This window comes from Nocardia miyunensis NBRC 108239 (assembly GCF_001613065.1).
Taxonomy (GTDB): domain Bacteria; phylum Actinomycetota; class Actinomycetes; order Mycobacteriales; family Mycobacteriaceae; genus Nocardia; species Nocardia miyunensis.
The window spans coordinates 1-80,964 of the sequence record NZ_BDBQ01000085.1 but is presented as its reverse complement, the minus strand read 5'-3'; the positions used below and the strand labels follow the sequence as shown (position 1 = coordinate 80,964).

Genomic DNA, 80,964 nt, shown 5'->3' with positions numbered 1-80,964 from the left:
CGGACCACTCGGCGGCGCGGGCGGTCTGCCCTTCGGCGGGACACGGCGGCCCGCACCGGTCGGTGGCTGCTGGTCCGGCCGGATCGGACCGGAAGCGGGCGGGTCCTGTGCGGTCCGGCGGACCGGTCCGCGCGGTGTCCGGCGCACGGCACCGCTCGGCGGTCCGGCGTCGGCGGTCCGGCGGTCCGGCGGCGTCTGTCGCATGGACCCGGTCGGCGGACGTCGATCCGGTCCGGCCGAACGTGTCCGGCGGGTCGGCTCGTCCGGAGGTGTCTGGCCGGGCCCGTCCGGGGGCACCGGTCGATCGGTCCCGCTGGGCGGACGGTCCGGTCGGCCCCGGCGTGGTCGCCGGACTGTTTCGTCCGGGAATGCCGGGTCGGGTCCGGCCGGGGGCATGCGGCGGGTGGTTCCGCCCGGGGGCATCTGGTCCGGGTCGCCCGGCGGTACGCGACGCATGGCTCCGCTGGGCGGACGCTGATCGGGTCCACCCTGGCGTGTCGGCCGCACGGGCTCGTCCGGGGGCGTCTGATCCGGTCCGCCCCGAGGTACCCGTCGCATGGTTCCGCTGGGCGGGCGTTGGTCCGGTCCGCCTCGGCGTGGCGGTCGGACTGTTTCGTCCGGGAATGTCGGATCGGGCCCGGCCGGGGGCATGCGGCGGGGTGGCATCCGGTCGGCGTCGGGCGGCGGTACCCGTCGCATGGTTCCGCTGGGCGGACGCTGGTCCGGACCGGGCGGCATGCGGTCCGGCGGAGGACGGCGGTCCGCGCCGTTCGGCGGCGGAACCTGACGCGCGGCACCGCTCGGCGGCATCTCGGTGGGCCGGCGGTCCGGTGGGACGCGTCGCACGGTCCCGCTGGGCGGCATCTGCTCGGGGCCGCGCGGATCGGCCTGCGACACCTGAGGAATGGGTCCGGTCAGCGGCACCCGCAGCGGCCGAGCATCCGGCTGCTGCTGAACCTCCGGCTCGCCGAACTGGTCCGGCGCGGTTCCTCGCTCCCACGGTGCGGCAGGCGGCCGCCGCCGGGACGAATCGTCTCCGGCCGGATCCATGTGGCGAGGGTCGTCGTATTCACTCATCGGACCCCCGGCGCCGGGCGGACGGGCCCGGACGCGTCGGCGAACTCACCCGGGCACGACGGGACACCCAGAGCGGCCGTGCCGTATCCGGCCCCGTCCGCTCGATCGCTGTACTGGATCATGGTGTCTCCTGTCGCTGCAGGACCCGCTTCCGCGCGCGCAGGTACCTGTTCAGCCTGCGTCGCTTCCCCGGGTCCAACCCCTCGTCGGCCGGATCGGGCTGTCCCCGGAAGCGCCGCCACAAGCGGCGACCGGCCAACAGGAACAGCAGTGCACCGGCACATGCGGTAATTATCGCCAACGCTGAACCGTATGCGTTGGACCGTACCTTGACCGAGGTGGCGTTGCCGAGCGCAATCCCGTCGGGTGTGGTAATGGAGATCGGAATCATCAGATTTCGGCTGTCGCTGACCTTCGTCGGAATCTGGAACGACCGAGTGCCCTCGGCGGGGAGCGTCTGCTCGCCGATATCGGTGATATCGGTGCCGGACGGAACACCGATCTTGAACCGGATACGGGCCGCGACCGGCAGTTCGTTCCGGGCGACCAGCAGCAGCGGACTCTGCTCCGAGGCCAGGGTGTACACCCCGCCCGGGGGCAGCACGGTGACCGATCGGAACAGTCCGTCCAGGGCCGTGGTGCTCTGGTCGAGGCGGCGTTGCGCGGCGGTGTCGGCCTGGGAACCGGTGCTGGTCCGGTCGGACAGCGACAACGTCCGCACCAGATCGTCCCGCAGCGGGGTCAGGAAGGTGCGCGGTGTCGGCTCCTGCTGCGGCACCTCGACCAGGGTGTTCATCAGATCGGTGATCCGTCCGGCCTGCTGCTGGACCGGTGCGGTGAACCTGCCGGGCACCGCGTCGGCGGCCGCGCCGGCGGAATAACTCACCTCGTACGGGTGCGAATCAGCTTGGACGGCAAGCAGATCCTGGAACGACCGCGGCGTCGCCAGACCGCTGTGGATCAATGTCTGCAACTGGGTGAGCAGCGTGGTGGCCTCGTCACGGTTGGCGCTCCACTGCTGCGGCGGCATGAGCAGTTGCGAACGCGGCCGATTCGGCTGGGGATTGAGCGCGGTCCACGACATCGCACCGAGCGCGTCCTGCAGACGTGCGGTCCGGGAATCCTTGGCCACGTCGTAACGCACGTTCGCCGGGGTGAACGCGGGCGTCGGCGGATTGGACCCGACCGCGGCCAGCGCGGTGGCGGGCCAGATGTCGAAGGTGGACACCTTCATGCCCTGATCGGGCGTGGCGGCGGAGTTTCCGCTCGACGGCGCGGCGGCCGCGGGCGGCGTCGGACCGGGCAGCCGCACGGTCGAAGGGCTCGCGGTGCTCGAACTCGCCGATACCGTCGTCGCGGTGTGCGTCGAGGAGCCCGAACCGCTGGAGGTCCCGGCGGGTGCGACGGCGTTGTCGGCCAGTACCGCGGAGGTGAAGCCGTGCTGGCTCAGCATCGTCGCGGCATCGGAGTTGATGCTGCCGGATTCGGGCAGGCTCACCCCGTGCACCGATCTCATCGACAGGATCTGATCGACCAGTTCGGTGGGCGAGGAGATCGCGCGGGAGGTCAGCGCCGAATCGTGCACGGCCGCCAGGGCGGACAGGTCGACCTGCGCGAACGGCAGGCTGACGGTGCACATCGTCGGGGCCAGCGTGCGCAACCGGTTCAGCCACGCCTTGGCGGCGTCGGTGCCGGTGCCGTCACGAGTCGGGCCGTCCGGGTCGGACGGACTGGCCAGCACCCGATATCCGGTGGTCATATCCGACACGGTGAGCAGCAGATCGGGATCCACGGCCAGGCACAGCGCGTTCGCGACATTGGCCCCGGTCCCGGCCGAATCGGGGTGGACCGCCGATTCCAGCGCACCCAGCAACTGGTCCAGGCGTCCGCCGGTGGCCAGCTCACCGGCCAGCTCGTCATCGGTCAGCAGTGCCTTGTCGCCGACCGAGCCCGGGATTCCGGCGACCAGCCGGGGCCGGTCGGCCAGCGGCCACAGCATGGTGGTCGCGACGGGCGCGTCGGTCGGGGCCGAAACGGTCTTCTGATCCGAATCACCCGTCGGCGAGGGCAGGCCCAGCACCGGGAGCAGGAAACGCGCGTCGTCCAGGCGGGCCTGACCGCCGTAGGCGGGCGTCCCGTTGACGTTCAGCAGCAGCGGATACACCCCGGGCCCGGTGATGTCCAGGGATGCGGTGACCGGCGCGCTCCCCGGCGTGCCCTTACTACCGGGGCGCACACCCACACGAAGGGTGAACTGCTTGCGCTGTCCGGGACTCAACCGGTCCGCGACGTCCACGAACGGCGTGTTGACGGTGTAACTCGACTGGTCCAGCCGCAGCGCCGAACGCAGTCCGCGGGGATCGGTGATCGCACCGGTGCGCTGGGTTCGCACCTCGATGTCGTCCACCACCCGATCACCGATATTGGTGACCGTCCCGGCGATGGTGACCACCGAGTCACTGCTGGTGGTGACCGTATTCGGGGATACCGAATCGAGGGTGAGCTTGAGGAATTTCGGCGCCGAGGAGGAATCGCCGACCCCCGACGGTTCTGCGGCGGCCGGGCCGGTGAGCGCGATGTTCAGCACGGCGAGGGCCAGGACGGCGAGAATCGCCGCCCCGCGGTGTCGAGACAGTGCCCAACGGTGTCGAGACAGTGCGCGCGCCCGCGCCTGCGGGGCGTCGATGAACTGACTCATTGACGCCTCCGACCCGCATGCGTCATTGTTTGCCGTTCTCCATCCGGTCGATCAGGCGATTCGCGACCTCCGCCAGCCGGCGCTCATCGGCGTATGCCAGCCGGGAATCCAGGTCGGTGAGTGGAACCCAGGCAACCTGGGTGACTTCTATATCGGCGTCCGAGAGCTCGCCGCCGACCGAACGCATCAAATAGTGGTGCACTGTTTTGTGTACCCGTCGTCCCTCGGTGACGAACCAGTAATCGATGCTGCCGAGTTCGGCGACGACCAGACCGTTGATCCCGGTCTCCTCGGCGACCTCGCGCACCGCGGTCTGTTCGGCGGTCTCGCCCTGCTCGATATGTCCCTTCGGCAGCGACCACAGCAGCCGCCCGCGTCGGTCGGTGCGGCCGATCAGGGCCGCGCACCGTTTGTCGCGGGGGCCGTCCAGCCCGTCGACGACCAACCCGCCCGCGGAGGTTTCGCGCACGGTGCGCATCCTTGGGGTGGCCGCATTACCGGCCGAACCGCGGCGCCGGGGTTGGCGGCGTCGACTGTTCGCGCGATCGGCCGGAGACACCCGGTCAGTCTAACTGTGCTGAATCCTTTACCTCCGCTTCGCTCCGGCGGGTTTACGGTGCACCTTGCCGCGTCATGAGAGGAATAACACCCGTGTCATTTCGTCCCGCTGCCCGCTCGGCCGTCTCGGTGGAGGATTCGGCCGCGACACACCGCTCGGACATCGTGTCCTGCGTCCTCGGCCGACCGGCCGAGCAGCGAGCCGCTTTCTTCCGCGACGTCGTCGGGGGCGTCCCGCGATTCGAGGCGTTCCGCGACGAGTGGATGGCGGTCGCGCGATGAGGGGCGTGCTGGTCACGGGTGCGTCCAGGGGAATCGGCCGGGCCGTCGCCACGGCGTTCGCCGAGGGTGGAGATCGAGTGGCGGTGCAGTACGCCAGCCGACGCGCCGACGCCGAGGAGGCGCTGCGGCAGCTGCCCGGCGCCGGGCACACGCTGATCGAAGGTGATCTCGGCGAGCCCGGTACCGGCGAACGGATCGTGGCCGAGGCCGTGACGGCCCTCGGCGGCATCGACGTCCTGGTCAACAACGCCGCCGTCGCACCGTCGCAGAGCACCCGGCACGCGGTCGCCGACGTCCCGCTGCACGACTGGCAGCGGATCTGGCGACGCATGATGGACGTCAACGTGCTGGGCACGGCCGAGGTGACCTGGGCGGTGGCCCGGCACCTCATCGATCGCGGCGCGCGCGGAAGCATCGTGAACGTCGGATCGCGCGGCGCGTTCTGCGGCGAACCCGACTTCCCCGCCTACGGTGCGAGCAAGGCCGCCCTGCACGCCTTCGGACAGTCGATGGCCCTCGCGCTCGCGCCGCACGACATCGTCGTGACGTCGGTGGCTCCGGGGTTCGTCGCCACCGAGCGTCAGGTCGCGAAACTCACCGGCCCCGACGGTGACCGGATCCGCGACCAGAGCCCGTTCGGCCGGGTCGGCACCCCCGAGGAGATCGCCGCGACCGTCCACTTTCTCGCCTCACCGGCCGCGGCCTGGGCCTCGGGCACGATCGTCGACCTCAACGGCGCCTCGTACCTGCGCACCTGAGCGGTTTTCCGGTCAGTAAGCTGCGTGGCTGTGGTTTCGCCGAAGTCCGAGGATGTAGCAGTGCCGGTCCCGTTGTCGCCGGAGGATCGGCGTACGAGATTGCTTGCGTCGGCGGCGATCACGCTGGGGCGGGTGTCCGACGTGCTGACTCCGCTCGGTGAGATGTTCGCCGCGCACGGGCATCAGCTGTACCTGGTGGGGGGCAGTGTGCGCGATGCGGTGCTCGGCCGGTTGGGCACCGACCTGGATTTCACCACCGATGCGCGGCCGGAGACGGTGCAGCAGATCGTGCGCGGGTGGGTCGACAACCTCTGGGACACGGGCGGTTTGGCGTTCGGCACGGTCAGCGCGTCCAAGTCGGGATGGCAGCTGGAGATCACCACGTTCCGCAGCGACAACTACGACCGGGTCTCGCGCAATCCCGAGGTGACCTTCGGCGACACGCTCGAGGGCGACCTGATCCGACGCGATTTCACGGTCAACGCGATGGCCGTGCGGGTCGGGGCGGACGGTGCGCTCGAATTCGTCGATCCGCTGGACGGCATGTCCGCACTGCTTGCCGGTGTGCTCGATACCCCTGCCGCACCGGAGGATTCGTTCAACGACGATCCGCTGCGCATGTTGCGCGGCGCGCGTTTCGTCGCCCAGCTGGGTTTCGAACTAGCGCCGCGGGTGCGCGCCGCGACCGCGACGATGGCCGACGAGATCGGCCGGATCACCGCGGAACGGGTGCGCACCGAACTGGACAAGCTGATCGGCGGGGAATATCCGACCGACGGCATCGACATCATGTGCGAGACCGGGCTGGCCGAGCGGGTGCTGCCCGAGGTGCCCGCGATGAAACTCGAGATCGACGAGCATCATCAGCACAAGGACGTCTACCAGCATTCGCTGACGGTGTTGCGGCAGGCCATCGATCAGGAGCAGGGCGATCCGGATCTGGTGTTGCGCTGGGCGGCGTTGTTGCACGACATCGGCAAACCGCCCACCAAGCGCAACGAGCCGGGCGGCGGGGTGAGCTTCCATCACCACGAGGTGGTCGGCGCGAAAATGGTGCGAAAGCGTATGCGCGCCTTGAAGTATCCGAAGCAGTTCACCGAGGACGTGGCGCGCCTGGTCTACCTGCACCTGCGTTTTCACGGCTACGGCAAGGGGCAGTGGACCGATTCGGCGGTGCGCCGCTACGTCACCGACGGCGCCGATCTGCTGCCTCGGCTGCACAAGCTCGTCCGTGCGGACTGCACCACCCGCAACAAGCGCCGCGCCGCCGCACTGCGCGCCACCTACGACGATCTCGAGGCGCGCATCGAGCGGCTGCAGGAGCAGGAGGATCTGGCCCGGGTGCGCCCGGACCTGGACGGCAACGCCATCATGGAGCTGCTGGGCCTCGAACCGGGCCCCCAGGTCGGCCGGGCCTGGCGGTATCTGAAGGAGTTGCGCCTGGACCGCGGCCCGATGACGCGCGAGGAGGCCGAATCGGCGCTGCGGGAGTGGTGGAACGCGGGCGGACAGTGATCACCGGCGAGCGGTAGCCGCTGGTCAGAAGATGATCAGCGTCGTACCGGCGACGATGGCCGAGCGCATCTGCGCCAGATCGAAGGATCCGGTGATCTCGGGGACGTCCACGTGGAATCGGACCAGCTCACCCTCGCGTTGCGCACTACGCACGGAGATCTGTTTCGGCAGGTCGGTCAGCGGTATCGGGGTCACGGCGAACGCTCGCCGCGGAATCCGCACACCCATCCAGTCGGCCTGCCGGACCCGCACGGTGAGCAGATCGTTGGTCACCGAGGCGTCCACCACCGCCCGGATCCGCAGCCGCCGGTGCCGGGCGGTGATCAGCCCGCCGGCGTCCACGCTCAGCTTCCAGTCCAGTCGCCAGGTGTTCAGCCAGTCGACCAGTGCGGCGGTGGTGATGGTGCCGGTGATGTCCAGATGGGTACTGCGCATCTTCGTCGGCACACCCGGAATCAGCCGCACGCCGTGCGCGACGACGGTCATCCGCTCGATCGGGTGGCGATTCCAGCGCAGCCCGTTCAGCACGGCCCGGGTCTCGAAGTGCGAGCCGCGGCGGCGGGCCTCGAGCGATTCGAGGGTGGCGGTCATATCGCTGCCGAGCAGGGCCGCGCTGATCACCTGACCGCCGAATCGGCTCAGGATTCCCTCGCTGAGCAGCGTCATCAGCACATCGGGCAGCAGTGCGGTGACCGCGCCCGCGCCCAGGTCGGCGACCGGATCGAGCCAGGCGGTGGTGAACGAACTCCATTGTTCGAGCCAGCCTGGGTCCAGCAGGCGCCTGCCGAGTCCGACGGCCCGCAACGGCGACCAGGATCTCGGATCGAAATAGGTGGCCATGATTGCTAAGAGCGTACTGGCAGGCGGTGACATCCGGCGTCCCTGTTCGGTCACATCCACCGTCTTCGCCGCGAATTCATCCGCAGATTCGGACGATCCGCCATTGTTTCACCGAATCTGCGGAACTATTCTTCACTGATGCCCGACCTGCGGATTCGTGACGCCGCCGAACTGCTCGGTGTCAGCGACGACACCGTGCGCCGGTGGATCGATACCGGTGTCCTCGACGCGCACAAGGACGCGTCCGGACGCCTGGTGATCGACGGCAGGGATCTGGCGGCATGGGCGGTCGCCCAGGCGCGGCCGCCGCAGGTGACGCTGGGCGGGGCCAGCTCGGCCCGCAACCGGTTTCCCGGACTGGTCACCGAAGTGGTGATCGACGGGGTGATGGCACAGGTGGAGATGCAATGCGGGCCGTTCACGGTGATTTCCCTGATGAGCAGCGAGTCGGTGCGGAGGTTGGGGCTCGAGCCCGGCAGCGTCGCGGTGGCCAGCGTGAAGGCGACCACGGTGGTGGTCGAAACGCCATGAGGTACGCCCGTCGCGCGGGGGTCGTGATCACGGCCGCGGCGTTGGGCGCGGCGCTGGCGGGCTGTGGCTCGAGCAGCAGCTCGGGCGGTTCGACGACCACGGTGACGGTTTTCGCCGCGGCCTCGCTCAATCAGGTCTTCGCGGATCTGGGCAAGAAGTTCGAGTCCGAACACCCGAATACCAAGGTGAGCTTCTCCTTCGCCGGTTCCTCGGATCTGGCCGCACAGCTCAACCAGGGCGCGCCCGCGGACGTGTTCGCCTCCGCGGATACCGCGAATATGCAGAAGGTGGTCAAGACCAAGCGAATCACCGAGACGCCGCGTAATTTCGCGACCAACGTGCTCACCATCGTCACGCCGCCCGGCAACCCGAGACATGTTGCGAGCCTGGCGGATCTGGCCGAGCCGGACCTGAAGGTGGTGGTCTGCGCGCCGCAGGTGCCCTGCGGTTCGGCGACCAAGAAGGTCGAGGCCTCCTCACACGTCACGCTGTCCCCGGTCAGTGAGGAATCCGACGTCACGGACGTGCTGGCCAAGGTCACCTCCGGTGACGCCGACGCCGGTCTGGTCTACGTGACCGACGCCTCCGGCGCGGGCAACAAGGTCACCGCCGTCTCCTTCCCCGAATCCTCCGGCGCGGTCAACACCTATCCCATTGCGGCGGTTGCCGATTCGAAACACGCCGACCTGGCAAAACAGTTCGACGAACTGGTGACCGGCCCCGAGGGCCGCGCGGTCCTGTCGAAGGCCGGATTCGGCGCGCCGTGACCGATGGCGGACAGCGTAATTCGACGGCGGGACATAACCCGATCTCCAGCCGCCCGGCGAACAACGCTGTCCCCCTGAACCTCTCGGCTCCGCGACCGTTTGCGTCGAGTCGTCGCGAAGCCGAGTGCGGTATCGGCATGAGCGGCGGTCCGCCGCAGATCGCAAAGGCCGGATACCGCGAGTCGCGGCGACCTCGGCGGGCAGCAGCGGGGCCGCTCGCAGCAGTAAAACAGCCCGTGCGCGAGGTTGATCGCGTGTGGCCCGGGTCATGTGCGGACGCTACGGCCAGGTCCCGGGGTGGTTCGGCGGATACCGCATGGCGGATCGTGGTTCGCCTCGTCGAGAAGCAGGTGCGGGCGCGGACGGACGCCATCCAGCCCGTCCGTGGCGCGGGCCGGCATCACCGTGGCCAGGTAGGACGGCGACAGACGCCGCGAACGGCGGCGCCATCGCATTGTGGGGTCGATCGCGCGTCGGCCGGGTGGCGTGTTGCATGGTCCGAGACTCGTCCGGACGAGTCCGATGTGACCGGGACGGTTGGGTGGGTGTCGTGAGGCCGAGGATCGCGCGCCCGGACGGACCGAGCGTGGGCCGTGCGGCGTCGAAGTTGCGCACGGCATCGTCCGGCGTGATTCGGGATCTGAGTGGAACTGGCGTGATCAGGGAAGATGCCGCAGAGCCGATTGCCGCGGGTGCGAATGCCGACGGTGTGCAGAGCGTCGCGGGGCCGATACCTGCGAGCGTGGGCGGACCGGATGTGGACCGGGGTGCTTCGTGCACGGCGGTGCGCGGACCGGCTGTCGGGTGGCGTGATTCGGGATCCGGGCCGGTGGTGCCGACGTGACCGGGAACGGCCGTGTGAAGGGCGCGGCGCCGGTTGCGGCGGGCACCGGTGCGGATGGTGGGCGGCAGCGTGTCGCGGGGCCGTTGAAACGTGGGTTGCGGGCGGTGGTGCGGGGGCCGGGGCCCGCGGTGCCAGGGTGGTTGTTGCTGCCCGCGTTGGTCGGTTTCGCGTTGGTCATCGGGCCGCTTGTGGCGTTGACCGGGGCGGTGGAGTGGCCGCACTTCGGGGAGTTGGTGACCTCGCAGGCTTCTCGGGACGCGTTGTGGCTCAGTCTGAAGACGGCGCTGGCCAGCACCGTGGTGTGTGTCGTGCTGGGGGTGCCGATGGCGGTGCTGCTGGCCCGGGTGCGGTGGCGAATTCTGCCGGTGTTGCGGGCGCTGGTGTTGCTGCCCTTGGTGTTACCGCCGGTGGTGGGTGGCCTGTCGCTGCTGTACCTGTTCGGGCGGTACGGACTGCTGGGCAGGCAGCTCGAGGCGATGGGCGTCGAGATCGCCTTCAGCACAACGGCCGTGGTGCTGGCGCAGTCCTTCGTGGCATTGCCGTTCCTGGTGATCACGTTGGAGGGGGCGATGCGCACCTCCGGTGAGCGTTACGAGCGGATCGCGGCCACGCTCGGGGCCGCGCCGACGACGGTGTGGTGGCGAATCACGCTGCCGTTGCTGCGTCCCGCGCTGATCTCCGGTTCGGTGCTCGCATTCGCCCGTGCGCTGGGCGAATTCGGCGCGACCCTCACCTTCGCGGGTAGCCTGCAGGGCCGCACCCGCACCCTCCCCCTGGAGATCTACCTCCAGCGCGAGAACGATCCCGGCGCCGCCGTGGCGCTTTCACTGCTGCTGGTGGTGATGGCGATCCTCATCGTCCTGGTCGCCTATCGCCGCGTCGGCGTCTCGGAAGGCCGCGAATGGGCAGCGGGCCTGTGGCGCTGGGGCGGCCGCGCCTCGACCACGCCGGCAACGGAGGGCGATTCGCGATGAACGACTTTGCCGTGCTCCAGGATTCGATTCGCTCCGTCGAGCGGCGGACGAGGACACGACGACCGACAGCGACGAGCGGTGGCGTCGGGAGCCGACGGTTCCGGCTGGGCGGCGCTGTCCGGAGATCAGGGCGGCGCGTGGTGAAGGTAGATGTGCCGAAGGCCGGATTCGCCCTGGTTGACGGGCTGTGCGTCGGAACTCCGCGGACGATGGCGCGGTCGGTGAACAACTGCGCGGTGCTGTGGATTCCGATGCGCTGCTCGGGGTGGCGACGTCCGGGAGTGCGGAGCCATGAGCCGGTCTCGAGGGCTGCGGGCGGGCCGGTGGCGCCGGGGCGGTGGTGCCTCGATCGGTCGCATTACCGAGCGGGATTCGCGATGAACGATGTGCGGGGCGGTGTGCGGTGACTGTCGACGCGGTGAACGACGCTGCCGGGCTGGAGGTTTCGGTTCGGCTGGCCCGGCGGGGAGTCGACGTGGAGTTGGCGGTGGCGCCGGGCGAAGTGCTCGCGGTGCTGGGGCCCAACGGCGCGGGGAAATCGACGGTGCTGGAAATCGTCGCGGGACTTGTCCGGCCGGATGCGGGATATGTCCGGTTGGGCGGGCGGGTGTTGACCGATATCGGTGCGGGGGTCGCGATTCCGGCGCACCGGCGGCAGGTGTCCTTGCTGGCGCAGGACGCGCTGCTGTTCCCGCATCTGACGGCGGCGGCGAATGTGGCGTTCGGGCCGCGCAGTCGCGGAATGCGCACACGCGCGGCCACGGCGGTGGCACAGGAGTGGTTGCGGGCGGTCGATGCGATCGAATTCGCCGGGCGGCGGCCCGGCGAGTTGTCCGGTGGCCAGGCGCAACGGGTGGCGCTGGCGCGGGCGCTGGCCGTGGAACCCCGGATGGTACTGCTGGACGAGCCGATGGCCGCACTCGACGTGGCCGCCGCACCCGCGATGCGCAGCCTGCTGCGACGCGCCCTGCGCGATGCCGAGATGTCCTCCCGCCGTGCGGGTCCTGCCCCCAGCGCGATCCTGGTCACGCACGACATCGTCGACGCCCTGACGCTCGCCGATCGCGTCGTGGTCGTCGAGTCCGGGCACATCGTGGAGCAGGGCCCGGTCGCCGAGGTGCTCTCCCGGCCGCGCAGTGCCTTCGCCGCCCGCATCGCGGGCGTCAATCTCCTGATCGGCACCGCGGAAGCGCCTGCGTCGAAGGAGGATTCGGGCACCGGCGTGGTGCGCCGCGGCGCGGATCTGATCCGAGGTCGCGGCGAGTCACCGTGGACGCCGGGCATGCGGGCGGCGGCGGTATTCTCCCCCGCGGCCGTCGCGGTGTATCGAGAACATCCGGAGGGAAGTCCGCGCAACGTCTTTCACGTCCGCGTCGCCGAACTCACCGATCGCGGAGGCGTGATCCGGGTGCACGCCGCGGATCACGGTGACGGTGTCGCCGGGATGGTGGCGGATCTGACGCCCGCGGCGATCGCCGAACTGCGCATCGCCCCGGGCGAGGAGGTCTATTTCGCCGTGAAAGCCGTTGAGGTGCAGGTCTATCCGTGCTGAGCCCGCGGCTGGTTCAACGTCGCGTGCATGAGGTACACGTTGTAGCTGTTCCAGGCCGAGATGGTGAAGTACAGATCCTTGCCCGTCGACCAGGGATGGATGAAACCGCCGTAGGCCGTGGGATAGTCGTCGGTGTCCACGAGCGGGAGGTCGTCGGTCCAGGTGCCCTGCGGTTCCCGCGCGGTGCGCAATACGATGGCGCGCCGCAGTGAATCGAGGTAGACCATCTGCCACTGCTGGCTGGAATCGTCGTAGCGCACGGACAATTCGCCCGCGATGCCCGGAACCAGCGGTGTGGCCAGGTTCTCCTGCGCCGGAGCCCAGGTCCCGTTCACCCAGTACTGATACGCGGATTTGTTGAGCACCTGGGCTTTCGGCACGCGCGCCAGCCCGATGATGCCGATGCGCCCGTTGGGCGTGCCGAACATGTACACGTAGTCGCCGTGCGGCACCATCGTCGTGACCTGGAACCGGTCCACCCCGAACATGTTGTTCCACTTGGCGTATTGATCCTTGACCCACGTCATGCCGTCGTCGTCGGAGTAGGCCAGCCCGCCGTCGTTGGTCCACCACATGCCCGGGATCTTGCTCCAGTGGTTCACCGACATGTAGCTCACGTACTGCCGCTTGCCCAGGGCGAATCCGGAGGTCGGGATGACGGTGGTCTCGAAGTTCACGATCTTGCGGCTGTCCAGCAGTTCCGCGGCGTGGCAGCGGCTGTCCTGGACCATGGTGTCGATCTTCAGGCCCTGGGACAGATCGTGATTGCTGCTGTAGCCCAGCACATTACTGCGCCAGTCCTGGTTGTCTCCGCCCGCTCCGCCGCCGGTCCAGCCCTTGCCGAAGCTGTCGCCGAACAGAACCGCGATCTGTCCGGGCTTGGTCTGCCACATGATGCCCAGATCGGTGCCGTCGACCTGCCAGCGCATATCGGTGCGGTTGGCCGAGCCGTGACCGGTGACCTGACCGACCAGATCCACCGAGCTCACCGTCCGCGGCGCGGGCGGCGCGGCGACCGGGCCCGGTTCGGCCGGATGCACCACGGTCGGCGGCGGTTTCTGCGGGGCGGGCGCCGGACCGCCCGGCACCGGAATCGGAATCGGCTCGATATCCGGCTTGATCCGGATGTTCGGCAGGTTGAACTGCCCCGATCCGGTTCCGGACCCGGTGCCCGATCCCGAGGCGGATCCGGAATTCGGGTGCGGGTCAGGCCGTTCGGGCTTGGTCGCGGGCGGCGTGGGCTTCGGCGTATCGCGAACGTCCGGACACGGATTGCGGCACGGATCGATCGGCAGCGGCGCGGGAGTGATCCGCGTGTTGTTCGGCGGCGGCCCCGGGATCGGCACCGGCGTGATCTTCGGTACCGGAACCGGGATGTCGATGTTGGGCGGCAGCAGCGGCCCGGGTTCGGCATTCGGATCGGGTTTGCGTGCACGGGGATCGAATCCCGTTTCCCCGCAGGCATTCTCGGGCGCGGGTTGCCAAGGCAGCGGTGCGGCCCATGCCGGGGCCGGCACTACCATCGCACCGGTCAGCAGGACGCCGAACAGCGCGCATTTCGCCAGCAACCCCACGGCCTCTCTCGGTCTGTTCCGGGTACGGGCCGTGCCACGATGACATCGCACAGCGAGTCACTCGCAGAAGTGGATCAAGGCACAGCCCGTCCAATCTAGCGGACCGGATTCGCCCGCTGCCGATCGAATCGCCCTGGGAGGTGGAAACGAGTCTGATTCGGCGGGAACCCGCGCTGCGTCACCGATCCGAGCGAATCGGGGATCCGGGACGAGCGGATCTGGCCATGATCACCGCGACCGCGGCGATTCCCACTGCGTAACAGGCCGATCCGGCCAGCACCACCCCGATCGAACGTCCGTCGGCCGGGACGACCAGCGCCGCCGCGGCCAGCGCGAGCACGAAGGCGATGTTGAATACCGTGTCCTGCAGGGCGAACACCTGGCCGCGCCGGGAGTCGTCGATGTCGATCTGCATGGTGGCGTCGCCGGTGAGTTTGACCGTCTGCCCGGCCAGGCCGAGCAGGAACGCCCCGGCCAGCAGCAGCCGGTGCGCGGCGTCGGTATTCGCGCCGTGCGTCACTGTGATGGGAGTGACCAGGGCCGACTGCACCACCAATGCGGTGAGCAGGCCCACCAGGACGGTGCGTGGTCGCCCGAGCCGGGGAATCACCAGGGGTGCGAGGACGGCGGCGAGCAGCATTCCGGCGGCGGTGGCCGCGATCGCCACCCCGAATCCGACCAGCCCGGCGCTGAGCGAACTGTTCTCGTTCGCCGATTGTCGCAGGACCAGGACCATGAGCAGGGTGTCCGCGCCGAACACGATCCGGTGCACGCCGATGCCGATCATCGCGATCGTGCAGTGCGCGGATTCCCGCACCGCTCGCGCGCCCGTGCGCAGCCCGGTCAGGATCGCCCGCACCGAACTCACCGGCCGATCCGTCGCCGGATCGTCGTCGCCGGGCCCCAGCGCGCGCGGCGCGAACCGGGCCGCGCACACCGCGCCGATCACCGAACCCGACGCGCTGGCCGCCACCGCGACCGCCCCGGCCGGGTTGCCCGCTCCGATCGCCCCGATGATCGCCACCGCCGCCGCGGCGCCGGCCGCCGCGCATCCGGACGCCACCGTGGCCAGCACCGAATTCATCGGGACCAGCCACCGCTGCTCGAGCACCCGCGGCAGCGCCGCCGAGACGCCCGCCATGACGAATCGGCCCACGCCCACCACCGCCAGGGCGAGCAGCAGCAGCGGCGTATCGGTGATACCCAACGCAAATCCCACGCTCGTCACGCCGATCAGCAAGGCGCGCAACACATTCGCCACGAACAGCACCGCCCGCCGATCCCAGCGGTCCAGCAGGGCGCCGGCATACGGCCCGATCACCGAATACGGCAGCAACAGGACCGCGAATCCCGCCGCGATGGCCGGTGGATCGGTCTGCCGTTCCGGATTGAACAGGATCGCCCCCGAGAGCGCGGCCTGGAACATCCCGTCCCCGAACTGCCCCGCGAAACGCACCGCCGACAGCCGCCGCAGCCCCGCGCCCGACTGCCGGAGCAGGCGCAGCAGATCACGCCGCGCGGCCGGTCGACCCGGTGCGGCCGGAACGTCATCGGGGCGAGGGTCGGCCACCCCGCGAGGTTAGCCGATCGCGACACCGCGGCCGATATCCCGGGTGGACGATGGCCGCAGTCTATTTGCTGAATAATTGCTGATAGAGTGCGCTGCGGTGTGGTCGCCGCGTCCACCGGGCGGATGCGGGCAATGTTGTGGCACGCTGGAACTGTCTTTTCGACGCCCGGCCCGAGAGGAGGACCCCGGTGTCCACACTCACGACCCCGCACATCGATGTCCATCGCGGCGGCGACCGCATGAAAACCCGTGTGGCATGGCTGGATTCGAAGCATTCGTTCTCCTTCGGCCAGCATTACGACCCGGACAACACCCATCACGGCCTGTTGCTGGTCAACAACGAGGACGTGGTGCGCCCCGGCGAGGGTTTCGAAACCCATCCGCATCGGGATATGGAGATCGTGACCTGGGTGCTCAGCGGTTCCCTGGTGCACCAGGATTCGCTCGGGCACAGCGGCATCATCTATCCCGGTCTGGCCCAGCGGATGAGCGCGGGCACCGGGATACTGCACTCGGAGAAGAACGATTCCTGGCATCTGCCCCCCGACCAGGGCGGAACGGCCGAGCACACCGAACCGGTGCATTTCGTGCAGATGTGGGTGGTGCCCGACGAACCGAATCTCGAGCCGGGCTATCAGCAACTCGAGATCGATACCGAACTGGACGCGGGTGGTCTGGTGACGGTGGCCTCCGGACTGCCGCGTTATCGCGATCGCACCGCGATCAAGATCAACAGCAGCCATTCGGCCCTGCACGTCGCGCGGCTCGGACTGCCCGGTCAGCCGACGACAGTGGATCTGCCCGAGGCTCCCTACCTGCATCTGTTCATCGCGCACGGCGAGGTCGACATGGCCGGTACCGGAACCCTCTACGCGGGTGACGCGGTGCGCATGACCCGCAGCGGCGGCCAGCGCATCACCGCGAATCGGCCCGCGGAGATCCTCGTGTGGGAGATGCACGCGCGCCTCGGCGGGCAATAACCTCTTCGGGAAATGTCGTCGCGGGCGGTTCGGCCGTGGTCGTCGGCCGCGGAACGAGAGGACAGACAGTCATGACGGAGTATCCCCCACCCGGTCAGTACCCGTCGGCATCGTCGGGTTCGGATCCCGCTCGCTACCCCGGCGGCGGCTATCCCCCGCCGCCTCCGAGCGATTATCCGGCTCCGCCCGGTGAGCCGTACCGACCGCAGGGACAGGGCCGGGGTCTGGCGATCACCTCGCTGGTACTGGGCATTCTGGCGCTGCTGAGTTGTCCGACGGTGCTGGGCGGTGTGCTGTTCGGACTCCTCGGTCTGATTTTCGGCATCATCGCGGTGGTCAAGGCTCGCCGGGGCACCGCCGGGGGCGGGGTCATGGCGTGGTTCGGCCTGTCCCTGGCCACACTCGGCCTGGTCGCCGGGATCGCGATCGGCGTCGTGGAGGGCCTGTGGGTCGCCGATCACGGCGGTCGCACCTACATGGACTGCACCAAGCAGGCGAACGGTGACAAGGCGAAGTTGCAGCAGTGCGCCGATCAGTTCCGCTCGAGCCTGCAGAACACCCCCACCCGGGCCCGCTGAGCGGCCGAGGCCGACGGTTCCGGCGACACTCGGCGCGCATCGGCATACTGGACAGCGTGACTGCTGATCTGACGAGTTCCTCCGGCCTGGATCTGACCTATCGCAACGACGCCGTGCGCGTGCAGGACGACCTGTTCACGCACGTCAACGGGCAGTGGCTGGAGACGTACGAGATTCCGGCGGACCGCGCGGTCGACGGCGCCTTCCGCACCCTCTACGACCAGGCCGAGCGGGATGTGCAGAAGATCATCCAGACCGCGGCGGCCTCGGCCGCCGCGTCCGGAAGCGATGAGCGCAAGATCGGCGACCTCTACACCAGCTTCATGGACGAGGCCGCGGTCGAGGCCGCCGGGCTGACCCCGATCGCCGCGGAACTCGACGCGGTGGCCGCGGTCATCGATCGTGGCGAATTCGCCGCCCTGCTGGGCAGGCTGGCGCGCGTCGGCGTCGGCGGGGCGCTCGGGTTCTACGTCGACACCGATGACAAGAACTCGCAGCGTTATCTGGTGCACGCGACCCAGTCCGGGATCGGCCTGCCCGACGAGTCGTACTACCGCAGCGACGACTACGCCGAGATCCGCACGAAGTACGTCGCCCACATCGGCCGGATGTTCGCCCTGGCCGGGCTCGACTTCGACGCGCAGCGAGTCTTCGACTTGGAAACCAAGCTGGCCGCGGGACATTGGGATGTGGTCCGCCGCCGCGACGCCGAATTGAGTTACAACCTCACCACTTTCGCCGACCTGGCCGCGGAGAATCCGGAATTCGACTGGGCAGCCTGGACATCCGCGCTCGCCGAGGGCGTCGCCGCCTCCGGCCCGGAACTGTTCGCCGAGGTCGTGGTGCGCCAGCCCGATTACGTGCGCACCTTCGCCCGCCTGTGGGCGTCGGAATCGCTGGCCGACTGGCAGGCGTGGGCGAGCTGGCGGGTATTGCGCGGGCGCGCACCGTATCTCACCGCCGCGATCGTCGAGGAGTCGTTCGACTTCAACGGCCGCACGCTGACCGGCACCCAGGAGAACCGCGAACGCTGGAAGCGCGGCGTCTCGCTGGTCGAGGATCTGCTCGGTGAGGTGGTCGGCAAACTGTATGTGGCCGAGCACTTCCCGCCCGAGGCCAAGGCGCGCATGCAGGTGCTGGTGGCGAATCTGCAGGAGGCGTACCGCCGCAACATCGCCGAGCTGGAGTGGATGGGCGCCGACACCCGCAAGGCCGCGCTGGCCAAACTGGACAAGTTCACCCCGAAGATCGGCTATCCGGACCGCTGGCGGGACTACTCCGCCGTGGTCGTCGACCCGGCCGACCTGGTCGGCAACTACCGTCGCGGCTACGCCGCCGATCACGACCGCGACCTGAACAAACTCGGCGGCCCGGTCGATCGCGACGAGTGGTTCATGACCCCGCAGACGGTCAACGCCTACTACAACCCGGGCATGAACGAGATCGTCTTCCCCGCCGCGATCCTGCAGCCGCCGTTCTTCGATATGAACGCCGACGACGCGGCCAACTACGGCGGTATCGGGGCGGTGATCGGTCACGAGATCGGCCACGGCTTCGACGATCAGGGCAGCAAATTCGACGGCGACGGCAATATGGTCGACTGGTGGACCGATGCGGACCGCACCGAATTCGGCAAGCGCACCCGGGCCCTGATCGACCAGTACAACGAGTTCACCCCCAAGGGATTGGCGGAGAACCACAAGGTCAACGGCGAGTTCACCATCGGCGAGAACATCGGCGACCTCGGCGGCCTCTCGATCGCCCTGGTGGCCTACCGCATCGCGCTCGGCGAGGAGCAGGCCCCGGTCATCGATGGGCTCACCGGTCTGCAGCGGGTGTTCTTCGGCTGGGCGCAGGTCTGGCGCACCAAGGCGCGCGACGAGGAGGCCATCCGCCGCCTGGCCATCGATCCGCATTCCCCGGCGGAGTTCCGCTGCAACGGCGTGGTCCGCAATCTGGACACCTTCCACGAGGTGTTCGACCTGAAGCCGGGCGATGCCCTGTACTTGGAACCCGCTGAGCGCGTTCGGATCTGGTAGGCGTCAGCGCCGCCGCCCGGGAATGTCCGAGCGGATGTTCCCGGAGAGCCGCTCGACCTGTCCGACTCGCCCGTCCAACGTGATCGAGTGCGGCGTGCGCGAGTGTGCTGCGAACGAGGTGGTGGTCTGCGGTTTCGGGCGGGCGGTCCGATTCGCCCGAGTCGGCGGCGCGGTCACGGCATACTGGTTGAGGTGACTGTTGTGCCGAATCGTGTTTCAGGTATCGATTTCTCCCACATCGACGAATCCGTACGGCCGCAGGACGATCTGTACGGCTACGTGAACGGCGCCTGGCTGCGTACCTGTGAGATCCCCGCGGACCGTGTGCATTCGGGCTCGGTCTCCGATCTGCGTGACCAGGCCGAACTGGATGTGCAGGCGATCATCATGGCCGCGGTCGCCGCACCGGAGTCGGCGGGCGAGGAGGTGCGCCGGATCGCCGAACTGTACTCGAGTTTCATGGATCTGGACGCGGTGGCCGACGCCGGGCTCCGGCCGATCGCCGGGGAACTGGCCGCCATCACCGCGATCACCGATCGGACGGAGTTCGCGGCCCTGCTGGGCCGATTGCAGCGTACCGGCGTGGGTGGTGCGGTCGAGATCTTCGTGAGCAGCGACAGCCACGACGCGCGCCGGAATCTGGTCCACCTGACCCAGTCGGGCCTGGGCCTGCCCGATGAATCCTATTACCGCAAAGCAGGATTCGCCGAGATCCGCACGGCCTATGCCGAGCATGTCGACGCGATGTTCGCCCTGATCGCCGCCGACCCGGCATTGCGGGAGTCGCTGCCGGAGAACCTGAGCGGCATCGGGCAGCGCGTATTCGAGCTGGAACGCGCCCTGGCCGCCGGACATTGGGACGTGGTGCGCCGCCGCGACGCCGAATCCTCCTACAACCTGCGCACATTCGACGAGCTCACCGCGCAGGCCCCGGAATTCGACTGGGCGAGCTGGACTTCCGCCCTCACCGAGGGTGTCGGCCGGCCGGGACCCGAGGTGCACGCCGAGGTAGTGGTGCGGCAGCCGGACTACCTGAGCACCTTCGCCCGGCTGTGGGCCGATGCCGCCCTCGCCGACTGGCAGGCATGGGCGCTGTGGCAGGTGATCCGCAGGCGCGCACCGTATCTCACCGACGATCTGGCGCAGGCACATTTCGAGTTCTACGGCCGCACGCTGACCGGAGCCCGGCAGATCCGGGATCGCTGGAAGCGCGGTGTGGCACTGGTCCAGGAACTGCTGGGCGACGCGGTCGGAAAGATCTTCATCGCCGAGCATTTCCCGCCCGAGGCCCGCGCGAAGATGGTCGAGATGGTGACTCACCTGCGTGAGGCGTACCGCCGCAGTATCGCCGACCTGCCCTGGATGGGTCCGGACACCAAGATCGCGGCCGCGGCGAAACTCGACAAGATCGTTGCGAAGATCGGCTATCCGGACACCTGGCGCGACTACTCCGACGTGCACATCGATCCGAACGATCTGGTGGGCAACTATCGGCGCGGATACGCCGCGGCACACGACTACCAGCTGCGCCGGCTCGAGCGTCCGGTCGATCGCGCCGAATGGCAGACGCCGCCGCAGACCGTCAACGCCTTCTATCACCGCGGCATGAACGCGATCACCTTCCCCGCGGGCTATCTGCGCCCGCCCTATTTCGATCCGGCCGCCGACGACGCGGTGAACTACGGCGCGATCGGCGCGGTGATCGGCCACGAGATCGGGCACGCCTTCGACGATCAGGGCAGCACCCACGACGGCGACGGCAATATGGTCGACTGGTGGACCGCCGAGGATCGCGCCGAATTCCACCGGCGGACAAAGGCTCTGATCGATCAGTACGCGGTGCTCTCACCCCGGGATCTGCCCGGGGAACACACCGTCAACGGTGAGTTCACGATCGGTGAGAACATCGGCGACCTCGGCGGCCTGTCGATCGCGATGAAGGCGTACCGGATCTCCCTGGCCGAGGAGCAATCCCCGACCATCGACGGATTCACCGGCGCGCAGCGGTTCTTCATGGGCTGGGCCCGGATGCGTTGTGCGAAGGTGCGTCCCGAGGAGGCCATCCGCCGGCTCACCGCGGATCCGCACGCACCCAACGAATTCCGCTGCAATGCGGTGGTCCGCAACATCGACGACTTCTACGAGTCGTTCGATGTGCGTCCCGGCGACGCGCTGTACCTGGAACCCGAAGAGCGCGTGCGCATCTGGTGATCATTTCGGCAGTTTGGGTGCGACCTGCCGGGTGTAGATCCCGTGCATCTGATTCTGCACACTCGACATGACCGAGTACACATCTTGATTCCGCAGCCCGATCTGCTCGAGTCCGGTGCCGATGATCTGATCCGCGCCAGGTAGGAAAACCCGGCCGTAGTCCTGGGATTTCGTCAGCGGCAGCTGATTCAGCGCGGTCCGGAAATTCGGGTTCTCGGCCAGGAACGCCACCTCGGACGGATCCTGCCGCGCCGACTTGCGCACCGGGATATATCCGGTGGACTGTGCGAACGTGGCCGTGTTGGTGGCATCGGTGATGAATTCGATGAACCTGAGCGCGTTCACTTTTCGCTCATCGGAAATACGCTCGGGAATCGCCAGTCCGGCGCCGCCGGTGGTGCAGCCGGGGCCACCGGGATGCGGCAGGAAGTCCGTCGCGAACGACAGTTTGCCCTTGGCATTGGCGTTGATACCCGCCAGGTCCCCGGTGGAGGTGATCGCCGACGCGATGACCCCGGTGCCGAAATCGGTGGCCGCCTGCGGGCGAATGCTGGCGTACCGCTTGACATTGACCATCTCGCGCAGGGCATTTCCCGCGGCGATCGTGGCCGGGTCGGTGAATTTCAGCGTCCAGCCGTCGGAGTACGCGCCGCCGAAGGTCCACATCGGACCTTGGAACGTCCAGGACAGGTTGTTGGTCGCGTTGTACCATCCGTGCGCCCACCGGTTCGGGCCCAGCAGGCTCTGGATCTTCGGGCCCCACTCGTCGAATTCCGCCCACGACTGCGGACCCCGTTGCGGCAGACCGGCTTTGGCCCAGACGTCCTGGTTGTAGCAGAAGATCTGCGTCGATCGGGCGTACGGCAGCGCGTAGTGCTTGCCCTGGAACTGATAGTCGTTGACGAAGGTGTCCACGTAATCGTCCAGCCGCACACCGGCATCGCCGAAATACTGATCCAGCGGCGTGATCGCCTTGTTGATCGCGAAATTGAACCACCACACGTCGGACAGCACGACGATATCGGGCAGCTGGCCGCCGATCAGCGCCGCGTTGAATTTCGTCGACACCTCTTCGTAGTTCTTGCCCGCATCGACCAGGGTGACCCGCAGCCCCGGATGCGCCGCCTGGAAGGCATCGATCATGGCCAGTTCCCGGCGCTTGGACGTGCCCGGATGGTTCGACCAGAACGTGATGTTGTTCGGATCGCCGCCCTGTACTCCGCCGCCGCCCATCCCGGCGCAGGCCGCGGCGCCCGCCCCGGCCGCCGCGACGGACAGGCCCAGGAATCCGCGCCGGGACAACGCTGCGCGCGCTCCGGCGGCGCTACGGGTTACAGCATCGGACACGGCAGTCTCCTTCTCGCCGAGGCACACTCGCGCTCAGCCTTTGATGGCACCGGAGGTCAGGCCCTTGATCATGTGCCGTTGCAGGACGAGGAACACCAGCAGGATCGGCACCATGGTCAGCAGGGTCCCGGCCATCACCGGACCCCAGTTGGTGACGCTGGGATTCTCGGTGTTCTGCAGCAGCGTCAGGCCGACCGGCAGGGTGGCCACTCGCGAATCGTCGGCCATCAGGAACGGCCACAGGTATTCGTTCCACTCGTTGACCAGCGTAACCACCGCGAAGGCGACCATGGTCGGCCCCGACATCGGCAGCACCACCCGGGTCAGCAGCGACCACCAGCCCGCGCCGTCCATTCGCGCGGCCTCGATCACCTCGGTGGGCAGCGACAGGAAGTGGTTGCGCATCAGGAAGGTGCCGAACGCGACGCCGCAGAGCGGAATGATGATGCCCTGGAAGGTATTCCGCCAGCCGATCTCGGCGATGATCGCGTAGTTGGAGATGACCGTGATCTGATTCGGCACCATCAGCGCGGCGATGATCACCAGGAACACCAGATTCTTGCCCGGGAACCGCAGGAACACCAGCCCGTACGCGCTGATGATGCCGAGCGCGAACTTCACCGCCGAGATGATCGCGGTGATGATCAGCGAATTGCGCAGGAACTGCCAGAACGGCAGCGTGGTCGTCGCCTCGCGGTAGTTCTCCGGATGCCAGCTGTGCGGCCAGTACACCGCGGGCGCGGTGTAGATGTCCGGGCGCGCCTTGAACGAAGTAATCAGGATCCAGAACAGCGGCACCCCGACGATGATCAGCACGCACACCATGGCGGCGTAGCCCAGCAGCGTGGCCGCCAGTTTGCGGCGCTGGTACGTGGCGTTCACGCCTCTCCCCGATCCATGACGCGGACCTGCACCAGCGTGATGATCAGCAGCACCACGAACATGATGGTGGCGACCGTCGCGCCGTACCCGGCCCGGAAGTTGCGGAAGGATTCCAGGTAGACCTGGTAGACCATGGTCGTGGTGCCGGTGCCCAGCGGCCCGCCGCGGGTCATCACGTTGATGATGTCGAACACCTGCAGCGAGTTGAGCATGACCGTGATCGACAGGAAGAACGTCGTCGGGCGCAACTGCGGCAACAGGATTCGGGTGAATCGGGTCCACGGGCCCGCGCCGTCGATCCGGGCGGCCTCCATCAGATCCGCCCTGGTCCCCTGTAGCGCCGCAAGATAGATGACGAAGCTGTAGCCCAGGTTCTTCCAGATGTAGGTCGCCGTCACCATGAACAGCGCCCAGTGCGAATTCTGATAGAAGTCCGGCACATTCGTCACGCCGAGCCGGTGCAGCACGTCCTGGATCAGGCCGAAGCTGGGATCGAAGATGAATTGGAACGCCACCCCGATGGCCGCGCCGGAGATCACGAACGGTGCGAAGATCACCGAGCGAACCACGTTGCGCCCGAACAGTTTCCGATCCAGCAATAGGGCCAGCGCCAAGCCCAGCAACATACTTCCGGCCACCGCGGCGACGGTGAAGATCACCGTATTGCCCACGATCTGCCAGGAATCGCCGCGGCCCCACCACTCCCGGTAGTTCTCGAACCCGATGTAGTGCGCCAGCGGATCGGCCAGATTCCAGTCGGTGAACGACAACCGGATGTCATCGATCAGCGGCCGATAGACGAACACCCCCAGCAGCACCAGATTCGGCACCACCAGAACCAGGAACAGCCCGTAGTCACCCCACGGCCGCCCCCGCAACCCCCGCCCCCGGGCCCGCGGCAATACGCGCTCGGGCCTGGCCCGCACCGCGCCGCCACGACGTCTGCCTGCGAGCACTCGGCCGATCCCGCCGGTGCCTCGCCGTACAGGCTCAGCGTCGGCGGCCTCCCCCTTGGGCAAAACGGACATGCGCCGAATCGTAAAGGCGCACACCCTCCTCGAGCAGCAAATCGACGATGAACATCAGGAGCAACTCTGCGGAACGAAATGTGGCCCCGGACATCGTCCGAGGCCACACATTCGGTGTGTTGTCGCTACATCAATTCCAGTCGCCCATGCCGTCGCTGTGGCTGGCGGCGCCGGTGGAGTTCTTCACGACGACCGGATCACCCTTCTGGGCGTTGTCGAAGAACCACGCGGCGTCGGCGGTGCTGACGTTCAGGCAGCCGTGGCTGGCGTCGGAGTTGCCCTGCTGGGCCACCGACCAGGGGGCGGCGTGCAGGAAGATGCCGTTGCCGGCCAGCCGGGTGGCGTATTCGACCTCGAGCTTGTAGCCCTCGGGCGAGGTGCTCGGCACGCCGAAAGTGGCCGAGTCCATGATCATCTTGCGGTTCTTCTCGCCCACGTAGTAGGTGCCGTTGGGCGTCTCGTGGCCCTTCTTGCCCATCGAGGTCGCCATGGTCTTGATGACCTTGCCGTTCTTGGTGATGGTGATCTGGTGGGTGGCGTCGTCGGCGGTGGTGATCACCTCGTCGCCGGTCTTGTACGCGACGCTGGTGCCACCGGCCTGGACGGTGATGCTGTCGTGGGCGGGCCAGAAGTTCTCCGGCCGCCAGCGCACCTGCTTGTTGCCGTACCAGTAGAAGTGGCCCTTCACCGGCGTCGAGGAGGTGATCCGGATGGCCTTCTCCGCCGCGGCGTGATCGGTGACCGGCGCCTTGAAGTTGACGAAGATCGGCTCGGCCACGCCGACCACGTCGCCGTCACCGGGACTCAGGCTGGGCGATGCGAAGTTGGCCTTGGGCAGCGCAGGCGGGTTCTCCGTGGGCGCCGCACCCGGTTCGGGCTGCGGGTTCTGCAACAGGGCGGGCGCGCCCGGCACATCGGGTCCGCCGGGCCACAGCGGCGCGGCGGCGGCGGGCGCCACGGCGAGCGCTCCGGCGGCGCTGATCGCCAGGGCTAGGACGCCGATCCGCGTGCCCCGTGTTGCCTTGTCCCGCGCGGGTTTCCGACAGGTGGTGGTGCGCAAAGCCGTACGTCCTCTCAGTCCTCTACTCACGCGCGAAGATGCGCGGAAGATCTCGCTCACGAAGCACAACGAGATGTGTGTCGTCCCCGGCCCGGCATTCATTACTACATTTCCGAACGGCTTCGGCCAATCGCTGATTCGTGGTTATGGACCCGTTCCGAGCGCAGTGTGATGTGTCACCGATATGGTGAAAAGGTCTGGTTCGCGGCGTAATCGCCGTTCGCGGGGGTCGCGGGACCGGCCCAACGAAGTACCCAGCAACAAGCGAAGCGATGCCACCTCACATCGCATTGTGATACGAATCACCTGAATGTCCTTGGTGGGACACCACATTGAAGGTAATCCCGGCGCGCGGTCCGGTTGCGATGTTGTGCGGTACGGACAGTGGGATCCGTCCCCGCGAATAGTGGCGCGTAAGTGCCAATTCGGTCCGCATGAGCAGTGTCGCGAGCACGATGCGCAATTCGAAGTCCGCGAGCGTGGATCCCACGCAGCGGCGGTGTCCGCCGCCGTACGGGGCGAATTCGGCGGGGCCGTAGCGGCGGTCCAGGAAACGTTCCGGGCGGAATCGCGCGGCATCCGGCCACACCCGCGGATCCGAATGCAGCAACGGCACCGCGACGCCCATGGTGTCCCCGGCGTCCATCGCGACGCCGCGCAGTGCGAACGGTCCGGTCAACCGCCGCAACACGATCGGCACGGGCGGATGCAGACGCAACGTCTCCTGGCACACCGCGTCCAGATACGGCAGCCGGGACAGTTCGAGGGGATCGGTGTCCGGGCCGGCATCGGCCAGTTCGGTGCGCAGCCGGGCCAGCGTCTCGGGATGCCGGTGCAGGCGATACAGCGCCCAGACCAGACTCGTCGCGGTCGTCTCGTGCCCGGCGACCAGCAGGGTGCGCAGCTGATCGCGCAGGTCGGCGTCGTCGATCGCGGACCCGTCCGCATAGCGCGTCGCGAGCAGCATGGACAGCACGTCGTTGTCCCGGGCGTCCGCGCCCGCCGTGCGGCGCGCGGCGATCTCGGCGTCGATCAGCTCGTCCAGCCGATCGCGTGCGACCAGGAACCGATCCCAGGGCGCATATCCGAACGCGCTGTGCCGCAAGGCCGGAAGCAACATCAGCGGCCCGCTGAACGCATTCAGGAATCGCACCACCGCGGCGGTGTATTCCACACGGCGAGAACCACTTCCGGTCCCGAAGAGCACCTCCAGAATCACCCGCAGCGTGATCGCCCGCGCCGCGATCCGCGCATCCACCCGGGTACCGGACAGCCACGCCGGTCCCGCCCCGAATCCATTCAGCTCGTCGTGTGTGGAATCACGAACAACGTTGGCGTAGTGGGCAATACGCGACCGATGGAAGGCCGGTGTCAACAGCGCGCGTCCCCGCCGATGCCGCTCGTCACGAGCCAGGATCAGCGACGCCGCCCCGACCAGCGGCTCGATCGGATTGGGCAGCGGCGGCGTCAGCAACTCCACCGGCGCTCGAAAGATCTCCCCGGCCCCCGCGGACGTCCCGGTGAACACCGCGCCCCCGAATCCGGGGAACCGCACCACGAACGGATCCCCGTCCCGCTCCCGCCGCCACCGGAAATACCGCTCGAAATCGACCCCCGCGGCCAGCGCATGCAACATCATCGGCCGCGGCCCCCGCAGCCCACCGTCGATAGAACTCACGGCACTCATATCAGGAATACGACATCGGACGCCATCCGGTTCGGTCTTCTCGCATTTCGCCCGCGGCCTCACCACGGCGGCGCGGTTCGAGTGTCGTTTCCCCGGTGTGATACGCCGGGTCGTGTGCCTCGGAAGCAGGTGGGACCGGAGCGAATCGGGCCACGGCTGCGGGCGTGACGCACTCGACGCCGGCGTACGTGGACCCCCGCGTCGCGGTGGCTGTCATCCGAGTCGGCCGGGGTCCGGCTTCGGCGTGCGGTCGGTAGGCGCGGCGGTGCGCCACAGACCCACGGGTGTGGCCAGGCAGCCCTTGCCGCTGCGCGAGTCCCAGGCCAGGGCGCCCGGGCCGAGGCAGGTGACCGTATGGGTATCCGAGATCACCTGTGCCAGTGAGCCGTTCACGGCGAAGCTCACGCCGGGGCCACCCGCGCCGCGAAGTGAGGTGAACGCATAGGACTGCGGACCCACGCCGACCGCGATCGGCATGCCTGCCGTCCCCACGCTCGCGCCGATCCCGCCGGACACTCCCAGCCCCAGCGCGATCGCCCCGCCGCCGGCTCGGGCGAAACCGACGCCGTCGTATCCGGCGGCGCGCGCGTGCCCGGAATCGTCGACCGCGGCCCGGCACCCGGTACCACCGGCGATCACCGTGATGTCCCGCTGCGCACCGTCGGAATCACATTGCACATGGGTTGCCGATGCATTGCCAGTGGAGCAGAGGTAAATGCCGACCGCGACGGCTGAAACTCCAACTATGCTGATCACCTTCACCGTTCGCTCCCTCCTGGCCTATCGCACACCATACCCAGAAGATTTGCTACGAGCGGGAATCGAGTACGTGAACGTTTTCCGCGCCCCGCCTGATCTCCGCTGCGTTCGCTCCGCCGTGCTCGCGCGAACCGGACCGTGGCACATCCCGGGATGACCGACCTGATCGGTCGAACCAACTCGCGCGGGTTCACCAGCCGTGCGGATCATGCCGAGTCCATCAGGTTCCACCGAACTGCTTCGGCTCGCCGGACCGGAAGAGCGATTGCCGGTACGGGTGCCGCTGCCGGGTCGTGCGCGTTGCGAGAGATGACCGCCTACCGGCCCGGATCCGCTGAGCGGATCGGTGGTGAGCCGTGCGTACCTGGTGAAACCGCGTGGGCGGCCGGACTCGGACCGTAGCCTGAACGCGTGTGCGGTGATTTGGATGTCGGCGTGATATCCGATGCGGTCCTGATCGAGTTCGCTGGTGAGCCATCGGCACGGTGCGCACCGCGCACTGCGGAGCCGAGCGTCGGCGAGGTGGCGTCATGAGCGGGACCGAACTGCCGCGGCTGCGATCGGGGACCGGGCGGTGGATTCTGGTGGCGACCGTGTTGGGGTCCGCGGTGGCCTCGCTGGATGCGACGGTGGTCAATATCGCGCTGCCGCGGATCGGGGATGCGTTGCACACCGGGGTGGCGGGACTGCAGTGGACGTTGAGCGGGTACACGCTGACGCTCGCGTCGTTCATCCTGCTCGGCGGGTCGCTGGGGGATCGGCTCGGGCGTCGCAAGGTACTCGTCTGGGGCACAGTCGGTTTCGCGGCCGCATCGGTGCTGTGCGGTGCGGCGGTGAATATCGAGATGCTGGTGGCCGCGCGCATCGCGCAGGGGGTGGCGGGTGCGCTGCTGACACCGGGCAGTCTGGCGCTGATCTCCTCCTCCATCGATGAGCGGGATCAGGGTGCGGCGATCGGGCTGTGGTCCGGGTTCGGCGGGATCGCGAGTGCGGCCGGTCCGTTCCTGGGCGGCTGGCTGATCGAGGTGGCCTCCTGGCGTTCGATATTCCTCATCAACGTGCCGCTGGCCGCGATCGTGGTCGCGGTGGCGATGAGACATGTGCCAGAGAGCCGGGATCCGGGCGCCTCGCGCCGCTCGGATGTGCCGGGTGCGCTGGTGGTCGCCCTGGCACTGGGCGCGTTGACCTTCGGACTGATCGAGAAGATGCCGCTGCTCGCGATCGCCGGGCTGGTGCTGCTGGCGGTGTTCGTGGTGATCGAGTTGCGCAGCGATCACCCGCTCGTCCCGCCGAAACTGTTCCGCTCCCGGGTGTTCACCGCGGCCAACCTCGTGACGTTGGCCGTCTACGCGGCCCTGGGCGGCGTGTTCTTCCTGCTGGTGCTGCAACTGCAGCAGGTCGCGCACTTCTCGCCGCTGGCCGCGGGCATCGCGACGTTGCCGCTCACCGTGCTCATGCTCATACTGTCCGCGCCCGCCGGTCGGTGGGCCCAGCGGCACGGTCCGCGCCTGCCGATGACGTTCGGACCGCTGCTGAGCGCGGTCGGACTCGTCCTGCTGCTGCGCATCGGCCCCGGCTCCGGACATGTCGCGGGCTATCTGCGCGATGTGCTGCCGGGCGTGATCGTGTTCGGCCTGGGTCTGTCCACGCTGGTCGCCCCGCTGACCGGGGCGGTGCTGGGCGCGGTGCCCTCCGCCGAAGCCGGCATCGCCTCGGGGGTGAACAACGCCGTCGCCCGCACCGCGCAATTGCTCGCGGTGGCCGCACTGCCCGGACTGGCCGGGATCTCCGGATCGGTCACCGACGCGGCCGCCATCGATCACGGATTCGGGGTGGCGATGTGGATCTGCGTGGGATTACTGCTGACCGGGGCGGTGATCGCCGCGGCCCTGCTGGGGCGACCGCGGGCGCGCCGGGAGCCCGGCCAGGTCGACTGCCTGCCGCAGTGCAGCATGAGCGGCCCTGCCGTACAGCCGAATCCACCCGGACACGCCGCGGGGCGGTAACCCATTCGGATCACCGCCCCGCGAGCGAAGGTTCTCTCGGAAGGATCAGATCGGGACGTATCCCGAGCCGGCGCCGCCGCGATGGTTGAGATTGTTCAGGATCGCGGTCATGTTCGTGCCGACCTCCGGGCCGAAGCACGCCACGGCCAGATAGGCGTTGACCATGCCCACCAGTTTGGTGCCGATGACGACCGGCGCGCCGGAATCGCCCTCCACCACGCACATCTGGCTCCAGGTCTCATCGGTCTGGAAGACGTCACCCCAGGCGATGCCGCAGGTGTTGCCGGTGGTCCGGCCCTCCTTGCAGACGATGTTGGGGAACTGGGCCGGTGCGCCGATTCCGGTGATCGTCACATTCCCGATGCGGTTGACCGGAGTGACCTTGCCCGGATCGAACTGGATGACCGCGTAGTCCAGGTCGTGGTTGGAGTAGACGAAGTGACCGATCACTCCGGCCCCGCGAGCCTGTTCGGCCCACACCTGCGCACCCTGCTCACCGCAGTGCCCGGCGGTCAGCCCGACCAGCCGCCCGGCCCGGTCGTGACCGATGGTCGTGAGGGTGCACTCGAACTGGTTGTCAATGATGATTCCGGAACCGCCGCCGATTACCGGCGCACCCCCGGCGGCTTGCGCGACCCCCACGCCCGTACCGAGCAGCGCCGCGCCGATGGCTACGGCGAAGGCGGTGCGCGCCGCCTTGGCGAGTGTGTTGAACATGTCCCTCCAGAGACTTCGGAAGTCCGCACGATATCAATCCATGTCGTACTACATCCTGTCAGCATCGGCGCGCCGACGCGTCCTGTCTGACTTGCGAGTTTGCCGGTCAGATGCCGATGAACATAGCGTGACGGCGTAGTTGCCAATACCACGGCGGCAGGTGATGACCGGCGAGTCGCCGATGCGACACGGAAGTGATAGCCCCGGGATCGGCGCGCCCGAGCGTTACGCTCGTCCCGCGCCGGAAAAATCCGATTGGTTTTGAATAAACGCAATCCGGGGTATTCAGCCGGACTGTGGAGCAAAGTTGGACGACCGTTCAAGAACGCCGAACGTGTTCTAGAAAGCAATCAGGCTTTTTGTGGGATTTACCAACCGGTTGTCGCCCCTCACAGCCGTTTACCGGCTGTGATCCGGCTCAATGACTGCAGTCACAGATGGTGGTGTGTTTTTCCTAACTCCGTAGTAAGGTTCCTCGAGCAAACAGTCGTCGGGGCGTGTAACCGACGTCGAGAGGGGTTAGCCAGTGCAGTTCACCACCGACCGTCCGGGCGGGTCGCAGGACGTACGCCCAGCGTCACGAATGAGTGGTGCGCTCGACTGGGGCCGGGGGTATTGGCAGGATCATCCGAAACGGTCGATCGAGACCTTCGGCCGCCAGATCACGATGGGTATCGAAGCCGTCGGTGAGCTGTTCGTCAGCATCTTCCGCGGACGCTTCCCATTTGCGGAATTCGTCCGGCAATGCGCGTTCATGGCCAGTGTCGCCGCGGCCCCCACGCTGCTTGTCGCCATCCCCATCGGCGTCATCGTCTCGATTCAGGTCGGTTCGGTCGCGCAGCAGGTCGGCGCGACCTCGTTCATCGGCGCGGCGAACGGCCTGGGCATCATCCAGCAGGGTGCGCCGCTGGTCACCTCGCTGATGATCGCCGGTGCGGTCGGTTCGGCCGTGTGCGCCGACCTCGGCTCGCGCACCATCCGCGAGGAGATCGACGCCATGAAGGTGATGGGCGTCGACCCGTTGCGGCGCTTGGTCGCCCCCCGATTGGGCGCCGCTATGTTAGTCTCCGTTCTGCTGTGTGGCTTCGTGGTTTTCGTCGGCTTCCTGACCGGCTACGTGTTCAACATCTTCGCGCAGAGCGGTACGCCGGGTTCCTACATCGGCACGTTCGCGTCCTTCGCGGTGACCACGGACCTGCTCGTCGCCCTGGTGAAGTCGTTGATCTTCGGACTGCTCGCGGCGATCATCGCCTGCGATGCCGGTCTCACCACCCGCGGCGGCCCGGGTGGCGTCGCCAACTCGGTGAACACGGCCGTGGTGCTCTCGGCGGTGATGCTGTTCGGCGTCAACCTGATCATCACGCAGATTTACAACACCCTTTTCCCCGCACAGATGGTCTGAGTCGGTGTCGTCAACTTATGTCCCGCCGCTACTGCGGCCACTCGAGCGCATCAAGGCATCCGCGGGCGCACCCCGCGACTGGCTCGCGCGCATCGGCCATCAGGTCTTCTTCTTCCTGCGGTCGATCGGTTCGTTTCCGCTGGCGTTCAAGCACTATCCGAAGGAAATCTGGCGGCTGCTCTCGGACGTCACCTGGGGTAACGGCAGCCTGATCGTCGGTGGCGGAACCATCGGCGTGGTGCTGATCCTGAGCGCGTTCGGTGGTATGACCGTCGGCATCCAGGGCTACACCTCGCTGAACCTGCTGGGCCTGAGCCCGATCACCGGCGCGATCTCGGCCTTCGCCACGACCCGCGAGCTCGGCCCGATGCTGGCCACGGTCGCCTTCGCCGCGCAGGCCGGTTGCCGGTTCACCGCACAGCTCGGCTCGATGCGCATCGCGGAGGAGATCGACGCGCTCGAATCCCAGGCCATCCGGCCGCTGCCGTATCTGGTCAGCACCCGGATGATCGCGGCGATGATCGCGATCGTCCCGCTGTACTGCCTCGCGCTGCCGTTCGCCTACCTGACCTGCGCGTGGACCGTCGGACTGTACGGCGGCACCGCGAGCGGCACCTTCCAGCACTACTTCTACCAATTCCTGGTCCCGCACGACGTGCTGTGGTCGCTGCTGAAGGCGATCGTCTTCGTCGCGATCACCACCTTCATCCAGTGCTACTACGGGTTCTTCGCCTCCGGCGGCCCCGAGGGCGTCGGTGTCGCGGCCGGCCGGGCGATCAAGTACTGCATCATCGCGGTCGTCTTCGCCGACCTGTTCATCACGCTGGCGGTCTGGGGAGTCAACCCCGGCATCAGGATCTCCGGATGAACGGGTCAGGGCCGGAGGCGGCAGCGGAGCGTAACCACGCAGGCCCCCCGTTCATCCGCATCGGACACCGGATGAACGGGTCAGGGCCGGAGGCGGCAGCGGAGCGTAACCACGCAGGCCCCCCGTTCATCCGCATCAGACACAGAATAGGGGTCCGTTCTTGATCATCGATCCGAGTGGCCGCGGACCGACCATGCGGCAACTGCTGGTCGCGGGTGCGTCCGGACTGGTCGTCTTCGCGCTGATCCTGGGTTTCCTGATGGCCCGGTACAAGGGCTACATCCTGCATCCCAAGGTTGACGTCACCGCCGATCTGAGCACCACCGGCGACGGCCTGCCCGACAACGCCGACGTCAAGTTCCGCGGCATCCTGGTCGGTTCGGTCAAGAACGTCGCGGTCGCGGAAAAGGGTGCGCAGCAACAGGTTCACATCGAGATGAAGCCGGACTTCGTCGGCAACATCCCCGCCAATGTGACCGCGCGCGTCGTACCGAGCAACCTGTTCGCGGTGACCTCGGTCGAACTGGTCTACAACGGTCCGGCGAAGGCTCATCTGCGCGCGGGCTCCACCATCGCCGAGGACCACAGCCAGGGCACCATCGCCCTGCAGGACACCCTGACCACCGTGCGCACCATCCTGGACAAGATCGACCCGGTGCAGCTGGGCCGGGTGCTCAGCACACTGTCCTACGGACTCGAAAGTGGTAGCCGCGTACCGGGTTCCACGGTCGAGCGGCTGGACAACGTGCTCACCCAACTGCGCAAGGCCGTGCCGGACCCTGATCAGACGCTGGCGAACCTCTCCGCCTCGATGCACGCGCTGAACCAGTCCGCCCCCGAATTGATGGGCACCCTGGCCGAGTCGGTGAAGACCGCGAAGACCATCTCCGACAAGCGTTCCGCGGTCGCCGGTCTGATCACCGGAACCGAGAGCACCGTGGACAAGGTCAACGCGCTGTTCGCCGCCAACGGCGACGCCGGTAAGCGCCTGACCGTCGGCACCGGCGATCTGTTCGGCGCGCTGACCAACCAGCCGGACGCGCTGCCGATCGCCATCGCGAATCTGAACTCCTCGATTCGCCAGCTGGGCACCACATTCCACTGGGGTCCGCAGAAGCAGATGGTCTGGAACATGGGTCTGACCTTCACTCCGTACAAGCCGTACGACCGCAGCGACTGCCCGCGGTACGGCGCCATGGCCGGACCGAGTTGCGGTACCGCGCCGGCGGTTTCGGATCCGGGCACGCTGCCCAGCGCGCTGCGGCCGCGGGCGCTGGATTCGGCGAAGGGGCTGCCCAAGCTGCCCGCGATTCCGGGCCTGCCCGCGATTCCCGGGTACACCGCGCAGGCCGCGGCCCCGCAGAAGAACTCGCCGGACGCGGCGAACCCGTTCGCGGGGAACCCGCTGCAAAACCTTTTCCCACAAGGCATTCCGGGCCTGCCTGCTCCGGCCGCGACCCCGCCGAACAAACCCGCATCGGCACAGCTGCCGACCACACCGTCCGCGGCTCCCATCGCGGGGACGGTCGAGTACACCGGTGATGCCGCCATCACCGCACTGCTGGGCCACCGCCCGACCGTCGCCGAATACGTGCTGCTGAGCTCGATCCTGAGGGGTGGAACCTTGCAAGTGACCGAAAACGGTGCAGGCCGATGAGCATTCGTAAACCCCTGATCGGCTTCGGCGTCTTCGCGATCGTCTCGATTCTGGTGACCGTGCTCATCTGGAATACGCTGGCGCGCAGCGTGAGTGGGTCCACCACCAGCTACTCGGCCACCTTCAGCGACGTGCTCGGGCTGCGGCCCGGCGACGACGTCCGGATGGCCGGTGTGCGCGTGGGCAAGGTCGAGAAGATCGACCTGGACAAACAGCATCACGCCGTCGTCACGTTCATCGTGCAGAGCGATCAGACCCTGTACGGCACCACCAAAGCCCTTGTCCGCTACCAGAACCTGATCGGCCAGCGGTACGTCGCGCTCGCGCCCGGCACCAAGGGCGTCGCGGCTCCGCTGCACAACGGCGGCTCGATTCCGCTGGGCCAGACCGAACCGTCCTTCGACATCTCCGGACTGCTCAACGGTTTCCAGCCGCTGTTCCAGACCTTGCAGCCCGCCCAGGTGAACGAGCTGTCCACCACCTTCATCCAGGCGCTGCAGGGTGACGGAGTCTCGTTGAGCGCGTTCATCACTCAGGCCGCGGCACTCGCGGGTGACTTTCAGCGCCGCGACGCCATCCTGTCCGACGTGATCACCAACCTCTCCGGCGTCATGGCGGGGCTGGCGAAACGAGGTGACGAATTGGAGACGCTGGTGACCCAGACCCGCGCGTTGATCGGCGGGCTGTATCAACAGGGCCAGTCCCTGCAGTCCTCGACGGTCAAGATCGCCGACGCCACCTCGGCGATGGTGCAGATGATCGGCGGCGTGCAGCCCAAGATCGCGGCCGCGCAGAACGCCAGCACCAGCGCGCTGACCATGCTGATCGGCAACGGGTCCAAACTCGACCAGGCGGCGATCGACCTGCCGAACGTCCTGTCCGACCTCGGTAAGTTCACCCAGGACGGCGCATACGCCAGTGCCTATGTGTGCAGCCTGGACGTCTCGCTCTACGGCGTGCTGCTGCCGCGCGGCCTGCTCACCCAGATCGGCGGCAACTCCCATTCGGCGGTGTGCCGCTCATGACGAAGATCAGGGAACGCTTCAACTCGAACCGCTACTTCTGGCTGGGCATCATCGGCGCGGCACTGGTGGTGCTGCTGCTGGTGGTCTCGTCGAGCTTCGGCAAGCTGGGCGTCGGCAAGCAGGAGATAAAGGCCGAATTCGCGCAGACCGCCGGTCTGAAGAACGGCGACAAGGTCGACGTGGCCGGTGTGCCGGTGGGCACGGTCTCGGGCGAGAAGATCGAGGGCGACCACGTCCTGATCACGTTGCAGGTCAACGGCGATCTGGACCTGGGCGCGGATGCCAAGGCCGCGATCAAGATGGCGACGCTGCTGGGCGCTCGGTACGTCAGCCTGGATCCGGGCGAGGGCTCGGGCCTCGAGGGCGGCCGGATCACCAAGAGCCACACCACCGTTCCGTACGACCTGGCCGATGTGATCCAGATCGGCACACCGAAATTCGAGGCTCTGGACACCCAGAAGCTGACCCAGACCTTCAAGGTCCTGGGCGACCAGATCGACGGCTCCCCGCAGCTGACCGCGCAGGCGCTGGACAGCGTCGGCGCGCTGGCCAAGACCATCAACGACCGCAAGGATCAGGTCGACGGCCTGCTGAAGAATCTGGACCGGGTCACCAAGATCCTCGGCGACAACCGCAACAGCGTGCTGCTGGTGATCACCCAGGGCGAGGCGATCGCCAACCGGGTGATGGAACGTCAGCAGTTGCTGCGTCAGCTGCTGGACAACGTCGCCTCGCTGACCAAGCAGTTGCAGCAGATCGGCGCGGAGAACAACAACCAGATCGGCCCGACCATCGACCAGCTCGACACGATGGCCGCGGGCCTGCAGAAGAACAAGGACAACCTCGACCGGATGCTCCAGCTCATGCCGCCGTCGTTGCGGCAGTTGAACAATGCGTTCGGTAACGGCCCGTACGGCGAGGTCGGCCTGCCGTGGCTGTTCCCGGACAACTGGTTGTGCTTCGCCCGAGTGATCGAGGGGTGCCAGGGATGAGACCGACCGCACGCGCGATCGCCCGGATCGCGAAGGGGCTCGGCATCGGCGCCGTGGCCGTCGCGGTGGGCAGTTGTTCGGCGATGCCGCTCTCGGTGCAGGACACGGTCGGGGCGAGTACGCACATCACCGCCGACTTCCGCAATATCGCGGGCATGTTCGTGGGCAATCCGATCACCGTGCTCGGCCTCGAGGTCGGCAAGGTGGACAAGATCGTCCCGCACAGCCAGTACGCCGAGGTCCACATGACCATCGACAGCGATGTGAAGATCCCGAAGAACGTGACCGCGGCGCTGATCTCGCCGTCCATCGTGACCGATCGGCACATCGAGCTGACCCCGGTGTACACCGGCGGGGCGACCCTGCCGGACGATTCCCATCTGACCATCGAGTCCACCCGCACGCCGGTCGAACTGGACACGCTGATCAAGACCATCGACCAGTTCACCGAGTCGCTGAAGCCCGCGCCCGGCGGTGACGGCAAATCGGGTCCGCTGGACGGCACGCTGCTCTACGACATGGTCGACGGCCAGGGCGAGAAGATCCGCGACACCCTCAACGCCCTGTCCGGCGCGTTGAAGGTCGGCGTCAACAACAAGGACGCGATCTCCGAGATCATCATCAAGCTCAACGAGCTGACCTCGATGCTGGCCGACAACGACAAGTCGGTGCGGGAGTTCAGCAACAAGGTCACGCAGATGTCCTCGCTGCTGGCCCAGCAGGCTCCGGGCTTGCAGGCGACGTTGGATCAGCTCAACGCGTTCCTGTCCAACACCAGCGGCACCTTCGGCAAGTACCAGAATCAGCTGGCCTCCAGCCTGACCGGGCTGACCAATGTGACGAATCAGTTGCGCGCCAACGCCGCAGGGCTGGTCGAGGTGGTCGACGTCGCGCCGATGCTGTTGCAGAACCTGGACCGCTCGATGGACCGCAACCGCCGCTTCGTGCGGCTGCACGCCCTGATCGGCACCGCGCTCAGCGGTGAGGTCATCAGCCTGTTCTGCGAGAAGATCCAGATGCGTGCGGACGGCTGCCGGACCGGCAAGGTGCAGGACCTCGGTCCCGACTTCGGATTGACCGCGGCAATGTTGGGATTGACGAAATGATCCGACTGATGCGAAAAAGGCCCGGCAGTGCTCACGTCAGGCCCGGAGGCGGCAGCTTGCGTAACCACGTAGGGCCCGGGAGCACTGCCAGACGACTCAGTCGCACTGTGATTGCCGCTACCGCGGCATCGGCGGTGCTGGTCCTGGCCTCGGGATGCGGGCTGACGGTGGAGTCGCTGCCGCTGCCCAAACCCGGCACCCAGGGTGATACCTACACCGTGCACGCGGTCTTCGCCAACGCCCTGAACCTGCCCGATCAGGCGAAGGTGAAGATCGGCGGTTCGGACATCGGCACGGTCTCGCACATCACCACCAAGAACTTCCAGGCCGTGGTCGACCTGACCATCCGCAAGGACATCGACCTGCCCAAGGACACCACCGCCGAACTGCGCCAGGCCACTCCGCTCGGCGATGTGTTCGTAGCGATGAGCAGGCCGAAGGATGCGGCGAGCCAGCCCCCGCTGAGCGGCGGCGACACCATCGGCATCGATCACACCTCGGCCGGTGCGACCGTCGAGGAACTGCTGCTGTCGGTGTCGATGCTGTTCAACGGCGGCGGTATCGCGGCACTGACCAAACTGACCGGCGAACTGGATTCGGTGGTGGGCGGCCGGCCTCAGCAACTGGCCGATCTGCTGAAGCAGATGACCAGCGTGACCACGACGCTGCACGCCGACAGCGCGCGAATCGACGGTGTGCTCAAGGGATTCGACACACTGGCCAATACGATCCAGGAACATCACGATCAGCTCGGCCAGGTCGCGAACACGCTGCCCTCGATGATCGGCACCATCGCCGAGAACAACAAGGCGCTCGGCGATCTGCTGAACAAGATCTCCACCACCAGCGCCGCGCTCGGTGAGTACGCCAACACCACCTCGGACCAGTTGTCCAGCCTGTTGGACAATCTGCGCAAGCTGATGTCGGCACTGTCCCAGTCGCAGAAGTCCTTCGGCCCGATGCTCGACGCGCTGCATCAGGTGCGGCCCGGTGTGGACGCCTCGTTCAAGGGCAACAGCCTGGCCGTCGCGGCGACCGTCACCAACCTCGACGTCGGTCTGATCACCGATCCGGCGCACAGCAAATTCTGGGATCTGCGCGACGCCCAGGACTTCACCGGCAGCCTGATCCAGGTGCTGCAGGTCGTGCAGGGCCGGTTGCAAGGAGGGCACCGATGAGCTGGGTGCGGCGGCACAAGATGCTGGTGTCGAACGTCGCGCTGGTGATCGCCCTGGTGATCGGCGCGTCGTATCTGCTGGTGAGCGTGGCTCGGGTGAATCCGCTGCAGAGCACGTACGCGGTCACCGTCGATCTGGATCAGTCGGGTGGACTGCAGCCCGGCAACGACGTCACCCTGCGCGGCTACCGGATCGGCAAGGTGCAGGACATCACCCTGACCGATGCGGGCGATGCGATCCGGGCCGATGTCGCGATCGACTCCCGCTACAAGATCCCCTCGGATACCGAGGTCGCGGTGCAGGCCCTGTCCGGCGCGGGTGAGCAGTACATCGACTTCCGCCCGAAGACCGACCAGGCCCCGTACCTGTCCAATGGTTCGGTGGTCAAGTACGACGCGAACAAGATCCACACGCCGACTCCGGTGTGGGCGGTGCTGGACAATTCCAGCGCCTTCTTCCATCAGATCGACCCGGCCCGGCTCAGCACCATCCTGAAGGAGATGGACACCGCGCTGAGCGGCGGCCCCGATCAGCTGCGCAGCATGATCGATGCGCTGAGCCTGGTCACCGCGGGCCTGGACAATCTGCTGCCGCAGACCACCAACCTGCTGGCGAATCTGCGCACGATCGCGGCGACCACGTCGCAGGCCCAGCCGGATCTGGGCACGCTGACCGACAACTCGTCCACGCTGTTCAAGCAGTTCAACAATGCCAACGACGAGTTGACCAAGATCCTGGACAAGGCCCCGGGCCAGATGCGGGAACTGGGTGCGGTGCTGGACAAGACCGCGGATCCGATCACCAAGCTGGCGACCAACTTCTCGGCCATCACCAAGGCCGCCGAGCTGCGCCTGCCCGCGTTGCGCGCGTTGTTCCCGGCGCTGGTCACCGGCAGTTCCGCGATCGGCGTCCCGGCGCACGACGGCGAGTTCTATACCATCGTGGACATCTGGCCGCGGCCGTACTGCGCGTACAGTCATCCGTTGAGCGCCCCCTGGAGGGTGGGCGACGGTACGGTCAACAAGTACAACTACTGCACCAACCCCCCGCCGGATCAGCAGATTCGTGGTTCGGCGAATGCTCCTCGGCCCGCCATCCCGAACAACGGTGCGCAGATGCCCGCGGGAGTCGATCCGAATGCCCGGACCTTGCCCCCGGTGCGGTGAGTGGTCATCTCGGTGCGGCGGAGATCCCGTCGGCGAGTGCCTACACTCGGCGGGTGTTCCGCGTGGTCCGGGCTTGTAGCCTGGCCCGATCCGGCAATACGGTGCGCGCCCGCGCACCGGGAAAGTGACAGATTCATTCATGTCCGATGACGACGCCGCCACCGAGAAGACCAACGGAGAGGCGCAGGAGTCCGACGCGACGGACAAGACCGTCGAGCAGGACACGCCCGCGAAGGACGAGCCAGCCAAGGATTCCGATACCGAGGCATCCGCCGCGAAGGAATCCGCGGTGGCCGACGGCGGGGATGCGAAGAGCGACGCCGACGAGACGGTGAAGCTGTCGGCCGAGAAGAAGACCCCGAAGGCCGCGGCGACTCCCCCGGCGCAGGACGCCGCCGCCGAGCGCAAGGGCAACAACTGGGTGCCGATGGTGGCCGCGTTCGCCGCGGGCGTCGTGGTGGTCGCCGCTGCCGCCGCGGTGGTCGTGTTCTGGAAGCAGGCCGGCGATCGGGGTGACGAGCTCGACGCGCGCAATTCCGCGGTGGCCGCGGCCTGCGACTTCGGTCATCAGGTCGGCACCTACGACGCCAAGAATTTCGACGACTACATCACGCGGGTCAAGGAGCGTTCCTCCGGCGACTGGCTGACCCAGTTCGACGGCGCTTCGAGCGCGCTCAAGCAGATCACCCAGCAGGCGCAGGCCCGCTCGACCGTCGGCGAGATCCACTGCGCCTACGAGTCCGGCGACTCGAACAAGGCGTCGGTGGTCATGCTGATCACACAGAACCAGTCGAAGGCCGCGACCCCGCAGCCGCAGCCGCTGACCATCGGTGTGGTGGCCTCGCTGGAGAAGCAGAACGGCAAGTGGATGGTCGACAACTTCCAGTCGCCGATGACCAACGATCTGCAGGCCGGTAACGCGCAGGCTCCGGGTGCGGACACCCAGCAGCAGGCGCCGAACGGCGGTGCCCAGCCGGGCAACTGAGTTCATCGCGGAACGCCTGACGGCAGGTGGGTTCGTTCCACCACTGCCGTCAGGCTTGCGGGCCGCCGTGGGCACAGATACGGCGGCCGTGCTCAGAACAGCGTCAGCGCATCGGCCTTGCGGGGCTGGGCGTGAGCTGATTGTGTTTGTGCGGCAGCCTTTTTCGTGCGCGGGGCCACCGCGGGAATGGGTTCGGTCGGCTCGGCCGGTTCGATGACGGGGATCGGTTCGGTCGGATCGGTGGTGGTCGGATCGGGCATCGCCAGGGCGGGCAGGTCGGAACTCCCGGTCGGGGCGGCGTCGGGGGCCGCCGCGGCCTGGCGGGCCGCCGTACCCGCGAGCTGATCGGCCTGTTCGTTGAAGTAGTTGCCGACGTGTCCGCGCACCCAGCGGAAGCGCACGGGCCCGGGGCGGCTGGCGATGGCCTGGTCGATGTGCCGGACGAGTTCGACGTTCTTGACCGGGCCGCCGGTGGAGGTGCGCCAGCCGTTCAGCCGCCAGCCGGAGATCCACTCCGAGGCGCATTTGATCGCATACAGCGAATCGCTCTCGATGAACAGCGGCTCCGCGCCCGGATGCGAGACGATCGCCTCGAGCACCGCGCGTAGCTCGGCGACCTGGTTGGTGCCCGATACGGCACCCCCGCTGCCGGAGGTGCCCTGGTGGTTGACCCAGGCCCACCCGATTGCGCCACCGGGATTGCGGAGGCAGGATCCGTCGGTGCTCACGATGATCATGGCAGGTACCCTACGCAATCCGGCCGACAAGATCTGTACCGTGGAATTCCTCTATAGCTCTTCGTAATTGAGATTCGGTGCGCCGCAGCATCCAGCGCAGGGTCGAGGCGACCATCGGGGCGCACATGCGGCCGGGCAGCCGATGTGCCTCGGGGTAGTCGATTTCCGAGGTCAGCACGGTGCGGCCGTAGCCGAGCGGATCGAAATGCAGGGTCATCGTGCCCCATGCGGCCGGGGTGCGGGCCGGATCGGAGTCCGCAGGCGCCGCCTTCCCCGAGCGGCGCCTGCGCAGCGTGTATCCGATGACCGCGTTCGGGCGGTACTGCGTGATCTCACACTCGACCGTGGGGTGCCACACACCCAGGCGCAGCGTCGCGGCATAGACGGCTCCGGATTCGTCACCGGGGTCGTCGGTCGGTTCGAAGGTTGCGACGCCGACCATCCACTCCGGCACGAACATCGGAGTGTCCGTGTAGGTGAAGGCGACCTCCACCGGCGCCCCGACGTCGCTCGCGTACTTGATGTGGCCCATAGGCGTACTTCCTGTTCCACGGCTGCCGATAAAAGTACTACAGGAGTCCTCTTTATTGAATGCTTATCGGCAGATGGCCCGGAAGTCAGAGTGATTCGACGATGTGCTCGGCGATGGGCATGGCGGAGGTCGCCGCCGGAGACGGCGCGTTGAGCACGTGGACCGACCGCTCGGTGCGCTCGATCATGAAGTCGTGCACCAGAGTTCCGTCCCGCAGCACCGCCTGTGCGCGGATACCGCATTCGCGGGGAAGCAGATCCGAGAGGGTGAGTTCGGGACAGTACTTGCGGCACTGCGCGAGATAGCCGCGCTTGAACAGCGAGTCACGCAGCTCGCGCAGCCCGGTGCGGACGTTGGCGGCCGCGACGCGGTGAAATCCCGGATAGCACAGGATCTCTCGGGCGTCGCGCAGATCGACGCCGCCCTTGCGGTAGCCCTCCCGCGCGAGTCCGAGCACCGCGTTCGGGCCGACGGTCAGCGCGCCGTCGATGGTCGGGCTCAGGTGCACGCCGAGGAAGGGCAGCTCCGGATCCGGGATCGGATAGATCAGCGTGTCGACCAGATCGCTTCGCGCGGAGGGTAATTGGTAGTACTCACCGCGAAAGGGCACGATACGCAACGAGATCGGCAGCCCGGCCAGGCGTGCCAGCCGGTCGGCCTGCAACCCGCCGCAGGCCACCATTCGTGCCGCGCGCCAGGACCCCGACGGCCCGGAAACCGTGACGGCATCGGAATTCTCGGCGATCGCGGTGATCTCCGCGCCGAGCACGATCTCCGCTCCGCGCGCTCGCACCTGCGCGGCCAGGACCTCGGTGACGCGGGTGTAGTCGACGATTGCGGTACTCGGCACATACAGCGCGCCGACCCCGCGCACGCGGGGTTCGCGCCGCGCGAGCTCGGCGGCATCGATCGATTCCACGTCCACGCCGTTGGTCACCGAGCGTTCGTACAGGTCCAGCATTCGGGCGTGTTCCGCGGAATCGGTTGCCACCAGCAGCTTTCCGCAGACTCGATACGGAATGTCGTGCGCCGCCGCGAATTCCGTCGTCCACCGTGCGCCCTGCCGGCACATCCGCGCCTTCAGGCTGCCCGGTGCGTAATAGATCCCCGAATGCACGACCCCGCTGTTGTGTCCAGTCTGATGTGTCGCGAGCCGATCCGCCTTGTCCACCAGCACCAGACTCGCCCCGGGCCGCTCCTGGAGAATCCGGTAGGCCGTCGCCACCCCGACGATGCCCCCGCCGATCACGCAGTAGTCGTACACCCACGCAGTCTTGCACGCGCTGGTGTTCCGGTGACGATCCCGCCGGGATCCGCATCGAGGTGAATTCGGCGAACTACGTCGACCGCATGGCCATGCCGTGGTCGATCTCGGATGACTCGACCGCCCGGCTCGCGTATGCCGTTCAGGTGCAGTCGAACTCGACCCTTCGATAGGGTGGCCCGGATTCCCGGCCGGGTCGGCGGTGTAGCGGACATGCCGCAGCAGACCGATGGGTGGTGTCAGCCGATCCGCAGGACGAGTTTGCCGTGGGCATGGCCGGACAGGCTCGCCTGGGCGGCACTGCGCCAGTCGTCCAGGGCGAAGGTGCCCGCGATCGGAATCGAGAAGCGGCCCTGCGCGGCGAGTTCCGCGTAGTCGCCCAGGACGTCGGTGCGCAGGGGGCGCGGCTGTGCCCAGCACACCGCTCGTCTGGCCACCGATATCGGCATGGCCCTGTTCCGTTCGGCTTCGGACCGCTGGATACCCGACGATCAGGCCGACCCCGCCACGATCATCTCGGCCATCGCCGCCGACCTGCGTACCGTCACCGCCGAGGGCCTGGCCTCCCTGGCTCCCGACCGTCCGGCAGCCGAACCCGCCTGACCGGCAATGCGGCTCCCGCGAACCCGGGGTCGCCGTCATTGTTCATCGTGAAACATCGCATTGCGCCGCAAGCTGATTCACTCAGGTGAAGCGATCGGCTCCCGGCCCAGCGTCATGTCGTGATTGCCGGCGGCAGCCTGTTCCGAGGCGGTCGGCTCACAGCTCGCTGCTCGAAGGTGTCCGCCTCCACCTGCCGACGATCCCGAGTCTCTCTGGCGCTCCGCACAATTCATCCGGATTCGGCATCCCCGCGTGCTGGCTCGCCGACCCGGTCGGGCAGTCGCAGCGCACACCGGAAGTGGCTCGCCGAGCCTGGGGCGTGCGACACCCGCGGACGTTCGTGGCACCCTGTCGCGGAGTGCGGTGTGGCGTAGAGCCTTTGGTCACGTCTGGTCGTGAGTGCGTCCGCCGGATCCCGCAGGCGAGCTACGCGGTGGCGAGCCGGTGGTTCGGGCTTGTCGGCTGCGCCAGGTCCGGGGCGGTAGTGCTCAGGTCCGGGGTGGCGGGGTCGGCGTGGCGCGGGGACATCTGGATGGACTGGCTGCCCAGATAGGGATCGGACAGAGCCAGGGTGATCCGGCCGTTTCGGACGTCCAGGTCGGTGCGGAGCCGGGTGCCGGGGGCGGTATCGCCGAGCAGGTTCGTGTCCAGGGTCATCGAAAGCGAATCCGGTTGGGGTCTGGTCAGATTCGCGCCGACGTAGGCGTCGCCGGGCAGGGGTAGGCGAGCGTCGAGGTCGGTGGTGGCCTGCACGGCCGCGGTGATCGGTGCGCTCGGCTCGGCGGGTGCGGGGGCCATCGCGGCAGGATGACGCAGATCGATGGTGACGGGCAGTTCGCGCGTCTCGGAGGTGAATCGCACAGCGGCGGTGGACGGTCGCGGAACGTCCGGTTCGGCGGCCTGCCGCAACAGGGGCGAAATCGCATCGGCCGCAGCGTCTTCCGGTGACGGGGTTCCGGCGGCCTCGTGCTGGCCGGTGGCCATCTGGTTGACGACGTACGTTCCGGCCGCAACGGTGAATCCGATGCTGGCCATACCGGCGAGCACCACGGCGGTGTGCCGGAGAATCTGCGATGTCACGGTGCGTACCTCTTTCCCCTGGTCCTCCCAGTCGCGCGACCCGCACCGTTGAAAGTCGTACGCTCGTCCAGATTACTGCGCCGCGAGTTACCGATTCGGGACGCGGAGGTGAAGATCACAGGTCACGAAATTCGAAAAATCTCGTGCCGCAAGGTTTCCGCAGGTGATCAACGGGGTAATCATCCGATCAGCTGGCGAGCGTCCGCTTCGACTGCCAACTCAGAGACCTCCGGCCAACGGCGTCCGGTCGGGCATCAGCCACGGCATATCCCGAGTTGACGCTCGCCCGCTCCAGTTGCCGCCCACCCGCGATCATCGCCGGTTCAGGCGAACTGCCCCGCCTCGCGCCCGGATCCCGCGGGCCCCGCGAACGCCTGCGCGATCGTCAGCCATTCCCGCGCATCCGCACCGGTGGCTTCGAGCGCCAGATCGTCGAGATGCCGCCGCTGCGTCACTCGCAGGCAGAAATCCACCGCCGGTCCCGTGACGCGCTGACTCGCCGACTCGGGCCCCCAGTTCCACACCGCGCCGTCCGGTGCGGTCAGTTCGATCCGGAAATCCTCGGCGGGGATGGGGCGATCGTGTACCGCATACGCGAAATTCCTTGTGCGCACGCCGATATGGGCGATGGTGCGCAGCCGCGCGGTCGGTGTGCGGGTCACGCCGAGCGCGTCGGCGACATCCTGTCCGTGCGCCCAGGTCTCCATCAGCCGGGCGCTGACCATGGACGCCGGGCTCATCGGCGGCCCGAACCAGCTCAGCTTCGTCCCCGCGGGCACCGCTAGCAGCGCCTGCGCGAGCGCCTCGCGGCCGCGCCGCCATCGCTCGAGCAGTTCCTCCGGCGGGGCGGCGGCGGCCTCGACCGCGGCTTCGTCGACGAACGTCCCCGCTCGCGGCAACGCGTCACGCACCAGTTCGCCGAACGCGGCGTCGTCGGTCGCGGAAAGTGTGGCGACCTCATCCGTCCAGGTCAGGTGGCCGATCTGATGGGCGATGGTCCAGCCGGGCGCGGGTGTGGCGAGTGCCCACTGGGCCGCGGGCAGCCCGGCGACGATCCGGTCCAGATCGGCGCATTCCGCCGCGAGATCATCCAGCAGTGCCGCCACGTCCACCATGCGGATCAGCATGGCAAACAACCCCGGAAAAATGCAAGCATGCCTGCTTGTTATCGACCGTGCCCGACCCGGCCTACCAGCCGAACAGCACCATGTGCACCGCGCCGACGACCAGACCCAGCACCGCACCGTGCAGATACAGCAGCCAGGCATCCTGCTCGACCGAGGCGTAGAACATCTCCATGAACTCCCCCGGCGTGAGCTGCTGCAATTTGCGCGCGGCGAACTCGTCGATCTTCTTCGCCTGCTCCAGCGCGAACGCCTCGTCCGCGACCAGCGTCGGCGCCAGGCCCACCGCGGCGCCGGCCGCGCCCACCTTCAGATTGTCGAACTGCCTGCGGCCGAACGCGACTCGCACCATCCCCGTGGTGGGGCCGAGCTGCCGGTGGATCTCCTCGGAGATCAGCGTCTCCACGATCTGATACGTCTTGTCGCCGTTGGGCCCGGCGAGCAGTTCGGTGGCCAGATTCGGCAGGGTGAGCACCTGATAGGCCAGGATGTGCGCCAGATCGCCCGCGGCCTGCGGCTGCCGCTTGGCCAGCAGCGCCTGCTTCCACAGATATTTGTAGCGCGGCTGCGGATCGCCCGGTTCGAACACCATCTTGATCGCGATGACGTTCACCAGCACGCCGATCGAGGCCGTCACGGTCAGGATGATCAGCCAACCCGGGATCAGGTTCAGGACCGGGGCGTTGTCGTGAACGAACATCAGCAGCGCGAGCAACAGTCCGAACGGCGCGCCCAACAGGCCGATCCGCACCATGAACTTCAGCTCCGGCGCGGCGATCGTGGTGGTCAGATCCTTGAGAATGTGCGGATTCTCGCGCAGATAGCGGATGACGAAGATCTTGATATCGATCAGCTGATCGACATTGTCCCCGAGCTGTTCGAACGCGCGGCGGCACATCGTGGGCAGTTCCCGTTCCACCCGCTGATACAGCAGTTGGCGAGCCGCCCGCGGGACCGCGCGCCACAGCTCCGGATTCTCCCGCTGCATGACGCCGTCCACCAGTTCGGGCACCTGCGGCCGGGCGACCTCCGCGATGAAGTCGGCGATACCCTGCAGATCCAGTTCGTGGATGAAATCCCGGGGACTGCCGATCCGCATGATCGCCATATCCACGCAGATACTGGCCATCTTCTCCGCGCGCGCGGGGATGAATCCCTGGAAACCGATCCGGCTGCCGTCGCCGGAGAACGTCGGCAGCACCTGCACCCGGCGCGGGAAGTAGGGGTACAGCACCTTCAGGCCGGGCACCCGAACGCCGCGAAACTGCAACGGCCAGAACAACATCAGCACGCCGGTCCAGTTGGTGAGCCAACCCGCGAGCCCGCTGAAGATCGCGAAACTGACCAGATCGACGACCAGTTTGGACTGGTGGGTGAGGTTCTCCCAGTCGACGAACACCCCGCCGCCGAGTGAGGTCATCGTCTGGGGCCCCCTTGTGCGGTACCGATGCTGATATCTCGAGGCACCAACCCTCTCATACTAGGGTTCGAGCACGATCCGGATGGGGTTGCCCTGCTTGGACTCCAGTGCGGCGACCGCTTTCTCGGCATCGGCCAGCGGCAGCACGGCGCTGACCGACCGGGCGAAGTCCACCCGGTGCAGGCGCTGGAGCTTGACCAGTTCGGTCACGTGTTCGGGGGTGGAGCCGTAGTGTCCGCGCAACTGCTGCCCGAAGAAGCTGAACGCGGTGCCCCCGGTGATGGTGATCGGCTTGTCGGTCAGCCCGACCAGTACCAGCCGTCCGCCCGGTCCGAGGCAGATGATCGCCTGTTCGCGCACGGCGGCGACCCCGGCGAAATCGAAGGCCGCGGCCAGTCCGGCACCGCCGGTGGCGGCGAAGACCTGGCTGCGCAGGTCGGGATCGGCCGGGTCCAGGGCCAGATCCGCGCCGAATTCCAGGGCGCGTTCGCGCGCGGCGGGCAGCGGATCGACCGCGATGATCGGCGCCGCGCCCATCAACCGCAGCAGCTGCACACCGTGTGCGCCGAGACCGCCCACACCCCAGACGCCGACCGGTTCGGCCGGGCGCACCTGCGCGGTCGCGGTGATCGCCGCCCACGGTGTCGACACCGCGTCCGGGATGAAACATGCCTGTTCGAAGGGCAGATCGTCGGGAATCGGGACCAGGGTGTCGACGCGGGCGAGGGCGTATTCGGCCCAGCCGCCGTCGTAGTCGACGCCCCGGGTGAACACCGCGCCGTTGCGCTCCTCACCGGCCTGCAGCAGCACCCGGTCGCCCACCTTCGCCGCGGTCACGCCGGGGCCGAGCGTATGCACCGTCCCGGCGACCTCGTGACCCAGGGTGACCACGTCACCGTCGAGGAACAGCGGGGTCAGGGTGCCGTCGATGAGGTGTACGTCGGACAGGCACACGCCCGCCGCGGCCACCTCGATCAGCACCTGATCCGGGCCCGGTTCGGGAACGGGCACCTCGTCGAGTGCCAGATGACGTTCCGGTCCCAGATGCAGTCGCGCTGCCAGCATCGTCCACTCCTCACGAATCGGTTTGTCGGGTGATGCGCCCGGTCTCAGCCGGTTCCGTGATCGATGGCCGACCCGCCGGATCTCCCGAGTATCGCACCGTCGGTACCACATAGTCGGGCATCCACGATTTGTACCCAGTCCAAAAGCTCATTTCGGCGCAGCACCGCGATCCGGTGCGGCAGACGCAGTGCGCGGCGGGCACGTCGCCGGCTGCGGCGGGAGATCAGGGTGTTCAGTTCGTCGGGCGGGGCGAGGTGTTGTGCGACGGCCCAGTCGACCACCGATCGGTACCAGCGCGTTTCGATCCGGACCACCCAGCGGTAGACCGTGACGAATATGACGACGTAGAGGAGAGTCCGCCACAGCACGGTGCCGATCGCGTTGTTGCCCGGCATCGGGGCGTCCCAGCCGAAATGCATTGCGGCGCCGAGCAGATAGAACACCACCAGGGCGCTCGCCCGCCGCGCGCGGGACCACCCCGACGCGCAGACCGCGGTGACGATGCCGATTCCGGCGATCCCGGTGAGCATCCAGTGCGAGGTGGCGCCGGTCAGCAGCCGCAGAATCGCGACCAGCAGCGCAGTGCCGAGATCGCCCTGCGCGGACAGCAGCCCGGCATTGGCCGAGTAGGTGGCGTCCTCGGTGATCTGGAATCCGAGTCCGGTGAACCCGCCGAGCAGCAGCCCGTGCATGGGCCTGCTCAGCTGCGACCGGAACAGCCAGGCGACCGCCAGAACTCCCGCGCCCTTGACGCCCTCCTCGATGATCGAGGCCGAGATCGGCGCCTGCCAGTCCGCCGCGAACGCGTCCCCGGCGAGATTCTGAATGGCGTGAATGAGGTTGTCGTTGCCGAAGATCGCGATCCCGGGCCCGGCCGCGGCGCCCCACACGAATCCCATCGCGAGCGGGACGCGAATCCGCACGTGGTCGCGGAACAGATCCAGCCAGATCAGCAGTGCGCCGACCACCAGCAGCGTCACCACCATGAACGGCAGTCCGACCAGGATTCCGGACCAGGTGAGCAGCGCGGCCGGGAGCAGTTGCAGCACCAGCGCGATCGATCCGGCCAGGCAGATCAGGCAGTACGTCCACCACAGCGCCGAACGCGGCCGGAACCAGGTCATGACGGCACCCGCAGCGAGTACACGATCGGTTGCAGATCCGCACCGGCGTCGGTCCCGCTGATCAGCACCGACACCACGAGATTGTGATCGCCGAGGATCGCGCACACCCCCGGACGCGTGCTGCCCCGGCAGGTCGGCCCGGCGAATCCGTAGGTGTTGGCGATATTCCCGCCGTCCTCGCGCACCGGAAAAGCCTGTGTCCCCAGCACTTTTCGCCGCCACTGGGCCGCGGAGCCGAAATCGGTGACCCCGTTGGCGACGGTGACCAGCAGGACCCGTCCGTTCGGACCGTCCAGAACCGCGGTCGTATGGTCGCCGGTCGGCCGTCGATTCCAGCCGTCCACGCCGGAGAATTCGATCGTCTCGGGGTCCTGGCCGGGTGCGGTGAGCCGGATCGTCGCGCCGTGGTTCACCGGCGTCTCCCGCGTCGGAACCAGGGCGGCCATCGCCGCGGGCACCGCGATCAGCACCCCCACGATTCCCGTGATCACCCCGGCTCGCCGCCAGTCCCGTCCTGCGCCCAACACCCGCTCCTCTCGGCGCGGCCTACCGCTGCCCGGGCAAACCGACACTCTCGAGGATAGAAGCCCTACCGCGGCAGTTGCGGGACGACCGCGGCGGCGAACCGGCGATTGCCGAAAACCCCGACCATCGCGCTCCCGGCCCGGGGAGAGCGCGGCCGGACGGCCGATTCGCGGGGCGATGATCAGGGCTTCATCCGCCGACGGCCGCCGGAATGTACCGGTCCGCCGAGAGCGTCTACGCACGGTGCCACGGGTTGCGGTAACCGTCGGGAATCATGCTGTCGAACAGAGCTCGGGCGTCGGCTGGCAGGCGCAGCAGTTCGATGTGCGCGCCGAGTGGCCCGCCCGCCAGATATGCGAATTCCATACCGAGCTCGGCGACGGTGCAATGCTGGACCACCTCGATCCCACGGGCGCGTGCCCGCGCGAGTGACGCATCGAAATCCTCTGGAACATAAGCGATGTGGTTGAGTCCGGGACCTGAGCGCGCGAGCTGTTCGGTGTACAGGTTCGCACCCGACACCGGGGCGATCAGTTCGAGTTGCTGACCGCCGGCGTAGGCGAGCGAGGTGTCGACGACGTAGTCGGCGGGCGCACCGCGGTAGCGCGCCTGATCGGGCCCGAAGCGCATGCTGGGCATGCGCATCCAGGTCTCGACGCCGTACTGTTCGCCGAACTCTCTTTCGGCGGTGTCGAGGTCGTGGACGACCCACGCCAGCTGGAAGATCGGGCCGGTGACGATACTCATGCGGGTACTCCTCGATGAATCTGGAACGGGAATGAGCGAAGGCGTTGCGGGGCAACGGGTTCAGTAGTCCGTGAGGCGAATGGCATTGGCGGCGTGCTCGAGCGGCTTGATGATCGGGCGCAACGCCAAGCCCTTCCAGGGCATGTGGCGCAGCATCCGCAACATGGTGGTCTGCAGCCGGATCGCGCGCCGGTTCGCGGCGACCATCTGGGTGGCGTTGCTCCAGCCCAAGGTCAGGTTCTCGGTGACGTAATCACCCAGCACGGCCTGGTAGCGATCGAACGCGACGCGATGGTCGCCCGCGGCCGCTTTCAATTCTCCGGCAAGGACATACGCCCCGACCAGCGCCATGCTCGTGCCCTGCCCGGACAACGGTGACGGGCACCACGCGGCGTCACCGACCACCGCGACGCGCCCCCGCGACCAGCGGTCGAGGTGGATCTGGCTGACGGTGTCGAAGTAGAAGTCCGGGGAGTCCGGCATGGCGTCGAGCAGGGCCGGTGTCCGCCAGCCCGCGTCGGCGAACGCACCGGCCACCAGTTGTTGCTGAGCAGCCCGGTCGCGACGGTCGGGCAGCTGCTCGGGAACTCGGAAGATGAACTGCGCCTTGGCCGTACTCCGCTGCGTCGCGTACACCTGCACCACCTGACCGGGGATGGGATGTATCAGCTCCCAGTGGTCGAGCTCCAGAGAATTCGGTACCGAGACCACACAGGCGGCCATTCCGGTGTGCCGGGCGAACTGTTCCTCGGCCCCGAAGACCAACCGGCGCACCGCCGAATGCATGCCGTCGGCACCGATCACCAGATCGAACACTCGTGGCGCGGCATTGCGGAACCGGACGCGTACTCCGTCGGCTTGCTCCGCGATCTCGACGATCGAATCACCGTAGAGGTATTCGACCACGTCCTTGGTGGCGTCGAAGAGAATCCGGGACAGGTCTCCGCGCAGTACCTCGTCGTCGCCGCGCGAGCGCAACCCGATCAGCTCGGGCCCCAAGGTGGCCAGGGCCTCGCCGCTGCCGTCGACCCACGTCCCGCCCCGGATCGCGGTGGAGGCCTGGCGAATCTCCTGCGACAGGCCCATCCGGTCGATCACGTCCATCGCCACGCCACGGATGTCGACCTTGTAGCCCCCTTCCCGCAGGGTGGGAGCCTGCTCGACGACGGTGACGGCGAACCCGTACCGAGTCAGCCAGTAGGCCAGGGCCGGACCGGCGACACTCGCACCGGAGATGAGGACCGTCTTGTTGGTGAACTGCTGTGTTGTCATGCGAACAGCGTCGGACGCGACGCTCACCGAACCCTCACCGTCGGCTCACCGCCACTCACCGAGCAGCGCGGCGACCTCCTCGACCGTGGATTCGGCGCCGCGGGCGTATGCGGCCCGGAAACCGTGTTCGCCCAGCTCCGCCCGGCACCGGGCGGTGGTCTCCGCGATCACACCGCCTCCGGCCGCGGGCATTCCGCGCAACGCCTCGGCAGCGCCGAGCAACACCGCACCCCGTTCCGGACGCCCGAGCGCGGTGGCGAACCCCGCCACGGCTTCGACGGCCTCGGCCGCCACCGGCCGGGATACCCGGTGCGACAACTCGAACGCCTCGCGCGGCGCCGCCCGCCCGGCATCGATGTCGCCTTCCATCAGCGACGTCCAGCCCATTCCGATGAGGCTGCGGGCGCGGGCTTCGGCCATGCCGGCCGACTCGTTGTCGGGCGACTCGAGGGCCGTGGCGTAGTACCGCCGCGCCTCGGCCGGGTCTCCCGCGGCCCTGGCCAGGTCGCCCAGCCCGCGTAGCGCGTTGGCATACATGTCCGTCGCGCCCGCTGAGCGGGCGAGCTCGGCAGCGCGGCGGTAGGCGACTTCGGCTCCGGCCGCATCGGGAGCCCGGCCCGGCCCGCGCGCCAGCATGTCGCCGCGGCGGTTCAACAGGTCCGCCGCCTCGTCGCCGACCCCCAGCTCGGCGAACAAGGCCACCGCCTCGTCGATCGATTCGAGGGCCGCGCCGCGCTCACCGCGCCAATCGGCGACGACAGCGAGTTTGTCGAGCGTCGTCGCTATCGCCCACCGATCGCCTGTGGCGCGGAAACCGGCGAGCGCACAACGCAATTCGGGTTCGGCGAGTCGAGGCTGCCCGGACATGAGCAGGTGCAGCCCCGCACCCAGACGGCGAAAGGCCTGCGCCCACGGGTCGGGCCCGAACAGCCGGTCCAGGCGCTCGGCCTCCGGACCGGGCAGACCACCGCTCGTTGCCAGCAGAAACACCAGATGCGGTCGCCGCAGCGGCTTTTCGAGGCCCGCCACCGCCGAAACGGCAACTCCGACCGCGGCCGAATAGCCGGCCTGCCCACGCGCGGCGACCGCCGCGCACAGCGCGTATTCCTCGACGCATGTCGCCGGATCGAGACCGTGGAGCAGCGTGCCCGCCAGCTCGACGGCGTCGCCCGGACGTCCGCTGAGCCACCAGTACCAGGCTTGGGCGGCGATGAGTTGTCGGGCCAGTGCGGGATCGGCGCTCACGGCCCAGCGCAGCGCCGCCTGCAGGTTGTCGTGTTCCTGGGACAGCAATGTCAGCCACCGCAACTGATCCGGGCCGCGCAACAGTGGATCCGCCCGCTCGGCCAGTTCGGTGTAGTAGCGAGCGCAGGCGTTGCGCAGCCGCTCGTGTTCACCGGATTCGGCCAGCCGGGCCGAGCTGTAGGCGCGGATCGTCTCCAGCATCCGGTAGCGGCCCCCGCGCACCTCAACCAGCGATTTCTCGGCCAAGTCGGCGAGCAGTTCGTCGGCGTCGTCGAGTTCGCAGACGGATGCGACCGCACCGGCGGTGACGTCGCCGGCGAACACCGCGAAACGTCGGGCCAGCAGGCGTTCGGCCGGGTCCAGCAACTCCCAGCTCCAATGCACGACCGCCCGCAGAGTTCGGTGCCGGGGTTCGGCGGTGCGGTCTCCTCGCGTCAGCAATCGGAAGCGGTCGGCGAGCCGTGCGTCGATTTCGGCTATATCCAGCGTGCGCAGCCGTGCGGCGGCCAGTTCCAGTGCGAGCGGCAGCCCGTCGAGCCGCGCACAGATGCGCCGCACGAGCGCGATCGTGCCGGCATCGACGGTGAACCCGGGCCGCGCCGCGGCGGCACGATCGGCGAACAGGCGGACCGCGGTGCAACCGAGCTGTTCGGGCAGCGGCGCCTTGGGGTCGGCGACCGGCAGCTGCCCGACCGCGACGACGATCTCACCGGTGATGCGCAGGCATTCGCGGCTGGTCGCCAGCACCCGAACCCCCGGACAGTCACGCAGCAGCCCGTGCACGAGCCGGGCGCAGGCATCCACCAGGTGCTCGCAGTTGTCCAGCACGATCAGCAGCGCCCGGTCCGTGAGCAGGGCGCGCAGCCCGGTCTCGGCGTCTTCGTGCTCGGTGCCCGCGCGCCCACCGAGTGCCGCGGTGATCTCCCGGGCGATCTGCTCGCCGGCCGACAACGGTGACAGGTCGACGAAGAACACCTCACCCGATGCTCGGGCGCCGGCCTCGAGCGCCAGCCGGGTTTTGCCGGTGCCACCGGGACCGGTCAGCGTCACCAGCCGGGATCGTCCGAGCAGCGCCGAGATCTGCGCCAGCTCATCGTCGCGTCCGACGAAGGTGGTGAGCGGCGCAGGCCAGCGGCGCGCCGGCACCGTGCCCGCTTCCGCCCGCAAGATCTCCAGATGTGCCTGCGCGAGCTCGGCCGACGGGTCGATGCCCAGTTCCTCGGCGAGCAGCCGCCGCCCCTGCTCGAACAGTTCCAGCGCCTCGCCACGGCGGCCGGCGCCGGACAGCCCGCGCATCAGCAAGGCCCGGGTCCGTTCCCGGAGTGGTTGTGCGGCAACCAGTTCCGTGAGCAGAGCGACCGCGGCGCGATGGTCACCGAGGGCCAGCGCGGCCTCGGCGCGATCCTCCCGCGCGGCCAGCCGGATCTCGGTCAGGCGGTTGACCACGGCGGCCGCGAAAGGGGCGTCACACACGTCGGCCAGTGCCGCGCCCCGCCACATCCGCTCGGCCTCATCCAGTAACGCGGCGGCGGTGGCCGGATCTCGGTCGCCCAACGCGTCGCGGGCATCCCCGGCCAACTGGACGAACCGATGCGCGTCCACCGCCGCCGGGTCGATCGCGAGACGGTAGCCGGCCGCCGCGGACTCCAGGCACTCCTCGGCGCCGGCAGCCCGCAACGCACGCCGCAATCGCGAAATCTGGGATTGCAGAGCATGTCTGGCGTCGCGCGGCGGTTCCTCCCCGTACAGGTCGTCGATCAGCCGCTCCCGGGACACCAGCGAACCGGCCTCGGACGCCAGCAACGCCAGCAACGTCCGTACTTGCGGACCACCGACCGCCACCGGGCTCCCCCCGGCCCGGCGCATCTCCACCGGACCCAGAATCCCGATCTGCACGATCGTCAGTATGACCGAACACGGGCGCGGATCCGGCTCGTGTGCCGTCTCGTCCATCGATCTCCTCATGACCGCATTCGCGGCGAAAATCGTATCCCCGCCGAGGGGGCGCCGGACAGGTTCACCGCCGCCCCGGATCGCCTACGCGCAGTGCGACCGGCGGTAACTCGGCGATTCAGTCGTAGGGCGGCCAGTTCGACAGAGTGTGGTGCAGCGCGTCGACGATATTCGGCCAGGAGTCGGCGGCAGGGCGGGAGTGGGCGAATCCGCCGGACGCCTCGAGTGTGGCGAATCCGTGAAAAGTGCTGCGCAACAAGCGAGCCGCGTCCAGACCCGCGGTTTCGCCGAGGTCGTAGCCGCGCAGCACCGCCGTGGTGAGTTCGATACTGCGCAGCAGGGCGGGGTCCTCGCCCACCTCGGCCGGATCCATCCGAATCTGTGTCGCCGCATAGCGTTCCGGATGATCCAGGACATAGGACCGATACGCGTCGGCGAAGGCGATCAGCGCGTCCCGGCCGGAGCGTCCCGCGACGGCCGCCCCGATCCGCTCGTTCAATTCCGCACTGGCCAGCAGCGCCACTCGAACCCGCAGATCGTGCAGATTGCGCACGTGGACATACAGACTCGGATCCCGCACCCCGAATTTCCGCGCGACCGCCGACAGGGTGAGCTTGTCGAAGCCGATCTCGTCGGCGAGTTCGGCCGCGCCGCGAACCACGCGCTCGGTCGTCAGACCGGATCGGGGTGACATACCTCCAACCTAATACCCCTAGGCGCGGTTGACGTGTGCGCGGCCTCGGCGGGAGTCGGCCCGCCTCCGCGAGCGAGTCCTACCGTGCATCGACCGGGGACCGGTCGGGATCTCCCGCCGATAGTCGCCGATCTCCGGTCCTGGTGAGCCTGTGGATGAATGTGCATGATTCGGATGTTCGGATCGGAACAATTCGGGATCGGTCAGTGTTGAGTGCGGCAGACTCAACTTCGAGTTTCGTACGTGTTCGCGGGCAGTGAACGCCAGATCGGAACAGAACCGGAAAACTCGGGGTTGAGTAGGTATCGCTCAAGTTTGGAAAGGGTCGAACGTGACTACACCACAGAATTTGCCGGTGCTGTTCCTGACCGATCCGATCGTGCTGCCGGGCATGGTGGTGCCCATCGAGCTCGACGAGTCGGCGCAGGCCGCCATCGATGCCGCTCGGGCAGCGGGGCTGGACGCCGTGCTGCTCGCTCCCCGGCTGGCCGAGGGTTATGCGTCCTTCGGCGTGGTGGCGACGATCGAACAGGTCGGACGGATGCGCGGCGGCGCACCGGCGGCCGTGTTGAAGGCCGAGCGGCGCGCGAAGATCGGCCACGGGGTCACCGGGCCGGGTGCGGCGCTGTGGGTCGAGGCCGAACCGGTCGAGATCCCCGAGGCCGACGGGCGCACGAAGGAACTCGCCGCCGAATACAAGAAGCTGGTCGTCTCGGTGCTGCAGCGCCGCGAGGCATGGCAGGTGATCGACGCGGTCAACCGGCTGACCGATCCCTCCGCACTGGCCGACGCCGCCGGATACGCCCCGTACCTGACCGACGAGCAGAAGCGCGAAATACTCGAAACCCCGGACGTGACAACACGTCTGACCACGCTGATCGGCTGGACCAAGGACCACATCGCCGAGGCGGAAGTGGCCGAGAAGATCAGCGAGGACGTGCGCGAGGGCATGGAGAAGTCCCAGCGCGAATTCCTGCTTCGCCAGCAGCTCAACGCGATTCGCAAGGAGCTGGGCGAGGGCGAGCCCGACGGCGCGGACGACTACCGCACCCGGGTGGAGCAGGCCGACCTGCCCGAGACGATCCGCGCCGCCGCGCTGCGCGAGGTCGATCGGCTCGAGCGCGGCAGCGATCAGAGCCCGGAGTCGGGCTGGATCCGCACCTGGCTGGACACCGTGCTGGAGTTGCCGTGGACGGTGAAAACCACTGATGCGACCGATGTTTCGGCCGCACGCGAAATCCTCGACGCCGATCACCACGGCTTGGACGAGGTGAAGGACCGCATGGTCGAATACCTGGCGGTGCGTGCCCGGCGAGCCGCGCGCGGACTGGAGGTCGTCGGCGGACGCGGTTCCGGCGCGGTGCTGGTGCTGGTCGGCCCGCCCGGTGTGGGCAAGACCTCGCTCGGCGAGAGCGTGGCACGGGCGCTGGGCCGCAAGTTCGTCCGCGTCGCCCTGGGCGGCGTGCGCGACGAGGCGGAGATCCGCGGTCACCGGCGCACCTACGTCGGCGCGCTGCCCGGCCGGATCGTGCGCGCGATCAAGGAGGCGGGATCGATGAATCCCGTTGTGCTGCTGGACGAGATCGACAAGGTCGGCTCCGACTTCCGGGGCGACCCGGCCGCGGCGCTGCTCGAGGTGCTGGATCCGGCGCAGAACCACACGTTCCGCGATCACTACCTGGATCTGGACCTGGACCTGTCCGACGTGATGTTCATCGCGACCGCGAACGTCATGGACACCATCCCGGGCCCGCTGCTGGACCGCATGGAGCTGATCACGGTCGACGGCTACACCGAGGACGACAAGGTGGCCATCGCCCGCGACTTCCTGATCCCGCGCCAGCTCGAGCGCAATGCGCTCACCGCGCAGGAGGTTTCGATCACCGACGAGGCGTTGCGCGAGATCGCCGCGAACTACACCCGGGAGGCCGGGGTGCGGCAGATGGAACGCCTGATCGCCAAGGCGCTGCGCAAGGCCGCGACCAAGCTGTCCGAGTCCGCGGACATCGCCGAAAGCCCGCTCGACAAGGGTGAATTCGTGCCGGAAAGTCTGGGTTACGACAGGGATCTGGGTTACGACGACGAAACCGCCGCGACCGCGAGCAGTTCCGACACATTGGTGATCGGGCTGGGTGACCTGAAGGACTACCTGGGCCGTCCGCGCTTCACCCCCGACGGGGTGGAACGCACCGCGGTCCCCGGTGTCGCGACGGGTCTGGCCGTGACCGGCGCGGGCGGCGACGTCCTGTACATCGAGGCCAACGCCGCCGAGGGCGAACGTTCGCTGACCCTGACCGGTCAGCTGGGCGATGTGATGAAGGAATCCGCGCAGATCGCGCTGACCTACGTCCGCTCGCACCTCGAGGAGATCGGCATCCAACCTCCCTCCGATGCCGCAGCTCCCGAGGACCTACGTGGTTACGCTCCGCTGCCGCCTCCGGCCCGCCGGAGCGCTGCGGGGGTGCTGGATCGCAACATCCACATCCACTTCCCGGCGGGCGCGGTGCCCAAGGACGGCCCGTCCGCGGGTGTGACCATGGTGACCGCGCTGGTGTCGCTGGCGCTGGACCGGCAGGTCCGCGCGGACGTCGGCATGACCGGTGAGGTCACGCTGAACGGCCGGGTGCTGCCGATCGGCGGGGTGAAGCAGAAACTGCTCGCCGCCCAGCGCGCGGGACTGAAGACGGTGTTCATCCCGGCCCGCAACGAGCCGGATCTGGACGACGTCCCCGCCGAGGTGCTGGCCGCGCTGGATGTGCGTCCCGTCGCGGACGTGGCCGACATCCTGGCCTACGCCATCGAGCCGGTCGCCGAACCGGCCTACCAGGCGTTCGCCGCCTCGGCCTGATCGGCTGCCGAAGGGCCGTGCATCTCATCGAGGTGCACGGCCCTTTTCGTACGCGGAATCGGCGGTGCGCGGTGACCTGGCGTGACACGCATGCGCACGTGACCGCCGCGCAAGATCCGTGCAAGCGGGCGCGCACACGATGGCCGCATGAATACTGCACAGCACGTTCCGGTTCTGATCGCCGGGGGTGGCATGGTCGGTCTGTCGGCCGCGTTGCTCCTGGAATACCACAGTGTCCCTTACGTTCTCGTCGAGCGACGATCGGCGATGTCGGTGCTGCCGCGTTCGCGCGGTGTGCACACCCGGTCCGCGGAGATCTTCCGGCAGATCGGTGCGTTGCCGCGGCTCGAGCAGGTCGCCGCGACCGCATTGGTCAAGGGACATTTCGGCGGGGCATGGCAGGGTTCGGCGCTGACCGACGCGCAGCCGCTGGACCTCTCCCGAGTCGTCGCGGCGATGGCCGCCGGTGATCCGAGTCCGTCGAATTTCCTGTTTCTGCCCCAGGTGCTGCTGGAGCCGGTGCTGGCCGATCTGGCCCGCGATCGAGGCGGTGACCTGCGATTCGGCGTCGAGCTCACCGAATTCCACGACGACGGAGACAGTGTCGCGGCGACTCTGCGCGACGCCGACGGCGCATCGACGACGCTGCGGGCCGACTATCTCATCGCCGCGGACGGCGCGGGCAGCACCGTGCGTCGCGCCCTGGGCATCGGCGGCTGGGAGTTGCCGCCGACGCAGCACCTGATCAACGTGTTCGCCCGCACCGATCTGACCGGCATTCTGCGCGGCCAGTCCTTCAGCCAGTGCGAGATCAACGGGGAGCGGGTGCGCGGACTGGTGCTGTCGAAGAACAACACCGACGAGTGGTCGTTCCACATCGAATACGATCCGGACGCCGAGACCCTCGCGGACTATCCGGTCTCGCGCTGTGTCGAGCTGATCCGCGAGATGGTCGGCGTGCCGGAGCTCGAGGTCGAGTTGCTCGCCCGGAGTGCCTGGGACACCGGTGTTTTCGTGGCGGACGACTATCGGCGCGGCCGGGTGTTCCTGGTCGGTGACGCGGCCCACCGCCATGCGCCGTGGGGCGGTTTCAATGGCAACACCGGAATCGCCGACGCGCACAATCTGATCTGGAAGCTGGCCGCCGTGCGGTCCGGTGCGGCCGGGCCCGCGCTGCTGGATTCCTATGTGGCAGAACGTCGTCCGCGGGCGTTGGTCGCGGCCGAGCAGGCCCGCCTGGGTACCGATTTCCGGACCCGCTACGGCATCGAAACCCCTTACAACGCCGCGGATCTGGCCGCGCGCCTGGACGGCGGCGACGTGATGGGGCGTTACCGCTACTCCTCGACGGCCGTTTCGGACGCGCCTGCGCCCCTGCATGTGGACGATCTGAAGGGCCAGAACGGAACTCGCGTCCCGCACCTGTGGATCGATGCCGCCGAGACCGCCTCGACCCTGGACCTGTGCGGTCCGGGCTTCGCCCTGCTCGTCGCGGGCACCTCCGCCGCCTGGCGCGACGCTGCCGCTCAGGCCGAGCGCGACACCGGAACCGACCTCGCCGTCCACGCCCTCCCCCAGGCCGAATGGTCCGCCCGCACCGAAGTGCCCTCGGGCGGCGCACTACTGGTCCGCCCCGATATGCACGTGGCGGCCCGTTCGGACACCGGCCTCACTCCCGCCACCCTCACCGAGACGCTCCGCGCGATCACCGGCCGTGGCGCGAAAGCCGATGTGGCCGAAGACGCTCCGATGCAATCCGCTGTCTGACCGGACGTACGGCAAACGACGAACTGCCCGTCGCCGACTCCGCGGATAGCCTGTCGCGCGCGCCCGGAGCGTGATGCGGCCGGCGTGGTCGGGCTCAGCTGTCGGCCGGGGACATTTCCCGGTCGACGGACCGCGCCGTGCCCTGCGCGACCGCGCACAGCACCTGCTCGTCCTCCCGCACGGCGTAGATCTCGCAGCTGCACACGGCCTGGCGGCGGGTGGATCCGGTGACGCGGGCCTGCGCGCGCAGCCGCAGACCCGTGGCGGGGCGCAGGTAGGTGATGGTGAATCCGCCGGTCAGGACGTTCGGGCCGAGGGCCGTCGCGGCGGCGTAGGTGATGGCGTTGTCGGCGGCGTAGGCCAGGACTCCGCCGTGCACGAAACCGAACTGCTGGGCCAGGTCGGGGCGGATCGGGATCTCCAGGGTGGCCGCGTCGTCGCCGAACGCGGTGATCTCGGCGCCGATCAGCACGCTGAACGGCTGGGCGGCCAGCACCGCGCGGGCGGTGCCGATGTCGAAGACGGTGCCGGTCATCGGGCGTTGCTCCTGGTCGTCGGGCGCGGTCGCCGCACGGTGCGCCGTGTAGTGGGGGCAGGGTATCTCGTTACCGTGTCTACGCCGATCGGTGACCACGACGTACCGCGTATTCCCGGAACCTGTCACCGGCGTGCGGTATGACTGACCCGTGCCCAGGTGGCTGTTGCACGTCGATCTCGACCAGTTCCAGGCGGCGGTGGAGTTCCGCCGTCACCCGGAGCTGCGGGGCGAACCGGTCATCGTGGGCGGTAACGGCGATCCGCAGGAGCCGCGCAAGGTCGTCACCTGCGCGTCGTATCCGGCGCGCGGATACGGTGTGCACGCCGGGATGCCGTTGCGCAGCGCGGCTCGCAAATGTCCGGACGCGGTCTTCCTCCCGCTGGATATGGCCGCCTACTCCGAGGCGTCCGACGAGGTCATGGATCTGCTGCGCACGTTCCCGGTCCGGGTGGAGGTGCTCGGCTGGGACGAGGCGTTCCTGGCCGCCGACACCGACGATCCCGAACAGCTGGCCCGCGAGATCCGCAGCGCCATCGAGGAATTGGATCTGACCTGCGCAATCGGCGTCGGGGACAACAAACTTCGGGCGAAGCTCGCTACCGGATTCGCCAAATCGGTGGGTAAGGCCGGTGATTCGGCGCAGGAGGTCTCCGATGCGCGCACCGGCATCTTCCGGCTGACCGGCGAGAACTGGGCCGAGCTGATGTCGTACCGCCCGACCAGCGCACTGTGGGGTATCGGCTCGCGTATCGCCAAACGCCTCTCCGACCTGGGGATAACGACCGTCGCCGAACTCGCCGCGGCGGACCGCGAGGCCTTGGCCGCCGAATTCGGCCCCGCCACCGGACCGTATCTGTGGCTGCTCGGCCGCGGCGCGGGCGATACCGATGTGGTGACCGAACCGCGAATTCCGGTGGGCCACAGCAAATCCGAAACATTCCCGCACGATCTCACCGAACGCGCCGAGCTGGACGCCGCGGTGCAGCGGCTGGCGACCGCGGTGGCCGAGGAGGTGGCCGAGAGCGGGCGGATCACCGTGCGAGTGGGAGTCACGGTGCGCACCAACACCTTCTACACCCGCACCAAACAGCGCAAGCTCCCCGAGCCGACGGCCGACGTCGCCGAGATCGCGCAGGCCGCGCTGGAGATCCTGGGCCGTTTCGAGCTGGACCGCCCCGTCCGCCTGCTCGGCGTCCGCCTGGAACTGCTGCCCGAATAGACCTCCCGAGTGCCCGCACCGCATGCGCGGTATGTCACATTGGATGCGGATGCGATGGAGAGGGAGTCCCCATGAGCCAGTACCAGACGATCGAGTTCGAACGCACCGGGAATATCGCTCGGATCACCCTGAACCGACCGAAGGCCGCAAACGGCATAGATCACGTTCTTGGCCGCGAGCTGGCGCAGGTGGCCGCCCTGGTCGCCGACGATCCCGGGCTGAAGGTCGTCACGCTCACCGGCGCGGGCCGGTTCTTCTGCGCGGGCGGCGATCTGAAGGCGATGGCGGCGCAGGAGGGCGGCGCGGGGCCCTACGTCAAACATCTGGCGGACAGTCTGCACGAGGCGATCTCGTCTTTCGCGCGGATGGAGGCGTTGCTGATCATCGCGGTGAACGGCACCGCGGCGGGTGCGGGTTTCAGCCTCGCGGTGACCGGTGACCTGGTGGTCGCCGCTGAATCGGCCTCGTTCACCATGGCCTACACCAAGGCGGGTCTGAGCCCCGACGGCGGCGCGTCCTACTACCTGCCCCGCCTGATCGGCGTGCGCCGCACCCAGGAACTGATGTACTTCAACCGCACCCTGTCCGCCGCCGAGGCGCTGGACTGGAACCTGCTGCACCGCGTCGTCCCCGACGCCGAGCTCGCCGCCACCGTCGACGACCTGGCCGCACAGTTCGCCGCCGGTCCCCGGCACAGCAACGCCAACGTCAAGAAACTCCTCCTGGTCAGCCCCGACCACACCCTCGAGGAACAACTCGCCCGCGAGGCCTCCTTCATCTCCAACGCCGCCGAGGATCCGGACGGCACCGAGGGAATCGCCGCCTTCCTGGACAAACGCGCCCCGAAGTTCAACTGAGCGCCTCTGCGCGAGCACGCATTCGGGATTCGCTGCGCAAGCGCGTTATGCCGCGGTCGTGCTCGATCGTCGAGAGTCCGCGAGCCATCCGGACCTGCGCGGTCAGGTCCGGGTAATCGGGTCGTCCCCGTTGATGTGCCGTTGGCGGGCAGGTGCTTGTCGGCGAGTGTGCGGGCACCGGTGCGGCTGTTCGAGATCGGAGTTCGTTTGCCGGGCGGGTCCGGCACGGTCTCGATCGGTGACCTCGGATGCGGTCCAGTCAGATCACTCCTGGTGACATGTGTGTTCACCTAAGACTGCTCGCGGAGTCCATCCCGGTTGAGGACTTCGCGGGTCGAACACGCGCCCGGTGTGCTCGGGTTTTATCGGTGTCGGTGAGAGTGTGCCGGGTGTCCGGGTTCGGCGGGGTCTCGCTGATGCGGCGGGGCCTCGTTCGATCGCTCGGGAGTGCGGGCGTGAATCCTGTTCCGGGAGTGAGGATTTCGCGGGCGCGCCGTGCCGGTGCGGTGCGATGTTCCGGGGACGGCCGACGAATGTCGGATTCGGCACTATGGTGGGGTGCCATGGATATCGCGTCGGCCGGATCGTCGGAGGCGGTGTCCGTGCCACCGGCGGAGAGTGCGGTGCGCCGGAGTCGGGTGACCGGGCCGTTGGCGGTGGCGGTCGGACTCGTCGTGGTGCAGCTGGCGGTTCGGGGGTGGGTGGCCGGCGGGGGGTTCTTCTACTGGGACGATCTGATCCTCGCCGGGCGGGCGGGGCGGTTTCCGCTGTTCTCGGCGAATCTGCTGCTCTACGACCACGACGGGCATTTCATGCCCGCGGCGTTCGCCGTCGCCTGGGTGATCACGCGGCTGGGGCCGTACGTGTGGGCCGGTCCGGTGATCTCGATGCTGGTGTTGCAGCTCATCGCCTCGGCGTCGGTGCTGCGCATGCTGCTGGTACTCACCTCGCCGGAGTACGGGGCGAGTGGCGATGTCGAGTCGGGCCGGTTGCGGGAAGCCGCCGAGTCGGCCGTGCCGCGCGGTGATCGGGAGAGCGACGTTCTCGAGTCGCCGGGGCGGTCGGGAGATGCCACCGGATACGCGAGGGCGCGCGGTGATCGAGTGGGTGATGTTCTCGAGTCGGCGGGGCGGTTGGGAAATGTCGCCGGATCCGCCGGACGACGCGGCGCTCAGGTGGGTGACGTTCGCGAATCGCCCGGTCGGTCGCGCGGGATATGGCTGCGTGGTGCTCGCGGTGCTCGGTGGGCGATTCTGATTCCGCTGGCGTTCTACCTGTTCTGTCCCCTGACGTTGCCCGCGTTCGCGTGGTGGTCCGCGGCGCTGAACGCGCTGCCGCTGCAGATCGCGCTGGCCTGGGTCGTGGGCGATGCGGTGCTGCTGATCCGGACCGGGCGGGTGCGGTACGCGGTGGCCGGATGCGTGGTGCTGGTGGGGGCGCTGCTGTTCTTCGAGAAGTCGGTCATCGTGCCGTTCGTGGCCTTCGTCGTGGCGGTGCTGGTCCGGTACGTCGACGGGCGCGCCGACGCGATTCGCACGGTGGCCCGGCGCGGGGCGAGGCTGTGGATCGGCTCGGCGGTTGTGCTGATGTGCTGGGGCGCAATCTATCTCACGGTGGTGCACGTCTCGGCGGTGCGCAGCGACTGGGCCGGGGTGCGGGCGCTGCTGCATCACGCGATATCGCGGGGCATCGTGCCCGCGCTGGTGGGCGGGCCGTGGGACTGGGAACGGTGGCTGCCCTCGACGCCGTGGGCCGTGCCGCCCGCCTGGACGGTGGTGCTGGCGTGGCTGGTCATCGGCGCGGTCGTGGTGTTCTCGATCCGGACGCGGCGCCGGGTGTGGCCGGTCTGGGCGGCCGTGGTGGTCTACGTGCTGGCCGCGCAACTGCCCGTTGCGCTGATCCGGGGCGGGCCGAACACCACCGACGAGCTCACCCAATCGCTGCGCTACCTCGCCGACCTGGCCGTTCCGCTGACCGTCGCGGGCGCTCTGCTGCTGCGGGCCGGACCGCGGCGGGCGGATCGGCGCGGCTTGCGGCCGCCGATCGCGATCGCGCTGGTGACGGCGTTCGTGGTGAGCAGTCTGTGGTCGACCGTCACCTTCAGCCGATCCTGGTCGGCCAGCCCGACCCGGGTCTACCTCACCACCGTGAAATCGGAACTGGCCGCGGGCGGCCCACCCCTGCTCGAGCAGGAGGTGCCCTGGAAAGTGCTGAATCCCTTGGCATATCCGCTGAACCGGATCAGCGTGGCGCTCTCGCCGCTGGCGCCGCCGACCATGTTCGCCCACGCCACGCCCCATCTACGCATGATCACCGACGACGGCCGGATCGTCGACGCGGCGGTCTGGTGGAACCGGGGCATCCGCCGGGGCCCCGTGCGCGGCTGCGGTTATTCGGTATCCGGCACACAGCCGGTCCCGATCCCTCTCGACGGCCCGATGATCGATAACGCCTGGACCGCCCAGCTCAACTATCTGGCCAGCCGCGACGGGCAGATCACCGTCGCACTCGAACACGGTGAGACCGTCGTGGCCCCGGTCCGCGCGGGCCTGAACACGGTCTACGTCCGCGTCATCGGCGGCGGCAACCTCATGCGAATCGGCACTGCCACACCGGGTTTGCACCTGTGCCTGGGCGCCGGCCCGGTCGGCGTCGCCTCGTATTCCGGTTGAGCGCGGCGCGTCATCGGGCCGTCCCCTGCGAGTACCACTCGTCCGTGCGACCGGAGACCTTCCAGCGCGGCCCGGACCCGCACACCGGACACGGCGGGCATCCGGTGGAGGGAGTGCGTCTTGCGGGAACGGGTGCGGCTGTAACTCGATGCTCGCTCGGGAGGCACGGCCGCCCTATGCTCGGACCCATGGCGTTCTGGGCGATGGTGGCACACGAGACGGGCGACGGGGTTGTGCTGGCGCGCGAGGAGGTCGGCGACGATTTCCTCGGGCCGGGCACGGTGACGATCAAGGTGCACTATTCGAGTGCGAACTTCAAGGACGGGCTGGCGATCACGCCGGGCGGCGGGGTGGTGCGCAATTATCCGATCATCCCGGGGATCGACATCATCGGTGAGGTGTCCGCGTCGGAGGATCCGGCGTTCATGCCCGGCGATCCGGTGATCGCGCACGGCTACGACATCGGCGTCGCGCACAACGGCGGATTCGCCGAATACGCTCGGGTCCCGGCCGAGTGGGTCGTGAAACTCGAGAGCCTCACCCCGCGCGAGGCGGCGGCACTGGGCACCGCCGGATTCACCGCGGCGATGAGTGTGCAGGCGCTGCTGGAACGCGGCCTGACTCCGGATGCCGGTCCGGTCCTGGTCACCGGCGCGACCGGCGGCGTCGGCAGTGTCGCAGTGGACATCCTGGCCGGCCTCGGCTTCGAGGTGGTCGCCTCGACGGGCAAAACCGATGCGGGCGAACGACTTTCGGCGCTCGGCGCGAAATCGGTGATCGGCCGCCTGCCCGAGGATCCCGAAGCGAAGATCCGTCCGCTCGGTAAGGCGCAGTGGGCCGGCGCGGTGGACAGCGTCGGCGGCAAATCCCTCGCCTACATACTCAGCGCGATCGGATACGGCGGCACAGCCGCGGTCAGCGGACTCACCGGCGGTACCGGCCTGCCGACCACGGTCATGCCCTTCATCCTGCGCGGCGTCGCCCTGCTCGGCATCGATTCGGCGCAATTCCCGATCGACCAGCGGCGCGCCCTGTGGACTCGTCTGGGCAAGGACCTCAAACCGCGGCACCTGTCCGATGTGGAGAACTACACCCGGATCACCGAGGCCGAGTCGGTACTGCGCGCGATTCGCGAGGGGCGGCATTCGGGCCGCACGGTTCTCGGCGTCGCCGGGGAGTTCTAGCTGAACTGCCTGCCATCCCTGACCGTGAACAGCTGAGTCGCGGCCGACCGAAACCATCATCCCCGTCCGAGCACGCCGACCATATGCCGCAGGGATCGGATCGCCCGTGGCCCGCGAAGATCAACGAGACGATTTGCGGCGGGGCAACCCGGCGTGCCGGGGGCGCTGCCGGAATCACCTGAGCCGGATGGTGCGCGGCATCAGCGGATCGACCGAATATTCACTGCTGCAATGCAACTCGACGACCATCCCGGCGGCGCAGTCGCCGGAACCACGGCATGTACTGCCCGACGGTCGCCACCGCGACCACGATCCACGCCGCCAGCGCCACCCATGCCTCGGCCCGTCCGAACCTGACCATCCACGATTCCCCCACCGCGAGACCAAATTCGCGGGTGCCGACGCCGTACATGCCGATCGGGAAGACGATGCTCCAGAGCGACGGATCGAAACTTCGGCGGAAGTGTTCGATCAGATAGCGCCAGACCCCGGCGATCAGCAGTGCGGGAATCAGCCAGGTGCCGAAGGCCCACAGGACCACGCCGGCGCCGACCAGCACCGGGTGCGTCAGGGTGACCAGGTGGTCGGAGGTGCGGTCGACGAGTTCGGCGGCGGCCAGCACGCTGATCGCGGTGGCGCCCATGAAGATCCAGTACGGCGGCACCAGGGTCGCGGGGGTGAGTTCCTGGGCGAACAGCGCGCCCAGCACCAGTGCGGCGACGATGCCGTAGAGCACACTGCCGACCGACCAGGCCAGCAGTGCGGGGGTGGCGAAGCGATGCGCCCACGGCGCGGGCAGTGCGCTGGCGGCCACGGACAGCGATTGGGTGCCGACCACCCACAGCAGCCAGGTTCCGTCCGCGCCGGTCATTCCGGGAGCGGTGTTGTGGTGCACCATGAATCCCGCCGGAATCAGATAGCAGAGAATGAGCCAGGCGACCGTGGCGATGGCAAGCAGGGTCAGCGCGGCAGCGGCGAGGCCATGGCTGCCCAGTCCCGTGGAGAGCACCCCGGCCCCCGCGACGAAGGTCAGGAAGGTGAATCCGACAGCCGGATTCCCGGCATCGGCCGCCATCTCGCGCGGATAGCGAATCGCCCGGACGACCATCGCGATCGTCAGCCCGGCGAAGGCCAGCAATCCGATGGTCAACAGTGCGTCACCACCCCACGACCACCCCGCGCCCGAGACGGCGCGTGCGACGATTCCGGTGGCCATCACCGAGGCGAACCAGGCGGGCTTCAGATTTCGCAGGGATGCGGCACGGTCGTTGTCCGACTCATCCACGGGCGCCAGTGTGACATGCCGCGACGCGACATCCGAACCCCGCCGCGCAGCCCGCCGTGACAAAGTTGCCAAATATTCGCCGGACGAACGATACAGTCGATCGAGTTGGTGCCCGCCCCGACGGTCGAAAGGATCGCAAAGCCATGGCGGAACCGGACGCACTGATTCTCGAGACGGGCAAGTACTTCCATCGCGGCGATATCTCACCCGATCTGCACAGCGTCGTTTATCGCGGTGGCACCGAGGGGGACGTCTTCTACCGCGACCGCTGGAGCCACGACAAGATCGTCTACTCCACACACGGCGTGAACTGCACCGGCTCGTGCCGCTGGAAGGTGTACGTCAAGGACGGCATCATCACCTGGGAGACGCAGGCGACCGATTATCCGTCGGTGGGCCCGGACCGCCCGGAGTACGAGCCGCGCGGTTGTCCCCGGGGTGCGTCCTTCTCCTGGTACACCTATTCCCCGACCCGCGTGCGCTATCCGTACATCCGCGGCGTGCTGCTGGACATGTATCGAAAGGCGAAGAAGCGCACCGGCGATCCGGTGCTGGCGTGGGCGGAGATCCAGTCCGACGCGGCCCGGCGGATGGAATATCAGCAGGCCCGCGGCAAGGGCGGACTCGTGCGCGCGCAGTGGGACGAGGCGCTGGAGATCATCGCCGCCGCGCACGTGCACACGATCGCGACATACGGTCCGGACCGGATCGCCGGATTCTCCCCGATCCCGGCCATGTCGATGGTCTCGCATGCGGCGGGCGCGCGATTCATGGCGCTGATCGGTGCGCCGATGCTCTCCTTCTACGACTGGTACGCCGATCTGCCGGTGGCCTCACCGCAGGTGTTCGGCGATCAGACCGACGTCCCCGAATCGGGCGACTGGTGGGACGCGGCCTATCTGATCATGTGGGGTTCGAACGTCCCGGTCACCCGCACCCCGGACGCGCACTGGATGGCCGAGGCGCGCTATCGCGGTCAGAAGGTCGTGGTGGTCGCACCGGACTACGCCGACAACGCGAAATTCGCCGACCAGTGGCTGCATCCGCATCCGGGCACCGACGCCGCCCTGGCGATGGCGATGGGACATGTGATCCTGCGGGAGTGTTTCGTGGATCGGCAGGTCCCGTTCTTCACCGATTACGTGCGCCGATTCACCGACCTGCCCTTCCTGGTCACCCTCGTCGAACACGAGGATGCCTGGGTGCCGGGCAAATTCGTGCGCGCGGCCGATCTCGGGGACACCAGCGAGGAAGCGGAGTGGAAAACCGTTGTGCTGGACGAGAATACCGCCGAACCCGCGATACCACCCGGATCGCTCGGGTTTCGCTGGTCCGAATCCGGTGCGGGACAATGGAATCTGGACCTGGGCTCGATCGTCCCGGTGCTGACCCTGTACGGGCGCGGCGACGGCGTCCCGGTGCTGTTGCCGCGCTTCGACACCGACGGCGGCGCGGACGCCCAGAGTCACGGTGAGGTGCTGCGGCGCGGCGTTCCCGCGCGACGCCTCGGCCCCGGCGGCCCGCTGGTGACGACCGTCTTCGACCTGCTCCTGGCCGGATACGGCGTGGGCCGCGGCGAGCTGCCCGGTGACTGGCCCGCGTCCTACGACGATCCCGCCGCCCCCGGCACCCCCGCCTGGCAGGAGGAACACACCTCGGTCCCGGCCGCGGCGTGCATCCGGATCGCCCGGGAATTCGCCGACACCGCGGAGAAATCCCGCGGCCGGTGCATGATCCTGATGGGCGCGGGCACCAATCACTGGTTCCACTCCGAGACGATCTATCGGACGTTCCTGGCGTTGTTGCAGCTCACCGGATGTCAGGGCCGCAACGGCGGCGGGTGGGCGCATTACGTCGGTCAGGAGAAGGTGCGGCCGTTCACCGGATGGGCCACCCTGGCCGGTGCGATCGACTGGGCGCGCCCGGCCCGGCAGGCAATCGGCACCGGTCACTGGTTCGTGCACACCGATCAGTGGCGGTACGACCGATTCACCGCCGATGCGCTCGCCTCACCGCTGGGCGCGGGACGTTTCGCGGGGATGACCGCGATCGATTGCCTGGCCCAGGCCACCCGGCTGGGCTGGATGCCGTCCTATCCGACCTTCGACCGCAATCCGCTCGAACTGGGCGAGGGCGAGCACGCGGTCGGTCGTGCGGTGAATGAAATCCTCTCCGGGACATTGAAATTCGCCATCGAGGACCCGGACGACCCGCGTAACTGGCCGCGCGTGCTGATGCTGTGGCGGGCCAATCTGCTCGGCTCCTCGGCCAAGGGCGCGGAATATTTCACGAAACATCTGCTGGGCACCCAGTCCTCGCTGTCCGCGCAGGAGGCGCCCCGGCGGTCGCGTCCGCGAGATGTGCGGTGGCACAGCGAAGCTCCTGAGGGCAAACTGGATCTGCTCGTCTCCCTCGATTTCCGGATGACCTCCTCGACGCTGCTGTCGGATCTCACGCTGCCCGCGGCGACCTGGTACGAGAAACACGATCTGTCCTCCACCGATATGCACCCGTTCGTGCACGCGTTCTCCCCCGCGGTCGATCCGCCCTGGCAGGCGCGCACCGATTTCGACATCTTCCGCGCCCTGGCCGATCGGCTCAGCGAACTGGCCCGCGACCACCTCGGCGTCCGGCACGATCTGGTGGCCACCGCACTTCAGCACGACACTCCGGGTGAAATGTCGCAGCCGGGCGGTGTTGTGCGGGACTGGCGGCAGGACGAATGTGCACCGATTCCCGGCCGCACCTTTCCGGCATTGACCGTCGTCGAACGCGACTACACCGCGATCGGAGCCAAATTCGCCGCGCTGGGCCCACTGGCCGAGGAACTGGGCCTGCCGGTGAAGGGGATCGCCCTGCGGCCCGACGCCGAGGTCTCGTATCTGGGTTCGCTCAACGGCGTGGTCGATTCGGGCCCGGCGGCGGGACGTCCCCGAATCGACACCGCGGTGCACGCGGCCGACACCATCCTGGCACTGTCCGGAACCACCAACGGTCACTTGGCAACTCAGGGTTTTCGCACGTTGGAGCGCCGGACCGGACAGCCGATGGCGGAACTCGCGGCCGAGCACGAGGGTAAGCGCGTCAGCTACGCCGACACACAGTCCGCACCCGTTCCGGTGATCACCTCGGCGGAATGGTCGGGCAGCGAGAGCGGCGGCCGCCGGTACACCGCCTTCACCCAGAACGTCGAGCAGTTCCGGCCGTGGCACACCCTGACCGGACGTCAACAGTTCTTCCTGGACCACGACTGGATGTCCGAGGTCGGCGAGTGCCTGCCGGTCTACCGTCCGCCGCTGGATATGAGCCGCCTGTTCGGCGAACCCGAACTCGGGCCCGACGGCCAGCGCCAGGTCACCGTTCGCTACCTCACCCCGCACAATAAATGGTCGATCCACTCCGAGTATCAGGACAACCTGTTCATGCTCTCGCTCTCGCGCGGCGGGCAGGTGATCTGGATGTCGCCGCGGGACGCCGAATCGATCGGGGTCGCGGACAACGACTGGATCGAGGCGGTGAACCGCAACGGCGTCGTGGTGGCCCGCGCGATCGTCTCGCACCGGATGCCCGCGGGCACGGTCTACCTGCATCACGCGCAGGAGCGCACGGTGAACGTCCCGCGCGCCGAGCGCACCGGACGTCGCGGCGGCATACCCAACTCGCTGACCCGGCTACTGCTCAAACCGACCCACCTCATCGGCGGTTACGCCCAATTGTGCTGGGGTTTCAACTATTTCGGGCCGACCGGGAATCAGCGTGATGAGGTGACCGTGATCCGCCGCCGCTCCCAGGAGGTGCAGTACCGATGAAACCGATGGCACAGCTGGCAATGGTGATGAATCTGGACAAGTGCATCGGCTGTCACACCTGCTCGGTGACCTGCAAACAGACCTGGACCAATCGCGGCGGCATGGAGTACGCCTGGTTCAACAATGTGGAAACCCGTCCCGGACAGGGGTATCCGCGCCGCTACGAGGACCAGGAACGCTGGCGCGGCGGTTGGACGCTGGACCGTCGCGGCCGATTGAAATTGCGGGCGGGCGGGCGGCTGCGAAAGCTGTTGTCCATCTTCGGAAATCCGGTGCTGCCGGTGATCCGGGGCTACTACGAGCCGTGGACCTACGACTATCGCGCGCTGACCCAGGCCCCGCTCGGTGACGACTATCCGGTCGCGCCGCCGCGTTCGCTGTTGTCGGGCAAGCCGATGCGGATCGAGTGGAGTGCCAACTGGGACGACAATCTCGGCGGCGCGACCGAATTCGGCGACCAGGATCCGATCGTCCGGAAGATTCGTGAAACCGCCTCGGAGAAGGTGAGATTCGAGTTCGAGCAGACGTTCATGTTCTATCTGCCGCGTATCTGCGAGCACTGCCTGAATCCGTCGTGCGTGGCCTCGTGCCCGTCGGGCGCGCTGTACAAGCGCGGTGAGGACGGCATCGTGCTGGTCGACCAGGACCAGTGCCGCGGCTGGCGGATGTGCGTGACGGGCTGTCCGTACAAGAAGATCTATTTCAACCACAAGACGGGCAAGGCCGAGAAGTGCACGCTGTGCTATCCGCGGATGGAGGTCGGGCTGCCGACGGTGTGCTCGGAGACCTGCGTCGGGCGGCTGCGATATCTGGGCGTGGTGCTCTACGACGCGGACCGCGTCACCGAGGCGGCCTCGACCCCGTCCGATACCGATCTCTACGAGGCGCAACTGGGCGTGTTCCTGGATCCGGAGGATCCGCAGGTGCGGCGCGAGGCGGAGCGGGCCGGAATTCCCGCGGACTGGATCGACGCCGCCCGCCGCTCGCCGGTGCACGCGCTGATCAGCAGGTATCGCGTCGCGCTTCCGCTGCATCCGGAATTCCGCACGATGCCGATGGTCTGGTACATCCCGCCGCTGTCCCCGGTGGTCGATTCGCTGGCCGAGAGCGGATTCGACGGCGAGGACGCCGGGCATCTGTTCGGTGCGATCGATACCCTGCGCATTCCGTTGGAGTATCTGGCCGAGCTGTTCACCGCGGGTGATGTGATCCCGGTCAAGGACGCGCTGGCCCGGCTCGCGGCCATGCGTTCCTATCACCGCGACATCAATCTCGGTGATCCGCCCGACGAATCGATACCCGAGGCGGTCGGCATGACCGGTACCGAACTGCGGGAGCTGTTCCGACTGCTGGCGATCGCCAAATACGATGAGCGCTACGTGATTCCGACCGCGGCGGTGGGTGACGCGCAGCGGCTCGAGGAATCGGCGATGCCCGACGGGTGCAGTCTGGATTACGACGGCGGTCCCGGAATGGGCGCGGCCGGACCCGTGGGCGACGATTCCGGACGAAAGCTGTTGCCGCTCATGACGGTCGAGAATTTCCATCTGACGCGCAAACGGCAGACCGCCGATGAGGAATACCGATGACCGGGCATTCGGTTCCAGCGCTGTATCAGGCCGCCGCGCACTGCCTGGACTATCCCGACGAGCGGTTCTTCGAACGGTTGCCGCTGTTCACCGAGGGCGCGCCCGCGCTCTGGCCGTTCCTGAAACATGCCGCGGCGGTGGGCCGGGCCGCGCTGTGTGAGCAGTATGTGCAGGTCTTCGACTTCCACAACCGGCACTGCCTGCATCTGACCTGGTGGCAGGACGGCGATACGCGCCGGCGCGGCGGTTCGCTCGCCCGGCTCAAGCAGATCTATCGGGAGCGCGGGATGGAGTTGCGCGATACCGAATTGCCCGACCATCTGCCGGTCGTCCTCGAATTCTGTGCTGCCACCGGATCTTCCGATCTGCTGCTCGACCATCGGCCGGGCCTGGAACTGCTGCGCCTGGCGTTGGACGAGGCCGGTACGCCCTACGTGCACGTGCTGAACGCGCTCAGCGCGAGCCTGCCCGGCCCGACTCCGCGCGACCGCGCCGCCGCGCGTGCGCTGGCGCGATCGGGTCCGGCGACCGAGACCGTCGGCCTGTCCCCCTACGGCCACCTCGACCTACTACCCGTGCTCGGCAACGGAGGTCACTGATGCAGGTATTCCTCTGGGGCGCACTGCCCTACATCACGCTGGTATCGCTGATCGGCGGATTGTTCTGGCGGCACCGCTACGACAAGTTCGGCTGGACCACCCGATCCTCCGAACCCTACGAATCCCGACTGCTCAATATCGCCTCGCCGATGTTCCACTACGGCATCCTGTTCGTGCTGGCCGGTCATCTCATGGGTCTGTTCATTCCCGAAAGCTGGACCAGCGCCATGGGATTGGGTGAACATCAGTACCATCTGCTGTCCCTGATCGGCGGGACGATCGCGGGCGTGCTCGCGATCGCCGGTGTGCTGCTGCTGGTCGCGCGCCGCCGCACCAACGCGCCGGTGTTCCGTGCGACGACCCGCAACGACAAGGTGATGTACCTGTTCCTGCTCTCGGCGATCTTCCTGGGCCTGTTCGCCGAACTCACGCACTCCACCCTCGACCACGGCTACGACTACCGCACCACCGTCGCCCCCTGGGCTCGGCACATCTTCATTCTCGATCCCAGTCCCGCGCTGATGAGTTCGGTCCCGGTCGCCTATCAGGTGCATGCCGTCATCGGCATGCTCCTGATCGCCCTGGTCCCGTTCACCCGCCTGGTCCACATGTTCAGCGCGCCCGTGCAATACCTGTTCCGCCCCTACATCGTCTACCGCTACCGCGACCCGAAGAGGGCCGCCGGGGAGCGCGCCGCCCGGCGCGGCTGGGAGCCTGTCGAGAACTGAGTTCCGCGTCGGCTCACGCCGTGGACCATCGGTCGGCCCAGCGGTGATCGTGTCGAAACGCGGGCTCATTCGTGCGAGCGGGTTGGCCGTTGAGGGCAGTGGTCTTATCGCCATGTCCGGCAGCGCGCCCTCTGGTCAGCGGTGGGAACCGGTCGAGCGGATCTGTTCTTCGCCGTGGGCGAACGGTCGTCCCTCCCGGAACACTTGAGCTGAACCAATGTTGAGGTTCTAGTGTCGGTGGGTCGGTGTTGAATGGCCGGTGGAAGGGAACTGGACGGATGACGATCGAATCGGTGGCGTGGAACCAGTTGTATCGGCAGGCGAATGCGCCGGGTGAGCGGCGCGGCTTCAGCGGGGCGACGGCGCGGCGGATGCTGCGGTTCGCTCGGCCGCATCGGCGGCCGCTGATCGGATTTCTGGTGTTCAGCGTGGTGTCGGCGGTGCTGGAGGTGGCCAATCCGCTGCTGGCCGGACGGGTGGTCGATCACATCGTCGGGCATTCCGCGGCGCGGGTGGTGGCGCTGCTCGCGGTGGCGATCGGTGCGCTGGCCGTGGTCGACGCGGCGCTGGGCATCGTGATCCGGTGGCTGTCCGCCAGGATCGGCGAGGGGTTGATCCTGGATCTGCGTACCGCGGTATTCGACCACGTGCAGAAGATGCCGATCGCCTTCTTCACCCGCACCCGTACCGGGGCGCTGGTGAGTCGGCTCAACAGCGATGTGATCGGTGCGCAGCGGGCGTTCAGCACCACGCTCTCGGGGGTGGTCACCAATATCGTCACGCTGCTGCTGACCCTCGTGGTGATGATGCAACTGTCCTGGCAGATCACGGTGCTGGCGCTGATCATGTTGCCGCTGTTCATGATTCCGGCGCGGCGGATGGGCACCCGGGTGGCGGCGATCCAGCGCGAGGGCGCGCAGCTCAACGCGGCGATGAGCACGCAGATGACCGAGCGTTTCTCCGCTCCCGGCGCGACCCTGGTGAAACTGTTCGGGCGGCCGCGGCACGAGTCGGCGGAATTCGCCCTGCGCGCCGGGCGAGTTCGCGATATCGGCGTGCGCACCGCGATGTTGCAGACCACGTTCGTGACCGCGCTGACGCTGGTGTCGGCGCTGGCGGTGGCGCTGGTCTACGGGCTGGGCGGCTGGTTCGCGCTGCGCGGTGAGTTGAATGCCGGTGCGGTGGTGTCGCTTTCGCTGCTGCTGACCAGGCTCTACACCCCGCTGACCGCGTTGGCCAGCGCCCGTGTGGACATCATGTCCGCGCTGGTCAGTTTCGAGCGCGTCTTCGAGATCCTCGACCTCGAGCCGCTCATCCAGGACGCACCCGATGCCACCGAGGTGCCGCCCGGCCCGGTCACGGTGGAGTTCGACGATGTGCGCTTCGGGTATCCGGCCGCGGACAAGGTGTCACTGGCCTCGCTCGAGGATGTCGCCACACTCGACACCCGAGGCGGATCCGAAGTGCTGCACGGGATTTCGCTGCGCGCCGAGCCGGGGCGGATGGTCGCGCTCGTCGGCTCCTCCGGTGCGGGTAAATCGACCATCGCGCAACTGGTTTCGCGACTCTACGATGTGGACTCCGGCGCGGTCCGGCTCAACGGAGCCGATGTGCGCGAGCTGACCGGCCGATCCATCCAGGCCACCGTCGGCCTGGTCACCCAGGACGGGCACCTGTTCCACGACACCATCCGCGCGAATCTACGGCTGGCACGTCCGGCCGCGACCGACGAGGAGATCTGGGACGCGTTGCGGCGTGCCAGATTGGGCGATCTGCTCGGCTCCCTGCCCGACGGGCTGGACACCGTCGTCGGCGAGCGCGGCTACCGCCTCTCCGGTGGCGAACGGCAACGTCTCACCATCGCCCGGTTGCTGCTCGAACAGCCCCGCGTGGTGGTGCTGGACGAGGCCACCGCGTCGCTGGACTCCACCTCCGAGGCGGCCGTGCAGGAGGCCGTCGCCGAGGTCCTGACCGGCCGCACCGCCCTGGTCATCGCGCACCGCCTGTCCACCATCCGCAACGCGGATCAGATCCTGGTCGTGGAATCCGGGCGGATCGTCGAACGCGGCACCCACACCGACCTGCTCGCCCGCGACGGCCGCTACGCCGAGCTGTACCACACCCAATTCGCCGACGAGGGCGACTCGGTCGCCGCATGATCCGCGCCTGTGCGGCCCGTCGCGCGCGGCGGGCGAAGGGCGACGCGGCCGATGGACCGGGTGCGGGATCGGGGATCCGAGAGGCGTCGGGCCCGGCGCATAAGCTCGGTCGCATGCAGGCGATTCAGTACGACGAGACCGGTGGACCCGAGGTGCTGCGGCTGGTCGATGTGCCGGTGCCCGAACCGGAGGGTGCGCGGGTGCGGGTGGCGGTCCGGGCGGCGGGCGTGAATCCGGCGGATTGGAAGATTCGGCGTGGACTGATGCCCGGCCCGCAATTCCCGCGCCGGGCCGGGATCGAGATCGCCGGAGTCGTGGACGCGGCCGGTCCCGAGGCCGCCTGGCAGGTGGGCGACGAGGTCATCGGCTGGGCGGAGGGCGGCGGATACGCGGAATTCGCACTGGCCGAACGGCTGGTCGCCAAACCCGCCGAACTGTCCTTCCTCGATGCCGTCGCGATTCCGGTCGCGGCCAACACCGCCGGCGGCGGCCTGGCGGAGCTGAATCTCGAACCCGATGAGACGCTGCTGGTGAACGGCGCGTCGGGTGCGGTCGGTTCGATGGCCGCACAGCTGGCTCGTGCTGCGGGCGTTCGGGTGATCGGTACGGCCTCGGCCGCCAATCAGGACGTCGTCCAATCCTTCGGCGCGACCCCCACCACCTACGGCGAGGGCGTCGCCGACCGGGTCCGCGCCTTGGCCCCGAATGGCGTCGACGCCGTATTCGACTGTGCCGGACACGGTTTCCTCGACGCGGCCATCGAATTGCGCGGCGGCACCGACCGCATCATCACCATCGCCGACGTCTCGGCCGAGGAGAAGGGCGTCCGCTTCTACTCCCGGCCCGGCGGCCCTCTCGACATCGTCGCCGAAGCCGCCCGTCTCCTGGCCGCCGAAGCCATCCGCCTGCCCGCCCCGGCTCGCACCTTCCCCCTCGCCGAAGCCGCAGCGGCACAACGGGAAAGCGAATCCGGCCACGGCCTGGGCAAGATCGTGCTGATAACCGCCCCGCGCTGACCGAACTTCGGCTGCGGCTCATCATCGTGTCGCAGCCGGAGCAAGCGGTCTACCAACCATCGAGTGCATGCCGTGGTTGAGCCTTGGAGTGATCCGCGTCGTGTCGGACTGTATGCGGCCTCGCCGGAATCTGGCGGCTGTCGAGGTCGCCGGTCCGGCCGCTGCCCCGGAAGACATGTGCCAACGAGACTCGGACCGTGACCTGGTCGTCGTCGTGGAGCGGGAACAGTTCACGATTTCGGTTACTGCTGGGTCTTGCGCGGCGATGTTCAGCGCGGTTGTGCCCGATGCTGGGGAACGGTCCCGCGGTCGCACTCCGGCTGGATCTTGCACGGCCATGTCCAGGGCGGCTGTGGCTGCTGCTGGGGATCCCGCGCGGTCGTACCAAGGCTGGGTCTTGCGTGGCTGTGTTCAGCGAGGTTGTGGTTGCCGCTGGGGATCGGTTCCGCGAGGTCGCGCTACGGCTGGATCCAGCGGCGCGGGGTGTCGACGGTGTTCTCCGGCGAGGTGTTGAAGCGGACGCCGGGGGCCGCTTCGGTGACGACGTTGATGATGCGTTCGAACAGCAGGGTGTAGGGAATGCCCGCGCCGATCATGACCAGTCCGAACGGGCCGTCCGAGAGGTGTTCGCGGATTTCGGACTCGGCCCGGGCGGGGTCGGCGGGGATCTGGAAGCCCACCGCGTCGAATCCGGCCGCGCGCAGGGCCGCGTTACCGGCTTCGATGCGTGCGGTGAGGGTGGGCTCGTCCACGTCGGGGAGGTTGCTGTAGTCGAGCGCGCTGGGGTGGAGACCGAGCATCAGGATGCGCTCGGTGGGGATCGGCACCCGTTCGACGGTACGCCGGATGCGCGTATCGGCGGCCGGACCTCGTGCCACTGATCTCCCGGGAATCATCGTCGACTCCGCATAGGCTGGGCATATGACCGCTTCGTGGCTGCGGGCGCTGGACAGCGGGATCGACGGCGAGGTCGATGCCGGTGAACGGCGCCGTGCGGAATACGCCTCGGATGCCTCGAACTACCGGGTGCGGCCCGCGGCGGTGGTCTTCCCGCGCGGCGACGCGGATGTGGCGGCGGCACTGGCGGCGGCGCGCAACGAAGGTGTGCCGGTGACCGCGCGCGGAGCGGGAACGTCGGTGGCGGGCAATGCGATCGGTGCGGGCCTGGTGCTCGACTTCAGCAGGCATATGTCCGCGATACTCCAGGTGGATTCCGAAAATCGTTGTGCGCGAGTGCAACCCGGTGCCATCCTGACGACGTTGCAACGCCGGGCCGGGGAATCCGGATTGCGCTTCGGCCCGGATCCGTCCACACAGAACCGCTGCACCCTGGGCGGGATGATCGGGAACAACGCCTGCGGCCCCCATGCGATGGCCTGGGGCCGGACCTCGGATTCCGTGCGCGAACTGCGCATACTCGATGGCACCGGAACCGAGCGGACCCTCGGCGCGGGGCTGTCGGCGGTACCCGGCCTGGCGGAATTCACCCGGGCCGGACTCGCGGTGATCCGCACCGAGTTGGGCCGCTTCGAACGCCAGGCATCGGGATACGGCCTGGAACATCTTCTGCCCGAACGTGATCCGTCCGCCGCGCGTGCGTTCGTCGGGACCGAAGGCACCTGCGGACTGCTGCTCGAGGCGTCGGTGCGGTTGGTCCCGGTGCCCCGGTCGACCGCCCTGGTCGTGCTCGGATATCCCGATATGCCAACGGCCGCGGACGATGTCGCGACGATCACCGCGGTCGACCCGATCGCGGTGGAGGGTATCGATGCCCGGCTCGTGAACGTCGTGACCACCCACCGCGGCACGATTCCCGAACTTCCCGAGGGACGGGCCTGGCTGTTCGCCGAGTGTGCGGGCGACACCGCCGAGGAGGCGCACGACCGGGCGGCCACACTCTGCCGGACCGCGCACGCGATCGACAGCCGCATCGTCACCGATTCCGCTGTGGCAGCGCGTCTGTGGCGCATTCGCGCCGACGGCGCGGGACTGGCCGGCCGCACCCCCGATGGTCGCCCGGCCTGGCCCGGCTGGGAGGACGCCGCGGTCCCGCCCGCGAATCTCGGCGCCTACCTGCGCGATTTCGAGGAGTTGAT

Annotated in this window: 64 protein-coding genes; 35 read left to right on the top strand and 29 right to left on the bottom strand. The window is 68.1% G+C overall.

Translation table 11 applies throughout. From position 1 onward, the window contains the following. Positions 1 to 1,195: 1,195 nt before the first annotated feature. Both NM2_RS34250 and NM2_RS34245 read right to left on the bottom strand, forming a co-directional pair. Positions 1,196 to 3,775, bottom strand: coding sequence for a hypothetical protein (locus NM2_RS34250; RefSeq protein ID WP_245718345.1), 2,580 nt, complete (start codon positions 3,773 to 3,775; stop codon positions 1,196 to 1,198). 22 nt (positions 3,776 to 3,797) lie between these two features. Continuing rightward, positions 3,798 to 4,334 (bottom strand): NUDIX hydrolase, encoded by a 537-nt coding sequence (locus NM2_RS34245; RefSeq protein ID WP_067677612.1) that lies wholly within the window; start codon positions 4,332 to 4,334, stop codon positions 3,798 to 3,800. Between the two features lie 92 nt (positions 4,335 to 4,426). Between NM2_RS34245 and NM2_RS49595 the strand changes: the two genes are divergently transcribed. Genes NM2_RS49595 through NM2_RS34235 form a run of 3 tightly spaced genes read left to right on the top strand, consistent with a single transcriptional unit; the run spans position 4,427 to position 6,888 of the window. Then, positions 4,427 to 4,615 (top strand): hypothetical protein, encoded by a 189-nt coding sequence (locus tag NM2_RS49595; protein ID WP_157121485.1) that lies wholly within the window; start codon positions 4,427 to 4,429, stop codon positions 4,613 to 4,615. After that, entirely contained in the window at positions 4,612 to 5,373 is a 762-nt protein-coding gene (locus NM2_RS34240) for an SDR family NAD(P)-dependent oxidoreductase (protein ID WP_067677610.1), read from the top strand. Before NM2_RS49595 ends, NM2_RS34240 begins: the two co-directional genes overlap by 4 nt. Before the next feature lie 60 nt (positions 5,374 to 5,433). Beyond that, entirely contained in the window at positions 5,434 to 6,888 is a 1,455-nt protein-coding gene (locus NM2_RS34235) for a CCA tRNA nucleotidyltransferase (protein WP_067677607.1), read from the top strand. Positions 6,889 to 6,912: 24 nt separating this feature from the next. Here NM2_RS34235 and NM2_RS34230 read toward each other — a convergent pair whose 3' ends face one another. After that, on the bottom strand, positions 6,913 to 7,728 hold the full coding sequence (locus tag NM2_RS34230; RefSeq protein ID WP_067677603.1) for a hypothetical protein: 816 nt from the start codon (positions 7,726 to 7,728) through the stop codon (positions 6,913 to 6,915). A 138-nt stretch (positions 7,729 to 7,866) separates the two neighbouring features. Here NM2_RS34230 and NM2_RS34225 point away from each other — a divergent pair, with 138 nt between their 5' ends. The 4 genes from NM2_RS34225 to NM2_RS34205 all read left to right on the top strand — a co-directional run bounded on the left by NM2_RS34225 (position 7,867) and on the right by NM2_RS34205 (position 12,396). Further along, positions 7,867 to 8,259, top strand: a complete 393-nt coding sequence (locus NM2_RS34225; protein ID WP_067677601.1) for a TOBE domain-containing protein — start codon at positions 7,867 to 7,869, stop codon at positions 8,257 to 8,259. Continuing rightward, the gene (gene modA, locus NM2_RS34220; protein WP_067677598.1) at positions 8,256 to 9,026 is read left to right on the top strand and encodes a molybdate ABC transporter substrate-binding protein; all 771 of its coding nucleotides are present in this window, start codon (positions 8,256 to 8,258) and stop codon (positions 9,024 to 9,026) included. The genes NM2_RS34225 and modA overlap by 4 nt, the downstream gene beginning before the upstream one ends. A gap of 939 nt (positions 9,027 to 9,965) precedes the next feature. Beyond that, positions 9,966 to 10,844: an ABC transporter permease gene (locus NM2_RS34215; RefSeq protein WP_439956956.1), complete on the top strand. Its 879-nt coding sequence runs from the start codon at positions 9,966 to 9,968 to the stop codon at positions 10,842 to 10,844. A 418-nt stretch (positions 10,845 to 11,262) separates the two neighbouring features. Next, positions 11,263 to 12,396 carry a sulfate/molybdate ABC transporter ATP-binding protein gene (locus NM2_RS34205; protein ID WP_067677654.1) on the top strand — a complete coding sequence of 378 codons (1,134 nt, stop codon included), beginning with the start codon at positions 11,263 to 11,265 and terminating at the stop codon, positions 12,394 to 12,396. Here the strand turns inward: NM2_RS34205 and NM2_RS34200 are convergent. Next, positions 12,384 to 13,919, bottom strand: a complete 1,536-nt coding sequence (locus NM2_RS34200) for a glycoside hydrolase family 183 protein (RefSeq protein WP_084531852.1) — start codon at positions 13,917 to 13,919, stop codon at positions 12,384 to 12,386. The genes NM2_RS34205 and NM2_RS34200 overlap by 13 nt on opposite strands. 229 nt (positions 13,920 to 14,148) lie before the next feature. Then, positions 14,149 to 15,540: an MFS transporter gene (locus tag NM2_RS34195; RefSeq protein WP_067677592.1), complete on the bottom strand. Its 1,392-nt coding sequence runs from the start codon at positions 15,538 to 15,540 to the stop codon at positions 14,149 to 14,151. A 188-nt stretch (positions 15,541 to 15,728) separates the two neighbouring features. On the opposite strand from NM2_RS34195, the gene NM2_RS34190 reads away from it, so the two are divergent. The 4 genes from NM2_RS34190 (at position 15,729) to NM2_RS34175 (ending at position 21,348) form a co-directional block, all read left to right on the top strand. Beyond that, positions 15,729 to 16,520 (top strand): pirin family protein, encoded by a 792-nt coding sequence (locus NM2_RS34190; RefSeq protein ID WP_157121484.1) that lies wholly within the window; start codon positions 15,729 to 15,731, stop codon positions 16,518 to 16,520. Between the two features lie 71 nt (positions 16,521 to 16,591). Continuing rightward, positions 16,592 to 17,098 carry a DUF4190 domain-containing protein gene (locus NM2_RS34185; RefSeq protein WP_067677590.1) on the top strand — a complete coding sequence of 169 codons (507 nt, stop codon included), beginning with the start codon at positions 16,592 to 16,594 and terminating at the stop codon, positions 17,096 to 17,098. A gap of 56 nt (positions 17,099 to 17,154) precedes the next feature. Beyond that, the gene (locus NM2_RS34180) at positions 17,155 to 19,137 is read left to right on the top strand and encodes a M13 family metallopeptidase (protein ID WP_439956955.1); all 1,983 of its coding nucleotides are present in this window, start codon (positions 17,155 to 17,157) and stop codon (positions 19,135 to 19,137) included. Between the two features lie 192 nt (positions 19,138 to 19,329). Next, positions 19,330 to 21,348, top strand: coding sequence for a M13 family metallopeptidase (locus tag NM2_RS34175; protein ID WP_067677587.1), 2,019 nt, complete (start codon positions 19,330 to 19,332; stop codon positions 21,346 to 21,348). On the opposite strand, the gene NM2_RS34170 is transcribed toward NM2_RS34175, so the two are convergent. The 6 genes from NM2_RS34170 to NM2_RS34140 form a co-directional block, all read right to left on the bottom strand. Then, on the bottom strand, positions 21,349 to 22,695 hold the full coding sequence (locus NM2_RS34170; protein WP_245718344.1) for an ABC transporter substrate-binding protein: 1,347 nt from the start codon (positions 22,693 to 22,695) through the stop codon (positions 21,349 to 21,351). Between the two features lie 33 nt (positions 22,696 to 22,728). Further along, a complete protein-coding gene (locus NM2_RS34165; protein WP_084531850.1) occupies positions 22,729 to 23,520 on the bottom strand; it encodes a carbohydrate ABC transporter permease in 792 nt (263 codons plus the stop codon). Between the two features lie 53 nt (positions 23,521 to 23,573). Continuing rightward, entirely contained in the window at positions 23,574 to 24,503 is a 930-nt protein-coding gene (locus NM2_RS34160; RefSeq protein WP_067677580.1) for a carbohydrate ABC transporter permease, read from the bottom strand. A gap of 232 nt (positions 24,504 to 24,735) precedes the next feature. Then, positions 24,736 to 25,665 carry a L,D-transpeptidase gene (locus tag NM2_RS34155; protein ID WP_067677578.1) on the bottom strand — a complete coding sequence of 310 codons (930 nt, stop codon included), beginning with the start codon at positions 25,663 to 25,665 and terminating at the stop codon, positions 24,736 to 24,738. A 280-nt stretch (positions 25,666 to 25,945) separates the two neighbouring features. Continuing rightward, on the bottom strand, positions 25,946 to 27,343 hold the full coding sequence (locus tag NM2_RS34150; protein WP_369690350.1) for a cytochrome P450: 1,398 nt from the start codon (positions 27,341 to 27,343) through the stop codon (positions 25,946 to 25,948). A gap of 222 nt (positions 27,344 to 27,565) precedes the next feature. Continuing rightward, positions 27,566 to 28,114, bottom strand: coding sequence for a DUF6764 family protein (locus tag NM2_RS34140; RefSeq protein ID WP_067677574.1), 549 nt, complete (start codon positions 28,112 to 28,114; stop codon positions 27,566 to 27,568). A gap of 527 nt (positions 28,115 to 28,641) precedes the next feature. Between NM2_RS34140 and NM2_RS34135 the strand changes: the two genes are divergently transcribed. Then, on the top strand, positions 28,642 to 30,117 hold the full coding sequence (locus tag NM2_RS34135) for an MFS transporter (RefSeq protein WP_067677642.1): 1,476 nt from the start codon (positions 28,642 to 28,644) through the stop codon (positions 30,115 to 30,117). Between the two features lie 45 nt (positions 30,118 to 30,162). Here the strand turns inward: NM2_RS34135 and NM2_RS34130 are convergent, their stop codons facing one another. Continuing rightward, positions 30,163 to 30,834 (bottom strand): chymotrypsin family serine protease, encoded by a 672-nt coding sequence (locus NM2_RS34130; RefSeq protein ID WP_067677572.1) that lies wholly within the window; start codon positions 30,832 to 30,834, stop codon positions 30,163 to 30,165. Between the two features lie 583 nt (positions 30,835 to 31,417). Here NM2_RS34130 and NM2_RS34125 point away from each other — a divergent pair. The 9 genes from NM2_RS34125 to NM2_RS34085 all read left to right on the top strand — a co-directional run bounded on the left by NM2_RS34125 (position 31,418) and on the right by NM2_RS34085 (position 41,213). Beyond that, positions 31,418 to 32,236, top strand: a complete 819-nt coding sequence (locus NM2_RS34125; protein ID WP_040829399.1) for an MlaE family ABC transporter permease — start codon at positions 31,418 to 31,420, stop codon at positions 32,234 to 32,236. 4 nt (positions 32,237 to 32,240) lie between these two features. Beyond that, positions 32,241 to 33,104 carry an ABC transporter permease gene (locus NM2_RS34120; RefSeq protein WP_067677569.1) on the top strand — a complete coding sequence of 288 codons (864 nt, stop codon included), beginning with the start codon at positions 32,241 to 32,243 and terminating at the stop codon, positions 33,102 to 33,104. A 160-nt stretch (positions 33,105 to 33,264) separates the two neighbouring features. Then, positions 33,265 to 34,761: an MlaD family protein gene (locus NM2_RS34115; RefSeq protein WP_067677565.1), complete on the top strand. Its 1,497-nt coding sequence runs from the start codon at positions 33,265 to 33,267 to the stop codon at positions 34,759 to 34,761. Next, entirely contained in the window at positions 34,758 to 35,786 is a 1,029-nt protein-coding gene (locus NM2_RS34110; protein ID WP_067677563.1) for an MCE family protein, read from the top strand. The genes NM2_RS34115 and NM2_RS34110 overlap by 4 nt, the downstream gene beginning before the upstream one ends. Continuing rightward, positions 35,783 to 36,778: an MCE family protein gene (locus tag NM2_RS34105; RefSeq protein ID WP_067677560.1), complete on the top strand. Its 996-nt coding sequence runs from the start codon at positions 35,783 to 35,785 to the stop codon at positions 36,776 to 36,778. Before NM2_RS34110 ends, NM2_RS34105 begins: the two co-directional genes overlap by 4 nt. Beyond that, the gene (locus NM2_RS34100) at positions 36,775 to 37,884 is read left to right on the top strand and encodes an MCE family protein (RefSeq protein WP_067677558.1); all 1,110 of its coding nucleotides are present in this window, start codon (positions 36,775 to 36,777) and stop codon (positions 37,882 to 37,884) included. Before NM2_RS34105 ends, NM2_RS34100 begins: the two co-directional genes overlap by 4 nt. Before the next feature lie 107 nt (positions 37,885 to 37,991). Beyond that, positions 37,992 to 39,062, top strand: coding sequence for an MCE family protein (locus NM2_RS34095; RefSeq protein WP_245718342.1), 1,071 nt, complete (start codon positions 37,992 to 37,994; stop codon positions 39,060 to 39,062). Next, positions 39,059 to 40,228 carry an MlaD family protein gene (locus NM2_RS34090; RefSeq protein WP_067677555.1) on the top strand — a complete coding sequence of 390 codons (1,170 nt, stop codon included), beginning with the start codon at positions 39,059 to 39,061 and terminating at the stop codon, positions 40,226 to 40,228. The genes NM2_RS34095 and NM2_RS34090 overlap by 4 nt, the downstream gene beginning before the upstream one ends. A gap of 139 nt (positions 40,229 to 40,367) precedes the next feature. Further along, entirely contained in the window at positions 40,368 to 41,213 is an 846-nt protein-coding gene (locus NM2_RS34085; RefSeq protein ID WP_067677552.1) for a hypothetical protein, read from the top strand. A gap of 92 nt (positions 41,214 to 41,305) precedes the next feature. On the opposite strand, the gene NM2_RS34080 is transcribed toward NM2_RS34085, so the two are convergent. The 4 genes from NM2_RS34080 to NM2_RS34065 form a co-directional block, all read right to left on the bottom strand. Continuing rightward, a complete protein-coding gene (locus NM2_RS34080; RefSeq protein ID WP_067677549.1) occupies positions 41,306 to 41,950 on the bottom strand; it encodes a ribonuclease H family protein in 645 nt (214 codons plus the stop codon). A 10-nt stretch (positions 41,951 to 41,960) separates the two neighbouring features. After that, complete coding sequence (locus tag NM2_RS34075) at positions 41,961 to 42,482, bottom strand: SRPBCC family protein (protein WP_067677546.1); 522 nt, start codon at positions 42,480 to 42,482, stop codon at positions 41,961 to 41,963. Positions 42,483 to 42,567: 85 nt separating this feature from the next. Continuing rightward, on the bottom strand, positions 42,568 to 43,746 hold the full coding sequence (gene lhgD, locus NM2_RS34070; protein ID WP_067677544.1) for an L-2-hydroxyglutarate dehydrogenase: 1,179 nt from the start codon (positions 43,744 to 43,746) through the stop codon (positions 42,568 to 42,570). 239 nt (positions 43,747 to 43,985) lie between these two features. Then, positions 43,986 to 44,195 carry a zinc-binding dehydrogenase gene (locus NM2_RS34065; protein ID WP_084531846.1) on the bottom strand — a complete coding sequence of 70 codons (210 nt, stop codon included), beginning with the start codon at positions 44,193 to 44,195 and terminating at the stop codon, positions 43,986 to 43,988. Between NM2_RS34065 and NM2_RS49590 the strand changes: the two genes are divergently transcribed. Then, the gene (locus tag NM2_RS49590; protein ID WP_157121483.1) at positions 44,194 to 44,349 is read left to right on the top strand and encodes a hypothetical protein; all 156 of its coding nucleotides are present in this window, start codon (positions 44,194 to 44,196) and stop codon (positions 44,347 to 44,349) included. The two genes, NM2_RS34065 and NM2_RS49590, sit on opposite strands and share 2 nt — an antisense overlap. Before the next feature lie 426 nt (positions 44,350 to 44,775). On the opposite strand, the gene NM2_RS34060 is transcribed toward NM2_RS49590, so the two are convergent. From NM2_RS34060 to NM2_RS34015, 10 genes are all read right to left on the bottom strand, one after another. Then, complete coding sequence (locus tag NM2_RS34060) at positions 44,776 to 45,429, bottom strand: hypothetical protein (RefSeq protein WP_067677539.1); 654 nt, start codon at positions 45,427 to 45,429, stop codon at positions 44,776 to 44,778. Between the two features lie 323 nt (positions 45,430 to 45,752). Continuing rightward, the gene (locus NM2_RS34055) at positions 45,753 to 46,544 is read right to left on the bottom strand and encodes a TIGR03084 family metal-binding protein (protein WP_067677636.1); all 792 of its coding nucleotides are present in this window, start codon (positions 46,542 to 46,544) and stop codon (positions 45,753 to 45,755) included. Positions 46,545 to 46,617: 73 nt separating this feature from the next. Next, a complete protein-coding gene (locus tag NM2_RS34050; RefSeq protein ID WP_067677537.1) occupies positions 46,618 to 47,973 on the bottom strand; it encodes a DUF445 domain-containing protein in 1,356 nt (451 codons plus the stop codon). A gap of 60 nt (positions 47,974 to 48,033) precedes the next feature. Continuing rightward, the gene (locus NM2_RS34045) at positions 48,034 to 49,038 is read right to left on the bottom strand and encodes a zinc-binding dehydrogenase (protein WP_067677535.1); all 1,005 of its coding nucleotides are present in this window, start codon (positions 49,036 to 49,038) and stop codon (positions 48,034 to 48,036) included. 44 nt (positions 49,039 to 49,082) lie between these two features. Then, positions 49,083 to 50,162 (bottom strand): PrsW family glutamic-type intramembrane protease, encoded by a 1,080-nt coding sequence (locus NM2_RS34040; RefSeq protein ID WP_067677533.1) that lies wholly within the window; start codon positions 50,160 to 50,162, stop codon positions 49,083 to 49,085. Then, entirely contained in the window at positions 50,159 to 50,686 is a 528-nt protein-coding gene (locus NM2_RS34035) for a hypothetical protein (RefSeq protein WP_157121482.1), read from the bottom strand. Before NM2_RS34035 ends, NM2_RS34040 begins: the two co-directional genes overlap by 4 nt. 235 nt (positions 50,687 to 50,921) lie before the next feature. Continuing rightward, a complete protein-coding gene (locus NM2_RS34030) occupies positions 50,922 to 51,434 on the bottom strand; it encodes a VOC family protein (protein ID WP_067677529.1) in 513 nt (170 codons plus the stop codon). A 60-nt stretch (positions 51,435 to 51,494) separates the two neighbouring features. Further along, positions 51,495 to 52,706, bottom strand: a complete 1,212-nt coding sequence (locus NM2_RS34025) for an FAD-dependent monooxygenase (RefSeq protein ID WP_067677527.1) — start codon at positions 52,704 to 52,706, stop codon at positions 51,495 to 51,497. A 45-nt stretch (positions 52,707 to 52,751) separates the two neighbouring features. Next, positions 52,752 to 55,904: an AfsR/SARP family transcriptional regulator gene (locus NM2_RS34020; RefSeq protein WP_157121481.1), complete on the bottom strand. Its 3,153-nt coding sequence runs from the start codon at positions 55,902 to 55,904 to the stop codon at positions 52,752 to 52,754. A 118-nt stretch (positions 55,905 to 56,022) separates the two neighbouring features. Next, on the bottom strand, positions 56,023 to 56,598 hold the full coding sequence (locus tag NM2_RS34015) for a TetR/AcrR family transcriptional regulator (RefSeq protein ID WP_067677525.1): 576 nt from the start codon (positions 56,596 to 56,598) through the stop codon (positions 56,023 to 56,025). Positions 56,599 to 56,989: 391 nt separating this feature from the next. Between NM2_RS34015 and lon the strand changes: the two genes are divergently transcribed. Then, a complete protein-coding gene (gene lon / locus NM2_RS34010) occupies positions 56,990 to 59,446 on the top strand; it encodes an endopeptidase La (protein ID WP_067677631.1) in 2,457 nt (818 codons plus the stop codon). A gap of 147 nt (positions 59,447 to 59,593) precedes the next feature. Beyond that, complete coding sequence (locus NM2_RS34005; protein WP_067677523.1) at positions 59,594 to 61,213, top strand: FAD-dependent monooxygenase; 1,620 nt, start codon at positions 59,594 to 59,596, stop codon at positions 61,211 to 61,213. Between the two features lie 94 nt (positions 61,214 to 61,307). Here the strand turns inward: NM2_RS34005 and NM2_RS34000 are convergent, their stop codons facing one another. After that, the gene (locus NM2_RS34000) at positions 61,308 to 61,748 is read right to left on the bottom strand and encodes a PaaI family thioesterase (RefSeq protein WP_067677628.1); all 441 of its coding nucleotides are present in this window, start codon (positions 61,746 to 61,748) and stop codon (positions 61,308 to 61,310) included. A 151-nt stretch (positions 61,749 to 61,899) separates the two neighbouring features. Between NM2_RS34000 and NM2_RS33995 the strand changes: the two genes are divergently transcribed. From NM2_RS33995 to NM2_RS33980, 4 genes are all read left to right on the top strand, one after another. Further along, complete coding sequence (locus NM2_RS33995) at positions 61,900 to 62,970, top strand: DNA polymerase IV (protein WP_067677521.1); 1,071 nt, start codon at positions 61,900 to 61,902, stop codon at positions 62,968 to 62,970. Between the two features lie 71 nt (positions 62,971 to 63,041). Further along, on the top strand, positions 63,042 to 63,827 hold the full coding sequence (locus tag NM2_RS33990; RefSeq protein ID WP_067677518.1) for an enoyl-CoA hydratase/isomerase family protein: 786 nt from the start codon (positions 63,042 to 63,044) through the stop codon (positions 63,825 to 63,827). A gap of 563 nt (positions 63,828 to 64,390) precedes the next feature. Then, positions 64,391 to 66,499, top strand: coding sequence for a hypothetical protein (locus NM2_RS50730; RefSeq protein WP_067677516.1), 2,109 nt, complete (start codon positions 64,391 to 64,393; stop codon positions 66,497 to 66,499). A 188-nt stretch (positions 66,500 to 66,687) separates the two neighbouring features. Beyond that, positions 66,688 to 67,683, top strand: coding sequence for an acrylyl-CoA reductase family protein (locus NM2_RS33980; RefSeq protein WP_067677626.1), 996 nt, complete (start codon positions 66,688 to 66,690; stop codon positions 67,681 to 67,683). Positions 67,684 to 67,903: 220 nt separating this feature from the next. Here NM2_RS33980 and NM2_RS33975 read toward each other — a convergent pair whose 3' ends face one another. Then, positions 67,904 to 68,968 (bottom strand): tellurite resistance/C4-dicarboxylate transporter family protein, encoded by a 1,065-nt coding sequence (locus tag NM2_RS33975; RefSeq protein WP_067677513.1) that lies wholly within the window; start codon positions 68,966 to 68,968, stop codon positions 67,904 to 67,906. 143 nt (positions 68,969 to 69,111) lie between these two features. Here NM2_RS33975 and NM2_RS33970 point away from each other — a divergent pair, with 143 nt between their 5' ends. The 6 genes from NM2_RS33970 to NM2_RS33945 all read left to right on the top strand — a co-directional run bounded on the left by NM2_RS33970 (position 69,112) and on the right by NM2_RS33945 (position 78,868). After that, on the top strand, positions 69,112 to 72,777 hold the full coding sequence (locus NM2_RS33970; protein ID WP_067677511.1) for a nitrate reductase subunit alpha: 3,666 nt from the start codon (positions 69,112 to 69,114) through the stop codon (positions 72,775 to 72,777). After that, positions 72,774 to 74,366, top strand: a complete 1,593-nt coding sequence (narH, locus tag NM2_RS33965; protein ID WP_067677509.1) for a nitrate reductase subunit beta — start codon at positions 72,774 to 72,776, stop codon at positions 74,364 to 74,366. The genes NM2_RS33970 and narH overlap by 4 nt, the downstream gene beginning before the upstream one ends. After that, positions 74,363 to 74,965: a nitrate reductase molybdenum cofactor assembly chaperone gene (gene narJ, locus NM2_RS33960; protein WP_067677507.1), complete on the top strand. Its 603-nt coding sequence runs from the start codon at positions 74,363 to 74,365 to the stop codon at positions 74,963 to 74,965. The genes narH and narJ overlap by 4 nt, the downstream gene beginning before the upstream one ends. Further along, on the top strand, positions 74,965 to 75,693 hold the full coding sequence (gene narI, locus NM2_RS33955; RefSeq protein WP_067677504.1) for a respiratory nitrate reductase subunit gamma: 729 nt from the start codon (positions 74,965 to 74,967) through the stop codon (positions 75,691 to 75,693). Before narJ ends, narI begins: the two co-directional genes overlap by 1 nt. A 278-nt stretch (positions 75,694 to 75,971) precedes the next feature. Beyond that, positions 75,972 to 77,852, top strand: coding sequence for an ABC transporter ATP-binding protein (locus tag NM2_RS33950; protein ID WP_067677502.1), 1,881 nt, complete (start codon positions 75,972 to 75,974; stop codon positions 77,850 to 77,852). A 113-nt stretch (positions 77,853 to 77,965) separates the two neighbouring features. After that, entirely contained in the window at positions 77,966 to 78,868 is a 903-nt protein-coding gene (locus NM2_RS33945; RefSeq protein ID WP_067677623.1) for an NADP-dependent oxidoreductase, read from the top strand. 458 nt (positions 78,869 to 79,326) lie between these two features. On the opposite strand, the gene NM2_RS33940 is transcribed toward NM2_RS33945, so the two are convergent. Then, positions 79,327 to 79,695, bottom strand: a complete 369-nt coding sequence (locus NM2_RS33940; protein ID WP_218026049.1) for a hypothetical protein — start codon at positions 79,693 to 79,695, stop codon at positions 79,327 to 79,329. 94 nt (positions 79,696 to 79,789) lie between these two features. On the opposite strand from NM2_RS33940, the gene NM2_RS33935 reads away from it, so the two are divergent. After that, a partial coding sequence (locus NM2_RS33935) for an FAD-binding oxidoreductase (RefSeq protein WP_157121480.1) occupies positions 79,790 to 80,964 on the top strand: 1,175 nt, incomplete at its 3' end.

Bases quoted from the DNA above. Each gene is read 5' to 3' on its own strand.
- NM2_RS50730 (WP_067677516.1), top strand. From the start codon at position 64,391: ATGGATATCGCGTCGGCCGGATCGTCGGAGGCGGTGTCCGTGCCACCG.
- narJ (WP_067677507.1), top strand. From the start codon at position 74,363: ATGACCGGGCATTCGGTTCCAGCGCTGTATCAGGCCGCCGCGCACTGC.
- NM2_RS33980 (WP_067677626.1), top strand. From the start codon at position 66,688: ATGGCGTTCTGGGCGATGGTGGCACACGAGACGGGCGACGGGGTTGTG.
- NM2_RS34090 (WP_067677555.1), top strand. From the start codon at position 39,059: ATGAGCTGGGTGCGGCGGCACAAGATGCTGGTGTCGAACGTCGCGCTG.
- narI (WP_067677504.1), top strand. From the start codon at position 74,965: ATGCAGGTATTCCTCTGGGGCGCACTGCCCTACATCACGCTGGTATCG.
- NM2_RS34065 (WP_084531846.1), bottom strand. From the start codon at position 44,195: ATGCCGATATCGGTGGCCAGACGAGCGGTGTGCTGGGCACAGCCGCGC.
- NM2_RS33945 (WP_067677623.1), top strand. From the start codon at position 77,966: ATGCAGGCGATTCAGTACGACGAGACCGGTGGACCCGAGGTGCTGCGG.
- NM2_RS34250 (WP_245718345.1), bottom strand. From the start codon at position 3,775: ATGAGTCAGTTCATCGACGCCCCGCAGGCGCGGGCGCGCGCACTGTCT.
- NM2_RS34135 (WP_067677642.1), top strand. From the start codon at position 28,642: ATGAGCGGGACCGAACTGCCGCGGCTGCGATCGGGGACCGGGCGGTGG.
- NM2_RS34185 (WP_067677590.1), top strand. From the start codon at position 16,592: ATGACGGAGTATCCCCCACCCGGTCAGTACCCGTCGGCATCGTCGGGT.
- NM2_RS34005 (WP_067677523.1), top strand. From the start codon at position 59,594: ATGAATACTGCACAGCACGTTCCGGTTCTGATCGCCGGGGGTGGCATG.
- NM2_RS33970 (WP_067677511.1), top strand. From the start codon at position 69,112: ATGGCGGAACCGGACGCACTGATTCTCGAGACGGGCAAGTACTTCCAT.
- NM2_RS34020 (WP_157121481.1), bottom strand. From the start codon at position 55,904: ATGGACGAGACGGCACACGAGCCGGATCCGCGCCCGTGTTCGGTCATA.
- NM2_RS34125 (WP_040829399.1), top strand. From the start codon at position 31,418: ATGAGTGGTGCGCTCGACTGGGGCCGGGGGTATTGGCAGGATCATCCG.
- NM2_RS34100 (WP_067677558.1), top strand. From the start codon at position 36,775: ATGAGACCGACCGCACGCGCGATCGCCCGGATCGCGAAGGGGCTCGGC.
- NM2_RS34080 (WP_067677549.1), bottom strand. From the start codon at position 41,950: ATGATCATCGTGAGCACCGACGGATCCTGCCTCCGCAATCCCGGTGGC.
- NM2_RS33990 (WP_067677518.1), top strand. From the start codon at position 63,042: ATGAGCCAGTACCAGACGATCGAGTTCGAACGCACCGGGAATATCGCT.
- NM2_RS34030 (WP_067677529.1), bottom strand. From the start codon at position 51,434: ATGAGTATCGTCACCGGCCCGATCTTCCAGCTGGCGTGGGTCGTCCAC.
- NM2_RS34240 (WP_067677610.1), top strand. From the start codon at position 4,612: ATGAGGGGCGTGCTGGTCACGGGTGCGTCCAGGGGAATCGGCCGGGCC.
- NM2_RS34025 (WP_067677527.1), bottom strand. From the start codon at position 52,706: ATGACAACACAGCAGTTCACCAACAAGACGGTCCTCATCTCCGGTGCG.
- NM2_RS33950 (WP_067677502.1), top strand. From the start codon at position 75,972: ATGACGATCGAATCGGTGGCGTGGAACCAGTTGTATCGGCAGGCGAAT.
- NM2_RS34165 (WP_084531850.1), bottom strand. From the start codon at position 23,520: ATGGTGTGCGTGCTGATCATCGTCGGGGTGCCGCTGTTCTGGATCCTG.
- NM2_RS34200 (WP_084531852.1), bottom strand. From the start codon at position 13,919: ATGGTAGTGCCGGCCCCGGCATGGGCCGCACCGCTGCCTTGGCAACCC.
- NM2_RS34055 (WP_067677636.1), bottom strand. From the start codon at position 46,544: ATGGTGGACGTGGCGGCACTGCTGGATGATCTCGCGGCGGAATGCGCC.
- NM2_RS34085 (WP_067677552.1), top strand. From the start codon at position 40,368: ATGTCCGATGACGACGCCGCCACCGAGAAGACCAACGGAGAGGCGCAG.
- NM2_RS34045 (WP_067677535.1), bottom strand. From the start codon at position 49,038: ATGCTGGCAGCGCGACTGCATCTGGGACCGGAACGTCATCTGGCACTC.
- NM2_RS34000 (WP_067677628.1), bottom strand. From the start codon at position 61,748: ATGACCGGCACCGTCTTCGACATCGGCACCGCCCGCGCGGTGCTGGCC.
- NM2_RS49590 (WP_157121483.1), top strand. From the start codon at position 44,194: ATGGCCCTGTTCCGTTCGGCTTCGGACCGCTGGATACCCGACGATCAG.
- narH (WP_067677509.1), top strand. From the start codon at position 72,774: ATGAAACCGATGGCACAGCTGGCAATGGTGATGAATCTGGACAAGTGC.
- NM2_RS34015 (WP_067677525.1), bottom strand. From the start codon at position 56,598: ATGTCACCCCGATCCGGTCTGACGACCGAGCGCGTGGTTCGCGGCGCG.
- NM2_RS34230 (WP_067677603.1), bottom strand. From the start codon at position 7,728: ATGGCCACCTATTTCGATCCGAGATCCTGGTCGCCGTTGCGGGCCGTC.
- NM2_RS34130 (WP_067677572.1), bottom strand. From the start codon at position 30,834: ATGTTCAACACACTCGCCAAGGCGGCGCGCACCGCCTTCGCCGTAGCC.
- NM2_RS34040 (WP_067677533.1), bottom strand. From the start codon at position 50,162: ATGACCTGGTTCCGGCCGCGTTCGGCGCTGTGGTGGACGTACTGCCTG.
- NM2_RS34105 (WP_067677560.1), top strand. From the start codon at position 35,783: ATGACGAAGATCAGGGAACGCTTCAACTCGAACCGCTACTTCTGGCTG.
- NM2_RS34075 (WP_067677546.1), bottom strand. From the start codon at position 42,482: ATGGGCCACATCAAGTACGCGAGCGACGTCGGGGCGCCGGTGGAGGTC.
- lon (WP_067677631.1), top strand. From the start codon at position 56,990: ATGGTGGTGCCCATCGAGCTCGACGAGTCGGCGCAGGCCGCCATCGAT.
- NM2_RS34050 (WP_067677537.1), bottom strand. From the start codon at position 47,973: ATGACCTCACTCGGCGGCGGGGTGTTCGTCGACTGGGAGAACCTCACC.
- NM2_RS34225 (WP_067677601.1), top strand. From the start codon at position 7,867: ATGCCCGACCTGCGGATTCGTGACGCCGCCGAACTGCTCGGTGTCAGC.
- NM2_RS34110 (WP_067677563.1), top strand. From the start codon at position 34,758: ATGAGCATTCGTAAACCCCTGATCGGCTTCGGCGTCTTCGCGATCGTC.
- modA (WP_067677598.1), top strand. From the start codon at position 8,256: ATGAGGTACGCCCGTCGCGCGGGGGTCGTGATCACGGCCGCGGCGTTG.